The organism is Algoriphagus persicinus (genome assembly GCF_035156415.1).
Classification (GTDB): domain Bacteria; phylum Bacteroidota; class Bacteroidia; order Cytophagales; family Cyclobacteriaceae; genus Algoriphagus; species Algoriphagus persicinus.
The window spans coordinates 1-115,343 of record NZ_JAYEEY010000005.1; the positions used below are offsets into that span (position 1 = coordinate 1).

A 115,343-nucleotide genomic window follows, 5' to 3' on the forward strand; every position below is an offset into this window, starting at 1 on the left:
TCCTTTTTTATAAATCCATTACCCTAAACACCCGAAATAAACAGAGCAAGTCGGAAAACGCCTATTGCTAAAGAGTTAAACAGTAGTCAAAAAAATAGAGACCGATTTCAGGAAATCGGCCCCTATTGAATAAAAAAGGCTGTCTCCAATAATGAAAATCAATATGAGACAGCCACTTTTTTGTTGTGATTTTATTTGCCAGCTGCGACCAGAGAATAACTAAACAACTGCGACCTCTGCGAAAGCTCTGTGCCCTCTGTGGTTAAAAAACTGCGGTTAAAAAAACCTTACCAAGGATTCTTCAAATCCTCAGCTTTGAATTGCTTATTGACCTCTTTATATGCAGTACTGACCGGTCTTTTAATTAGTAATGGATCTGATTTTGAGAAAAAATTAGCTAAAAAAGCGATAGGAGTAAGGAACAAATAGAAAATAGCGCCAAGCAGGATATTGGGCACTATCATACTCAACAGCTTGGTTAATTGAAACCAAACCCATTCAATCTTTTTACTGATCCATTCAGATAGAATACTTAGGATACCTATCGCAAATGCTACGAAGAGAATCCATTTTAAAGAGAAAATAAAGTAAACTAAAATTAACCCAGTACAAATGACCAAAACCGTTTTGCTGGGATCGCTTTTTAATGCTTTCATTAAGCTGTTGAATTAAAACAAGGTGTAGATAAAAGGTGCCAATGCACTGCCTCCACCAAAAATGATTAATACGCCTAATAATAAAAGAACGAAGATTACCGGCGCTAGCCAGAACTTTTTTCTTTCTTTCATAAAGGCCCAAATGTCTTTCAGGAAATCCATCTTAATTGGTAAAATATGTTTGTTGAATAGTGTTAGAAATCAGATCCGTACTCAATGAGATCCCGCCTTTATTGAAGTGGCAATCGTCATAAAAGTAGTCCTTGGTTTTTGGAATTAAGCGTTCCAAATCTAATAAGTCCAAAGAATCTTTCACAGCAAGCTTATGGATAGATTGGTTCATCTCGGTTAATTTCTCAGCCAATGCGGCTTCAGGATAGCGCTTGTCACCAATTCCCACCATCCAATGCGAATTGGAGAGATTGTTTTCCTCTTGACTATTCCAAGTGAATGTCTGTGTCAAAAGTAACAAGTCTATATTCTGGCTGGTACATATTCCAATAAAACTTTCGATGTTTCTTTCATAGATAGAAATATCAATGTCCGGCAAGGAAGATTCAAGAGGTAAACGCTGCACTTCCTGTACTTTGTCTTTATAATTTGTACTCAGAAAAATAGTCTTTCTGGCACTTTCCTCTTCGGTATTTAGCACATTGATCAGCCTTCGGATCAGTTGAAAATTGCTGAGGAAAAACTTAAGATCAACTAGCCAATTTCGTTCTAACTCTGTTGATTTGACAGGATAATGCAGGTAATCGTATCCAGCTGCAAGTCTGTTAAGATCATTAATTCCGGGGAAGAGTATGAGCAAATCTGGCTCTAAATGCACCAGTCTATGGCCTAGCATGGCCAAGTGATCCGGACTGGCATCACCCGATTTCCCGGCATTATATACTTTAATGCTTTTATCCGGATTTTCAGTTTGTAGCTTCTCCTGTATCTGCCTTTCAAAACCTAGCGCATCGTCAATAAACAGATTTTCCGTAGTACTTCCTCCTACTAAGAAAATCCGGTATTCGTCCATGGGCTTGGGAGAAATCAATGAATCTCCCCGAAATCCCATATTATTGGTAGAAAAGGTTGCGGAAGAATCCATCAAGGGTAAGTCCGATTCAATTTCAAACGTATAGGATACCTTTTTAGGAAATTGAGATTCTATATACTGATTGTTGATCGGAGCTGTATTTTTATACTTTGCAAATGGATCTTCCACCGGAGCTACTTTCCAAAGGATAATTTCGACAAGCACCACCATGATCAATAGCATGGGGACTGTGATCGTAAAGAAAGATTTGATATCGCTTTTAGAAATCAAGCCCATGATCAATCCTTTTTAAAGGTTACCATCCATTTTTCTTTGTTTTCCCAATCAGGCTGATCCGTCTTGAAAAACACATATTCGTTGATTACCAACACATCCATTTCCGTGCTCATAAAGCAGCGGTAGGCATCATGTGGAGTACAAACGATAGGCTCACCTCGCACATTAAAACTCGTATTCACTACAAGTCCATAAGACGTTTGGCGTTGGAATTCTTTGATTAAGTAATAATACCTAGGGTTGGTGTTTTCATGTACTGTTTGGATTCTCGCAGAGAAGTCCAAATGGGTAACTGATTGTATATCACTACGTTCCTGATACAGTCTTTCCCAAAGCCCCATGTTATTGTAATCAGTAGGAAGTTCTTTTCTCCTAGATTCTTTTACAGGTGCTACTAATAGCATATACGGAGAAGGCTCGTCTAGATCAAAATAGGTGGATACGTCCTCAGCCAAAACAGAAGGAGCAAAAGGCCTAAATCCTTCTCTGTATTTGATTTTTAAATTGAGCTTCTTTTGCATTTCAGGATTTCTGGCATCTCCCAGAATACTCCTGTTGCCAAGTGCTCTAGGTCCAAATTCCATTCTACCCTGAAACCAACCTACTACCTTGCCTTCTGAAAGCTCTTTAGCTACCACCTGATACATGGCAGCTAGCTCCTCGTATTTAGTGTAGCTGCCTTTTACTTTACGGCTCATCAGCTCTATTTCCTTGCTGGAATAGGAGGGGCCTAAGTAGGAACCCAACATAGAATCCGGCTGATCTGCCTTTATCCTTTCCTGTGCGAATGAAATATAGGATGCTGCCAATGCAGCTCCTAAAGCTCCACCAGCATCACCTGCTGCAGGCTGTATGTATAAGTTTTTAAAAATCCCTGATTTTTGAAGTTTCCCATTGGCCACACAATTCAGTGCAACCCCACCGGCCATCACCAGATTCTCCGAATTGGTAAGTCTTTTGGCTTCCATCGCCATTTTAAGGACAATATCTTCAGTTACTCTTTGTATAGCCAATGCTAGGTTACAGTGGATTTGTTCCAATTCACTCTCTTCACCCCTGCGTTCGATTCCAAAAAGATCCTTCCACTTATTGTCATGGACCATTCTCAAGCCAGTGGCGTAATTGAAATACCTTTGATCTAACCAAATAGATCCATCAGGGTAGATTTCAATTAAGTTTTCCTTGATTAATTTTTCAAATCTGGAAGTTTCTTCAGAGTCAGGGTTTCCGTAAGGAGCCAAACCCATTAGTTTATACTCTCCGGAATTCACTGTAAAACCCAGGTAATAGGTAAATGCACTATATAACAGACCCACTGAATGTGGGAAATTTAATTCCTTCAGCACCTCTATGGAAGCGCCTTTTCCATGTCCGATGATTGCGGTACTCCACTCACCCACACCATCAATGGTCAATATAGCCGCATCTTCATAGGGAGAAGGATAGTATGCGCTGGCGGCATGAGATAAATGATGCTCAGGAAAGAGCATGGTCAAGTTTGCTGCCTTGTAATCCTCTACCTCTTTCAGGCCTTCTCTAATCAATTTTTTAAGGAACATTTTTTCATTTAACCATACTGGCATGGCCTTGGCAAATGAAAGGAAGCCCTTAGGTGCAAACTTATAATAGGTCTCCAACAGTCTCTCAAATTTTAAGAGGGGCTTATCATAGAAAACTACCGCATCCAATTCATCAATTGAAAATCCAGCTTCTTCCAAGCAATACCGAATGGCATTTACCGGGAAATCCGGTGTATGTTTATCCCGTGTGAAGCGTTCCTCCTGTGCTGCTGCGATGATTTTTCCGTTTTCACAAATTGCTGCTGCAGAATCATGATAAAAAGCTGAAATGCCAAGGATTTTAATAGACTTGTCTTGCATGGATAGTTTTTAACCTTTTTTGGGTGATCAGGCTTGTTGATTGTTCATCAAGCTTAATTGCTCAATGGTATCAATTGTAAACCATTTCTCAGGAAATACAGAGGAGCAAAATAATTGTTTTTTGGAAATCAATTCTTTCCAGATATCCCCGAAATCCTCTACGGGAGACATGAGCTGATTGATTTTACGCGGATTTATGATTTGTATTCCTGAGCAATAAGATTCAGCGGGATCATTTCTGTCAAGTTTGATCACATGATTATTTTCATGATGAATAAAATCCCCAACTAAGCCGGGAATTGGTAATACCGGGACTACCATGCAGGCAGGACTATTCAACCGCTCATATTCTGAAAGCAGAGATTCGATTTTGAGATCAGTGACATTATCTGAAGTCAAAACCAAAACAGGCTCATCCAAATTGGCCATCAGGGTATTAAATATCCACCAGGAATTACCTTTGCCTTCGGTGTTGAAGACAGAGTGAACACCTAGCTCTATGACATGTTTGGCAAGTTCCGCCCCTTTATAGCCCACTGTAATATGAAGGTTTGGCACATGCAGAACCAATTTTTTGATCCCATTAGCAATCAGGGTAGAACCCCAAAGTGGGGCCATTGGCTTGGGGATTATATTGGTGAGAGGAGCCATGCGAGTGCCCCTTCCTGCAGCCATGATTAAAGCATGGTTTATCTTATTCATGTTTTATTGCTCCTCAATAGGAGGGTTGTTGATGATACTTACTATCTCCTCTCGGGATAACTTCTCGGTATTTGCTGAGGAAAGTCCAAAGGAAATAGGATTGGCAACTTTATCGTTGAAAGAAATCAAATAATGCTTAATCCCATCAAACTCCAGTTCTTCGGTATAAGCAAGTTCCAAATCTCCAATTAAAAACTCATCATCCCGCTCTCCTGGTCTGCCCTCTATTTTCTCCCATTTACCTCCTTTTTCCTCAATCCAAGTCTGAAGTATATCCTGCATCTGGGCAGCTTTCATGTGCCGTGAAAGCACTTTTCCTCTCGCTATATCAATGTTGTCCATAGCTGTCACTACCAAGTCCACAGCTTCATCTACAGAAAAGAAAAATCTTCTCATTTCAGGGCCTGTAGTTCCAATTACTCCGGTTTCCTCCAGCATTTTCTTCCAGATAGTCAACACAGATCCAGTTGACCAGGCCACATTACCATACCGTACAGCTGTGAATTTTGTGGCAGATTTGTCGTCCATAGCGCAGAAAATACGCTCCATGATACTCTTGGACATTCCGTAAATGTTTCTTACCGGAGGAGCAGCCTTATCTGTGGAGATTCCTATTACCACAGGGATTTCTCTTTCTACGGCTACTCTTGCTACATTCTGTGAACCCAGCACATTGACATCCACACATTCCATCGGATATTTCTCTGCCAAATCCACAAACTTGGTGGCGGCAGCATGAATTACTATGTCCGGCTTGAATTCTACAAAAACATCCCTCACTGATTCAATATTACTTATATCGAGTGGTGCTACCTGGCAGCCAGTGTATTTGGATGCAAAAAGATTTTGTTTATTATTTCTACCTGTTAATATTACTTGGTAGTCGTTTTTTAGCTTTAAAGCTAGGTTTCTACCCAAAAAACCGGTACCTCCGGTTATCAAAATTGTCTTCATCCTATGAATTACATTGAATTTTACGTCCGCAAATCTAAGTAATCCTTATTTGTTTCCGTTTTTTTTCTTACAAATAATGCCAATTGTAGATAATGGCTTTTTATTCTTTCTTTGATTAATGAAAAAATACTTAAAACAAAAGCTGTCTAGTATTCTTCTGAAATTAGTGGATTCCAGTTTTTCTTGGAGTTTTTATAAACCTTTTGCTGAAATGAATGCTGAGATTTATGTCAAGAAAAAGCAAGAGGAAAATTCTAGAGCCCAGATACAGTTTTTTGAAGAATATAGGTATTTGATTTCAGATTCGGTAAAGAACGGCCCTTTCAAAGGCTTAAAGTATCCTTTCCTAAGCTCTTTACATTCTACGCTATTCCCTAAATTATTGGGATGCTATGAATTTGAACTTCATGAGATCCTCGATAAGGTGTTTCAAAAGACATATTGCTCTATTCTGGACATAGGCTGCGCAGAAGGCTATTATGCAGTGGGGCTTGCCAGAAAATTTCCTGACTCCATAATCTATGCGGCTGATATTAATCCAGAGGCAAGAGAAAAAACCAGAGTTATGGCTAGTTCAAACGGAGTATTGATGAGTGATAGATTTCGGATTCTTGAAGAAGTGACAACCGACTTTCTTTTGCAACTGGATCCCGCGCAGAGACATTTGATCTTTTCGGACTGCGAAGGGTACGAGGCTAGTCTGATTTCAGATGAAGTGATTGCCCATCTTAGTAAATCGGACTTTATTGTGGAAATGCATGATTTTATTTCCCCAGGTATTTCGGATGTATTGACAAAGCGCTTCGAACACACGCATTCTATTCAGCTAATAAAAAGTATAGATGATGTGTATCGATATAGGGAAATTCAAAATCCTGAAATCCTGAAACTCCCTATAAAAGATCAAATAAATATTCTTGCTGAGAAGAGACCTACTCAAATGGAATGGATCTTTTGTGAGCCCAAAATTTGAAGTAGGTTTTAAAATTCATAGATATTTCGAGGTTTCATGGCAAAGTGGTTCTATTTTTGACCTAAATTGAATTATTGAATAATTCATTGATTACCCATAACTAGTGCCGGTATTTAACTAATACCACAAGAATTACTTATGAGCAAAAATTCGTACTCAAAACTTTTGATTTTTTTGCTAATAATGCTTTCGAGCTTGGGGGCAATTTTCGCCATCTCCCCATTTAGAACTAATGACGATAGGCTAAGCCAATTGTCTGAAAGGCTTGAGGCTTTATCTAAAATTGCCTCAGATACAATTCCCGGATCTGGTAATGCACGCACCTTGGCTGATATAGTAATTCCCATTCGGGAAGGTTTTCCTTTTTGTGAAACTTTTACCAGCCCTGACTTAAGAGAGAATATTGAATTTGGAGGAACTAATAATAAGGTAAAATTGACAGGGAGTGCCTTGCAATTAACCTCAAATGGCCAAAATGAAAATGGTTATATGTTCGTTGATATACCCTTTTCATCTGAATTTGGCTTAAAAGTATCCTTCGAATATTCCTCATTTGGTGGCATACCAGATATGCTTGGCAGAAGAGCAGATGGCGTTAGTTTTTTTATGTTTGATGGCACTATTACAGCTTCAGAATTTATTATTGGAGGTACTGGCGGAGCATTGGGATATACCGCAGTGAGAGCTACTTTAAATGAAAATACCTTGATAAGTGAAGGATTAAAGGGCGCTTACATAGGCATTGGGTTTGACGAGTTGGGGAATTTCGGGAACTCTAGAACTGGGAAGTTTGGAGGTTTTGAAGATCCAAATAACGATGATGCTCTTGACAATACTCCATTATTTCCACACTCTGTGGTAGTAAGGGGACCCGTTGATGGCCCGCCCCCAACTGCACCTTCAACTCCTTTTAAGGATTGGGATAGAGTTAATAATTCTCGGAATTTCACGACAGCATCAATAACTGAGCCTCGTTTTGAGTCTTATAAGTTTATTGACGGGCGAATCTTTGACCCAGCTAGTGTAGGAATAGCTAGTACTTTCCCTCCTGTTTCTGTTGCTCAATACCTTCATGACCCGGAAAGATTTGAATTTGATACGGATTCATTTGCAGTAGATTGCTTAGATGAAGGATATCGAAAGGTCTTTTTGGATTTGAGGCCGATAACCCTTCCCGATGGGCGCAATGTATATACCGTTGAAATATTAATGTTGGTTAATGATGCTGCATTAGGAGGATTAAAGTTGATAAATGTTTTTGATGGCCCAATTCCATACGATTTTGAGGCTCCAAAACTTTTAAAAGTTGGATTTGCTGCGGCTACGGGAGATGGTACTAACTTTCATAATATTAGGAATGTTACCGTACAGGTTTCTGACGAAGATGGATTGGAAAAACCACTGGTTGACCGCTTAGATGAAGAGGTTTGCGAAGGGGAGTCCAATACCTTTGAACTGGATGTAGAGTTAAAAAATGACGTCGACAATGCCTTTATAAGATGTCTTCAATTATATTACACAGAAGCAGAGGCAGAACAAGTGGTTTTAGACGATGCTATTAGTATTCCATTTCCAAGTACTCCCCCAGCCCCTGCATCAACTTATTGCCCACCTGGCAACTGCGCAGATCTTCTTTGTAGTCCTGAAAGAATCTCCAGGCCTGCCTATGATAATGTGACAGACGAGCTTGCAGGACAGTTTCAAGTCCTGTTGGTCCTGGAGGGAGGGATAGAGGTACCTAAGGTGAGGTTTACCCCTCAGCCAGGATACGCTGGAGTGACCACGATCTTTTATACTGCCACGGACAACTTCGGTCAGGTCTCCGATCCTAAACCTATTACCATCACTATTAATCCTCAGCCTGATCCTATAGTCACCACCCTTGATCCTTTGGTTTGGGAGCAGCAAGAGACAGCTGCAATCAAGGTGCTATTTAACATTGAGCCTGTAGAATCAGGAGATACATATAAGTGGTTTGAAGATGGCCAGGTGATCCCGGGACAAACTGGCACAAGTTATACTGCTACCTCTGCTGGTGATTATACTGTAGAAGTTACCTCGGCCTTTGGTTGTGTTGGCACTTCTGCACAAGCAGTAAAGCTGCTCATAGTTCCTGATTTAAATCCTGATTTTAATAATACACCTATTCGTGAAACCTGTCAGGAATTAGGGAAAATATCAGTCAGTATTAATGGTGCGGCGGTGACAGGAATAGATTCAGATGGAAATCCAGGAAATGAAAAGTGGAGAATAGTTGACTTAGGAGGAAATATAGTCTTTGACTCGGGTAATATAGCAGGAGAGGGTTGGACATTTTTAGCATCCGGACAAAATTCTATCGATTATGCTGGTCTTCCTGCCGGTGATTATATTTTCCAACTTGGGGATGAGTTTCGGTCCGGTCAACCTGGGTCTGATGGCCAACCACTTTTTAGACATGTAATGCCTTTTACCATTTTGCCGATTGAGAATCCTCTTCAGATTACTTCGGTAGTAGCGGTGGATGAGCTTTGTTTTGGAGAGGGCGGAAGTATTACAGTGGAAGGTGCAGGTGGCGATGGCCCAGCTACTTATGTTTTTTCTATTACGAATGCCGCTACAAGTATTTCTTATACTCCTTCCTCCGTGACTGGTTCGAAAGCACTATTTGAAAACTTACCTCAAGGAAATTATAACATTGACCTGAGTAGTGGTACACGCTGCCAGATAACTGATTCGGGGACTGTTTCCGGGCCTACTTCACCTCTTTCTATTAGCTTGATAGATTCAGATGGTACCTCATGTGGCGTCTCTACCAGTGCTTTTGCTACTTGGGAAGTGATAGGTGGTACCCCTGGGTATACGTTAGTGAGCCTAACCAAAGATGGTGCTCCAGTTCCTAGCCCAAGTTTAGCTCAAAATGCAGGTGTATTCGCTTTCACCAACCTGACTATAGGCACCTATATACTCACTGTAAAAGACGCGAATGGTTGTGAAATTACTTCCCAGCCTATTCAATTAAATGATATTCCGGCTCCTGTGTTCGAAGTTTCTGATGCCGTAGCCTGTGAAGGTCAGGTAGTAACCTTATTACCCACTATTATAGACATCAGCAATTCCTCTCCTGTCTTTACCTGGAAAACCCCAACAGGGACAGTGATCACCAATGGTTCTACCATAGCAGGAGTTACCTATACTTATTCAGATCATGACTCTAATACGGCTACGCCAGATCAATTAAGCATTTCCGGTTTATCTGCTGGAGTTTTCCCTTATACTTTATCAGTTACGGGAGACTATACCTGTAATTTCCCCGATCTGGTAGCTACAGTTACTGTATCTGAATACCCACCGGTACAGGAGGTTTTGACCAAAAACTTGGATTGCTTTGAGGATAATTCTGGTGAAATGGAAGTTGTAATGGAGGCTGGAGCTGACCCTACTGCTTTTTCCTATGAAATTGTTGGGGTTCAACCGATTCAGGATAGCCCTGTTTTCACCGGCTTGCCTGCCGGTACTTTTCAAATACGGGTCATCAATAAAGTTACTTTATGCGAGACGATTATTGATGATGTAGAAATTACCCAGCCGGATTTGTTAGAAATTCTTGACTTGGATTTCACTAACCCAACTTGCTCCTCTCCAAATGGTACGATCACCTTTACATTAAATGGAGGTACTCCAGCTTACGTAGTTGAAGTGAACGGGAATCCACTTTCAGATTATACTAACACAGTAACTGGTACTAACTACCTACTTGAAGATTTGGTACCAGGTGATTATAGCATTGTGGTGATAGATGGGCGGCTATGTCAGACTACTTCGCCTACAGTTACTTTGGTAAATGATGATTTGGACGCCATATCCACGGTTGATTTGGATGAGGGAATTTGCTTTGGTACCGATGTGACTTTGACTCCTCAAATCAGTACTCCCGGAGCTTATACTGTTACTTGGTTCAAAGATTCAGCTGGGTCTATACCTATTACAAATACTCCAGCACCTGATGCTGACGGGTTGACTTATCAGATAAATTCTGCAGATTTCAGCCTGACTATCTCTGGACTAAAAGAAGGAGCTTTTGCTTATTACTATAGAGTAGAAGGGGCTCAATTATGTCCTGATTACATTTTTGAGGCGAAAGTCTCTGTTTTCCCAGAATTGGAAGCTACGCTATTGCCTACCAATGAAATATGCTATGAGCTATCTGATGGGACTATTACTGTAGAAGCAAGCGGTGCCAACGGGGATTATGAATATAGTCTAAATGGAGGCGTCTTTGTCAGCAATAATGTTTTTGGGAGTTTGAGTCCCGGTGATTATGCCATTGAAATAAGAAGTACAAATGGCTGTTCCATAATTGAAAATGTCACCATTGAAGGGCCTTCAGCTCCGATTACTATCAATACTCCGGATATCTTAAGAGCTAATTGTGATTTGCCTAATGGAATTATCCAGAATCTCAACATTTCAGGAGGATGGGGAACTTACCAAGTAGAATGGAGAAAAGGATCTGCCACAGGAGCTATTGTCCCTGGAGATGAGACAGGAGCTTCGGATTTATTTCCGGATACTTATTTCCTTATAGTATCGGATTTAAATGGATGTACTGAGATTTTTGATTTTGAGGTTGAAGAATCATCGGATCCGGTTTATCAGCTAACCCAACCTCAAGAGAGTTGTGAAGGAGATGATATTTCCATTTCTCCTGTTCATTTAGCACCTGATCCTACTTTACCTCCTGCAGCAGCTACGGAAGTGAAATGGTATAAAAATTCCGGACAAAATAACGAGATATTCACAGGCACAGATCCTCAAAATCCAGCCGTTTCTTACCTCATTGATGATAGCGACTGGCTAAATCCTAAGATTACAATTTCGGGACTTGAAGCGGGTACTTATACCTACTATTTCTATGTAGTATGTACCGGAGCAGAATTGGAAGTGGACGTTACGGTTTTTCCTACACCAAGAGTCACGTTCGATGTGCTTTCTATCAGCTGTTTCGGCTCTCAGGATGGTAGGATTTCAATAACTTCAGGAGAGGATCCTAATTTTGTTTACTCTATAAACGGTGGTGGATCTATAGATCAAGCTACCTTAGAATCCACTTTATTTGACGCAGGTACTTATACGATTTTAGTGGAGCAAAATGGAGTTGGATGCCCGTCTGAGTTATACACAGTAGAGGTTTTAAGTCCAGATGAGGCATTGGCATTTGAAAAAATTGTTCCGGTTGACCCAAGTTGTGGATCGCCTACAGGTATATTATCAGGTAAGGTTATTGGAGGATGGGCTCCATACTCGATTACCTTGACTGAGGGAAGCACTATATTAGCTACCCAAACATCCACAGATGGCCTGTTTAAATTCGAAAATCTATTGGAGGGTGATTTTGATTTGGAAGTGACAGATGACAGAGGCTGCGTTATCACTTCTCAGGTAGTTACACTTACCTTTGGGCCTACCAGAGTGGATGTGGAGGATACCACCATTTGTGAAGGTGAAATTGCCATTCTAACGCCTACCATGGCACCTTTCAATTCAGCAGGGGTGTTTAAATGGTATTTTGACAGCAATAAAACAACAGAGATTATTTCCTCTCCAAATCCTACTGCAGATGGTAAAATTTACCAGATTTCCGCACAGGGAGTACTGACCATTGAAGGTGTCACACCAGCTGATACGCCTATCAATTACTATGTGGAAGTAATAGGAACGGATATATGCGAAGGATTCTTGGCCTCCCCAGAAGTAATCATGGTCAACAAGCCACTGATTACCCCTCAGGTTCACAATGAAGCTTGCTTTGGGGATAAAGGGACTATCATCCTTTCCGCCATATTAGGCAATGGAACCTATACCTATAGCCTTGATGGGGTTAATTATCAGTCAAGCAATTCCTTTGAAGTTTCGCCAGGAAACTATTCAGTCTATGTAGAAAGCGCAGGCTGTATTTCCCAGCTGGATGATATTGAAGTTCTAGGTCCGGATTCCGCCTTAGCTATAGAAAATCTAACTCCGGCAGATCCTACCTGTAATACTGCTTCAGGAAGTATAACTGTAGAGTATTCAGGAGGCTATACGAGTGGCTATACGTTGAGTTTGAAAAATCAAGGTCAAGTCATTGCTACACAAACTTCAGCTTCTCCAGTGGTATTCAGTGATCTGCCTGCTGGTACCTATACAGTAGAAATTTCAGATGGGTCATGTACTATCTTGAGTGACTCTATAGAACTGACTTCTCAGGACACTCCAATCCTAGCGGATGATGTTGTCATCTGTGAAGGAGAAGATGCTTTGCTGGTGCCTTCTACCACCCAAGTAGCAGGATCACCTCAATTTGTCTGGTATTTTGATGCTGACGGAACTCAAGCGATTCCATCTGGTGCTGCTATTGATGGTGTTCTTTATCAAATCAATACTACCGGAGAGTTGAACATTTCTGGATTACTAGCCAATAACACCGCCTACACTTATTATGTGACGGTGACAGGAGATGGTATCTGTCCTCCTGATTTATTGCCTGTAAATGTAAAGGTAAATGCAATTGCTAATCTGAGAGTTTCGAATCCTTCAATCGTATGTGACCCCAATGAAACAGTAGATTTAAGGAATTATATAGAAGGCTTCAATAATGCAGGATACGACTACATGATAGTAAACCCTTCGGGTAAACTGTTACGACTGGAGGATATTAATGCGGTGAGCCAAACAGGAGATTATGTAGTGCAAACAAGCCTGAAAGGCACTGGCTGCTGGTCTCCACAGCAAAGAATTCGAGTAATCGTATCGGATGAATTATTGGTTCCTGATTTTGAGTACGAAGCGGATTTAGGAGGAGGTGTCATTATTCCTAATGCAGAAATCCAAATTCTTGAAGACGTTCTCTTTAATGATCTCTCCACGGGCAAAGTGGTCATTTGGAACTGGGACTTCGGTGACGGCACGACTAGTTCAGCACAAAATCCTACGCATCAATACCAACAAAAAGGTGCTTACACGATCACCTTGACTACTATAGATCAGTTTGGATGTATGGCAGAGATTCAAAAAGTGATTCAGGCATTTGATGATTATTTAGTGATTGTTCCCAATGCATTTACTCCTACAGGAGCAAAAAACCTGTTCTTTAAGCCAGTCTATAGAGGAATAGTCAGCATGGAATTCTATATTTTCAGTACTTGGGGCGAATTGATCTACCAAACGGAGCAACTTGAAACAACAGGATGGGATGGAACTGTAAACGGAAAAGCAGCACCAAATGGCAACTACGTTTACAAAGGTATATTTGGAACTAAATCAGGTGAGGAAGTTCAAAAATCTGGTACTTTTGTTCTAATCAGGTGATCTAAAGCGACAGCATCAAGTTTGAATTTATGTTTCTTAATTATTTTATTGTTTTTTTATCTCTGTTGCTTTTGGCGTTGATTTACTACAGACTTGCGCTTAAGTTCGATATAGTAGATAAACCCAATCATCGCAGTTCTCATATTCATGCTACTGTAAGGGGAGGTGGGATTTTATTCCCTATCGCCATCATCTTTTGGTGGATGTCTTTTGATTTTCACCACACCTGGATGATAATTGGTGTCTTCTCGGTTGCTGCTGTTAGTCTGCTGGATGATATTTATTCAATCTCTAGTAAAATCCGATTTGCCATACAGTTTTTGGCGCTGACCATGGCATTCTATGATTTGGAAGTCTTCTCACAAATCCACTGGATAGCACTCCCTGTGCTGTATTTTGTCTCCTTGGCAGTCATCAATGGGATTAATTTCATGGATGGCATCAATGGTGTCACGGGATTATATGGTTTGGTATTTCTAGGCAGCATACTCGCGGTGAATGCCTATTCCGGAATATTTGATCAGTTCTTGATTCGATACGAGATTCTGGCCATTTGTGTGTTTCTCCTTTTCAACCTGCGAAAAAAAGCACTTATGTTCGCAGGTGACATAGGAAGCATATCTCTTGCCTATTTGATGATATACCTCCTGATCCAATGGTACCTACACTCAGGATCCTGGACGGTAATACTTTTCCTTCTCATTTATGGGCTAGATACTGCAATTACTATTTTTGACCGGATTAGAAAGGGAGAGAAAATATCTGAACCACATCGATCTCATCTGTACCAAATACTGGCTAACCAAGGGAAAAAGCCTCATGTCAATATTGCTTTGATTTACACATTCCTACAGTTAGGAATCAACTTTACTTTTTTTATCTATCCTAAAACTACCCCTAACTCTTATGTAGGGCTAGGGATCATAGTAGGGTCAGGCTTAATCTACATAGGCCTGAAAACTTTCCTCCTGCGAAGGTATTCACAGACGGATCTGTAAACTCACACCTGCTTGCCCGACCGAAGGTGTCTCTAAGCCGAAGGCGCACAGGCGGGTCAGAACCAACACCTTAACCCATTTAGTATAAAAAGACCCGGAGAAGCTCCGGGTCATTTTGTTTGGCTACTGCCTACGTTAAAACTTAACACTAGTCCAAAGTTGAGGGCTAATATTCAAAATAAAAATACCCTATATAGGGTATTTTTAGCATGATTTAGGCTATTTTAGATCAGTTTCACTACAAAGTCATTTTTGTGAAAATCCGTGGATCACTTATTGATATAGTGTTTTCGGTAGTAAACCTATTGGAAAAGCTATGAAGAAACCGCTCCCCAGACGCATAAACCACTTATAGGACATTTGAAATTATTAACAAAAAGCATTTTTGATTTGGAATAGCATTTGCGAGTTAATCGTATGATTTTATTTACTTTGTACCCAAATCAAAAAGTAAGGCAAGTCCCTCTTTTAGAATTTAAAAAAAACTCATCATCTTAATCAAATCCCCAAAATGAAGCAAAAATTGTACTCTATTTCGGTTAACCGCTCACTTATGATTGCACTAGTAGCCATGCTTGCCATGGGTGCATGTAAGAGCAAAAAGAAAGCTGCTCAGCAACCTGCACCTCCTGCACCTGTTGAGCAAGTTCAACAGGCAGCCCCAGCACCTGCACCAGTATCTTCTGCAGAGGAAATTGCTGTTGGTAAATTGGAAAATTATTTTAATAGTGTAGCTGCAGCAGGTAATTCATCTAATGCAAACCAAACTATCCAAGAGGTACTTGGTATGTTCTCAAACCAAGAAACGCCAGTTTTGATCGTGATTCATGAAGAAAATGGCATTAAGGATTACGATGAGCCTACTACCATCAAGAAGTACTTGGAGTACTTGAAGGACACCAAAAAGAACTTGAATTACATCAGCGATATCCGCATGGATGCCAATGGTAAAGTCTCTGAATTGGAGCTTAGAAGAAAATAATCGCCCATCTGAAAAAATAATTTACACATGAAAAATATAATAATCCTTTTCCTGGGTCTTTTCCTCGCTACTTCAGTAAGCGCACTAGCTCAGTCAGAAACAATTAGCCCGGCCAGAAAGCAAGCCATAGACTCCCTTGCACTTGAAAAAGTAAAAGATTTAAGTAAGTACATCAGCATCATCGGGAGCAAAGAGACTCAATTCTCTGAAGCCAATCGAGTGATGGATCGTGCCGAAGAACTTTTCTCTCCAGGAGCTGAGATGGGTGTTTCCAGCATCAATACCAACGAAATCGCCTATTACAAAGTAAGACGTTATTTTGAGCGTTTGATGGCTTTGAATTACGATAGAGTAAACATCACTTGGTACGATATCCAGTATATCTCCGATTTAGAAAGACAGCCTGACGGTAGATACGTGGGCGTTGTCACGGTATTCCAACGTTTTGAAGGAACTTCCATAGAGACAGGTATGAATTACAAAGACACAACTAAGAAAGACATCACTATCTACGTAGAGAAAAAGCAAACCCAAATTGCTGGTAGAACCATCGAATTCTGGGACGTCATGCTAGGTGACGTGAGAGTGACAGAAACCTCCGCATGAGAATAGTAATCTTAATCTTTGCGATAGTCATCGCAAGCATCTCAATTGTCTCGGGGCAGGGCATAGGCAGCCCCGGGACAATTAAAGATGATGGCAGATTTGCTGCCTCCACCAAACAACTAAACCAATTCTTCAGAAGATTTAATGCCGAGGAATCCCCCACTGACGGCAACATCCGCTATTATCCGGGCGATACGGCCTATCATAGTACGGCATTGCGAAAAGGATTTATTCAAATCCTCTTTGACAATCAAACTTCCTCAGTAAGCCAAAACTTGAAAACAGAGTTTATTAACTCCGTGCTTTCCCCTTCTTATCCGCAATACCTAAACTTCCACCGTGAAGGCTGGCTTGCTGAAGTACAAGCTGAATTTATATACAAAGGCAAACGAGAAACTGCCACCTTGATCTTAAAACTTCAACCCGAAAGATTGGGGTATGAATGGGTCATAGATGAGGTGTCATTTCCCCCCTTCAAAAATATATTTAATAAGCCGGTAGGAGATAGGAAGGATTTTCTACACCCACTTAGTCATGAGCTGGGCTTTATGAATCTTAGAAGGGCTTTCCAAGACTCAGAGTCGCCTGAAGCCTTTACCGAGTCTAGTTTTAAGCCAGATTACCTGACCTTATTTTTGTACGAAATGAAGCAAAATAACATCCGTTATGAGACCGTAACTGATGTTAAATTTCACTTCTTCCAAATTGAAGGCTGGTATTTTGAAGTGCATCAATTCAACCGCCCCGGTTTTAATACAGGCTGGCTGATTTCAGACCTTGTCAAACTTAACCCTGGTGACAAGGATACTATCCAGAAATACATTTATGATCAGAACTAAGTCTATATATCTAACTTTATTCCTTTTCTGCTTGAGCTTCTCCGGAATAGCTCAGACCATAAAAGGTTATACCAAAGCTGAAATAGATGATTACTCAGCCAAGGTAGAAGATCAAATCCGCTTTTTGGAATACCTGCTCAATACTATTGGATCTGCAGAGACTCAGGCCAGGGATAAGGATGTGGTGATCCGCGAAAGCTATTTGAAGATTTTTCGAGATGGAGAAGTACAAGTAGAAGACGACCTGCTGCTAGACAGGAAAGTAGTGACTAACAAGAATGTAACTGCCTACTTGAAAGACATTGAGTTTTTCTACAAGGATGTCAACTTCAAATTCAAAATAAGAGAAGTAAAAGCTAATCAGAAAGAGAATGGTGACGTTTTTTTTACTGCTTCACTCGATAGAACCATTACAGCTATCGGGATTAACAATGAAAAAGTCACCAATACAAAACCACGTTTTGTTGAGGTAAACTTGGATAGTAAATCTCAGGAACTCAAAATAGCCAGTGTATATACGACCAAAGTAAGCCGTGATGAAGAACTCACAGAATGGTGGGGAGTCCTTGACCCTCATTGGCAAGCCTATTTCAGGAATCGCTTTGCCTTAGGCCAATTTGATTCCATAAATGTTGACCTGATCTACAAGTTTGTAGAGGTGGATTCTCTGGATATTTCTGGGACAGTTGCCCTCCTGGATCTTAGTCCTATGGAAGCTATGCGCAATCTGAAGTATGTCAACCTCAGCAATACACAGATCACTGAACTCGGTCCTATTTCCAATGTGACCTTCTTGGAATATCTGGATGTGTCTAATACCCCCACTTCTGATATTCAGTTTATTAAATATTCAGATCGCCTCCAGCACCTGGATATTTCCAATACACAGATCACAGATATTAGCGAACTGGTCAATCTCAACGCAATAAGATCCCTGCGTGTGGAGGAAACGCCGATTATGAGCTTTGCTGTGCTCAATGAATTTGACAGTCTTAAAAGCCTCTATATCTCTAAAAGTGGCTTCAATAATGCAGAGAATATCAAGAACCTGTCAAAATTGGAGAATCTTGACCTGAGTAATAATTACTTAATCAATTTCAGCCAATTATCAGATTTGGCTTCCCTGAGGAATTTGAATTTGGCAAATACCAATATCCAGGATCTTACTCCGCTGTCAGGACTCAAAAATCTCGAAGTTTTGGATATTACAGGTACGGAAGTTTCCGATATCTCAGCACTCAATGGTAAAAGCGAGTTGACTAAGGTATTGGCTGATGAGACTAAGCTATCTGTCACCGCTTCAGATAATTTTACCCGAAACAATCCCAAGGTATTGTTGATTCACCATGTAAAAGATCTTGAGAGCTGGTGGGCTGTACTGTCTGATGAGTGGAAAGCTAGTATGAAAAAGGCCAACCCAAGGATTACTTCCGATAGCCCAAGCGTGGAAACCCTCACTAGCACCATCGGAATGGAAGAACTGGATTTGAGCGGCACCGGAATAGAAACCCTAAATCCGATTACAAGATTCGCCAAACTCACCAAAGTTGATTTTTCTGATAATCCTATCACCGATGTAATTTCCCTGAGCGTGGTAAAGACGCTGAATGAAATCATCGGTAGAAATACCCAAGTCAAAGATATCGCTCCCTTGAAGTCAAATGAGGAATTGGTAAAATTAGATCTAAATGGAAGTCCGGTAAGTAGCATTATGGACGTGCTAAATCTTCCTAATCTGACCTATTTGAATGTTAATGGTTCTGAAATATTCCATGAGGAAGTTCCGGAAATAGTGATTCAAAAGCCAAATTTGACTATTGTTTACAGAACTGATGAGCTAAACACGTGGTGGGCGGAACTGGATGCTACATGGAAAGAAATTTTCAGAAATCAGTTTTCTTTGCCAGAAAACCCGAGTACCGAGCAGCTTCATGCGCTGGCACAGAGGTCTTCATTGACATTCGAGCGCGTATCTGTTGACGATATGCATGCACTTACAGCTTTTGTGAATTTACGTTCCTTGGTCATTTTTGATGCACCTATCGGATATCTTGCCCCAATTGCTGAACTCAAACTTTTGGAGAAATTGAAAATATCTCAAGTGCCGGTGGTAGATTTCTCACCCTTGCAAGGTCTGTCCAAATTGGTAGAACTCGATATCAGCAATTCCGGAATCGAGGATCTAGATCCGCTTGCTAGACTGATGAATCTGAGGGTCTTGAATATTTCCGGGACTAACTTGAAAACGCTAAAAGGACTGGAAGGAATGATAAATTTGGTGGAATTGGATGTAGCGAGTACCAATCTTCGTTCCCTAAGGCCTATAGAAGGACTTCCAAAATTGAAAAAACTATCCTGCTTCAATACCAGACTGAACAGCAGAGCGGTCGATAGATTCAAAAGTTCTAATCCTGACTGTGAAGTAAGGTTCTATTAAAAAAGTAGCAAGTATAAGGTTTCAGGTAACGACTGCTGGTCGGGATTTGCAATCCCAAATCGAGAAATCTAATATCTTGAATCTTAAATCTCAAAAAAAAAAGTAAAAGGGATAAAAAAATGTTGTAAAAAATCCCTTTAAAATATTCTTAGAAAAAGTAGTGTTGGAAAAGTTGCTTAATCACCCTGACATAAAGGTATAGAGTCGATCTCAGAAAAAAATACCCTATACAGGGTATTTTTCTGTTTAGAACTGATAAAGTTTTCCACATAATTGGATTTTTAAATGTTTTGATATACTTATTCTTGTTTTGCTAATAAAAAGTTAGATTTTTGAAGTTCAATAATTCCCACTCATTTTGAGTAAAACGCTCGCTACCTGCACAGTTCTGTCACTTTCACTGATTCTTTTCGGAATCAATCGTGGATTTGATATTTCTGATGAGGGACTTTACATGCTTCTAGCAAATCCTGACCAAGAAAATATTGCTGGTATTTTCAACTACGATTTGTTCTTCAAACTTTTCTATAAGCTAATCGGAATTGAGTTTGGGATAGTGGGGATGAGATTCCTTAGACTTCTGTCTTGCCTTATTGGTGCTATTTCACTTACAATTTTTTGGAGAAATTTGAATGGAGCAAACAAGTTGTCCGTCAACCTATTTTTATTGTCCCTATTAGGCCTTTTCGCCGGTTACGGTTTTTTGCCGCAAAGCCTATCCTATAATTCCTTGACTGTGGTGCTTGCCTGTTTTTGGTTGGCCCTGATTTCACTCCATGATAAAAGCCACATTCAGTACATGCTTATTGGAGTACTCCTTGCCTGTGTGGCCTATACTAAAATCACCACGACTTTTGGGCTTGGTATCATTACATTAGCCTGTATGCTTTTCCAAAAGGATTTTAAGTGGGTGAATCTGCTTGCTTTGCTCCTTCCTTTTGTAATGCTTGAGCTATTGATGTATCTGAGCATAGGTGATTTTGCCCTTTGGAGAATGATAGATGCAGGCAAAATGATGGGGAATCGGACTGAATACTCCTTTTTATTGGTTGTTAAATACTCGGCTGTAGGCTTTTTTTGGCTTGCTTTGACTTCAATTCCTTTTTTGATTTCCTCATCTATTGATGCTTCACAGGCAAAATTGAAGTTTTCGATGCTAGGTTTAGGACTTCTAGGTCTAGTGTGCATTTCCTATTATACGGCCATCACGCAAGACTGGAACCATATTGTCCTGCTTCTGACAGCAGCTTTTTTTGGGTATTTCCTTCCAAAGGTGCCATTCAAGGCTATCTCCCTTGAGCAGCGCTTTTTCTTGCTGGTTCTTTTGATTTTACCTTTTGTACTGCATTTCGGAAGCAACGTTTATTGGCTTCGGCTGAGTATCCACTACTGGGTTTTTTGGATGCTTGCTATCTTATATGTAGCTAATTCCATTCAAGCTCCATTCATGAAGCTGATTAGAGCTGTAATGGGCTTAGTTATTTTACTGGTGGTGGCAAATGGAATCTGGATTCATCCATTTGAGCAGGAGCCACTTTGGCAAGCCACTCAGAAATGGAGCTATGGGGATGGAAACCAGATTTTGCTTTCAGAACAGCAGGTGGTGGTCTTGAGTGCCATAGAACCATTTGTCAAGGATCAGGAGCAACTTCTTGCTTTTTATAGGATTCCGGGTATCCCTTATCTTTTGGGTAAGACATCTCCCAGGTCAGCTGGTTTTTGGACAAAAGATCAAACGGAGTATTTTTTTCCTTCCGATTATCCAACTGAGCTGTTAATCTATTACTCTCAGGATTCCTTACCTTCCTTTGTGAAAGGTGATTTTTCTAAGAAGCATATCCAGCTTCCCTTTGGGGAAGAAATCCAGATTTTATGGAGAAAATAAAGTCTAATTTCTTTCTGGTATTTTGGATCTTACTCGCTTTGGGAGCCATGATTACCATCTGGTTTCTGCCTTGGCGATTTCAGACCAATGATGATGAAATCATGATGTGGCTAGTATCCGGAGCATACACTGGAACTCCGGAATCGTATGCGGTTTTTATCCATCCCATTCTTTCATGGTTTTTCGCCCAGCTCTATACCTTTTTTCCTGATATTACCTGGTACCCTTTGTCCTGGTTTGTGGTTATTTTCCTCAGTTATCTGGGCTTGGTTTTATCATTGAGGCAAATCAAAATTGACTTTAGTGGCAAAAATATCCTTTCCCTATTTTGTCTTTGTCTTTTTCTTCACTTTGGGCTATTTCTTCAATTTACCCTGGTGGCAGGGATAGCCGGGTTTTCTGCCCTACTACTCCTTTACACTGTAGGTGGTAGGAGAACAGGGGTATTTTATCTATTTTCTTTAGTGCTTTTCGCTTGCTCTATCATGATCCGTTGGGAGTCCTTTATCTTGATTTCATTAGGTCTTGGCTTCTATTTCTTGAGCTTTAAACCAGTACATGAGACGCTGAAGTATTCCAAGCGTATTTTAATTCCACTACTTGTGCTAGCCGTTCTAGTAGGATCAAAAATATATTGGGAAAATCAATCCCAATATGCTGATTTTGTGCGCTATAACGAAGCAAGGGCGGCAGTATCTGATCATCCGGTTTCTTATAAACTTATATCTGAAGATAAACTGGATTCAGATTCAAAATGGTTCTTTTTTTCTCAGTGGATGTTGGAGGGGGACTATCTTTCAATTAAAGAGCTTAGGGAGAGAAAATCTGAATTGGATGCTGATTTATTAGCTGTCGATCAGCTATTCCACTCCCTACATAGATTGATTTTGGTGACGAGGGCAGAAGCATTCAAATCTATTTTTTCCTTGATTCTTATCGGGCTTTATCTGTATAGATTTAAAGCCTCCGCGAAGTCCTTGATTTTTCTAGTTTCTTGGATGGCCTTCTTTCTGGTATTTAACCTTTTTTTTATACTAAATGGAAGAGTAGTTATCTTATTCTTCCTACCGTTTTTATTCCCTTTAGTCTTAGAACCTGTCCAGAAGTTTGAAGGGAGAAAATCAGCCCAAGCTTTAGCTACACTGATAGTGCTGTTATTTGGATATCATTTGTTCAATTTTTTCGGAGAAGCACGAGCCAGGGAAATCATGCGAGAAGAATTCTTATCTCTTACAGCAAAACTACCCAAGGGATCTTTACTCGTGATGGAAGGATACAAGGAAAATTACCTTGGTATCAACTATTCGATGAATTATCCCGTGCCACTTCTTTGTTTGGGTTGGATCTCCCAAAGCCCATTTCAGCAAAAAAAACTTCAGAAGTTGGATCTTATGCAAGTTGCAGATGCGAAGGAGTACTACCTGCTAGGAGTAGATGCGAATGAAGAGTTCTTCTTCCCAGATTACATGAACTATCTAGGTGAGAATTATTACTTAGAGAAGAAAACAGAAGAAGCCAATTTTATACTTTTTCACTATACCCGTAACCCCTGAAACGCGTCGGTATTCTATAGGAAGTCGTGCAGAATGAAATGCCTATTTATTAACCTCATTTGTAAAAACCATTTACCCGAGTAAATTTGTTACTCAGTGAGTAAGTTTATTACTCGTCAGCTAGTTTCTGCAATGGGAGTGAGAGAGCGAAGCCTTCATTGGTTGTTGGTTATGTACCTGAGACTAGTTGTTAGTTTTCAAGTTCTCCAACTAGTTTTCACATATTCTCCAAATGAATGGATTTTACCACCATAGAGCGAGAGTCACATTCTGAGATGATTATATTCGGGCAAACACCGCATCAGCAGATTTGCTTGTTGTTAGGGCGCGTTGGGTTGACGCAGCAGCGAGCCAGGCGGCTGGCCTTCGGGTTGAAGCTTTGCTGGCGTCTTGACTTTTTGGTTCTTTTGCGTCAAGGCAAGAGAACAGAGAAATCGAGCAAAAACTTATAATCATGTGAAATCGAGCCTGCCTGATGCAGACAGGCATAACTCAAAGTCACACACTTGGACGATTATAATTCATGCGAATATATGACATCAATTTTATAAGATCTGCTGCCGTATCCTTCAATTATATTGGTATTAACCGAATTAGAGGATCTTCTTAGTTGGCTACCAACTCGTATAACTCGTATTTAGACAGTTTTAATGAAAATGGGTGCGTTTTTAAAAATAGATTAAAGCTGATTTTATAAATGTCCAAATCTTTGTAGGTACTTATAATGAAGATGATTTAAGTTAAAATAAATAGTTAATAATACTGACCTATTAAGTTAATCACATTTATCAACCAACAACCAACAACTTACTACTTACAACCAGTATTTCCTTGCTCGAATCCTTAGTCACTTCCAAAACCCGCATCAAACTTCTCCTGAAGTTCTTTTCGCATGCCAATTCAAGTTACCTGCGATCCCTGGCCAAAGAGTTTGATGAGTCCACCAATTCCGTAAGGGTCGAGTTGAATCGCTTGACAGAAGCTGGCTTGCTAGTGTCAGAAGACGAGGGCAAAACCAAAATGTATAAAGCAAATACCAATCACCCTTTCTTCTACGAAATCAAAGGTATGGTTTCCAAATTCCTAGGCTTGGATGATTTGATGGAGCGAATAGTCAAAAGAATGGGAGAGGTGGAAATGGCCTATATAGTCGGAGACTATGCCAAGGGAATAGATTCAGGAACTATCCAAATGATTCTAATTGGGAAAGAGCTGGACAAGGAATATTTGGAATTCCTTAAAGAAAAAACCTACGAAAAAGTCCAAAGAAAAGTAGAAGTGTCCATCATGGATACAGACCCCGGTGACATTCAAGGCATATTAGTATTCGGGAAGTAAGTATTCAGTCTCACATGTCAGTTGGAAAAGAAGGTGTTCGAAATGAGAGCCAAGAGACAAGATTTTTGAGCCAAGAAATCAGATCCCAGTTAACAGTCTTAGTGGATCCGAAGCAATTTTAAATTTCTCCCATTTTAAATTTCTCAATTCAAAACTTGATTCCCAAAGATAACATCAAAATCATCCAACCCACCTCTGGCTGGCAGCTCATAGATTTCAAAGAGCTCTGGCGATACAAGGATCTCCTGTATTTCCTGACACTAAGAGGTATCAAAGCCAGATATGCCCAATCAGTTTTGGGAGTCGCTTGGGCGATAATTCAGCCATTGTTTACCACACTAGTATTTACCGTAGTATTTGGAAACTTGGCAAAAATTGACTCCGACGGGATTCCTTACACCCTATTCTCTTACCTCGCTCTTTGGCCATGGAATTACTTTTCCGGCACCTTGACTGAATCCGCCAATTCCCTGATCCAAAATGCCAATATGATCACCAAGGTCTATTTCCCTAGAATGGTCTTGCCATTGAGTTCTATCCTTTCCAAAATGCTTGATTTTCTTATTGCATTTGTGGTGGTGGTAGGAATGATGTTCTACTATCAAATCACTCCGGGATGGGGATTACTTGTATTGCCTTTGCTCATCATTCAGCTCTTGATGTGTAGCCTAGGCATGGGAATGGTTCTTTCCGCAATGGCAGTTAAATACAGAGACGTCAAGCATGCATTGACTTTTGTAGTGCAACTTTTACTTTATGCCGCACCAGTAGTTTATAGTACTACAGCAGTGCCTGAGCAATACCTAAAATTCTATATATTAAACCCCATGGTAGGTGTGATCGAAGGTTTTCGGGCAGCCTTTCTGGGTCGTCCTATGCCTTGGGAATGGATCTGGCCAGGTACAATAGTCGCACTTATCCTATTTATTTTCGGTATGATGTACTTTCGTAGGATGGAAAGGATATTCGCGGATGTAGCCTAGGTATTAACCATCCGAAGATCCCGATCAGACTTACTATTATATGCAATCGGGACGGAGGATGGAGAGAATATTCGCGGATGTAGTTTGAATCATTTCCGGCCCATTAAAGTGAGTGGGGAGTAAGTCACGAATTGGCCTATAGAAATATTATTGTATCTGTTTCGCTATAATTGTTACTATACTTCCTGACTGGATATTTAAAAATAAGATCCGGTCAGTCAAGGGAGTAAAACCAACACTTGCCTCCGACTAAAAATAAACCTGCCGTGGCTGAATATTTTAAATTTCCTTCATTTTAAATTTTCTTTGCTCTCCATCATCTCCCCCGTATTCCGCGCAGAAAACACACTGGACGAACTCACCGACAGAATCAAGGCTGCAGTGCCTGTGCAAGACTTTGAAATTGTATTTATCGATGATTACAGCCCTGATAATTCCTGGAATAAAATCGAAGAACTAGCAGCCATCCATCCTGAAATCAAGGGAATCAAACTTTCACGGAATTTTGGACAGCACTACGCCATCACCGCAGGATTGGACGCGGCAAAAGGAGACTGGGTAATAGTGATGGATTGTGATCTGCAGGATAGGCCCGAGGAGATTCCCAACTTGCTTGCAAAGACTCAGGAAGGCTTTGACGTGGTTTTGGCACGTAGAACAAATAGACAAGATGGTTTTTTCAAAAGACTTTCTTCCAAACTTTTCTATCGAACCCTCGCTTGGCTTACCGGATCCAAGCAGGACGAGAGCATAGCCAATTTTGGTATCTACCATCGTAAAGTCATCAATGAAATCGTCGGCATGCGAGAGAGTATCCGCTATTTCCCTACCATGGTGAAGTGGGTGGGTTTCCGCCAAACTACCCTGGATGTAGTCCATGCAGAACGGGAAGAGGGAAGTAGCAATTACAATTTCAAGCGCCTATTCAATCTTGCCCTGGATATCATGCTGGCATATAGCGATAAGCCCATTCGACTCACCGTGAAGCTTGGTCTGTTGGTAGCACTCACAGGTTTCCTGTTTGCCATATACACCTTGTTTAAGTATTTGTCCGGAGATATTATTGTGGCAGGCTACGCTAGCTTGATCATTTCACTCTGGATGCTTACCGGCTTCTTGCTGGTTACACTTGGCATGGTCGGACTCTACGTCGGCAAAACCTTTGAAGGAGTGAAAAACAGACCCATTTATATTGTGGAGAAAAGAGTGGGGTAGTTCATTTATATTAATGTTTGTCACAATGCTCAAATGCATAACCAATAATTACTTTAAATGTAAGTGGTAAGTAATACCCGATAAAGATAGCAGTAGTCAGGCAGCCATTTTAAATTACTCCAAAGTAAATTCCAACAAGTAGCAAGTTGCAATTTGTGCTATTGTATTACCGATATAAATCATAAGAAAGCCCGCTGATCAATTTAAGATCAGCGGGCTTTTCTCTTATTAAGGAGAATTATTACTTGGAATGTGCTGCTTTGGAAGCTAAACCTTCTTTTACCACTTGATCCAATTTCTTCTGATCACCCAGGTATTCAGTAAGATCAATTAAGCGAACAGTTCGAAAATCGATCGGATGACTTTCACTTTGTAAGGAAATCCATCCTCCAGTTAACATCTGCCCATCTACTTTCACTTTCGGATCCACTGGATTTACATTTCCTCCACCGATTTGTGACTCAGTGTAGCTCAATACGGTGTCCTGCCCAATAAGATGATGTACATCTCCATTTCCCAAAACAATGAAATTGGTTGTTACCCACTGATCACCATGATAGGTTTCAGAAGTGGAATTTACACAATGTGAAGTGATAAGTTTGTCCTCCATGACTACGTTGGTACCTGGAGTACAGAGGTTGCAAGTGCTTCTTTTATCTTTCCCATTTCCGCCTAGGAACTGAGCCTCAATCGAAATCGGGAAATCCTGATCTTTCAGCATAGTTTGAGGATCTTGGGAATGAAGCATTGCACCTGAGTTTCTCGTTGCCCAGCCTTCTCCACCATTTGCCTGCTCACCCACAAATCTATATTCTACTTGAAGCAGGTAGTTGGAAAATGGCTTATTGAAGAAAATATGACCGTATTGTTGGTCGAACTGATCGTAGCCATCATAGCGAACTTTCATCAGGCCATCTTCTACGCGGAATGTATTTGCAAAATTATCGTTCAAGTCGTGCGTACGGATTTTAATAGACCAATCATCTATGTCTTTACCGTTGAATAGCGTTTGCCACTTAGGTTTTTTTGCTTCTTCATTTGCATAGTTGAATGCAAAACCTAAACCTGCTAGGCAAAAGATTCCAATTAAAACTGTCTTTTTCATATGATTATAATTTGTTTTTCAAAGGTCATAACCTGTCCCGTGACGAAGGAAACGGAATGGAATCTCGCATGGTAGATAATCATCCCAGTGTGTGACGCTAGAGTCATGCTCGATTTCATAATCTTTTAGGGGTTTGTTAATCGGAGTGTGACCAACACTGGGTAATGATCAGAAAAGGGCACATTAATTACCTGGTAATCCACAAGCTCAAAACGCTCTGAGTCATACCATACGTAATCTATTCGTTTTCCTTCTTCAGAAACAAAGGTAGGTGAATCGTCTTCAGCCACAAGTCCAGCATCGCGCCATTTGGAGCTTATGCTTTTATATTCTTCCGTAGTAGGATCAAAATTCAAATCTCCTACCCAAAATGTGGGTTTTGGAAGTGAATCGGCGTAATGAGTAATCGCGGCTACTTGTGCAAGTCGATTTTCTGGGGATTCATGACAAAGATGTGTCGCTCCAAAGTATAGTTCTTGCCTGTTTTTCAGTTCTATCTTTGCCCAGGCAGCAGCACGAGGCTCGCCTCCTGCAGGATTGGGAAGTGCTTGGGTATTGTAATTTAAGGCCTTTTTTACCAAGACTCCTTCACCATATCCACCTTCTGCGTAATCCATAGCTTTGGCAAAGTAGCTTCTATACCCAGTTTTTTTACCAAGCTCCGCTATCCAATTTATCTTTTGTCCATATACAGATTCCAGGCGAGTAGTCATACTATCCATTTCCTGGAGAGCTACTACTTCAGGCTGTAACAGAATAATCAGATTTGCGATTTCTTCTAAGTTTGGTTTACAAATTGTGTCCGGGTGTTCGCCATGGTATATGTTATAAGTCAAAATCTTAAATTCCGGATGCTTTTCTTGAGCAAACACACTCCAGGATGAGCAGAGTAAAAAAGTGATAATTACTAAAGATGATATTTTCATGTTGGATCGATTACCTCTTTGGTACTTTTTACTACTTCTAAAATAAAATTGCGTGGTGACGAAGTAAAACTATTGAATCAGATTGGAAGTTAATGATTTTAAAGGTTCGCGAGGATCAATATGGAGGTAGGCTAGTCTCTTTTTATTTTTAAGGTTGATTCATGCTATCATTGGGATTTCTTGTGGAGTGAATAGAAGAAACGGTGTACTTGTGATTTATTTGTATATTTTTGACAACAACCTATTTTCAGCTCACTCATTTGATCCACCTTTGACCTTTAAGTTTTAAAAATAATAGCTTGAAAAAAATCCTCTTGGTTCTTGGAATACTTATTCTCCTGAGCATTGGTTCCATATTTTTGCTTGAAAAATGGCTTGTGAAAACTCTTCCTGAAAGAGTGAATGCGAATGTGGATCGAGCCTACGATATTCTATTTCAGGATGTCGATGTAAAGCTCTTCAGCGGAAGTATTGAATTACAGAAAATATCCCTTAATCCCTTAAAAGAAGGGATGGCTACAACCATCACAGGCTCCATGAAATCGGTGAGACTTGGTGGTGTAAATATGTTCGGCTTTATTTTTGGAAAAGTAGCTGAAGTAGAAGAATTGAGATTGGATAATCCCAAATTCATATTGATCAGAAATGACTCCATTTCCAAGCAACCAGCTGATATTTCTAAAGCTTTTCAGGGGCTATTCGGTGATTTAATATCAAGAGGCGTAATTCACAATTTTGTGCTAAATAACGGCTCTGGAGAATTTTATACTCAACTCGATTCCGCAAGAAAGTTTGGAAGCTTTGAGGAGTTTCACATCTCAGCTATTAACCTGGAAACTGATTCTGTACAATTGAATTATGCGATTCCATTCAAGCTGGAAAGTTTAAAAACGAGTTTGAAAAATCTACAAATCAATATTAATTCTGACCAAACATTCACACTTGGCTCATTAAACTATGACTCTAAGCAGCAGGCATTTGATTTCTTTGATCTCCAGTTGAAGTATAAAGATTCATCTATTGAAGCATCTAAAAGAGCCGATGTACAGAAGGATTTCATAGAAATTGAGCTGAAGCATTTACGTATCGAGCAGATCAATGCCCAGAGCAATATTTATGGAAATTGGGCTATTGTTGCTGGGTTGATGACCCTTGACAGCCTGCATTTGCATGACGTACGCAATAAAAACAAGCCACGTCCCGAGGAGCCTGAAAAGCCTATGTTTGAAGGAATGGTGGAGCAAATCCCCTTTCCTATTCAGCTGGATACGATCAAGATTTTAAATTCCAAAATTACCTATTCAGAAATTTCCGATGGAAAATCTGATCCGGGAAATTTGGAATTTGAGCAGCTTTCTGCGTTGATCACACATGCTGTTTCTCTGGATTCGCTGCAGTCAGGCGCAATGTCAATCCATAGCGAAGCCGTTTTGAATGGCTTTGCACCTATAAGTATGGATGTGACTGTGCCTTATGGTAATGCAGGTACGGAGGAAAAATTTCATTTGGAAGCCAAAGTAGCTCCTTTTAGTTTACCATCCCTGAATGGGATTCTTGGGGATTTGGTGTCTGTGAATATTAATTCCGGTACGATGGAGAAGCTGGAAATCACCATGGATGCTACGCGCTATTCCTCTTCAAATTTCATGAAATTCCATTACAGAGATCTCAAATTGGAACTCAGAGATGAGGAAGCCCAAAAGAAAAAACTGATGTCCACCCTAGCCAATATTCTAACTTCAAGTAATAATCTGCCAGAAAACAGGAACTATAAAACAGCCCAGTTTCAAACCCAACGAAACATCTATCGGGGTACATTCAATCTCATTTGGGCCTCCTTGAGAGAAGGAATGCTGGAAATAATCCCCGGTGATCTCATGCAGCTGCTGATGAAGGAACAGGATCCAACGGATCAGGGTAAGCGACGGTAATAGCCAGAAAGCTATTTTTGGAAAAAGCATTTACGGGTTTTGTTTGTGATAAAAAAAGGCTCCCCTAACATGGAGAGCCTAACACAGGTTCTGAGCACCACGCCTATTCAATTAGCGCTCTTCTTCTGCTAAATCCATAGTATGTATGTACACTGTTGATGAAATCGTATTGAGGTCCTACTGGCCAATTGTCCTCATCAAATCCTGGAGCATTTTCTAGCTTTTCCTTTTCGACATTCACGATGATTACATCACGTCGGTGACCATGAAAATCAAATGCTTCCCAAGGAAGAGCAAGCAGCTTACTTCCTAGATTCAAAAACCCTGTGTCAACTGATAGTATCACATAGGCTACATCTCCAGTCTCCGTGTCAAGCATAATGTCCTTAATAGTTCCTACAGACTCATCTCTTAATGTTTTCACAGTACACTTTGCGGTCATTGAGCTACAGATGGGGAAGTGATATCGGGTATTCATAGTTAAGTGGGTTTAGTGAAAATCAGCATGCTATGATTTTACTTACCAAGCTTATGCCATACCGTTATAAATGGCTTTTTAAGGGGGGTAGCTGTCTTTTTAAGGATTTTTATGTGTCTGCAGAGGGCGATTTGGGTAAGGATATTCACACTTGGATATGAAGAAAAACTAGGGAGGTATTAGTGCTTTTCTTTTCACCACAGTTGATATTTAGGAGCACTCGGAGAGGGCAGTTGTCCATTTTAAAATTTAGAAGAATCTGATCTTGCTATTTTCATTTCTTCAGCTAGCTCATTATCCATAGGAAGTGAACTTTGCTCCAGCTTGGTAATAATATTTTGGTGATTGACCTCGTCTCTATTTTGCGAAAGTTTTTTGCTAGCCTGTACTCCAGCTATCAGGACTTCAAAACCAACTAATGCTTTGATTTGCTTTGCTACAAAATTTTCGCTCATAGTCTCCACGCTTACCCGATTGGGACGACCACTTTCATACGTGTCCACCAGTTTTTTCAAGTGATGCAATAGCTCATCTCCCTCGATGAGTCTGATTTTTCCATAAACATGGACAGCTAGATAATTCCAGGTAGGCACGTTTTCATGCGTGTACCAAGAGGAGGAAATGTAAGCATGAGGACCTTGGAAAATGACTAGGACGTCTTGATTATCAGTTAGGGTTTTCCATTGTAGGTTTGCTTTGGCGATATGCCCGGAAAGGATCCTTTTGCCCTCCTTATTTTCATCGAGCACAAAAGGCAAATGGGTAGCGCATGGTTTAGCGTCCATGTGGGTAACCAGCGTGGCAAAAGCATTCTTTTGGATAAATAAGCTAATTTCAGCATCGTCTTTCCAGTGATTCAAGGGGTGGATATACATGGGGATTAGTTTGAGAATTACGATTAAAAAAGTGAAATTAGAAATTGGAAGAGAAAGTATAAGGTTTCGGACTCCATTTTATTCATTTTTAAAAATAGTAGTTTCGCCAAATGGAAAATCAAAGTACTGATAAACTTGAGCTGGCCGCTAAGTTTGTCAACAACACCGGAGCGCCGATTTTTTTGACAGGAAAGGCAGGAACTGGCAAAACCACTTTTCTGAAAAGCCTCGCTCAACAAACCCACAAAAATCATGTGATCGTAGCGCCTACCGGCATTGCTGCGCTTAATGCCGGTGGAGTTACTATTCACTCTCAATTCTTATTTCCTATAGGGTTTTTTCTGCCTGTCAAAGAGCCTGAGGGTAATTTTTCGGATCAATATGGTTGCTTTACGCAGCATACCCTGAGCAGAAAACATCCACTGAATGCACTTAGAAAAAATGTGCTTAAATCTATAGAATTACTCGTGATAGATGAGGTCAGCATGCTCCGGGCAGATGTGCTGGATGCCATTGATTATAGATTGAGAAGTGTCAAACGAAACTATAGTGCCCCTTTTGGAGGAGTTCAGGTGTTGATGATTGGCGATCTATTCCAGCTTCCTCCTATAGTCCGCGATAATGAGTGGCAGATACTAAGTAAGTTTTACCCCAGCATGCATTTCTTCGAAGCCAGAGTTTTACAGGATTCAGGGTTGGTTTATTTGGAACTAGATAAGATTTTCAGACAGCAGGATGAAGACTTTATCGAGGTGTTAAATCATTTACGTGAAAATAGGGTCACGGCCGAGGATGTGGCACTTTTGAATAAACACTATAAAACTCAGGATGAGATCGCAGAAATCAAAGACTGCATTACGATCACGACTCACAATTATAAGGCAGATCAGATTAACCGGGATAGGCTGATGGCGCTGAAAGGGCAGTCGAAGTTTTACGAGGCGGATATAGAAAAGGATTTTCCTGAAAACATCTATCCACTTCCCAAATCACTTGAGCTTCGGGTGGGGGCACAGGTGATGTTTATTAAAAATGATTCAACAGGAAATCAGGATTACTTCAATGGTAAGCTCGCCACAGTGGAGGAGCTGGAAGATGATCAGATTAGAGTTTTGCTTGAAGGAAAGCGATTTGTTTATCAGTTGAGGAAGGAAATCTGGGAAAATAAAAAGTATATCATCAATCCAGATACCAAGGAGCTGGAGGAAGAAGTAATCGGCACGTTTAGCCAATATCCCATCAAAACTGCCTGGGCGGTGACGGTACATAAAAGTCAGGGATTGACCTTTGATCAGGCTATAATCGATGTGGGAAATGCCTTCGCTCCAGGGCAAGTTTATGTGGCATTGAGTCGATTGAGAAGTATGGAGGGCTTGGTCTTGAGGACAAGGATCCAAAACAATGCCTTGCAGTCTGATTCTCAGGTTCAGACTTTTGTAGAGAGTGCCAAACATTCGAAACTCGATGAGCTATTAGGTGCCTACCAGCAGCGCTATTTATCGCTCTTATCAGGAGAGACCTTTGATTTGCAGGGCTTGCTTCAGGAGATAAATAGTTTCCAACGAAAGAACGATAGTTCGATGGAATTTGAAGATCCAGAGATGCAAAAGGCAGTAGGGGAAATGGCTACTTTGATCAGAAATGAGGTGGAAACGGCCGGTAAGTTCAGTAATCAACTTCGCTTTCTTTTGCAGCAGAATGACAAAGAGAAATTGATGGAGCGATTGGAAAAGGGATCAATTTATTTCAAGGATTTTTTAAAGAATGCTTTAGCCAAAATATTACTTCATCGTGCGGAAGTAGAGCGGTTTTCCAGAACGAAAACCTATGCGAATAGCCTGGAAGAGTTGGAAGTTAGCTTGCTTAGGAAATATGGAGATATTAGCAAAGTAAGCCGTCTTATAGCTTCGATTTTGGATGGGGAGATTCCTGGGAAAATGAACGATCTGGAGCAGGATAAAATCAATCTCCGTCTTCGATTGGCCGAGTCCGCGAAGCAGGCAGCGGCAGACAATCCGAAATTTGCCAGCAACAAAACGGGTAGAAAAAAGGCTGGCAAAGCAAGCCTAAAAAGGAAAGTGGGAGAGACCTACGAAATCACATTCTCAATGATCAATGAGGGAAAAAGCATTGGAGATATTGTGGTGGGAAGAGGACTTGCTGAATCTACGATCAAGGGACATTTGGCCAAAGGAATCGCGGAGGGCAGAGTAGAGCTGGAAGATTGTTTACCTAGGGAGGTGATTTCAGAGATCAGTTCGCAAATCGAAAACATCAAGAATTTGCAGGCTCTTCGGATTCATTTTGAAGGAAAATACGACTATAATACTATAAAAATGGTGGTGGCTGGGAGGCAGGAGTAAAAATTAGGAGAGCCCAATAAAACTCTCCCTTAATCACATTTGGTTGATTGGTATTAGTTGTTATTTCCGTAATAGTTATCATGAAAATGATATCTGGCATCATCGTCAGCTTTGACAAGTTTGCTTTCAGTATCAATCACTAGTACAGGTGGGGCAGCATCAATGCCTTTCATTGGATCCCATTCAGGCTGTTTATCTCCATTCGGATTACCGGTTTTGATGAAATTGGTAAAGTAATTCATAAAGGTTTTGGAAACTTTATAGTCATCAGCAGTCCAGGCAAATACATCCACCAAAGGAAGATTTCCCATTGCATATTCTATCTCGCAGGCATGAGGTGCGCCAATTGGCTCTGGCTGTTTTGGGCCTCCTTCTACCACTCCACCAGCAAGGCCCGTTGTCAGGTTCGCATCTTTTAATGGCGGACGAAGCTTGCTATATAAATACCTGTAGACTGGCTGATCGGAATTTTTAGCATGAAGATCCAACCATTTCCAGGTAGAATATGCTATGAATCTATCCGATGCCAAGTCGGTAGCTGATCTTTCCACTTCTTTTGCGTCAGCATGCGAATGCAAGCGCAATACTTGCTCATAATCAGTTGGATAGGTTTCTTTTACTTTTGTGATGAAAGCTTCCGAGGTGTATGGCTTCCCCTGCATAAATACCATGCCTGGCATTTCGGCAGAGTTCCATCCTGCTAATAACGGAACCATTGCTTGCTCTCCAGCCTCGAAAATCTCAGGAAGCGTTTTGGGAAGAAAGTAACCGTCTAGAACTACCGGAAAACCAAATCGCTTGGACTCAGTATAGATTTCATAAATATCCTTTGTAGAAAGTGCTCGGAGTTCTTTGATGCTGCTAAAACCGGCATTGGAAGCAAATTCTGCTCCCTGCTTCTCAGCTTCAGCTAGCGGTGTAGGAGCCAAAGTAGGATGGATACCAGCACCACTTTCGCCGATAGCCCCAGCAATTAAATCTTTGGAGAGCGGAGAGGCCATCTGATAACTGACTGAGATAGACCCTGCAGATTCTCCTGCAATGGTTACTTTGGTAGGATCACCACCGAAAGCTGCAATATTCTCTTTCACCCATTTTAAAGCAGCCGTTTGGTCCATCAATCCGTAATTCCCAGAGGCTTGATAGGCTGCCTCAGCACTCAAACCCGGGTGTGCAAGGAAACCAAAAATATTTAATCTATAATTGACAGTCACTACCACAATACCTTGTTGAGCCATAGCCTCACCATTGTAGCGTGGCTCCGAGCCATCACCTGCCACAAAACCCCCACCATAGAAATAAACCAATACCGGTAACTCTTTGGTGTTTCGATCTGCCGGGGTCCATACATTCAGGTACAAGCAATCTTCACTCATCCCATCAGACTTGAAATCCATGTCACCAAAAACTGGTGCCTGAACAGCCCTAGGCCCGAATTTCATTGTTTCCTTTACTCCATCCCAATTGTCTAGCATTTGAGGTGCTTTCCAGCGAAGTTCACCCACAGGAGGTTTTGCAAAGGGGATTCCAAAATACTTTTCTATGCCTGTTTTGGTATCGTATAACCCTGCAATCATTCCATTTTTGATTTTGGTTTGTAATTCTAATGAATAGTCGGTTTGGGCTTTCAATGTGGTGGAAATTCCTATTAGAAGCAATAGGATTAGAATATGGCCAGATTTGTAGGTAGGTTTCATGAGCTTGATTTAATGCTTCTTTGTGAAACAATAGTAATTGCTTATTTTTATAAATCCTATTTCTTAAACTAGTATTTCCTAATTTCACGCATGCCATTGCCACAAGAAAAATATCTCCCAAACATTTCTTATGATTCAGTTATTTTTGGTTTTTCTGGAGAAAAACTCAAAATTTTGGTTTTGGAATACCATAATATGAGGACTTTTGCACTTCCAGGAGGTTTTGTGAAAGTGGACGAACCTCTGGACGAGGCGGTGAAGCGTGGCCTCTCAGAGCGCACAGGTTTAGATGAGATTTACCTAGAGCAGTTTCATACGTTTGGTTCCATGCATCGCTTTAGTCCAGCCGTGATGCGTGCGATATTGGAGGAGCAAGGGCATTTTATCGAAGATCATTGGTTATTAGGGCGATTCATCACTGTAGGCTATTATGCTTTGATCAACTATGAAAATGTGGTTCCAAAACCGGATGAATTATCAGATTCTATTGAGTGGTATGACTACGATCAACTGCCAAAGCTCATGATGGATCATAATGAAATAGTGGAAAAAGCACTTGAAAACCTTCGTGCTAATTTGGATCAAAAGCTATTAAGTTTTAAGCTTCTCCCCGAGCGATTTACCATGAAAGAATTGAAGCAAGTGTATGATGCTATTCTAGGTGAAACGCAAAATCGAGCTAATTTTCAGCGCAAAATGTTGAGTCTGGATATTTTGGAGCGCCATGACAAGCTTTACTCGGGAGGTTCACACAAGGCACCTTATTCGTACAGCTTCAAAAAAAAGAAGTAGAATTCTAGACTTTATTTCCCGGAAATCAACCAATTCTGATTCCATATTTCCCTAGTAAACCTGGCAACCCATCCAGATCAAACCGGGCTCCTTTGATTCTGTTTAGCTCTGGATCAATAGAAAAGTGAAGCGCATTTCTGAAATCAGTCCTGAGTAGTTCTGTCCTGTCAAAAGTAGCTCCACCAAGATCGGAATTCTGAAAATCTGTTCCTGATAAATCTGCTTGGGTAAAATCTACTTCAGTCAATTTGCAGGCTATGAATTGTGTCTTTTTTATCTTGAGACTGTAAAAACTGCAGTAATCCATTTGACAACTATTGAAGCTGAATTCCAGAAGGAAGGGATTTGCTGCGTGAAAATGAATCCCTAGCATTTTACACTCCTCGAAGCTCACTTGTCTAAAAGGTACACCTGGCACTTTCAGATTGCTAAGGTCACATCTTGTGAACGTACAGTTTTCAAAACTGGCACCCCTAAGGTTTAGATCAGAGAACTTACACTGTTCAAAGCTGCAATTCTCGTATTCAATTAATTGAAATTCTTCTACAGTAAAGTCACTGTTTTTAAAATGCTGATCTGCTTGGTAAGGCATAGGGATTTGGGGTGTGGTTCATTTGGATGGCGAGGAAGCAGTTTAAGGAATTATTTCTGCTTTCCGTTCCAAAATTAAACGGCAATTAAGTAGCGTAGCAATTAAATTTTTGTCTTCGAATAAATATAGCTTCGCGTACGTAGGAACATCTATTTTTATTGCCTTTCCTTGTTAAAAGGAATAAAAATTTTAATTTGGAGGATAATTATTTTAGGAGCGTCTATTTTGAATGGTTGAGGTAGATAACTATTATTTTCAGCTTAAATTTTTCAATTAGTTTATGGCATTACCTACGAAATCTAGAAGAGCATTTCTAGTAAAAGGTGCTTTTCTTGCAGGGTTGTTTTCAATGGCAAATTTCAATGCATTTGCAAGCTTCTACCGGAGGGCGGGGAATACTAATGTAAGACTGTTGCATGGAAGCAGCCATTGGAAGGGCCTCCAAGATAGAGTAGCGCAATCCAGGCTAATAGTTGCTAATACTATTTTCTTCAGTAACGATGAGGTTTGGTATTCTGAAGGTGGGTCTGGGGTTTTTAAAGGTGCTCAAGACGACTTTATACTAGTCGCTTCTCTTTTTGGTAGAAATCAAATGAATGGTTCCTTATCAGATTTTGAAGCAAAGCAATGGATTAATTCTAATCTCACTTTTGATGAAAGTTTGCGCACTGATAAGGTCAGCCCTTATCAAATAATCAATAATTCAGGGTTGAAGGTAGGAGTGATGGGGATAGGGTTTGTGGATAGTAATCAGCCCATCAGTACCACTATCCAAAAAATGAATGAAATAGCGCTAGATCTCAAAAATAACAGGAAATGCGACATGGTTTTTTGCTTGACGGATTGTCCAAATCAGGTTTTTCCGCATTTCACAGCTAGGGATTTGGCAGAGAACAGCAAGAATATAAATCAGTTTTTTGTGAGTTCTGACAAAGTCAAACTTGAGAGACTTTTAGTACTCCGTAATGGTCAGGGACATCAAGTATTGCTAAGCAGGAAAAATGATCAAAGTGAGCGCATAGACTTGACTGAAGTGAGTGCAGGTCAGAAAATGACTCAAAGCAGATTTAACTAGGTTTTAATTGACGCCTTTTGGGGCAGGTATTACATTTTAATTATTTATTTAAACTAAAAATTTTATTTCTCATGGACGAATTATTAGCAACGATTAAGCTTTTTAGCGGAAATTTTGCCCCTCGTGGGTACATGTCGTGCGAAGGGCAAATATTATCTATTTCGAATTACACAGCATTGTTTTCTTTATTGGGAACCCAGTACGGTGGAAACGGATCAACTACCTTTGCTCTACCGGATTTACGCGGAAGAGCTCCTATTGGCGTAGGTTCAGGGCCGGGACTTTCCACCATCAGTCAAGGAGAAAATGGAGGTACCGAGCAGGTTACACTTACTGTGAATAACCTTCCAAATCATTCACATCCTTTGAACGTGAGTACAAGCACAGGTATTACAAATAACCCTCAGGGCAATTTCATCGCAGAACATAACGTCACTGTGGAGCGGAATGGACAGCCGATAGCAGGGTCGAGTTTTAATGCAAGCCCAAATGCACAGATGGCAGCAACGGCAATAGGTGCAGTGGGAGGAAATATCCCTGTGGCAATTAGAAATCCCTATTTAGGATTGCGCTATATAATATGTGTAGAGGGTATTTTTCCATCGAGAAATTAATCAGAAGCTATCATGGAAGAACTTATCGGAGTAATTAAATTATTCGCAGGTAATTTTGCGCCAAGGAATTATGCTTTGTGTCAAGGTCAGCTATTGGCTATCTCTACGAACCAGGCACTGTTTTCAATTTTAGGTACCACTTATGGTGGTGATGGGAGAACTACTTTTGCCCTACCTGATTTGCGAGCAAGAGCAGCTATTGGTGAGGGTCAAGGACCTGGGCTTTCGCGTGTTTTATTGGGTGAAAAGAGTGGTGCTCAGCATCTCACATTGACAGTCAACAACATGCCTAATCATACTCATCCATTAAACGTGAGTACGAGTACCGGTATTACTAATAATCCTGCAGGGCAATTTATAGCAGCGCATAATGTAACGGTCGAGCGTAACGGGCTGCCGATTGCTGGATCAAGCTTTAATGCTGCATCTAATGCTACTATGGCTCCAAATGCTATAGGCAACACCGGAGGAAATACGCCAATTAATACGATGAATCCTTACTTGGGATTGCATTACATCATTTGTATTTATGGTGTTTACCCTTCTAGAAATTAGTTAAAAATACGATCCGGCATTTTGCCGGATCATTTCATTTTTAAATTTTTATCCAATGAAACGTTTTCTATCCTTACTGATTTTTACACTCACTTTTAGTGCTTTATTCGAAAGTCAAGCACAGGCTCAAACCACTGTGACTTTCGACGAAATTACAACGAATACTGCTCTTTCGTTGAATGGAACTAATACCTATGATAATTCTGGGGTAAAGTTTCAGATTTTTTCCGGATCAAATTCTGGAGCTAGGGTTAGCTCTGCTGAAGGAGGGTTCAATGGGACCAGAGCATTAGATGATACTAATTTAGATATTGGAGGAGTGACAGGATGGAAAATCAGAAAAGTAGATGGGACTGCATTCCAACTTCTTAGTATTTGGTTGAAAAATGGCTACTCATTGGCTTCTGCATCAGGTACAATCAAAGCATACAAAAGCGGCGCACAAGTTGGCGCGACAGTAGATGTTACTTTTGACAGTAATACTACAGGTGCAAAAAACTTTGCTGCCAATCCTGATTTTTATGATATAGATGAAATTCGAATTGAAGGAACTGACCTTTATGTTTTAATAGATAATTTCTCCTTTGGGGCACCTCTTACGCCAGTGGATACAGATCCTCCTTTAGTTACGAGTATCTCTCTTGTGGGTACTCCTTTGACGACTGCTACTTCTGTGAATTATTCGGTGACTTTTTCCAAAGCAGCAAAGAATGTCAGTTCGGATGATTTTCAGTTGACCACAGCAGGAACTATTGGTACTGTAGGAGCAGTCTCAGGTTCAGGATCCGCCTATACAGTGGCAGTGAATGGGATTGACGGAGAAGGAACTATACGATTGGATTTGAAGGGAGGTACGGATATCGCCAACGTAGATGATAATACAGGTACCCCGGCATTCACCTCTGGGCAACTCCATTATGTGGGGGCTTGTTTTGTGGAGACTTTTGAAACCGAGACAGATGCAGCAACTTCCTTTTCTGGAAATGGCGTTAATTTTTCTTTAGGAACGGGCTTTGAAATTGAAAGACGATCTGGATTTGGAGCGGGACCTTCCGGTGGCTATGTCAAAAATAATAATACGGCCGGCTCTTTTTCTTTTAGCAGTGCTTCTGAGTTTACCATGAGCACCGTTGATTTGTTTCTTTCTGATCAGACCAATGGTGACAACCCAACAGCGACTGGAACGGTCAGCATCACAGGTAAGAAGGGTGGAGTAGATCAATATACAATCACTAAAAGTACAGGCTTCCCTACAACTACTGCTGCCAACAACGGATTCTTTACGGTTAATTTCGCGACAGATGGAGCTGGAAATTATCGAAATACCAATGTAGATGAGCTTGTTTTCACTATCAGTGGAGGATTTATAGAATTAGCCTTTGATAATTTGAAATTCTGCGAGGCTGCTCCTGAAGTAGATGCTCAGGCTCCGGTAGTTCAAAGTATCACTATTGATGGAAATCCAATATCCACTGCCAGTTCTATAAACTTCACCGTTATTTTTGATGAAGATGCAGTGAATGTCACATTGGATGATTTTACCTTGCTTAAAACAGGAACAGCTACGGGTGCCTTGAGCAGTATTTCTGGGTCTGGGACATCGTACACACTGGGTATTACCGGGATTTCAGGCGAGGGTTCCATCCAAGTAAAATTGAATGCTGCCACTGACATAGCTGATGGGGGAGGAAATACACCTCCCTTTGAATACCTCAATGGAGAGATTCATTTAGTTGGTGCCTGTTATATTGAAAACTTTGAGTCCTTTGCTAATGGCGCGACCTCCTTTTCATCCAATGGAAAGACTATTACTTTGGGAGGCAATTGGGCAGTAAAAGATAAAGTAGGGTTTGGAATTAATTCCTCCAATGGATACCTCGAAAACACCGGTTCGGGGCCATTTACTTTGACGGTAGATGCACCTGTCCAATTCAGTAAATTGGCTTTATTCTTGACTTCAGAGGTTGGATCTTCTCCTAACCCAACCGATGATGGGACGGTTACCATTCGGGGGAAAAATGGCACATCAACAGCCTTTGAAATAAGCAAAACCACCGGATTCCCCACTGACTTTAGCTCAAATATGGGCTTCTTTTATATAGACTTTGCAACGGATGGTGCAGGTGACTACTCCAATACTTATGTAGAGGCATTAGAAATTGAAATCGGAGGTTCCTTTATATACCTCGCCTTGGATAACCTCCAATTCTGCTCTGATTTTGATGCCCCATCAGGATATACGGTTTCTATTGACCAAGATCCGATTACCATTGATAATGAATCAAATATCAGCTTTACCTTTGCTGATGCAGAAATAGGAACAACGTATAGCTATAGCTTTATCAGTTCAGGGGGAGCTGGAACTGTCACTGGCGGAGGTACAATAGCTACTGCTACAGATCAGATTACCGGAATAAATCTAAGTGGATTAAGCGATGGAACCATTACCCTAACGGTGACATTGACTGATCCATCGGATAACACTGGGCCTGATGCCACTGACACTTCTGAAAAAGCACCTAATAATGCGCCTGTGGCCACTCCACCGACAGCACCAGTAGTATTCGAAGATGACACTAATGTGGCACTGGCGGATGATATTGAGGTTGAGGACATAGACGGAAATGATCAAACGCTGACATTTACTATCACAGGTGGTACCCTTTCTTTAGGAACTACCGGAATTACATTTGGAGGATTAGGAAATGGCTCTGCAAGTTTCACTGCTACTGGTACACTAGCTGCTATTAATACTGCATTGGATGCTGCCACTTTTACACCTACACCAAATTTATTTGGTACAAATGCAGGTACTATAGCCTTTGTGTCAAACGATGGAGCACTAAACTCCAACTCGGCATCAGTAAGCTTTACTATTACTGGCGTAAATGATGCACCTGTGGTAGACCAAAATGGTGTGTCAATAGCTGATTGGACAGAAGGTGCTAGCCCAACTGTCATAAATACGGCCATTTTGGTGAGTGATCCAGAGGATGATAATATTACCTCAGCAACTATAAGTGTTGTTGATTTTGTAACTGGAGATGTACTAGGAATTACAACTCCATCTCCTTTTTCATCAAGTTATAATACCAGCACTGGGGTTCTTTCATTATCTGGAACCGGATCAGCTGCCCAAATGCAAGCTGCTTTGAGAACGGTTGTATTTAGTAATTCAACAGATGATCCTGGCCAAGGTAATACTGATAATTCTCGTGCAATAAGCTTTTATGTGACAGATGCTAACTCTGCCACTTCCAGTACAATCGGAAATATTGGAGTAGCAATAACCTCTGTCAATGACGATCCTACTGTGTCGGATCTTCCAACAGATATTAGTGTAGTAGAAAATACAGCAAGTAACGTTGATCTTTCAGCTGCTACTTTTGATGATCCAGATGCAGGTTCAAACGATATTACCCTGGAGTTAGGTGTCTCTACAGGGACTTTGGCTGCCTCAGATGCTGATGGAGTGACTGTAGCAGGATCAGGCACAGTGACTTTGACTCTTACTGGAACTGCTTCTGAAATAGATACTTATTTGAATACAGCATCCAATATTAAATATACTGGCCCAGTATCAGTTACCGGAGAAGATGCCGCGACATTAACCCTTACTGCCAATGATGGTGGAAATACAGGAACCGGTGGTGGTACTGATGTGCTTTTGGGAACAGTGAATATTGATATCCTAAATGCCCAACCAAGCGTAACGCTTTCTTTATCACCTACTAGTAAAGCGGAGAATTTGGTTACGGATAACACGGTAACAGCCACCCTGTCCAATACCTTTACCTCAGCAGTAACGATAAACCTCTCATTCTCTGGCACAGCTTCTAATACTACAGATTATACAAGATCTGGAAGCTCTATTGTGATTCCTGTTGGTGAACTCACTGGTACTATAGTGATCAATAATGTTAACGATGACATTTATGAAGGGGATGAAACCGTAATCGTAGATATCTCTTCCGTGACTAATGGATTAGAAAATGGAGTTCAGAAAGTGACTTATACGATTACTGAAGATGATCCAATGTCAATAGTAACTTTAAGTTCGGCAGAATCGACCTTACTTGAGGATGCAGGTACTGCGACGGTTAGAGCAACTCTATCAGCTATTGCAGGTATAGATGTGACTGTTCCCCTCACTACAAGTGGTACTGCCACAATTACCGTAGATTATTCATTATCTCCAAGTTCAATCCTTATTCCAGCAGGAAGTACTTTTGGGGAGGCTATTGTTACGGCTATAGCTGATGGAATAGAAGAAGGGAATGAGGATGTAATCGTAACTATAGGCACTCCTATAAACGCAATTGCCGGTGCTGCTGATGAAGTTTCCTTTACGATATTGGATGAGGATTCAGTGGATCCAGATACTCCAAGTACACCAGATTTATCCGCAGTTAGTGACACTGGAGTGAGTGATGCTGATAATATCACCTCCGATAATACACCGACTTTTACCGGTACAGCTGAAGCAAATGCGACGGTTGAGGTGTTTAGTGGAGGAGCTTCGATAGGCACAACCCCTGTGAATGGAGCTGGTAATTGGAGTTTCACACCTGGAGTTTCTCTAGCTGATGGTACATTCGATATCACAGCCACCGCCATTGATGCAGTAGGTAATACCAGTGATCCATCTGAACCATTATCAATTACTATTGACACTACTTCTCCTTTAGCTCCAGGCACACCTGATCTTCTGGATACCAGTGATTCAGGAATAAGTGACACTGATAATATCACCAATGATGTAACTCCATCTATTGAAGGTACAGCAGAGGTAGGAAGTTCTGTTGTCATTACTAGTTCTATTGATGGGGATTTAGGAGCTGTGACCGTTGATGGTTTAGGACAATGGTCATTTACACCGGGAACTGATATGTCAACTGGTGTTCATTCGATCACTGTAACTGCCACAGATGTAGCTGGAAATACCAGCGTAAGTTCAGCTTCCTTGAGCTTGACTATTGATACATTGGCTCCAACTCCAATTTTAATCAATAACCTAACTATACAACTAGATCTAAATGGCACTCCTCTAACGGTCAATCTTTCAGATTTACTGGCAAGCCCTATTACAGATGACTTCTCAGGATCTGCCGATGTTGACTTGAGCTTAGATTCGTCCACATTTGATTGCTCGAATGTGGGTTCTAATCAGGTGACAGTCACTGCCACAGATGAAGCAGGAAACTCAGATTTTGCACTAACGAATATTACTGTACAAGATAATATCGGTCCAGATATACAGGCTAAAGCTTCGATCACTTTGAACGTAGAAGCCTTTGGTACGGCGACTTTATTACCAGCAATGATCGATGAAGGCTCTACTGATGCTTGCGGTATCCTTACCAAGGCTTTCAGTCAATCTGCATTTGACCGAACACATGAAGGGCTAAACAATGTGACTTACACAGTCACCGATGTCAATGGGAACCCTGCTTCTGTAACCATTGCAGTGACTATAGTAGTTGTTCCGAAAGTATTGACCATAGTAGCTGACGCGGGTCAATTAAAAGTCTATGGCCAAGTAGATCCGGTCTTCACTTATACAGCCTCAGGCTTCGAGAACGGTGACGATGAAACAATCCTAACAGGAGTCCTTACCCGTGCATCGGGAGAGAATGTAGGTGACTATGCGATCCAGCTTGGTACACTTGATGCAGGATCAAACTATACGATCAACTTTACGGGAGCTGTTTTCACAATCGGCACGAAATCATTGAGCATAGTAGCAGACGCGGGTCAATCAAAAGTCTATGGCCAAGTAGATCCGGTCTTCACTTATACAGCCTCAGGCTTCGAGAGCGGTGACGATGAAGCAATCCTAACAGGAGTCCTTACCCGTGCATCGGGAGAGAATGTAGGTGACTATGCGATACAGCTGGGTACACTAGCTGCGGGATCAAATTATACGATCAACATCACTTCAGCTAACTTTATTATTACGTCTCGTGCCTTGGTAATTGTAGCCAATCCTAATCAGGCCAAAGTCTATGGAAATGCAGACCCAGTCTTTTCCTTCACGGCCAGTAACTTTGGCAATGGAGATACCCAGGCTGTACTTACAGGCGCCTTGGACAGAACTGCGGGCGAGGATATTGGAAACTATCCAATCAATCTGGGAGATTTAAGTGCAGGTTCAAACTATACGATTGATTTTACTTCAGCACTCTTCACGATCTCTGCTAAAGTGTTGAATGTGACTTCAGATTCCGGATTGAATAAAATCTTTGGTTCTACAGATCCGGCTTTCACTTATACGGTAACAGGTTTTGTAAATGGAGACACAGATGCGATTCTATCCGGGTCACTTGCAAGAGCCTCGGGAGAAAACGTGGGCAACTACGCGATCAACCTGGGTAGTCTGCAAGCAGGAGAGAATTATGCGATTAATTTTGTAGGAGCTAATTTCACCATCACTAAAGCGGCGATCACTACGATCACTTTATCGGATGGAAGCTTTATCTACGACGGTACAGCCAAGTCATTGGTAACCACCGGAACTCTACCGGCAGGGACGAATGTGGCCTATACCAACAACAGCCGAACCGATGTGGGCATGCAGCAAGTGACCGCTACTATCAGCGGATCGAACTACACTACACTAGTCTTGACAGCAGATCTGACTATCACCAAAGCAGCGATCACTACGATCACTTTGGCAGACGGAAGCTTTATATATGACGGTACAGCCAAGTCATTGGCAATCACCGGAACTCTACCAGCTGGAACGATTGTGGCCTACGCCAACAACAGCCGAACTGATGTGGGCATGCAGCAAGTGACCGCGACTATCAGCGGATCGAACTACACTACACTAGTCTTGACAGCAGATCTGACCATCACCAAAGCAGCGATCACTACGATCACTTTGGCAGACGGAAGCTTTATATATGACGGTACAGCCAAGTCATTGGCAATCACCGGAACTCTACCAGCTGGAACGATTGTGGCCTACGCCAACAACAGCCGAACTGATGTGGGCATGCAGCAAGTGACCGCGACTATCAGCGGATCGAACTACACTACGCTAGTCTTGACAGCAGATCTGACCATCACCAAAGCAGCGATCACTACGATCACTTTGGCAGACGGAAGCTTTATATATGACGGTACAGCCAAGTCATTGGCAATCACCGGAACGCTACCAGCTGGAACGATTGTGGCCTATACCAACAACAGCCGAACTGATGTGGGCATGCAGCAAGTGACCGCGACTATCAGCGGATCGAACTTTAATTACTTTGAATTGACTGCTGAGTTGGAAATCACCCCTGCAAGCCTTGCAATAGAAGCAGATGAAGGGCAGAGTAAACTGTTTGGTGCGGCAGACCCTGTTTTAACCTATACTTCATCAGGTTTTGGGGACGGAGATGATGAAAGTATGCTCAGTGGAGTTTTGGGTAGGGAATTAGGAGAGACAGTAGGCACCTATGCGATTAATATTGGAACACTAGAAGCTGGAGGTAATTATAAAATTGACTTCACTGGTGCTGACTTTGAGATTATTAGTACAGATACAGATGGCGATGGTGTCCCAGATGATGTGGAGAATGAACAGAATACAGACCCTACAGATCCGATGGATTACCTCGATGAAGACGGGGACGGTGTTCCGGATTATATAGAAGAGCAACAAGGAACCGAGCCAACAGATCCAGGTGATTATTTGGATTCGGACGGAGATGATGTTCCAGATTATGTAGAAGTTCAGCAGGGATCAGATCCTAAAAATCCAGATGACTTCCTGGATGAAGAGATTGACGGTATTCCAGATTATGTGCAGATTAGGAGCATTGTGGAATTTGTTGACCAAAATCTGGAAGCACTGTGGGGCACTCAGGCAGCAGACCTGAAATTACCAACTGAGGTGGTGGTAATCACTGCACAGGGTGAATTCATCAATCTTGCTGTGACTTGGGATCTGACTGGTTACGATCCATTGATGTCCGGTACGACAAACTATATGGGTATAGTAAAATTGCCTGCAGGACTGTTCAATTTGGATGAACTTCAGCCAATGCTAGAAATCACGGTTTTGGCTAAGCCTGCACCAGTGAATGTGACCTTGAGTGCGAACAGCTTTATTGCTATCCCAGACCAATATTTCCAGGAAATCGGAGCCTTTACGGTTATCGATCCGGCAGATAACATTCATAATCTCAGCCTAGTGGATAATGCAGTGGATAATCAATACTTTGAAGTGATTGATGGTATTTTGTTTTGGAGTAGTGCTGAGCAGGCAGTAGGAAGAACAAACTTTACCATCTTGCTTAGGGTGACAGACAGAGCTGGTAATATACTGGACAAAAACTTCGAGATCACCCGTGAGCGTACTCCTTTGGATCAGTTGGATGTACCAAACACTTTTACCCCTAATGGAGACGGAGTTAACGACTCGTGGAGTGTTCTTGCCCTGAGATATTACCAGGGAGTCAGGATAACCGTGTTGTCAGTTGGTGGAGACAGAGTCTTCTACACAGAAAATCCTGATGTGGTCTGGGACGGAGTTTTGAACGGCAAGGAGGTGCCGGTAGGTTCTTATCTCTTCGTCATAGAAGTAGGAGAAACAGGTGAAATAAGACGAGGTATGCTGAACCTTATTAGGCAATAAAGCGGGGTTTCATGAACCAAAAGTAAGAACCGAGATTATATATACAGAAAAGCAATAAAGGAGGCGTTGGAACAATTGGTGAAGACGCCTCCGCTTTAAGCATTTTTAAAAAGCATATACCATGAACAGAATTAAATACATCACTGCGGCATTTTTTCTAATGATATCAGGATTGTCCCAACTTCAGGCACAGTCCCGGAAATATGTTTCCAGCTTCAACTTTTTCCAGAGCTATTACAATCCCGGACTGACGGGCTACGAAGGCTCAACGGTACGGGGATTTGTCCGGAACCAGTGGTCAGGAGTGGAAGGCGCGCCGAAAACCTATTTTTTCAGTACAGAACTAGATTTTGGTGAACTGGCAGGAGAGGAGGATCCAGCTTTGACAGGAAAAAATGCGGTTTCTGTCAATTTGCTTTTTGATACTTATGGCGCATTTCGGGAGACCGAACTGACGTTAGGGTATGCAAGTAGAATTAGAATTTCGGAAAAGCATAACCTTAGACTGGGCGCAGGGCTTAATTATCAGAGTATCAGGCTGGATGGCAATGCACTGTCCACCGAAGAGCAGAATGATCCCATGTTGGGACAATATATTGGTAAGTTTTCAAATATGAATGTGGTGGATTTTAATCTTGGGATAGCTCTCACCCATGCGAATTACTACTTTTCTTACGGGATACATCGAGTAAACGGCGGGAAAATCACCTCTGGAGATGAGTTTATGGATGCCTATCCAGCAAGCTCCATATTTCAGGCTGGCTACCGAAATGCAGTCAGTGATAACCTAGCTGTCATAGTGAATGGGATGTACAGCACGCAAAAAAACCAGGATGACAACATCGAGTTTAACTTTAAAGTCCTGATGATGGACAGAATCTGGCTCGGGTTGGGACATAGGATCGACTATGCTACCAACGCGCAGTTGGGAATAGTGACTAATCGCCTTAGGATTGGCTATGTGTATGAATTCCCGACCGGGGGAGGCTACAACCTTCCTGGCAATACCCATGAGTTTACAGCAGTATTCAACCTGTTCCGTGACAATGTAAGAACGGATGCACAGCAGGTAGTGATGTGGTAGGCTAAAATTGACGGTTAACTAATACAAGAAAAATCCCTGCTTCATACCATGTAAGCAGGGATTTTTCAATTGGAAGGAGCTCATATTTTGCTTCCCGTATTTAACCCGGATTAAATAGGTTTCGTAATGAGGTATGTAAGTAACCCAATGAGCCTGTGACTAAAGCAGTCTAAGAATTAATCCTTTGGAGGAGTTATCATAATATGTGCTCGATGGGTACCGGGATCCATGATCCATGGCATGCCTGGTGCGCTAGGTTTCAGCGGTAATCCTGTGATCTCTGCAGTAGCCCAAGGTATATAAACGACATAGCGTAAATAGGTGTCAGTTACATTTCCAGTATTCGTGTCGTAATTTTCGGTGTCTGCTGTTAGGACAAAAAGTGTAGCGCCTTTCTCGGGCATTTTGAGTTTGCCGCTTTTTACTTCTTCTTCGCGCGTATCAAATATCTCCTGAAAGGCTTTTCCCTCTTTTTTAAGTTCCCTACCTCTTTCCATAAATGGCTCCAAACCTGCCTGGTAGCAAGAAACACTGAACCCTTTTCCATTGGGATCATCAGCGATACAAATCATTTCATTTGTGCCTTTTCTCAATTCGATCAATTCTCCACTTGTATTGTATCCCAGGACTTTGGCTTCTTCTTGTTTTTCCTCAGGAGCAGCCAATACCGCCGTTTTAATTTGAACTTCTATGGATGGTAACACTGAATTTTGTGAGAATGATGGGGAAATAGCCAAGCAAACTAAAAGCGCACTTAGAGGTGTTTTCATGATCTTCGGGTTTAGTGATAAGGTAATTTAAGCTTTATTAGGAAAGTTGACAACTTGAATTTCAATCTAATCACTGTAATGAGTCTTGCTTTTTCTAGTAATTTAAAGACCAGATTCCGCCTTTTCCAGCTGGGGTAATTGGAAGCGACTTGTTATTCAGCACAACTAGGGGCTGACCAGCTGGACCTAGATCCCAGAGATCGCCACGAAAAAACACATTAAAGGCTACATCAGCTTTCGTGTGTTTGATTTGTTCCGGTAGGCTATATTTTTCCCAGGCCTCTTTGGTTGATAGTTTCCCAACATCTTCCAAATCAAGGTTTTTTGGACTAGTTTTTCCATCATATCCTGTCCATTTTGAATTCATCGTTTGATTTCCTGCATAAAATGAGGAACCTACTATGATTTCCGCAGCATCATTTATTGCGTTTTCATAAGTCTGATTATGCCAGCTATCATCGCATAGCATAATGACTGTTCTCCCAAAAGGAAGATCAAAAACTTGCGATTTCGTTGGATCTCCAGCACTTGTGTATGAGTCTTCTGTGGAATTTGGAAAGGATTTTAGAATAGGAGTTCCTACTACTTTTCCGTCAGGGCCAAAGAGAAACGAAGCATTGTAGAGTGGGCCATCAAGTTTTAAATAAATCTCCCCATCCACCACGCTCGGTTCGGGTAGGAGAATAGAGCCAGCTACAATGTGGGTGCCGGTTTCAATGGCGAGGTCTCTAAAAGTCTCGAAATATACCCTTAGCATAGATTTAGCTTTCATTCGGATAATCGATGAAATTTCGGTATTTGCCTCATCACTGGTCTTAAGGTATCCTAAAAAGAAGTCGAAAGCATTGCTGAATGCGATGATTCTCATGGCCTCACTTAGGGTTTTCTTTTCCGCAAGGTTATGTTTCTCATCTAGCAATAATAGCCAAGTTCCTATATGTTCAGGATAGATCACCAAAGTATTTTTTTTGATAAATGATTTTCCGTTTGCTGCTACTAAATATTGGCGAATTTTCTCCTTGAAAATAATCTGACTGAAATAATCTGACACTTCCATATAAGGTTGAATACCGACGATATTCCTTTTTAAAGAGTCGGAAGGGTTGATTTCTTCTATGACAGATATATAGCTTTTGGGTTCGTTCAAAGGTGTATTTCTTCCCGAAAAAGACCACAATAGCCATAGAAAAACAGCTAAAGTAACTAAAGTGATAAATTTTCTGATCATTGGCCGAATTTAACTAAAGCTTTGATGAAAACTCTTTTAATCGAGTCTAAGATTTGACTATTTTGAGGTAAGGTATTATAAAGAGGTGCGTATGAATTATAATTCAATCTCAAAGCTCTGTCCTCTTTCTAGGTCTAGGTCCATTTCGGAGCCATCATAGTAAACCATTACTTTACCACTTGTACCCGCATGAATGCTACAGGTTTTGAGCTCACCATCCTGCCAAGTCATAGCTATGGTATAGTTTCCTCTTGCTTTCAAGCCCGTAACACTGCCATAGGCCCAAGCTTTTGGTAGGGCTGGCAACAGTCGAATCATTCCTGTTTCATGTGATTGGACAAGCATTTCAGCCACTCCGGCCGTGTAGCCAAAATTTCCGTCTATCTGAAAAGGTGGGTGCGCATCAAACAGATTTGGGTAAAGGGATTGGGAAAGTAACTTCTGTACATGCGCGTGAGCCATTTCTCCGTCCAATAATCTTGCGGAGAAATTAATTAACCATGCACGGGACCAGCCAGTGCCTGCTCCGCCATTAGCAAGTCTGTATTCTAGCGTTTTCCGTACTGCAGCAAATGCCTCGGGTGTTTGACTTTGTGTGATGGCATCTCCCGGGTGAAAAGCGTATAAGTGGGACATGTGTCTGTGCCCTTTTTCATTTTCCTCATAGGGCTGATCCCATTCCAAAATCCTACCGTCCTTTGCAATCTGAACGCCTGGGCGAAGATTTCCGAGTTGGGTGCTTACTTTTTCACGCAATGGGGTTTCTTTTCCTAGGATCTCAGAAGCTTTCAAGTAATTAGTAAACACATCAGCAATAATCTGCTGATCCATTGCCGCTCCCATCGTGGAAGCCACTTTTTCTCCTTTTGCGTTGATAAATTGATTTTCGGGAGAAGTAGAAGGTGAGGAGACTAGTGTTCCGTCGGTTGGGAATTCCACCAACCAGTCAGAATAAAAAGCTGAAATGGCTGAAAGAGCAGGATATGCTCGCTCTTCGAGGAAATTTTCGTCTTGGGTAAAGAGGTAATGATCCCAATAATGTCTGCCTATCCAGCCTCCGGCTCCGACCCAACTGCCCCAATAGGCTGTGGCTGCGCGCAAAAAAGCAACTTGCCAGAGATCAGTGGTATGCGGAACCATGGAGCCGGCCATATCAAAATTCTTACGTGCTGCATCTTTTCCATTCTCTATTACGCCGTCAATGAATTCAAATAGAGGCTGGTTCAATTCGCTTAAATTGGTCACATCTGCCGGCCAATAATTCATTTGAAGATTGATGTTCACATGGTAGTCAGCATTCCATGGAGCAGCGATATGCTGATTCCAAAGTCCCTGTAAATTAGCTGGATTGGTGCCTGGACGACTGGAAGATATCAATAAGTATCTTCCATAATCGAACAAGAGCTTTTCCAGATGCAAATCAACTTCGCCGCTTTTGACGCGCTCAATTCGTTCATCTGAAGCAATAGTATCAGGCTTATCACTACCTAATTGCAAGCTCATTCGATCAAACAAAGAAGCATATTCTTTTTGATGTGAATGGAGAATTTCTCCCCAACTTTTTAATTGGACTTTTTCCAGTTGATGATCAGCTTCAGATTCGAAGTCTTCATGATAAAAGGAAGTCTCCGAGACTATTTTAAGCATAAATTCCTTTGCGCCAGAGATAATCAAGGTAGAATCAGTAGTGGAAATCTCTCCGGATTGATTTTGGGCGAGTAGTAAAGTTCGAAATTTCACTCCATTCAAAATCTCGATTGGTTTGGAATCCAGCTGGCCGCCTCGCTGGGTGATCATGCCGGACATTTCGAGCTGTCTTTCATTGAGTGCTTTGGTTTTTGCGGTAGCAAATCCACTATCTTCTGGCCGACTCATGGTGACGGTACCATTAAAGCCCTTAGGGTGGTTAGTCTTAAATCGGATGATCAAGGCATCATCAGGAGCTGATGCAATGATCTCCTGACTGACCTCAAAACCTTCACTTATAAATTGAGTCAGGACAGTGGCCGTTTCAAGATTGAGACTTCTTCTGTAGTTTTCGGGTTCTATCCAGTCAAAGTTAAACCACAGATCCCCCATCGTTTGATGAGATCGCGTGACTCCTTTTCTGGAGAATTTCAGCACCAAAAGAGAGTCGGCTTTTTTATTGTCTCCAGCTAATAGATAGGCTCTGATTTGATCTAAATCAGCTCTTTTCCCCTCTGCCAGTCCCCAATCATCATACCCTCCAGGCCAGAGAGAATCTTCATTGAGTTGCAGATGTTCTTGTCCTGGTATGCCCATGACCATCGCGCCCAGTCTGCCATTTCCCACCGGAAGTCCCTCTTCCCATTCTTCTGCGGGCTGGTTGTACCAGAGTACAGAGGTGGATTGCGCAAAACTAAAACTGCATATGGTTTGAGTGAGCATAATGCTCAGGAAGTACTTTTTCATGTGATTATAATTGATTCTTAATAGCCACATGGAATCTCGCGGGATTAAAATCATCCCACTTTGTGTCGCTTGCGTTATGCTCGATTTCATAGGTTATTGGGTCAAAAAATAAGATTACGACAAATCTTTGAAGTCCCCAACCCAAAATGTCCAAAATCGCCTATTTGCATCCCCTAAACAGGGATACTTGGAATGCGCATTGTTAGTTTGCCAGCATAAAGGAATCGCTACCTAACCTCTCATTGGAGAGTTTAGCTTAGTTTTTCATCGTTTTCTATAACACTTGGTACCTTCCATTTAACGGAGCCTACAGCTCTGCTGCTTGCTAAGTCAACGGCTTTGGATGATCGTCTTTTTTCGTATATCATCGCAAAAGTCATAATTAGACTCGTTCCAATAATCACAAAAAGTAATATTCCTGGCTCGAAACCTGCTACTTCTGCCTCCTCAGGAATGGCATAAAAAAGCAAAACTGTGATCAAACCCCTAGGTGCGATAAAAGCCTGGGGGATAATGTCTTTGCCTTCCAAAATCAAAAGCAGGATTACTCGAATTCCATAAATCGATCCGATCAGCATACTACTTATCAATGCTACCTGCATATTAAACAGTGAAGTGATTGTAATAGTAAGTCCAAAAATCACAAAGAAAAGCGTACGTACCACAAATGCAGTTTCTCCTGTAATCGTGTGCAACTGATGGTAAATTTGATGTGCTTTGTCATAATCCAGCAAGCGTGAAAGCCGCCCTTTGAAAAACAACTTCATATTGGCGATTACAAGACCAAAAATCAAAATAATAATGAGCGAGGAAAGGTGCATCTTTTTACCTAATGCATAGAGCAACAGCAATACAGCAATCATAAGAAAAAGCTTGACGTTGCTTTTGATATTCTGAAAAATCAAAATAATGGCATAACTCGCGATTAGAGAAATTGTAATAGTAAGCAGAAAATTCCCTCCAAATCCAACCAATCCTGAATCTTCAGCAGGATTTAATTTCCCCGTCAGGAAGTAAAAAAGCATGATGCCCAAAATGTCTGAAAAGGTGCTTTCGTAAATATGAAACTCCCGCTTTTTACCTCTCAACCCAATCACACTAGGAATAATAATCGCACTGGAAAGGATTGATAGAGGCGTAGCATAGAGCCAAGCGGACTGCATGGACATGTCCGGGATGAAATAATAAAGGATACTTGCAGCTGCCCAGACGGAAAGTGCTAGTCCGATCAGCGCTATAGCCAGTGATTTGAGAATCGGAATCAGTTTCTCACGCTTGAGTTCCAGCTCAAGAGCAGCTTCCAGCACGATCATGATCAATCCTACTATTCCCAAGACCTCCAAAAATGGAAAAAAGTCTATCGAATCAGTAGTAAAATAGTGCAAGATGTATTGTAGAATCACTCCCAAACCTATCAACATCAACACCGCAGGGATATTGGTTTTTTTCGAAATGCCGTTGAATAGGAAGGATAAAATAATAATCACCGAAAACTCAATGATTAGATTATACGAGGAGATGATTTCCATTAGGCGTCAAAGTTTTCGGTAGAATTGGTCATGACTTCATGGCCATGCAAGTAGTTGATAAAATCTTCATGGCGTGCACCTTTTACTAAAGTATAATGCATTAGGAAGGTGTTTTTATTAGCTAGTGCTTTCAGATTGGTACGTTTGCCTAGGGCAAGGATGGGATGATCAAAAATCAAATCTAAGAGACCTTCCTTGCCAAGATCTGATCGCAAATAGAGCGCACGCTGAAGTACGTTGGTCTGATTAGAAATTAAGGTAAATCCAGTCCGATCAAAAGAATGATACCAAACCCAGCGCTCTCCTTGGTCAGTGCCAAGTACCATTCCCAAACTTCCTATCCGATTGATTCTGCCGTGGATCTTACCAGCTTTCACGAGCGTGTCAGTGACAAGCATAGGGCTGGCTCGGATAAAGAGGCCACTTATATAGTTACCCAACTGCTTGTACCCAAATCCCGCTACCAACAAAATAATCAGACCGTGCGTGACAGGATCCAATGCTATAAAACCGCCAATGATAATCAGCCAAGCGATAGGCTTATAGAAAAGTCGAATTTTTTTAACTAAGGCTAGGTATCGATCGTTAATTCTCCTTTTTTTCAAATAACGCGTAAACCCGAAAAAACACAAGGAAAGGAAAAGGTAGATCGCAAAGACGATAAGGATTAATGCGTAAAGATCATTCCAATGATTCATTTCTATTAAGCAAGTAATTCTCTGTATTTCAAAATGGAGTAAAGATCCTGTCTTACTGTGTTTTTTACTATCAAGTAACCATTTGGATCTCGATCCAAAATACCAATATTCAGGAGTTTTCGTATGGCAGGTTTGTACTCCGATTCATATCTGTCAGTAAACAAATTTTTCAGCTCAAGATCACTACTATACCCGAAGAGCAAGCAGTTTTTTAAAATGAGAAGTTCTGTGGTGGAGAGAAAATCATTGAGGTGAGTTTCTTTCTCCGAAAATTGAATAGAGCTATCCTCTAGCACATCTGTACAGAAAATCCAAGCCTGCAATACTGCCCCGATGTTAAAATCGAATTTTTTTGTTAACCATCCGATTTTTTTCCTCAGTTGCCTATCATTCATCACTTTGCCCTCTTTCTCATATAAGGTACGGTGAGATGCGCCATGTCGTAGCATTACTGCTTTGTAGATTTCGTCGGGAGTGGAAAGATTCGTATCCAGAAGGTTTGTGAAGCTTTGCGAAAATGGTATCCTGGTATCTAAATGCAAACGAAGGGCATTGCTAATAGCGACAATTACAAATGCTTTTGAAGCATTCAAACTCATGAAATCAACCAAAGATGTAATATTTGTGAGCAATGGACGATCTGAATCTCGCCAGAGGTGCAAATCATCTAAGACAAGTATGGGTTTTGAATTGCTGATAGATCTTTTTACGAAGTTTAATACTTCCTCTAGGTTTCTACCCATTTTGAGTTTTCTACCTTCGATGCTGATCTCACCACCCGGAGTCAGGTAATGCACAGTATTTGACTTGAATTGATGTGTAGCATACTCTAAAAGTGTGGACTTGCCACTTAGAGGATCTCCAACTACTGCCAGGGATCGGCTTTGACCTTTTTTCCAGTAAAGAACAATTTTTTCAAGAGCTTCTTCTTGCTGCTTTCGTTTGACTAAAAACAGATCACCGATGAAATTCTTATTTAAGAACAACGAGTGGTAGTGGTCGGGCGTTTCTTTCTCGTTTCTCGTTTCCAGAATCTCCAATGCAATCTCTAAGCGCTGATGCGGTGTTTTTTCCTTCACATCGTTTACTTGTTTCCCTACATTTTTGAAAATCTGCGTTACTTGAGCTGAAAAATACCTGAGGTTTCCAGTTTTGCTGTTCGATAATAGTGAGAAATTAGTCTGTAAAGGGACTTTGAGGTATTCATCTGGCCAATAGATTTCAGTTACTTTGAATTTCACAGAAAGCTTATTTTCGATATGCGCAACCGCTTCTTCACTTTGTGAAATTGTGTTTTGTTGCTCTTGATTAATCGAATTCAGAGACGAAATTTCACCATGAAAACTAGTGAGTTGTTGTGTTTTTTTAGCTACCAACAAACTACTTTTGATTTGAGAAACTACGTTTAGAAGATGTGAAAAGTTAGCCTCCTGACCATCCCATAAATCTGAGAGGTAGGGCAGAATTTCATAATCCAGCCACTTTTCTGCAGATTTTTTGAAATCTACCTTCTTCAAAATCAAGTATCCCTCCTGAGCACCTACAGGAACAGCGAGTGACGGAAGCTTATCGACAGAATCTTCCAGATCTCGAATTGTGCTTTCGGGACGAATCTCTTGACTGATTCCTGAATTAATCAGATCATCAAAAGACTTAATTGTATCGTTGACTTGCTGTATTTCACTGATATTTTTAAGCCCTTGTAGGCAGAGGTCGGCTTTGCTTACCAATAGCGCATTGGTTTTCTGGACATCCGCTCTCATCTGGAGTATTATCTCACGAATAAGTCTGTATTGTTCAATGGTTTGCTCCAGTCTGTTGTAGTTTAGCTCAATATCCTTGAATTGGCCCAATAGGATTTCAAACTGCAACTGGTAGGTTTTCCAGGGATTTGAAAAATGCTTTACGGATTCTAATTTCCGTTTGAGAAATTCAGGTTTTTCGAGCAGGCTCTTACGCTCAAGCTTAAAGTAGTTAAGCGATTTTTCTGATTCGGTGAGGAGAAGGATTTTTGATTCTTCAAAATGACCAATCACTAATTCCCCTGATACTAGATTCTCAATAGAGCGAAGCTTGGCTATACTGAGTTGAAGCAAGATATCCCGTACCAGTAGAATGATTGATTTAAAGCGTTCGGGATAGGAGAAATGAACGAGATATTGATCCGGATGGGATACTTCTACATTTTCCCCAGCAATATCAAGGAAGGTGTCCCCAGCATTACCATAAGCTTCGAGTAAGTTGCTCCCCTGTGCTAAAAGATATGCATAGAATTCATCTGCTGAAGCTTGAGTAGCTACCCCGGTATTAAATTCCTGAAATTCTCCCAACACAGAATCCATCAATTTACCTTCGGGTTTATCGAATTCTTGTGTAGAAGGATTGATTTCGTTCATATATGCTGACAATGAAGCCAAAGAAAAAGAAAAATGAGCTTATTATCCCAAGTTAATTTCTGTTTTCATAGAAAGTTTTAAGTACCTAATCTGATCTGGTATCAAACCTTACTGAAAACCTTAAAATATAAAAATTTTGATAGATAGTAATCACATTCTTATGAAACGGGCACTTTTAGCTACCCAATTAATAAGCCTTATTCTGATACCTTGGATTGGTTTATTAAAAAATTCCTGAACTCATCAGTGTTAAAATTACTCATGCCTTCCTGATAAAAGACGATTTTTCCTTCCGGGTTTATTACCAAGGTAGTAGGAAGGGATTGGCTCTGTAGGCTTTGATTTAGGCCAAAACTTGCATGAACTGTAGGGAAAGTCCAGCTTTTTCCTTCTAAAAAGCTTTCGCTTTTTTTGATGTCATTATCAATTCCAATCATCAAAAATTCTACTCCGGGCTCGTCTTGAACGGACTTATATAACTCAGATATATGGGGCATTTCTGCTCGACAAGGCCCACACCAAGATGCCCAAAGATTGATAAAAAGTGTTTTGCCACGGTAGCTCTCCAGGTCGATTTGCTGTCCGTCAAATGTCAAAAACTTACCTCGGTAATCAAATTGTTGCTCAGTGAGATCTGGGATTTCAATCTTTGGTTTGATCAACCCTGTGGAAAGTAAAACGGACTGTAATCCACCTATAATGACCGGCAAAAGCCCAGTGAAGTATAAAAATGCGATGACGCTGATCATTATTCCCCAGCTCTTAATTTCCTTTTTCCAATTCATTTTCAGGTACGATTTATGATTTTTGATTTACGAAATGATGGCACGTATTGATTAAATTTTTGAATATTTAAATCTTACAATTTTACATTCTTAAAATCAGACGCTTAGTGGCAACTCTCACATTTCTCCCTTTTTGTCTCCAAAAGGACGCTTAACTTGCAGCTCAAATTAAGAGTTGATATCCCTTTATCATATGAATTACGAAGTACAAATAGCCGCTGAACTCAAAGTAAGGCCTGCACAGGTAAAAGCCACATTGACATTGCTGGACGAAGGGGGGACAGTTCCATTTATTTCCCGATATAGAAAAGAAGCCACCGGTGAGCTGGATGAGGTGCAGGTAGCTGCCATCCGTGATCGTGTTTTGCAGTTGAGAGAGCTGGCAAAACGGAAAGAAGCAATTTTGAAGTCAATTGAGGAGCAGGGGAAATTATCTCCTGAGTTGAAGGGAAAAATAGCAGGTGCTGAGACCATGTCAAAACTTGAAGACATCTATTTGCCATACAAACCTAAGCGTAGAACAAGAGCAACTATTGCAAGAGAAAAGGGATTGGAACCACTTGCTGAACAGATTTTTGAGCAAAAGTCCATTAACCTGGAAGATGAGGCGGAGAAGTTTGCGGATGCCTCCAAAGAAGTCAATTCCGTAGAGGAGGCGCTCCAAGGAGCTCGTGACATCATGGCTGAGTGGATCAATGAAAAGGCAGAGTTACGGGAGAAGATGCGAAAGCTATTCCTTAATGAAGGAGTTTTTTCGTCGAAAGTGCTACCGGGTAAAGAGCAGGAAGCAATCAAGTACAAGGATTATTTTGAATGGTCTGAACCAATAAAAACTGCACCTTCTCACCGCGTTTTGGCGATGAGACGAGGTGAAAAAGAACTTTTCCTGATGCTGGACTCTCTTCCTGAAGAAGCTTCTGCGATTTATCAGATGGAGAAAATGATTCTTGCTGATTCAGCGAATTCTTCAGTGGATCAGGTAAAACTTGCCATCAAAGACAGCTACAGAAGATTGCTGAAGCCAAGTATGGAAACGGAAGTTCGTCTGCTCACAAAGCGGAAGGCAGATGAGGAAGCAATCAAGGTTTTTACTGAGAATTTGCGTCAACTTTTGCTTGGCGCACCTTTGGGAGAGAAGTCTGTGATGGCGATTGATCCGGGATTCCGGACGGGCTGTAAACTAGTGTGTCTTGGACCCCAAGGGCAGTTTCTTCACTATGAAGCAATCTATCCACATGAGCCGCAACGCAGAAGTGCGGAAGCAGGCATGACAGTGAAAGGCTTGGCAGATAAATTTGGCGTGCAGGCAATAGCTATCGGTAACGGAACTGCGGGGCGTGAGACCGAGGCTTTTGTGAAGAGTTTGGGCTTGCCAAAATCCGTAATTATCACCATGGTAAATGAATCAGGAGCATCTATCTATTCGGCGTCTGATGTGGCACGAGAGGAATTCCCTGATCTTGATTTGACAGTTAGAGGAGCTGTTTCCATTGGTAGAAGACTGATGGATCCTTTGGCAGAACTGGTGAAAATCGATCCTAAATCTATTGGGGTAGGACAATACCAGCATGACGTAGATCAGAATGCTCTAAAAAATGCACTGGATGATACAGTTATGTCAGCGGTAAACGGAGTAGGGGTAGAAGTGAATCTTGCATCCAAACAATTGCTTACTTATGTCTCTGGTTTGGGGCCGACTTTGGCCCAAAATATTGTTGAATTCCGAAATGAAAACGGTCCTTTCAAAAGTCGGGCACAGCTCAAAAAAGTACCAAGGTTAGGCGATAAAGCGTTTGAGCAAGCTGCCGGTTTCTTGAGAATCAGCAAGGCAAAACATCCGCTGGATTCCTCGGCTGTTCACCCTGAGCGTTATGCTTTGGTGGAGCAAATGGCCAAGGATGTGAAAGCGTCTGTGTCAGATTTGATGAGTTCTGAGGAATTGAGAAATAAAATTTCTCTGAAGAATTACGTTTCCGAAACGGTCGGTTTGCCTACACTACAGGATATTTTGGAGGAATTGGCCAAGCCTGGACGGGATCCCCGTGAGAGTTTTGAAGTTTTTGCTTTTGAAGAAAGTGTGAACAGTATGTCAGATCTGAAGGTAGGGATGAAGCTGCCTGGAGTGGTGACGAATATCACGGCATTCGGTGCATTTGTGGATGTGGGAGTGCATCAGGATGGTTTGGTGCATTTGAGTCATTTGGCAGATCGCTTTGTAAAGGATCCGAATGAGATCGTTTCTGTCAATCAAAAAGTGAAGGTAACGGTGATGGAAGTAGATATTCCCCGTAAGCGTGTTGGCCTGAGTATGAAGTCAGATCCTTTTGCGGAGCGGGGCAAGAAGATGGAGAAAAGACCTGCTAGTAAACCTCAAAAGCCAGAATCTGAAGGCTCTATGGCTGATAAATTAGCTGCACTGAAAGGCAAGTTTGGGGGATGATATTTTATTAGCCACGAAGAGCACGAAGAAAGCGCAAAGAAATTATTTAAAAAACCCTGAGATGATTATTTCGGGGTTTTTGCTTTTTATAGAATTCTGTCGATTTGAATAGACAATTTAGATATCATTTTGTCGAACCAATTCGATATTTATGTTCACGCTCATCGCCCGAAATCGCACAAAAATGTTCGGAATATTTTGAAAGCCCATAGTAAAAGCTTGTTCCCTTGCTTAGAAAAGCCTGTTTTTTCTGGTTTGGTCTTGGATAGGAATGTATGACCTTAAGCAAAATCTCTGCTTTGACATGCATAAATTACCAACCTATGTTGAAAATATATTCTAAAATTGCTTGGCGAAATCTAAAGAAAGGCAAGCATGTGACGCTGATCAATATTTTTGGATTGACCTTAGGAATCACTGCTGCTTTTTTGCTTTTCACAGTAGTGAGCTACGAGCTCAGCTTTGATAATTTTCAGTCTAATTCAGAGCGGATTTATCGTGTGGTGACTCAGGATGAATATTCAGATGGTATGGATTACACGCCGGGTGTCTCACCACCCGTGCCCGAAGCATTGCAAACGGATCTTTCAGGCATAGAAGCTATTGTTCCAGTAGTCAATTCCACTGTCTTCATCACTACTGAAAAGGCTGTTACCAACACGGGCGAAAATAATTTTGTAATAGAAGATGCTTTTTTTACAGCAAGTGACTATTCCTCGTTATTCGATGTGGAAATTTTGGCAGGTGATCTGAAGGTATTAGATCTGCCCGGACAGGTAGCGCTCACAGAAACGGAAGCAAAAAGGCTTTTTGGGACTTGGGAGAATGCCTTTGGCAAAGCAATGCTTTTGTCAAAACGTATTGAGGTTACCGTAGGAGCAATCGTAGCGGATATTCCAGACAACAGTAATTTCCGTTTTAACATGCTTGCTTCTTATAAAACACTTCAAAGCAATGAAGATGTATTTGAATACTATTTTGACGAATGGGGAAGTTTTTCAAGTAATTTTCAATTGTACGTGATGCTACCTGAGTCAAGCAGCGTAGTTCAGATTGATCAACAGCTAGTGACTTTTGCCGAGAAGAATTACAAAGATAGAGGCACTTCGAAGAAGTTATTTTTCCTCCAGGCGATGGAAGACATTCATTTTGACAATCGCTTTGATCCTATCAGCGGGGAAATGATCCGAAAAGCTACGATTTATACTTTGGGGTTGATCGGGATTTTTATTTTGATCATGGCTTCAATTAATTTTGTAAATCTTTCTACTGCTCAGGCAATTGGCAAAAGCAAGGAAATTGGTATTCGTAAGGTCATGGGAGGGAGCAGGCTTCAGGTGATTGGCCAATCGTATGGTGAGACTTTTATGGTGGTGTTTATCTCGGCGATCATTTCTACCGTTGCGGCCACTGTTTTGCTTCCATATTTAAGTAAAGTGGGGGAGGTTCCAGACTCAATCAAGTTAGTCACACCGTCGTTTTTGCTGTTTTCTACTGCAATTATTTTAGGAGTTACCTTACTTTCAGGTTTTTATCCAGCGTTGATTTTGTCAGGATTTCAGCCGATTCAAGCATTGAAAAATAAGATTCAAGTGGCTCAAATTGGTGGAGTTTCACTTCGACGAAGTCTGGTGGTGATGCAGTTTGTCATCGCACAGGTTTTGATGATAGCCACGGTGATTGCCGTAAAGCAAATGACAGAAATTCAGGAAGCAGATTTGGGATTTTCGAAGGATGCCGTTTACTATTTTGATATTCCCGGTGATGAAGAAAAAGATGGAAGGTTGGATGTACTGAAGCAGCGGTTAAAATCCAATTCTCAGATCAAAACTGTAAGTGTGTCAAGCGATGTGCCATCTTCCAATAACAACTGGTCATCGAACTTCTGGTTTGACGGAAAAAGAGAAGACGTTCAATTTATGACTTCACTGAAGTATGGAGACGCTGATTACTTTGATAACTATGGGTTACAGTTCGTGGCGGGGAGTAGCTTTTCTGAAAGTGATACGCTGAAAGAGGCTGTAATCAATGAGACTATGGCCAAGAAACTTAATCTATTAAGTGTAGAAGATGCGATTGGAAAGGCGATTACTATTGGTGGAGGAGAACCTTGGATGACGATCACGGGAGTGGTGAAGGATTTTGCGCAAAACTCGCTTCGGGAAGAAGTCAAGCCTTTTATCATCGCCACTGAGAAATCGCAGTACGGAGTTTTAGGTTTGAAACTTGATAAAAATGCAGGAAATGAAACGCTGGTTAGTATTGAAGACGAGTTTAAGAACGTCTATCCAGATGCGATTTATTCAGGATCTTTTTTAGATGAAACAATTGCTAATTTTTACAGGAGAGAAAATCAATTGGCACTAGTTTATAAAATCTTCGCAATCCTTTCGATTGTGATTTCTTCGATTGGATTATATGGTTTGATATCTTTCCTAGTAGGCCAGAAGCTCAAGGAAATAGGTATCAGAAAGGTTCTCGGCGCATCGGTACCACAGATTACTTTCTTACTTTCAAAGGAGTTCATTTTACTGGTATTTATTGCTTTTGCGATAGCAGTGCCAGTTGGTTATTATCTCACAGATCAATGGCTCCAGAATTTCGCTTATCAAACTTCTGTTCCTTTCGGACTTTATGTATTCGTAATTGCGGTTTCACTTTTAATCACTGCTGGCACTGTTGGATATCGAGCAGTAAAAGCCGCATTGGGCAATCCGGTGGATAGTTTGGCGGATGAGTAAAATTGTTAGAGAGCTTTTATCAGATACTCTACTGTGGAAAAAATTGAAAACACTCTCGTTAAAACACGTTCAAACCTCTGCATTAGAAAAGCCTCTGAATCAGGATGATTCAGAGGCTTTTGCAACTTTAATAATTAGAGATCAATCTTCCAGATAGCCGAATTTTCCGACATTGAAGTCGTTGAATGCATCCATCAATTCCGCTTTCGTATTCATTACAAATGGGCCATGCGAAGCAATTGGTTCATTAATCGGTTCACCGCTCAGAATCAAAACAACTGCATCTTCGCTGGCTTTGATATGGAAGGTTTCTCCTTCATTTTTAAATAAAGCGAATTTATCGGTTGCGACTTCTTCCTTTCCATTGACTTCAATAGAGCCTTCAATTACCAATATTGCCGTATTGAAATGTGCAGGGAAGGTGAAGTTTGCTACACCGCCTTTATTCAATTTTGCATTCATCAAGTTTATCCTGGTGAATGTGTTTGCAGTACCTTTCAATCCTTGATACTCTCCCGCGATTACTTCGATTTCTCCCGCATTATCAGCAAGTGCAAATTTCTGAATTTGATCATTGGTGATCCCCTGATATTTAGGAGGACTCATCTTATCCTTAGCCGGAAGATTCACCCAGAGTTGTACCATCTGGAACTCTCCTCCAGTGCGGCTAAATTCTTCTTCATGGTATTCTTTATGTAAAATACCAGAAGCCGCAGTCATCCATTGCACATCACCTTCTCCGATTACTCCGCTGTTTCCAGAACTGTCATGGTGGGCTACTTTTCCTTTGTAGGCAATAGTCACAGTTTCAAAACCTCGATGCGGATGTACTCCAACTCCTTTTGGTTCTGTAGAAGGGGGGAAATGAAACTTGGAATTGTAATCCAGCATGATAAAAGGAGACATGCGCTGCATATCCAAATGATATCCACTTGGGATGAAATTGTGAACTCTGAATCCATCTCCTACAAAATGCGGTGCAGGTGGGTTGACTATAATTTCTACGTTCTTTGTTGCCATGATGTAGTTTGTTTAAATGATAAACAAATATCGGCAAGCCCTATTTCTCACACCTTGATGTATGGTAAGATCGCTTCAGGTAGTGAAGTTTCTCTTTGCGAGATCCTTTCTTACTCGACTCAGTGATTCGGGTGTGATCCCCAAGTAGGATGCGATCATCCAAAGGGGTACGCGAAGCAGTAGATCGGGATATTTTTGGATGAAAGTAAGATACCGTTCCTCCGCCGTAGCTCCAAGCAGTTGGTTGATTCGCTGCTGGAGTTGGCGAATATGACTTTGGAGTGCCCGATCATTTGCTTGTTGGAATTTGTGACTCATCCCCGATACCATATCCATAAACTCATCACCCATGAATACGACAGTGCTGTTTTCAATAGCTTCGATAAAAAGATCCGAAGGTTCGTTGAAATACATACTGCTTCGATCCGAGGTGAGCCAGTTTTCGGGAGAGAATTGAATGATGTGCTCTTTTCCGGATTCGTCGGCAGTGAATGCTCTCAGAAGTCCTTTTTCGGTGAAAAAAGCATGTTTGCAAATTTTCCCAGCACGAAGTAGAAATTCACCTTTTTGGATGGTTTCTACTCTTATTTCTTTCAGTATTTCGTCGACAGCGGATTCTGTAAGATCACTTTTTTCGCTTAGGTATGTTTTGAAATTGGGTAGCACTACTAGGGGTTTAGTATCCAAAATAGCCAAAAAGAATCAATATCTTAGATTGAATTTTATCCTAATACTTTTGCTGTGATTTCCAGTGATCTCAACCGTTTCTCCGGATCATAAATATTCGAAGACACCATGAGTTCATCCACCTCTACCTGCTTGAAGAAGCTTTCAAATTGTGGTTTGAGGGATTCTTTAGTACCTATGAAAGTACATGCCATCATATTCTGTATGGCAGCAGCTTCGGCTTCATTCCAGATATTCTCCATGCTCTTCACTGGTTTTTTCATAGGATAAGATTTTCCGCGTATGATTCCCAAAGCGGTCTGGTAAAATGAAGTAGCCAAATAATATGCTTCCTCATCGGTATCTGCAGCTATCACATTTACACAAGAAATAAAGTATGGTTGTGACAATTGTGCTGAAGGGTGGAAGTTTTCCCGATAGTATTTTGATGCATTGATTAAGTAGCCAGGAGCAAAGTGGCTAGCAAATGCATAAGGCAATCCTTGTTGCGAAGCTAGCACTGCACTGCTCATGCTAGATCCTAGAAGATAAATAGGGATGTTTAAACCCTCAGCCGGAAATGCGCGGACTTTGGAGTCGATGTTATCTTCAGAGAAATAACGTTGAAGATCGTCTAGATCGCTAGGGAATTCTTGTACCGACTCATGTCTGCCTCTTCGTAGCGCAGTCGCAGTAGTCTGATCGGTGCCGGGAGCCCTTCCGAGACCTAGATCAATTCTGTTTGGGTAAAGAGTCGCCAACGTTCCAAACTGCTCAGCTATAATGAGTGGACTGTGATTAGGTAGCATAATTCCGCCCGAACCCAGCCGGATTTTAGAAGTACCATTGGCCAGATATCCAATCAGGATCTGAGGAGATGAGCTGCCAACATTGGCCATGTTGTGATGCTCGGCCAGCCACATTCTAGTGTAGCCGAGTTGCTCAGCATGCTGGGCGATTTTGAGACTTCTTTCGTAAGCGTCTTTGGCATCAAAGTCTTCACGAATTATGGCAAGATCGAGAAGCGAGTAGGGTATGGTTGTTTTCAAAATAGGTGATTGCTTATAGTTAGTAAGCAAATTGAAATTCGGTTAGGAAAGTTTCTGAATCCTCAGTTTTAATTGAATTTCTATGTTTCTAATATCCGCAATTTGTGAAATTAATGCCTCATATAGTTTTGTTGTTCTATAGGTTTATTGCAAAAGAATTAGCCTATTTTCCTCAAAATGCGGATTTATGAGTGGCAAGTTATTTGAATTAGGGTTACAGTAATAAAAAATTGATTGACAAAGAATCAGACCTTTTAACTGGTTTTGGATATTCGTCAAGAGACTACTATGTATCATTTCTTCAACCAAACATTAATTCTTATGAGTCCAGTAACCATGATTAAAAATAACCTTATCGTATCATGCGAGCGTTGTATTGAAGCATGTACTACTTGTATTGCATCTTGCATCAACCGACCTGAGATGCAGGATTGTATAAAGTTCTGTGAAAGGAGTATTGATGCCTGTAAAGACTGCATTGCGGCATCTGAAGGCAGTTCGCTAGATAGAGCGATACTCATGCAGCAATGTATAGATGTCTGCTATAATTGCGCTAAGGAATGCGAAAAGCATGAACATAAAAGCTGCACCAGATGTGCAGATGCCTGTCGTAATTGTATCGCAGAATGCGAAATCCTTTTAGATTAACCAAAAACGGCTGATGAATTATTCATCAGCCGTTTTTGGTTAATCGTTATAGATTTCGTTGTAGTCATCCATGTCCGTACCTTTATTGAAGTGGCGGATATTGTATGAGAAAGAAAGCATGAAGTACCGCTGCATGACATTGTTTTGTCCGTCTTCCACATAGGCATCTGTTACATTTCTATAGACACTTCTGTTTTGTCCTAGCAGATCATATACGCTCAAGGAAATTTCCCCTCGTTGGTTTGCGAATACTTTTTTGCCTAAGCTCATATTCATAAGTACTACATTGGCATCAAAACCTTCAGAAAGACCAGAGTTCAGCTGATGATTTACGTCCAATCTGTAGATAAATCCTTCCCAAATTATCCAGCTCAGATTTAGTCTTGAGCGTTGATTGTAATAATTATTATTTAGGCTGGCGTTTAGCGTGTTTTCTACGTCGTTATAAGAAAATCGTGTGGAGATGTTAAAGTCTATCTGATCTGAGATATTGCTACTCAGAGAAAGTCCTGTACTAATCCTTTTGGAGTTGTTGAAGCTCAATTGGTTGTTTACTTGTCCGGGTCTTTTGGTGCTGCTGAATCCGCCGTTGATGTTGAAATTCGATTTGATAAAGTCAAGAGGAATACCATAACTCACCCAGGATCTGAAGTCTTTGTATCCATCCAGATTCACCGGTCTAAAAAGCTGTGATCCTTTTGCCAAAATAATTCCTCCTGGTAATTCTGTAGCTTCCTTTGCTGTGAAAGTACTATTTGAAACAGCATCTTTTACCAATCTGTATTGTGCAAAGACAAACCATGAGCGATCATTTTCCGGGTTATTGCTGCGGAATCGAAGTCTCATTCTGTTTGAATAGGATTGTTCTAAGCTAGGATTACCAGTTCTCAACTGGAGAGGATTAGAGTTGTCTATTACATTTTGAAGTTGATCCACAGAAGGTGCATCTACATCGGTATCATAGTCCAGTTCGAAATTGGTGTTAGAAGAAATGGTGTAATCAAACCTAATAGTTGGAAGAAAGCTCTGGAAAGTTCTATCCAAAGATTCCATGGCTGGGAATAATTGTTCGTTTTTCAGTGAAGCGTTTTGATATTCTAACTCCGCCTGAAATTTCAATTTTTCCAACTGGTATTGGTATCCTAGTTCCACTTCTTGTCTAAGATATTTGCTCTCGAAGGAGTTACTCAGCGTTGTATCCAAAGAAAGGCCAGGGTTAGTTATTTGATCATTCAGAATATCAAAGGTCAACTGATCCGAATCATTTATCCGATTACCTATTTCGTATTCCAATTCCATCTGGCCATTTTTCCCGAGAGGTTCGGTATATGAAATGCCTGTTTCCCAATCTGTCCCAGATCGGTCACGTGTGATCTTTTGATTGATCAATTCGGTACGTTCATCTGGCTGGTAATAGCTATTCGTTGCGCTTCGCAAAGCATCGTCATTATCTGCGTGAGTGCCCGTATTCGCACTTAAAGTCAGACTTCGTCCTTCCTTACTGAATTTATGACTATAAAATAGACGGTGGATCATGTCAAATTCGTTGTTTTTGGCGGTACGGCTATTTTCTGTTTGGTTTAGCGGCCCGGCTTCATTTACACTTTGACCTAAAAATGAGGAGGATTCCCTTTCAGTGCTTGCAGAGAGTCTTGGTCTATATAAAATTCGATTGTTTTCGTTGATGTTATATTCAAACCTCATATCAAAGCGATGATCTTGACTGGTGCGTGTTTCTCTACTTTCTTCAGTATAGATTTGATTTGATTCAGAGCTAGTTACATATTCTCTGACTCGGCTGGAAAGATTGATGTTTTTTCGGTGATTATAAAGGTAGCTTCCACTGATTTTTATTTTCTCTCCCCAATTATCTGAATAATTCAAACCCAGGATATTTGTGTTGATTATTCCGTTTTGTGGGCGGTTATTACTCTGGGAGTTTGCATCACTTGAGTAATCCAACACATTAATATTATTACTTAAACCAGTGAAAGTTATTCGCTGGTCTTCATTAAATGAATTGATACTTGCACCGGCGAGATAGTTGTCATCAGTTCCATAACTTGCTGTAGTCTTCCCGAATTGGCCTTTTCTTCTATTTGGTTTGGTGACGATATTAATGGTTTTCATTCGCACACCATCATCAAATCCACTCAGTAGTGCTTTATCACTCTTTTGGTCAAAAATTTCAATTCCCTGAATCACTTCTGCTGGAAGATTTTGCAAAGCCGTATTGACATCTCCACCAAAGAATGGCTTTCCATCCACTAAAATCTGCGTGATCGCTTCGCCCTGTGCTTGCAAGCCTCCGTCTTGGGATATCACTCCGGGAAGTTTTTCGATTAAGGTCTGTGCACTGGCATCTTTCATAGTTTTGAATGCATCAGCATTAAATAGTGTGGTATCACCTTTTTGCTGTCCTTGTGCCCGTCTGGCACTAATAGTTACTTCATCCAAAGATGTTGCTTCTTCCTTTAGACCTAAGACACCCACGTCTAAATCCTCAGTTACATGAATCGACTTAAAAAGATTCTCATATCCTAAGTATTGAATTTTGAGCAGATATTCCCCATTCTTGATATTGGTAATTTCAAATTCCCCATCCAAATCAGAAATCATCCCGTCTATTTGTACTGAGTCAGGGAGACTTTGAATCAAAATAGTTGCATTGGGAATGGTGATTTCTGTCCCTGCTTGTTTTACTCTCCCCTTGATAGAATAAGTTTGAGCAGATACTTGGCAAATACTTAAAAAAAGAATGAACAGGTATAAACAGTTTTTCATAACAGCTGGCTAGTTGGGTTGGTACTAGAACTAATTCCTATATGAGTGCAGTAGTTTCATCGGCACAACTTCTAGTTTTTCTTGAGCAAAGTAACGGACTTATGGACTGTGTAGATAGGTATAATTAGCTAAGCGGTCAAATGGTGTATTGAGTAGTAAATAAGTCATATACCTTTACATGTGCTGCGCTAAAGCAATACTTTGACAGTTTACGTCAGATTAAAATGTTTATTTTTCAATCATTGGTATGTTTATAAAAACAACATTTATATCTTAGCTGATGTTAAATGAATAAGTTATGGAAAATCACGAAAAGATCAGTATTACCACAAAGACTTTAGCGTCAGGTAATTGCCAGGTTAAATTTTTTATCGAGGATGAGGCAAAGCCACAATATGGCTACTTGCTGGTGAACGGGCCAAAGCCTGTCGGAGAAATCATTGATGAAATCAAACAGCGGATGGAGAGAAGAAGAGCCAGTTCCCTGAGCATGAATCCGTTTTTTCCTAATTCTGATACACGAGAAGATCATAACTTTTACCTTTATTCAGCATGAAATACCTTGCTTCTAACCTTCGTTTTTTGCGTAAGCAAAAGGGCATCACTCAAAATGATCTTGCAGATCAATTGGATGTGCAGCGAACAATGATCTCTGCCTATGAGGACGGTAGATCCGAACCAAAGCTATTAACGCTTGGTAAACTTTGTGATGTGCTTAAAGTTGGTATGGAGGAACTTTTGAATCATGATATTGATGGCAAAGGAAGAAAGGCGATTCAGAAACGGGGAATTAATATCCTCACGATTGCGTGTGACGAGGATGAAAAAGAAAATATTACGCTGGTAGGTCAAAAAGCTTCGGCAGGATACCTAAATGGCTATGCGGATACCGAATACATGGAGAGCCTTCCGCAATTTCAGATTCCGACATTATCTAAGCAAGCTACGTATCGAGCTTTTGAGCTTGCTGGAGACTCTATGCTACCACTGACTTCGGGCACTATTGTGATTGGAGCCTACGTGGATCAGCTGAATGATATTAAAAGTGGTAAGACCTACGTCTTGGTGACCGAGACAGAAGGGGTAGTCTATAAGCGGGTTTTTAATTATCTAAATGACAATGGCAAGCTGTTTCTGGTGTCAGATAACGAACACTACAAACCATATGAAGTAAAAGGGGAAACTGTGATTGAAGTATGGGAAGCAAAAGCATTTATCAGTACCGATTTTCCGAATCCGGGAGATAGGAAAAAGCCGTTGACCTTGGAGGCTCTAGGTGAAATGATCTCTGATATTCGAGCCGATTTGAGGACGCTCAGGAGTTAGTTCCTTCTCAGCTCAGCATTTGTTAGTAGTCCATTGGCCTGCGTCTGGCCTACCCAAGATTCTCCCCTGGTATTTGACCCAAACGAAAAACTATAGCTCCCTTGAGTATCGTATAGGCCAAAGGAAGTAGAGTATAGATAAGTGCCATCATACTCCCCGGTTCCTTCACCTACATGGTTGTCAAAATAATAGTAGTCAAATGTATAATATCCGCCATTTTGATGAATTATAAAATAACCAGATCTGATTCCATTTTCATATAGCCACCACTTGCCCGAATAATCAAAACCTGCTTCAACAGTAGGAGTTGGTGCTGCATCAGCCTCAAGTTGCAGACTTTCATAGATTTCATTGCTAGCAGGATTTTCTTCCTGTAGTGTGTTAATATCCAGCTGACTGAGCTCTTCACCCACTTGATTGCCGGCAGTATCGCTAGTGTCCATGTCGTAGTAGGCGTCATCATCTGGAATGAGTGCTAGTATTAGTAGCACTATAAAAACAATGAGAACCCATAAGTAATTTTTGGCCCACCAGCTTTTCTGAGGCTTTGGAATTGGTCTAGGTCGTGGAGAAGGTTCTGGCTCAGGTTTCTTAATTGGTGGAATTACGTGTTCTATAGATTTGATCAGGACACCCACATCATACCTCCACCTGGAAATAGTGATTTCCTTCCAATGTTTTTCAGCGAGTGATTTGATATTATCAGGAAGCCCATCCGCTGTAGGCAAGCTAGCTTTTTTCAGTAAGATGGGTATCACTCGGGTATCTTCCATAGTCAGTGCCATAGCTACTTCTCTTCTTACCCAGTCATTCTCATTGAAGAGGCGCAAATTTCCCTCATCATCTTTCACATCTGCCCAAGTAGGGCCAATCAAAACCAAGACTACCTTACTCTGACGAATAGTTTTTTCTATTGCATCTGCAAAGTTTAAGCCCGGCTCTAGAGTTTCTATATCGAAAAAAACATTCTCTTCTCCGAAGACCTCCTCTAAGTCTTCTTTCAGCCTACTTGCTTCACTTTGTGTGTCACTTTGGCGGTAGCTGATAAAAATCTTTCCCTTTTCCATAAAAAAACCTGATTATAACTCGCTAAAGTTAACTTAATCAGGTTCTTAATTGCAATGAGAAGGGGTGATTTTATTCTCCAAATAGATTCTCAAATCCATCTTTTATTTTTCCAACTGCATCAAAAGAAGTGTCAATGTTGACTACGCCCTTTCCAAGCTCATGCCAGTAGCCATCGCCGCATTCGATATAGGAACCACGCTTGGTTCCAGCAGTTTCTTTAGCAATTTCATAGTTATAGTCTGGAGAGAACACCAATTTCAATAACTGAACTGCATAATCCCAGTTGATGATTCTTGATTCGTTTTCTGAAATGAAAATTGCCTCTCGATTCGAGAAATTCATTGTGATGGAACAATCAATACTTTCCTCGTTGGTTACCTGACGGTAGTTCACCGTAAGAGGAGCCTCCTTTTTGGAGGTCTCGTAGATAGCCTGGATCACATCCTGAGCTAGCATTTGCCAGGCTTCTTGATCAGCTGGAGCTTTTGAGGGAGTGGGTTTGCCATTTTCTATGCCTGCAAGCGTAAGGCCTCCTTCTTCTAATTGCCTACCGCTCCATTTAATTTTTTCAAATTCTATGGAAACTACCTTTTTCCAGACGAAGTCAAGTGTTCCTTTAAAGCTGAAATCGTCATTTGAAGTGAATCCTTCGTCGAGAATTTCGTCTTCCGTTAGATCCTCTCTATCGGTATAATGTAGTTCTAATTCTGCCATCAGTTCAGAACTGCTCCAATCTAGCGACAGTCTATACACATGACTATAAGGTGCTGGGATTATTCCTGAATCGAATTCAATTACGATTCCGCTCGCGTGCTCATTACTCTTTTCCATTGCTGCAAAAGTAGGCCTTTTACCTTACAAGTTCTTAGCGCAGTTCAATTTCGAAACGAGTGACCTTGCCTTCAGTTACTTTTTGGCTGCACTTTTCATAAGAAGGGATTCCAAAGAATAGGCTGGGATTATTTGAGAAACCAAAGGAATCCAAAGGATACCCGACTTTGTTTTTTCTGATTACGCCATTTTCATCGAGATCATGAAATACCGTGATGGCGTAGTTTCCAGTAGGCACATCGCTGATTGATTTCTTGGCTATTCCGTTTATTATCGGAATTGTTACAATTTGCCAAGCGTCATCCAGTGATTCTGGCCAACCTTTTTCTTGATCAAAAACAAGAAGCTGAATCACCCCATCATCTGAAGAGGTTCCTGAAATTACAATTTCTATGGATCCCACTTTGTGTTGTACTGAGGATAGATTCATGAATAGAAAAAGGCTTAAAAATGCCGTCTTCATAGCAGTTCAATTGTTTTTGGTCTGTTTATTTTACCTGAGCTTGTTCTAGAAAACGACGGGACAATGAAAGTGTTTTTTGGGACTTCATATTTATCCATCACCTCTAATAATGCCTGTTGTAGCTTAGTTGAACTTTCATGACTTGTATCATTCGATTCAAGAACCAGGCATAATTTCTCGCCTAATTTCTCATCTTTTATTCCAAAAAAGAAAAATGCTGAATTCGGAAAAAGGCTGTGAACTGTACTTTCTGCCTTCAATTCCAAAAGTTCGGGATGAAGTTTCACGCCACCTGAATTTATGACAAAGTCAGTTCTACCCAGCCAGCGAAAGGAATGCTGATCGATCATTTCAACCAAATCATTTGTCTGCACCACTTCATTATTACTTGCAGCTGATTTTACCCAAAGTGTATTCCGCTCATCTAAGCCAAATTCAACTCCAGGTAGCATACTGTAGATCAATTCTCCCAATTCGATTTTCGCGAGCGCGATATGGGAAACAGTCTCAGTCATTCCATACGTTTGGTAAGCTTGAATAGCGTTTGCGATGAGTTGATTCTTTAATCCGGAACTAACGGGTGCTCCGCCAATGATCAGATGTTTTATTCTTTTCAACTTTTCAAACGAAGTTTTATCCTGAAGAGATCCCTCTGCTTGAATAGGGGCCATTGCTACGAAATCAGGAATATTTCTTACTTCCAATAGAGGATTAGACTTAGGTTCAGTTATCAGAATTGGGCTATTCCAAACCATCGCACGGACAAGCATCATTTTTCCTGCGATGTAGTTTGGATCAAGACAACAAAGTAATAGCGTGTTTTCATTAGTTTCGAAATAAGTCTGCGTTGCCTTTACACTGGCAATCATTTGAGACCGTGTTATCTCCAGTTTTTTTGGAGTTCCCGTAGAGCCTGAGGTTTGCTGCACAAAGGAATTTTGTCCTGAAAGCCACTCGTGACAGAATTGAATACCAGCTTTCGCAAAGTCAGGAAAGTCATTATTTTCCAATTCAAAGTCTTCTTTGGTCTGAAATGTATGATTGCCGAAAGTAAGTTGAAACATTTAGAATGTGCTGGATAATGGCTTTCCCGAAGGTAATAAACCTGACTTCAAAATTCAGGATAGCCTGTTATCTTGCAAAAGAATTAGATTTTTACCCAAATCGAAAGATATGAACTGGACTACAGCAAAAGAATACGAAGATATCACCTATAAAAAGTGCGATGGCGTAGCCAGAATCGCTTTCAATCGACCGGGAGTAAGAAATGCTTTCCGTCCGAAAACTACTGCTGAATTGTATGATGCATTTTACGATGCACAGGAAGATACCTCTATCGGTGTCGTTTTGTTGAGTGGGGAGGGGCCTTCAGCAAAAGACGGTGGTTGGGCATTTTGTTCTGGTGGCGATCAGAAAGCACGAGGCAAACAGGGCTATGTAGGTGAAGATGGCTACCATCGATTGAATATATTGGAAGTACAGAGACTGATCCGTTTTATGCCCAAGGTGGTGATTGCTGTAGTTCCTGGCTGGGCAGTAGGTGGAGGGCACAGCTTGCATGTGGTCTGTGATTTGACTTTGGCAAGTAAAGAGCATGCGATTTTCAAGCAGACAGATGCAGATGTGACCAGCTTCGACGGAGGCTACGGGTCGGCTTATTTGGCAAAAATGGTGGGACAGAAGAAAGCACGTGAGATCTTCTTTTTGGGAAGAAACTATTCTGCACAGGAAGCTTATGAAATGGGTATGGTAAATGCTGTGATTCCTCATGCTGAACTTGAGTCAACAGCTTATGAATGGGCTCAGGAGATATTGGCTAAGTCTCCAACGTCGATCAAAATGCTGAAGTTTGCCATGAATCTTACTGATGATGGCATGGTGGGCCAGCAGGTTTTCGCCGGGGAAGCAACCCGATTGGCTTATGGCACTGATGAGGCAATTGAGGGCAGAAATGCTTTTTTAGAAAAGCGGAAGCCGAATTTTGGAGCGAATAAGTGGATACCTTGAGATAGTAGCAAGTATCAAGATGTAAGTATCTTGATTAGAGATAGGAGATTTGAGACAAGAGATAAGAAAGAGCCAAGCATCAAGATTTAGAGAAATCTTAATGCTTGGCTTTACTTATTTTAATAAAGAAAAGTTTGGGTATTGATGAGTCTCATCGGACATCGGTCACCTTACACCAAACAATTTTTCAAATTTCGATTTTTGCTCCAAGCACTTTTAAGAACTCGCGGATCCAAGCTGGGTGACCTGGCCAAGCCGGAGAAGTGACCAGGTTACCATCCACATAGGCATCTGTGGCAGGAATATCCTGAAACTCTCCACCTGCGATAGTTACCTCAGGACCCACGGCTGGATAGGCAGTTAACTTCCTGCCTTTGACGACTCCAGCGGCAGTCAGAATTTGAATTCCGTGACACACAGCAGCAACGGGCTTGTTGGTGTCGAAGAAGTGTCTGACGATTTCCAAAACTTTCTGGTTTAGCCTCAGGTATTCGGGTGCTCTGCCACCTGCAATCGCCAATCCTACATAATCATCAAAATTCACTTTGTCAAATGAATAACTCAGCATAAAGTTGTGTCCTGGCTTTTCGGTATAAGTCAAATCTCCTTCAAAGTCATGAATAGCAGTTTTGATGGTTTCTCCTTTTGCCTTTCCGGGGCATACAGAGTGGACTTCGTAACCTACCATTTCCAGCATCTGCACTGGGACCATTGTTTCGTAATCTTCTGCAAAATCTCCTGTGAGGAATAATATCTTTTTCATTTTAGAATAATTAGTTGATTTGAAAAGTGTGTAGAGAATCTACCTTTTTTAGTTATCTCAATTTAAGAAAATGAAGCCGGAATGAGATTAATCAAGAGTTAAGTTTTGCTAATCAAGTCAAGGTAAATTTCTAGCGAAATTCTGATTGCTATTTTTTAGCTTTCGACTTTTTGTGCAACTTATCGAGTCAACTCCTAAATCATTTTTCCCATGAAGCATCTCGAAACTTCCTACAAAACCCATGACGCTCTTGAACTTTACCTTCAGGCTTGGATGGTCGATTCTCCTAAAGCTTCGCTGTTGCTGGTTCATGGGCTAGGTGAGCATAGTTCTCGGTATTTTCATTTAGTAGAAAAGCTTAATGACATTGGTATTTCAGTTTTTACGTTTGATGGAAGGGGGCATGGCAAATCAGCCATGGATGGTCCAACTGCCTATTTTGAATCTTACGAGGACTACTTGAAAGACATAGATTCCCTTTTTGGAAAGGTGAAAAGCTATGTACCGAATGTTCCGGCCTTTATTTATGGCCATAGCATGGGGGGTGGTTTGGTAGCTGCCTATGCATTGAAATACAAACCTGAAGCTGACGGTTTGATTCTGAGTTCTCCGGCAATTAAAGAAGCAGAAGGAACATCTAAAATCCTGATTACGCTTTCTAGAGTGATCAGCAAGTATTTCCCTAAACTAAAAGCGTTACAATTGGATGCGAAGAAAACATCCAGAATTTCTGAGGAAGTATCCAAATACCTGAATGATCCATTGGTTTATACAGGTGCTGTGCCCGCAAGGACAGGATATGAGCTGCTACGGGTGATGAAGTATATTCAGGACAATGCCTCGAAATTTGTACTTCCTGTATTACTTATTCACGGTTCCGCAGATGGATTGACCAACCCTAAAGGATCTGAAATGCTTTTCGAAAAGGCTTCATCAAGCGATAAAACGCTTAGAATTTTCCCCGGTGGGTATCATGAATTAATCAATGATCTGGACAGGGAAGAGGTGATGAAATTGATTGTAAGTTGGATTTCCGATAGAATCTAGTCATGGGGAGTTCCAAGCAAATACAGTAAGTAAGTAGGGCCAGATTTGACTCTGCCAATTTCCCATAGAAACACTTCTTTTCCTTCAACCTTAGCTACCAGTTGATTCATTTCTTCGATAGAATAGGTTCTTAAGCAAGACACCATTCCATCCCACCACATAAACAAAGGCACTATTGGGATCAAATAGGTGAAAATCAATCTTCCAACAGAAAAAGGTCGAATAAATGGGGTTGTCAATAGAACGGTGATAGGTGAAAAGAACATAGCTAAAAAGCTTCGAATTGATCTTTCTTGGCCTTCAGCAATAAATATAGGTTGATTGGAGAATACAGCGTCTTCAAGAATTTTTAAAGCTTCAGTAGGTTGGAAATGATGAAATGAGAGAAACTGTGTTCTCAAACCTTTCAATTGTTCAGGAACTAGCCTCGCATCAATAGGCTCCTTTGAAAAACCTATGTTGGATGCTTTTGAAGCTGTGTATTTAAAAGCTTTTAGGTTAGGGAAAAAATCTGTCAACAGAATTAGGACCTCTGGGTTAGTTTCGAGTAATTCTTTGTTGAGCGATAATATTCCACCTCCACCACCCGAAGCTAAATCAATGATTTTAGAGGATCGCGAAGCCAAAAGTCCTTTTTCTATCCAAGGAAGTAGAGGGACAAACATTCTTGTTTTGTTAGCTAAAAACTGAAGAAAGTCTGTTCCGTAGTTTCTTATGAAATCTGGAAACCAAGTCTGATCCTCAAATTCAAAAAGATGGATTCTACTCATAAACATTCAAGCTTATTGCAGAATCAATTTATTGAATTTTTACAAGATCTCAGCCAATAATCCTTTGATATCCAATTGTCTGGTGTACATCTTGATGCTTCCATCCTGGTTTAAAGGCCATTTTTCTTTTGGTCTATCCCAATACAGTTCTACACCATTTTCATCCGGATCATCCAGGTATAAGGCTTCAGAAACTCCATGATCCGCAGCACCAGTAAGTGGATAGTTTGCGTCAATGAGTCGCTGTAATAATACGGCCAAATCTCTTCGTGTAGGCAATACGATCGCTGTATGAAACAAGCCAGCTGTATTCTTTGGTGCTGGTTTTCCGCCTTTACTCTGCCAAGTGTTTAGTCCGATGTGGTGATGATAGCCTCCGGCAGAAATGAATGCCGCATCGGTACCATACATAGTGATCAATTCAAAACCCAATAATCCTTGATAGAAATCCAGTGACTTTTGAAGGTCCGTAACTTTCAAATGAACATGGCCAATTCGGGTGGCAGAGGGGATGGTGTAGGTATTCATTACTATACAAAAATTGATAAGTCCTAAACTTACTTTATTATTCGAAATTCAGAATTCATCATTCGACATTTTTAAATAGGAATATATGAATACTTTCACGTTCTCCACTATGGTCGTGAGCACAGTTTTCCTCGCCCTTGCTTTGGGGCGGGAGTTTTTGAGATTCTTTAAATGAAGAGGAGAAATAGACGGCAGGGCAGCTACTTTCCCTTCCCAATTCAGGAAAAGTATGGATTCATGCTAAGAGTGAAAGTGTCTATTCACTTGTTTTAGAATATTGAATGACGAACATCGAACGATGAATAATGAAGTGATATCAAATCTCAAATTCTATATCCCCGGCGCATTAGGAAACATCAGGCTCTTGTAATATTCCAAATCTCCTTCTGGCTGCTCTATATCTTCTGGGAATGGTAGTTTGGAAATACTTTGAAAATAGAGCAGACAGGAATTTCTCCACCATTCTGCTTCTTCTTCCTGGATTTTCAGAAGCTGTCTGACGTGGTCAAATTCCTCAGGGTCTATTTCTGATTCCAGAGAAGCCCAGGTTGCTTGCATTTCCCTCACTTCTTTCACACCGCTATCATAATGATAAGCTAAACCCTCCCAAAGTGTATTACCATCCTTAAGTTTAAAGTCCCATGGAACATGATGAAACCAAAGCAGATATTTCTCCGGAATCTGATGTGGATCAGACCATTCCTTAGCTATTTCAGGCGAATATTGATCTAATGCTCCACTACCACCACTTGTTCTGTCAAAGCCAATTCCCAGACTGTCTGCCTGATGGTAATATGGCGCTGTCCAATCTGCTCTTCCGCCCATCACCCAAGGCCCGGGACCATAGTGATGGCTTCTGCCCATGATATGATGCAAGCCGAGGGGAGTCATGTAATCAACCGCTGCTTCATGTGATGCGAGCATGATATCACTGATTTTGGATACTATCTCTGGCTTTTGACCAAAGGTCAGTTTAACCCATTCCTCAGCGATTTGTTTGGATGCTAAGCTAGGATCCCAAGCTTGACGCCCGAATGCAAACCAGTTTGATTGACCAAACAGATGTCCTGTCCAGTTGCGATCTGTTCCAATATTGGATACTCCCGCGATTAGGGTGAGCTTTTGATCACTTGCTTTTCCTTCAAGAATACTCGCAACAGTCGAGTTCGGAGATGGGCGATAAGTTTTGGTTTTTAATACTTCCTCCCACATGGGAGCGAGGTAAACGAGTTGTGTAGCCTGGCCTAAGTATTCTTGAGTAATCTGGAATTCCATCCCAACATTGGTATTGTTGATCGCACTAAAAAGTGGATGAAAAGGCTCGCGAGGTTGGAAATCAATTGCGCCATTCTTGATTTGAATAATCACATTGTCCTTGAATTTTCCATTGAGCGGTTCGAATTCAAAATTTGCCTGCTTGTGACGATCTACATCATCTTCGTGTGAATAAACGAATGCCCTCCAGATCAAAACTCCACCATGCGGGGACAAAGCATCGGCGAGCATGTTTGCTCCTTCCGCATGATTTCTTCCGTATTCATGTGGACCAGGCTGTCCTTCAGAATTTGCTTTTACCAGAAATCCCCCGAAGTCAGGAATAAAAGAATATATCTCGTCGGTCTTCTTTTTCCAAAAATAAATCACCTCAGAATCCAGCGGATCGGCAGTCTTCAAACCTGCCAGTTGAATAGGAGCTGAGAAGCGGGCCGTCAGAAAAACCTTGATTCCATAAGGTCTGAAAACGTCAGCCAAAGCCTTCGCTTTCTTCATGAAATCGGTGGTCATTATTAGCGCATTTGCATTCACATTTGTCAGTGAAACTGCATTGATTCCAATGGAAGCATTTGCACGGGCATAGTCAATATAGCGTGGATCAATGTAACCCGGCAGTCTGTGCCAATCCCAAATAGAGAAACCTGCATAGCCTCTTTCGACAGTTCTGTCAAGGTTATCCCAATGGTTTAGCATTCTCAACTTAATTTTCGGACTATCAGCTAATTCTATAGACTTATCGAAAGTGTTACTTTGAAGGGAATTTATCCAGTTATAGACTCCATAAAGTACGCCGACTGGTTGATTTCCTACGATTGCATAGAATGATTTTCCATCCAGTTCCACAGATCCTCTCCAATATCCATCCTCTCCGAGTGCTTTGATTTCCGCTTGCTGATCCAGTGACAGCACCTGTGAAAGTTGTGCTCTAGTCCCGATCCAAAGTTTTGTGTTTTGCAGCCTGTCTTTGGTGTAACTGGGAGCTTTTCCAAGCATACTTTGGGATGCCAAATTAAGCTCATTTTTAATTGCTTCGAAAGTTGGGTTTTTACCAAAAAAGTAAACCCCACCAAATAATGGTTCAACCTGAGATTTTAATTGAGCGTTATTAATGGGCTGATAATCCAGCCACAGTTTATAGCCATCATTGGCTACCGATGTCATGGTAATGCATAGCCAAAGAATGGCCGTCAGGTAAATAGGTCTGTGCATAGGTTTTGGATTTGAACTCAAAAGATCGAAAAATCGAGGCTAATTCCAAGGGGTTGATTGCAAAGGAAATACCTAAGTCTAGGATAATATTCCCGACAATTTTTGTCAAACTTGATTTTCCATTGAGTTTAAACTGCCTGCCTTCCTTATCTTAGTTCCATTCCTTTTTACTTATGGATCAGAAACCCTTCATCATTTATAAATCCTCCGCTGGCTCGGGCAAGACCTACACGCTGACGCTGGAGTACCTCAAACTCGCCCTACGTAGTCCGCAGGCTTTCAAACAAATTTTGGCGGTGACTTTCACCAATAAGGCTACTCAGGAGATGAAGGAGCGGATATTGGAAGAGCTAAGAAGATTACGATATCAGGTCAATCCAGATGAAAAAATGGATTCGGAATTGTTACACAAGCTGCGTGTGGATGAATCTGGACTGAAAGTTTTGGCTCAACAGACACTTACAGCGATTCTTCATGATTATGGAAGATTTTCCGTAAGTACAATTGACAGTTTCTTCCAGAAAGTAGTACGAGCCTTCGCGCGGGAGATTGATTTGAATGCCAAGTTTGATGTGGAATTGGATCAATTGGCAGTATTGGAACGCGTGGTAGATCGGGTGGTGATGCTCGTGATGGAGGATGAATTTCTCCACAAATGGCTAGTGGATTACGCTTACGAGCAAATCCAAAATGGTAAATCCTGGGATATAAGACGCAATATCAGAGGCCTTGGTCAGCAGATTTTTCAGGAGGATTTTAAGAAATATGCTCCTGAAATCAAGGAATTTCTGAAGGATAAGGAAAATATTACTTTACTGCAGTCTTTCACCCGAGAGCGCAAAAGTGAAATTATCAAAATTTCGAAAGAGCTAGGAGATCAAGCCAATGCAATCCGAATCAAAAATGGGTTGGAATGGTCTGATTTTAATCGAGGCTTTGCAAAACTCTTTGATAAACTGGGTGACCGCAATGAGCCTATCCCTGAAATCACTCAGGCCACTTTAGCAAAAATTGACAACCCCGAAGGCTGGTATGCTAAATCCAGCAAGCGAATCGATGCCATTCTATCGGCCTATGAGGAAGGATTAAATTTGATTTTGACACAAATGCTAGCATTGACCTGCAAGTGGAATACCCTGGAGGCAATCGCAAAGAACAGTTACGTTTATGGCGTTTTTAGAAATTTGCTAGATGAACTCAGCCTAATCAAGGATGAGGAAAATATCCTGTTGATCTCGGATGCCAATGAATTTCTAAAGGAAATCACCAAGGGAAATGATGCGCCTTTCATTTATGAAAAAGTCGGAAATCAGTACAAAAACTATCTGATTGATGAGTTTCAGGATACATCAGGCTTTCAATGGGATAGCTTCAAACCACTTCTTGAAAACTCACTTGGTCAAAATCAAACCAATCTACTCGTCGGAGATGTAAAGCAGTCGATCTATCGCTGGCGTGGTGGTGAGATGAAATTATTGCTTGCCCAAGTGGAGGATGAAATAGGTAGGGAGCGTATCCAACTGGAAAATCTAGACACAAATTTTCGTAGCCTTCCGAATGTCATCAATTTCAATAATGTCGTTTTTAAAGCTTTGCCATCTGCAATGGAGCAGGTTTTGAGCACAAGTTATGGTGTAATAAACCCGCAAATACTTTCTCAGGCATATTCAGATTCCTTTCAGAAAGTTTCCCCAAAGAAGGAAATGTCAGACTTCAGAGGAAAGGTCAAATTGGAGTTCATCGATCCAAAAAATGAGGAAGAGGAAGGCAATTTCGATGAGGTGGTTTTATCAAAATTGCCTGATTTGGTCAAAGAGCTACAGGATCACGGCTATGAGCTGGAGGATATTGCTTTTTTGGTGAGAAGAAAGTCAGAGGGCGAAGCAATAGCGGATAGCCTGATGAGGCATGCTGCCGAAAATCCAGATTCAGAATATAGTTTTGATGTGCTTTCAGACGAATCCATGTATCTGAACAAAGCCGCATCAGTGAAGGCATTGATTTCTGGCTTCAATTACCTACACAATCCATCCGATAAAGTTCAGTACAAAACGATGTGGTATTACCTTGCGGTGCTGATGGATACGCAGGTAGATCACGAGCTTTTTGCGTTGGATAAAATGCCTGCTTACTTCAATGAGCAAGTCAAAGAGTTCCAAGAAAAAGAGGCTTTGATGTTGCAGTTGCCGCTGATGGAAGCCTTGGAGGAGTTGATAAAAGTGCTTGGCTTGATGGAATTAGGTTTGGAGAAGGCTTATATCTCAGGTTTTAAAGAAGCGGTGTATGACTTTACGGCCACAAATCGTGCAGACCTGAGTGGCTTCTTAGACTGGTGGGAAATCAATCAAACAAAGCGCACGGTTAAAATACCCGAAGGGCATAATGCCATGAGGATTTTGACGATTCACAAATCGAAAGGTCTGCAATTTAAGGTGGTTGTGATGCCATTTCTCAAGTGGACTATCTTCGACACCAACAAAGGGAATGTGGTCTGGTCTCCCTTTGAAGATCGTGAAAAGGGGCTTTCTACTATTATACCACTGACACTAAATGGAAATTTGGCAAATTCAGACTTTAGAGATACTTATGCAGAAGAAGCCACGATGGCTTATTTGGATAGCCTGAACATGCTGTATGTGGCGCTTACAAGGGCTGAGGATGTGTTTTTAGGATTCATTCCTTATAAGGAGAAAATCGGGTCACAGAATTCCATGGAAGTACAACTACAGCAATTGATCCAATCTCCTCAATTCCCCGAGTCGAGCATAAGTCTGACATCTTATTATGACCAAGAGTCAAAAATATTTGAGTTTGGAGATTGGCCGGAAAATCAGCTAAAGATCATTGAGACCAAAAAGTCTCCTGAACTTCGATGGGCTTATAAAAATTGGGCAGAAGTACTGACACTGAAAAAGTATGCTGTAGATTTTTCAATGGAAGGAATGGAGCAGCGAAAAAAGCAGATGTTCGGTTTAATCGTACATGAGATCCTAGAATTATCTGCGGATAAAGCATCTGCACTTCAGAATTTGCAGTCATTTTATTTTGAAGGAAGACTGAATAAGGAAGAAAAGCACCTGGTTGAGAAGCAATTGGAGCATTTATTTACCGATCCAGTTTTTGCATCATGGTTTGGCACCAAAGGGGTCCTGCTCACTGAGCAAGGTATTTTACTTCCAGGGGGAAAGCAAAAACGTCCGGATAGGATTATTATAGGTGAAAAGGTTGCGCTGGTCGTGGATTTTAAAACAGGCGAAGCACAGAGTCGGTACGCCAATCAAGTGAGGGACTACATGACATTGATATCCAAATTATCTGTGAAGCCCACCAAAGGTTATTTATGTTATTTAGAAACGGGAGTAATCGAGGAGGTTTATGCATAGTTTTTTAAGAAATACAGCCAAAGAGATTCTTGAAAGCGGTGTTGACCTTCAAAAGGTAACCGTTGTGCTGCCGAATAGGCGAGCGGGATTGTTTTTTACACAGCATCTGGGAAGTCTGATCAGCGAACCAACCTGGATGCCGGAAGTAAAAACGATTGAGGAGATCTTTTATGAGTTGGCCGGAAATCGTCCTGCTGATGATCTGACATTGATATTTGAATTGTATCGCGTGTATCAGGAGCTGAATCCGGAAGCGGAGACTTTTGATAGGTTTTATTTCTGGGGAGAAATGATTCTTAAGGACTTCAATGATGTAGATCAGTTTATGGCAAATGCGGATAAACTCTACCATCATTTGTCTGAGATCAAGGAGTTGGAGTCCGATTTAAGTTTTCTGAGTGAAAGTCAAGTAGAGCTGATCAAGCAATTCTGGTCTTCATTTATCCGGCAGGATAGAGATCATCAAGAGAAATTTTTGAAGTTCTGGCAACTGCTAAGTCCACTTTATACCAGTTTTCAAGGATCCTTAGCCGTGTCCGGTTTGGCCTATTCAGGGATGCTCTATCGAGAAGTAGCAGAATCGCTGCATACAATTCCCCGTCCTGAAAAAGTGCATCATTTTATTGGATTCAATGCGTTTACAGGCACTGAAGAAGCGTTGATCAAACATTACCTCACCGAGTTTGATGCCAAGATTTATTGGGATGTAGATGCTTATTATTTGGAAGATAAGGTACAGGAAGCAGGCATGTTTTTCCGGGATTATCAAAAGGACAAGGTCTTTGAACCAACATTCCCCGTGCATATTCCAACGCAGATTGAAGACCGAAAGGCAAGCATTAAAACCTATGCGACTCCCTTGAAAACCAATCAGGCAAATTTGGTAGGTTCTATTTTAGAAAAAATTCCAGCCGGTGAAGCTTGGGAAGAAACGGTGGTGATCTTACCGGATGAGCAGATGCTTTTTCCTGTGCTGCACACACTGCCGGAGCAAGTGGATAAAGTGAATGTGACCATGGGTTACCCTGTGAAAAATGCACCTGTTTATTCCTTTTTGGAAGCAGTATTGGAAATGCAGCGGTATATCAAAGAGGAAGATGGAAAGTTGCTTTTTTATCATACGGCTGTGAAAAACCTGCTGAGTTCGATTTATCTGAAAAGTACAAACCCGGGCTTTGCGGAGAAGTTGATGGAGGAAATGCAGCTTTTGAATCAGATTCATGTTTCTACGGAAAAGCTATATGCGGGAGGATCCTTATATCAGTTGATCTTTCAAAAGCTGGAGAATGATGCCCTATTTTCCTATCTGACCAATCTGATGGAAGCTTTGGCTGAGCAGCTGAAAGACGAACCATTGCAGCGTTCCTATCTTTATCAATGTTTCAAACAATTGACACGATTACGGGAGATTTTTGCAGGTCAGGATATTCTCACCATCAATAGAGAGTTCTTTATCCGGCTTTTTCGACAGGTTTTCAGAGAGGTAAAATTGCCTTTTGAAGGGGAACCACTCCAAGGTTTGCAGATCATGGGCGTGTTGGAATCCCGAAATCTGGACTTTAAGCGGGTGATCATTTGCAATATGAATGAGGATAGTTTTCCACCTTCCGCAGGACTGAATTCCATGATTCCGTTTAATATCCGTAAGGCATTTGGCCTACCTGTGCAGGAGCAAAATGATTCGATTTATGCCTATACTTTTTATAGATTATTGCACAGCGCAGAGGAAGTGCATATGATCTATACGACGGCATCTGATCAGGGAAAGGCCGGAGAAAGGAGCCGCTACATTCAGCAAATGGCTGTTGAACTTGGTAGAGACATGGAAGAGGCAGTAGTTTTTATTCCAATAGACCAAAAATCTCCTGAAGCGATTACTATCCAAAAAGACCCTGAAGTGATTCGCTTGCTTGATAAGTACCTGATAGATGGGAATGGCACATCACAAACTTCCTTCTCACCCTCAGCACTAAGTGTATTTTTGGATTGTAGGCTGAAGTTTTACCTTCAGTATTTGGCAAATATTCGGGAAAAGGAGGCAGTAAGTGAGGAAATAGATGCGGCGGTTTTTGGCAATCTCGCTCACTTGAGCATGGAAATTCTATATCAGGATTTTGCGAAGCGAAAGAATAGAACGTTGCTGGAAAAGTCAGATTTCGAGGATCTGAGTAAAAAATGGGTCTTTCCGGCAATTGAAAATGCCATTCGTCAGTTTTATCATTTAGAGGGGGAAGCCGATACAAAATTGAACGGTCAAATGGCTATTGCCCGGGATGTGCTTCAGAAATATTTGCATCAGATTTTGAAAATTGATGAGGCTTCAGCTCCCTTTACCTTGATTTCTTTAGAGAAGGAGAAAGTGTATAAAGCGGGTTTAAGGATCACCATATCAGACGGAGAACAACTGGTTTCCTTAAAAGGAATCATTGACCGCGTGGATGAACATAATGGTTCGGTGAGACTGATAGATTATAAGTCGGGGCAGGACAATAAGAACTTTCCAGATGTGGCTTCACTTTTTGATCGGGATCATAAATCCCGTAATAAGGCGGCAATGCAAACCATGTTTTATGGTCTGATCTATCAGGCTACGAATCCAGAGAATATTTCGCTTCTTAAACCTGCAATTTATAATCTCAGGGAGATGTTTGGTGATGATTTTAATCCATACTTGCAACAGAAAATGCCTTACAAGGAAGGTGTAGAAGTAAATGATTACCGTGAGTTTGAAGAAGAATACAGCGCTGGATTGAAAGCACTTTTGGAAGATATTTACAATCCGGAAATTCCCTTTGACCAAACGGAGGATCTGAAAAAATGCGAGTATTGTCCTTATAAGGAGATTTGCGGGAGGTAGCTATGATTCCCCGGCAATCTTCAAAAAATTTATGATAGTCTAGAAATGAAGGGCATTGGCATTATTCGGAATTGACACTAACATCTAATACATAAGTCCCACCCGGAATACAAGACTTCGGAATAGAAAGTCATTTTCTGTCATAGAGCTAAATCCTGGAGGCAGCAGTCCGGAGGCAATTGTTTGAGTGCCGGGGCCTGACAAACTTCCTCGAAAATGAGTGATTTCCTGCCTTTTGTAGGCAAGACTGAATGACAAGGCTGTTTTGCTTTTTAAAGCAGGAAAGCTGATGCCTACTGAGGGACTGACTAATAAACCACCTTTATACCAGCTTTTGCTCCATTCGTCACTTACTTTTCTCTCCAATATTGCGGTACCACCTCCTATATCCAATCCACCAAAAATCTTCGGTTTGCCATCTTTCCCTAGAAATCCGCGCCATCCTAACGCAATTGGAATTATTGAGATATCCTCATATTGATCAAATCCAACAGAAAATCCCACAACATGGTTTTTGGTGATTCGAGCTCCATGAAAACTCATAATACTTACATCAGTCCTCCTTTCGTGATTTCCATCCCATTGCTCCTCACTTCGGCCTATTAGCACACCGATTTCAGTCTGGCCAAAATACAATTCCTCCTGAGCCAAACTTTTGACGCTTATGAGTAATATCCCAATTAAAAAGAGGTTAGTTTTTTGAAACATAAACCTTTCAATAAAACTTGGTAGGATTGGTAACTTGGATACAGCTGAGTTTTTTCAATTTGGCCGGGTTGCTGTAGTCGAATTGGCAAACGCCATCAGGACCGATCACAATCAGAGATTTGGGACCTGGAATTAAGTCAACTGACTTTTGATCGGTCAAAAACTCGAGTTGGTTTTCATCTATAGCCATCACGTCGCTGACATTGAAACTTTTCAGACCATGAGTTCCTTCAGCTATGTACAAATAATCTCCGGCCAAGCCCAATCCATGGGGGTTGAGCATAGAGTAGGACTTCTTAAGGGTGGGGTTATAAAGATCCTCTATATCAATTACCTGAAGTTCATTCACGCCATTCCAGCAGGCATTGCCGTTTCGCAACGTCACAAACGCATAATCTTCATTCACCACCACTGGATCACAAGCTTGGACATGCTCATAAACAGCCATTCGTGTAGGAGAACTCGGGGTGCTAGCATCGTAAATGTGCATTCCTACATTAGATCCGATAAATAGCTTATCCTCAAAAGGGAAAATGGTTTCAATTCCCCAGCCTAGATCAATTGGTTTTACAAAAGTGGGATCGGCAGGAGTCTCTACATCAAATACCCGCAAAGTGGACTCATCTACTGCATAAAGATGTTGATTTGAAAGAGTAAATCTAGCCATGGATCCACCTGTACCGTAGCTTTGGGATGCAGCAGAAAAATTGGCTGAAAAGCTCATACTAGCATCCATCATCCATGCACCTTCTTGCCATCCACCTCTTTCCCATCCAGGATTTTCGCTGGTAATTACCGTGTCCCGGAAAGTGATTATTTCACCTGTCTCATGATAGTACATATGGGTAAAAACATCTTCGACACGTTTTACCATTTGTACACTGTTGATATTACTGATGTCGAATGCTAGTAGATCTACATAATTATCAGCGTAAAGTATGTTACCATTCACTGCCATATCCACATTGCCCGCGATGGGTATGAAGCTTAAGTTGATAGGATTTGCAGGGTTGGTATTGTTCAGGATATGGATTCCTTTAGTGGGTTCATTGATGAAAAGATAATCACCATAGATGTAGATTTTGCCTGGGTTGTCCAAAGGTTTGGCTGGCTCGGTAGTGATCATCCTTGCTCTTTCATTACTCATTTCCACATACACCGGCATCATCGTATGATAAGTGTATGAAGAATTGACTTCATCATGGCAGGATGAGAATAACAAAATCGATAGTAAGAGTAGTAGGTAGGAAGAGGAGAAACGTTTCATATAGCTCGATTTTAGTGGAATAAAAGTATATATTCTTCAGACGTAACCGAACAATAGTATGCTACAAAGGAATTGAGAAAAATTTGATTTTTTAACAAATTCTCTCTACACATTCTAGTTTCAGCCTCGGTTTATATCAATTTACCAGTGGAGTCTACAGAGCTATTGTTTCTGTCGGAATCTTTCTCAGCTTTTTTGTAGAAGAACAATCCCCCAACCTGACAGTGATACCATTGATCATAATCAGAGGCTAAGATTTTTAGATTTCTTTACCTTAAGGGCTTCAATAGATTTAGATAAACCGTATGAATAAATACCTGCTTCTGTTTGCAGTTTGTAGTTTGAGTTTTTGGAGTTGTGACAAAAAACAAGAAGATCCCTTTGCTACCGTGAAACCAGATGAATCGCGATTCTCTAAAATCCCATTGGCGGGGAACTTCAATGAACCTATGGAAATAGAGGTGCTGGACAATGGAGATGTATTGATCATTGAGCGTCATGGTAAACTTAAACTTTTTCAGGCTGAATCAGGAGAAACTACTGTTGTAGGAGAATTGCCTGTATTCCCAGAGCGGGAAGATGGCTTGATTGGAATGGCTAAGGATCCTGACTTTGCCACAAATAATTGGTTGTATCTCTACTATGCCCCGGCTTCTGAACCGGCCTTAAACAGGATTTCAAGATTTGACTTTGTTGATAAAAAGCTTGATTTAGCTTCTGAGGTAATCATACTAGATGTGGATATCTATCGGGGATGTTGCCACTCTGGAGGTAGTTTGGAATTCGACGCTCAGGGAAATCTCTACTTAGGAATAGGGGATGATTCTACGCCTTTTGAATCTAGTAATTTCAATCCAATAGATGAGCGGCAAGATCAACCTAAAAATGTTGACGCCCAGAGAAGCTCAGGCAATACCAATGATTTGCGTGGTGCCATTCTTCGGATCAAACCTAATCCGGAAGGAGGATATTCTATACCTGAGGGAAATTTATTTCCGGTAGGTACGCCCAAAACCCGTCCAGAAATTTACGTGAAAGGCAATCGTAATCCTTTCAGATTTTCCATAGATAGCCGTAATGGTAATTTGTATTGGGGGGAAGTAGGGCCTGATGGTTCAGAAGATAAAGAAGGTCGTGGCCCAAGAGGCTATGATGAAATCAATGTCGCAACTGAACCTGGATATTATGGCTGGCCATATTTTGTGGGAAATAATTACGCTTATTGGAAGTATGATTTTGCTACAGGTGAAAGCTTGTTTCAATTTGACCCACAAGCTCCAAAAAACACATCGCCCAATAATACAGGTATGGAGATTTTGCCTGCGGCAAAGCCTGCTTTGATTTATTATCCATACGCAGAGTCAGAAGAATTCCCAATGCTCGGTCAGGGTGGTAGAAATGCCATGGCTGGTCAGGTGTATTATCGTGAAGATTATGAGGAGTCTGAAGTTAGGTTTCCAGGGTATTACAATAAGAAGTTGTTCATCTATGATTGGATGAGAAACTGGATTTTTACAGTTAGTCTGACGGAGAATTTTGAATACGATACCATGGAGCGATTTATGCCGGAAACTCACTTTGAAAAGCCTATGGATATGCAGTTCGCTAAAGACGGTTCGTTGTATGTGTTGGAATATGGGACTTTTTGGCGAGCGAATAACGATGATTCGGGTTTGTATAGAATTGTCTTTTCCGAAGGAAATAGAAAGCCGGATGTAAAAATCTCTGCAGACAAAACGGCTGGTGCAGCACCTTTGGCGGTAAGTTTTTCTTCAGAGGGTACAAAAGACCCAGACACAGATGACCAAGTCAGTATTCAATGGGAGTTTGGAGAAAACGGAGCAACTTCCATGGATGAAAATCCAACCTTTACTTTTGATGATCCTGGTGTTTATAAAGTAAAATTGACAGCGACTGATCTAAAAGGTGAGGCATCAAGTTCATTTTTGGAGGTGAAAGTAGGCAATGAGGCACCGACAGTTTCTATTGACTGGCAGGGAAACCGGAGTTACTATTTCGGCAAGGAGACGATCAACTATGCAGTCACAGCAATTGATAAAGAAGATGGGGAGATCGATCCATCGCAAATCAACTTGACTATTGATTATCTAGAAGGTGGATACGATCTGATAGAAACGGGACATCAAGAAGAAATTTTGAGTATTGGGGAGACCTATATCAATGAAGCCGGGTGCAAAGCCTGTCACGGGATTAGCAATGAATCCGTGGGGCCGGATTATACTTCGGTGTCTGAGAAATATAAAAACGATCCAGTAGCTAAATCATACTTGATCGACAAAGTCAGAAATGGTGGGGCTGGAGTTTGGGGTGAGCAAATTATGCCAGGTCATACTCATTTGGAGGAGAATAAAGTTGGGCAGATGATTGATTTTGTGTTGGGTATTTCCAACCCAACTACTGAAACAGGATTGCCTGCTTCAGGGGAATTCCAAATTGAAAACACTGAAAAGGCAGAGGGAATCTACCTCGTGCAGGCTTCTTATGAAGATCAAGGAGCGAATAGTATACCTGGGATCAAGACCACCAGTCATTTGAAATTGCGAAATACAACCGTCTCTGCTTATAGCGCTGATGGTATGGAAGGTGCAGCCCGTGCTAATCCTGAAGATGAGTATTATGTGCAATTCACTTCTGCAGGGTCTTGGCTTTTGTTGAAAGACATTGATCTCAATCAGATCAGTGAAATCACTCTGTCCATTATGCCGGGAAATACGAAAGGAAAGCTTCAGGTAAGAGCTGGATCTCCAGATGGGCAACTTATAGCAGAGACAGACATCCTAAGTAAAGATTCACGACCTGCGTCGGGCCAACGAGAGGGCTGGTTTGATTTTCCTTTTGCCATTCCAGCCACAGATTACTATGGGGATTTATACTTCGTGTATGTCACCGAAGATCCTATTGATATTTGGAACACATTTAATCTAAGTACTGTAAAGTTTGATAAATGAGTTTAAGAAAATTTCAACACCCATTAGTTTGATGGATTGTTTTTCAAACTAATTGGTTAACTTAGAAAATGTTCAAACTACAAATGAGCATTTGATTTTTTCTAGTAAACGTCATAGACCAAATAGTATGAGGAAATTCAGATTGATAACACTTTTACTAGTGTTTTTTGTAGCTTTTTCTTGCGAGAAAGCACAAAATGAAGCTTTTGAAGAAGTTGAAGCAAAAGTTGAATTGGATAAACAGGAAACCGGAATTCAAGTCCTCAGCAGAGGAAATGTTAATTTGCTTGTAGTGGATACACTACTTATAGTGCAAAAGTCCTCGGAGCCTTTTTTGGAAATCTATGACACGAATACTCATAAACTGCTGACTACTTTCGGCAAACATGGGGAAGGCCCAGGGGAAATTCTAGTCCCGGTTTTGATCAAACAGCGAGAATTTGAAAATGAATCTCCAATAATTACAGTATTTGATTATGAGCGAAGAATAGTTAATAAGATTAACCTCAGCAATCTATTAACTAATAAAGGGTCTGTGTTAGAACAAAATCCCTTACCATTTAAAGGTAATTATGTACTTTATTTTTTTCACGCTGACTCTGATTTCGTGCTGGGGACAACACTGGCTGATGGTAGATTTACGCATTATAGTTATGAGACCGATAGTATTCAGTTCATTCCTTATATACCACAAGCGGAATTTGAGATGGAAGAAAATTTCAAAGAACCTGTATATAGATCTACAGTGACAATAAATAAAGAAAAAAGTATTGCTGCCACTTTTCCTCTACATTTGGGATGGATGGAATTTTTTGATCTATCGGGTAACTTTTTAAGCAAAACCTATTTTGAGGATCCAGATAAAATTAAAGAAGGATTTTTCATAAAAGACGAAAAGGATAGACAAGATTCTTACATGTATGTAAGTGATTCGGACTCTGATCAAAATTATATTTATGGATTAAATATGAATAACAATTCATCCATTTATAGAGGAGGTAGCCTGTCAAGAAAACAGATTATAGAAGTCTTCGACTGGGAGGGGAGCCATATCAAACAATATGTGCTTAATGATAATCTTCCTTCAGAGTCATTTGCATTCGATGAAAAGTATAACCGATTTTACACCTATTGCAGGGAATGTGAAGATAGTAACCTTAGTTATTATGCTATAGATTAACATCGATGGATTAAATTACTTCAAACTTTTTAGCGTATGGCAATTGAGAAAAAATATTGTTTGAACTGCAATGCAGTGATCCAAGGGAGAATTGATAAGAAATTCTGTGATGATCAATGCCGAAATACGTTCAACAATCAGCAAAATGCCATCTCAACGAATTATATCCGACGAGTCAATCACAGCCTGAAAAAGAATAGGAATATTTTGGAAGGTATCATTCCAGAAGGCGAGGAAATGGCAAAGGCGACAAGAGAGCGTCTACTCCGAGATGGATTTCAGTTCAAGTATTTCACCCATCTCTACGAAACCAAAAAGGGCAATATTTATCATTACTGCTATGACTATGGCTATTTGGCTCTTGAAGGAGACTGGTATTTGGTAGTGAAAGGAAAGGAAGTTTAGCTACTCACGCAAATTGACACATAGCTCAAAGGAAATGGGTACTTTTGTGCGTGTCAGAAAATCAAATAGAATCCACCGCCCAATATCTCAAAAGCCTTTCGATTGACAGCCTTAACGAAATGCAAACTGAGTTCATTTCCAGAGCTGCCAAAAACCCACATCTCGTACTTTTATCACCTACAGGATCGGGTAAGACTGTTGCCTTTCTGATTCCGCTTTTAAATTCTTTAAAAGATAATATAAGAGAAGTACAGGCACTGATAATTGTGCCCTCCAGAGAATTAGCAATTCAGATCGAGCAGGTTTTCAAGGCTATGAAAACTCCCTTCAGAGTGAGTACGGTATATGGTGGACACTCTTCCAAAATGGAATCTAACAGTTTGGGCGAAGCTCCAGACGTGATTATTGGCACTCCAGGAAGGCTGGCAGATCATATAGAAAGAGAATCTTTTGATCCTAAAACTATCCAGACTGTGGTTTTGGATGAATTTGACAAGTCTCTGCAAATGGGATTTCATGAGCAGTTGAAAGTTATTTTTGGCGCACTTAACGGGCATCAAAGACATTTGTTAACTTCGGCGACTGTATTGAAAAGAATGCCAGATTTTCTGCCATTTGTCGATCACCGTACAGTCAATTTTCTTCGTGACGTGGTTGAGTCTAAGTTGGAGCTCAAGGTTGTGCACAGTTCAAGCAAGGAGAAAGGTGAAACACTAATGCGGTTAGTAGCAGGGTTTCAGGACGAATCTTGCATTGTTTTTTGCAACCATCGAGATGCTGTGGACAGACTGAGCACTTTGCTGAATGACTATAATTATTTTCATTCGGTACTGCATGGTGGTTTGGAGCAAATAGATAGGGAGAAGAACCTGATCCGATTCAGAAGCAAAGTCACCAATTTATTGATCGCGACCGATTTGGCATCGCGGGGCTTGGATATTCCTGAGATCAAGCATATAGTTCATTATCAATTACCACCCAAGGAAGATGCATTCATCCATAGAAATGGTCGGACAGCCAGGATGCATGCAGAAGGCTTGTCCTATATGATTTTGGCCAATGACGAGTCCAGACCTGAATACGTTGATGAGTTTATTGAAGAATTTATTGTTGGAGAGAAGCTTGTTCCGCCTGTGCCTCAGGAATGGACCTGCATGTATGTGAGTGCAGGTAAAAAAGCTAAGGTCAGCAAGGGAGATATTGTCGGGATGTTGACCCAGAAAGGGGGGCTATCCAGTGCGGAGATCGGATTGATTACGATCATGGATTTTGCTTCCTATGTAGCAGTGAAAAGTAGTTTGGTGCAAAAGCTCCTTCCGAAACTCAAGAACGAACGGGTGAAAAAAGTAAAAGTGAAGATTGAGGAAGCGAATTAAGGTTCAGTTTTCAGTTTACTCAAATGATCCTCAAAATTACTTTTGAAGGGATCATTTGCTAATGTAGCGACTCAAATTTTTCATTAATTTATAACTTTACTCACTAACGACTAATTCAGATGGAAAAGCGCGTCACAGGAATAGGAGGGATATTTTTCAAAGTAAAAGATACAAACCAGACCAAAGATTGGTATCAAAAGCATCTGGGATTGAATACCGATCAATACGGGACTGCTTTCGAGTGGAGAAGTTCTGAGAATCCCGAGAAGATGGGCTTTACCCAATGGTCTCCTATGAAGGATGATACCCAATATTTTAAGCCTTCGGAAAAAGATTTTATGATCAATTACCGGGTGGAAAATCTAGTGGAATTGGTGCAGGAGTTAAAAGCTGAAGGTGTGACTATTTTGGATGAAATTGAGGATACTGAGTACGGTAAGTTTGTGCATATATCAGATCCAGATGGGCATAGTATTGAACTCTGGGAGCCAATTGATGAGGTTTATGATGAATTAGTTGTAGGCAGAACAAAAAGTTAAATACGATGAGTGAGATCAAGATCCGACATCAATTTGATGGGAAAAGAGGTTCTTTCTATCTGGAAGAAGGGGCGAAGCGATTTGCAGAAATGGTCTATGTGATGGCTGGGCCGAAGAAGATGATCATCGAACACACTGAAGTAGATGACAGTTTACAAGGTCAAGGAATTGGGCTGAAATTATTAAACGAGCTAGTGGAATATGTAAGGGAGGAAGAGATAAAAGTCATTCCACTTTGCCCATTTGCTAAAGCCATGTTCAAAAAAGAGGAAGAATTGAGAGATGTACTTAATTAGTGCTATCTAAAAAATAGTCCAAATAACCCAAAACAAGGTTAGGATAACCATGATCGCAAAAAAGTATCCGTTTTTGGAGAAGGAAGAATGATTTTTTTTGCCTCAGAAGGGGCGACAGGATTTTATCATAAAATTGGTTTTCAATTGCATGAGTGTTGCTACCAGTTGAAACCTACTGAGCCAATGCGTTGACTTGTATTGCTTAGATTTCACTTACTTTTGAATAGAAATAACCTTACTATAGCTGTATTCGGGAATTTAACCATCTGGCTATTCTTTCATCAAATTTGCAATAAAATGAGTATTAAACTTGTTGATAATCTAATTAAGCTAATAGTACTCATGGATTTCCATAAAATAAGTATTCTCGGTTATTTGACATGTATGATAGCCTTCTATGCTGAGGCTCAAAAACCTCCAATACAGACTTCAGACTTATATTTTCCTTCCTTAGAATCTTCAGTCTGGGAGAAGCAATCTATTGTGGAATTAGGCTGGGATGGGGTGAAATTCGCTGAATTTTTGGCCTGGCTACCTACGCAGGATACGAGGGCCTTTATTATTCTCAAGGACGGTAAGATAGTTGTGGAAGAATACTGGGGTGATAAGCTTACCGGAGTAGGGAAGATGGATGAAAACTCGTATTGGTATTGGGCTTCTGCGGGAAAAACACTTACAGCGACGTTAGTCGGTATCGCTGAAAATCAAAAACTATTACAAATAAGTGATCGAAGTCACAAATACTTGGGAGAAGGTTGGACATCTCTTCCTAGCAAACAAGAGCGTGCAATTCGATTGATACACCAGCTGAGCATGACGACAGGGTTGGATGATGGGGTAGCAAATCAGGATGATACTAGCCCAACTTCTTTAACATTTCTAACTGAGCCAGGGGAAAGATGGGCTTATCATAATGCGCCCTACACCTTGTTGGAACAGGCAATTCAAAATGCCTCTGGCCTAAGTTTTCAAAAGTATTTTGATGAGAATCTGGGTGGTAAGATTGGGATGAAGGGCTTTTGGCAGCAAACAGGTCAGAACAATGTATTCTACAGCGATGCGCGTTCATTTGCTAGATTTGGACTTTTATTACTTGCAAATGGTAACTGGAACGGGAGTCAGGTGTGGTCTGGAGATTTTTTTGATAAGCTATCCAAGTCCTCTCAAAATCTCAATCGAAGCTATGGTTATCTGACTTGGTTGAATGGCAAGAGTTCTTATATGGTTCCAAGAACTCAAACGATCTTCCCAGGTATGCTGGTACCGAATGCTCCTACCGATATGTACCAGGCCATGGGCAAAAATGGCCAGTTTTTGATGGTAGTGCCGTCGGAGGGTTTGGTGATAGTACGAATGGGTGGCTCGGGTGATAATACACTGGTGCCCTTCCTACTGATCCGGGACATCTGGGATAGATTAAAACCTATAATTGAATAGGATCAGAGTAAGTTTTGCTCGTATTTCTCCATCTGAATTCTTATTTTTTCTAAAGTCAGAGGTTTCTCCAGAAATCCGGAAACAATCTGATATCCTTGCGCTTTAAATCTATCCTGATAATCAATGGAGCTGGAAAGGATGACTATTTTATCCGACCGATTAGGGTGTAGCTCTTGGTATTTATCCAAAAATTCCCAGCCGTTTAAAACAGGCATATTTATATCTAAAAAAATAAGAAGTGATTGGTTTGGGTCAGAATCGTTGAGCTGGAGTAAAGCTTGCTCCCCTTCGAGGAACTCAACAATATTCCCCGCGATACCAACTTTCCCAAGTAGCCTTTTATTGATAAGGTTATTTATCGGGTCATCATCCACTAGAAAAATGGTGTCAAATTGGATCATTGAGAGATTTAGGGTTGAAAAAAGGAATTTTGACTCAGCCAAAATACAATTAATACTGATCCAAGAAAAAGGTTTAACTACCTTTTTTATTTTAAATCTATTGAACTACTCATATTCAGGCAATAAAAAAGGAGGCTCCTGGGAACCTCCTTTAGAAAGTATGGTGGGAGATGATTACATCATGCCGCCCATTCCTCCGCCGCCACCCATAGGAGGCATAGAAGGAGAATCTTCTTTCAAGTCAGCAACTACACACTCAGTAGTCAAAAGAAGCGCTGCGATAGATGCTGCGTTCTCAAGAGCGAGGCGAGTTACTTTAGTTGGATCGATTACACCTGCTTTGAATAAGTCTTCGTACACATCTGTTCTTGCATTGTAGCCATAGTTACCTGTGTTCTCTCTGATCTTGTTGATCACGACAGAAGGTTCACCACCAGCGTTTAATACGATAGTTCTCAATGGAGATTCTATTGCTTGTCTGATAATGTTGATACCAGTATCTTCATCTTCGTTAAGACCTTTAAGGTTATTAAGTGCCTCAGCAGCTCTTACAAGCGCTACGCCACCACCTACTACAACACCTTCTTGTACTGCTGCTCTAGTGGCATGAAGTGCATCATCTACACGGTCTTTTTTCTCTTTCATTTCTACCTCTGTAGCAGCACCGATATAAAGGATGGCCACTCCACCGGATAGTTTTGCTAGTCTTTCCTGCAATTTCTCTCTGTCGTAGTCAGAAGTAGTTTTGTCTATCTGAGCTTTGATTTCTGCGATTCTACCTTTGATAGCGGCTTTATCACCTGCACCATTTACTAGAGTAGTATTGTCTTTGTCAATATTGATTTTCTCAGATCTACCAAGCATATCAATAGTTGCGTTCTCTAGTTTGAAACCTCTTTCTTCAGAGATAACTGTGCCGCCAGTAAGGATCGCGATGTCTTCTAGCATTGCTTTTCTTCTGTCACCGAAACCTGGAGCTTTTACAGCAGCCACTTTCAGAGCACCTCTGATTTTGTTGACTACAAGCGTAGCTAGTGCTTCACCATCTACGTCTTCTGAGATGATTACTAATGGCTTACCTGACTGAGCTACTGGCTCAAGTACTGGAAGCAATTCCTTCATAGAAGAAATCTTTTTGTCGTAGATCAAGATGTAAGGCTGCTCAAGTTCAACCTCCATTTTCTCCGTGTTAGTTACGAAGTAAGGAGAAAGGTAACCTCTGTCAAACTGCATACCTTCTACAGTTCTTACTTCAGTTTCAGTACCTTTTGCTTCCTCTACAGTGATCACACCGTCTTTACCTACTTTGTCCATTGCGTTAGAAATCATGGTTCCGATTTCTTCGTCATTGTTGGCAGAAACAGTAGCTACTTGAGCGATTTCTTTAGAAGTAGAAATTTGCTTAGAGTCAGCTTGTAGTTGTTTAACCACTGCGGCTACAGCCTTGTCTATTCCTCTTTTAAGATCCATTGGGTTAGCTCCGGCAGCTACATTTTTGATACCTACACCGAAGATGGATTGTGCAAGGACAGTTGCAGTAGTAGTACCATCACCTGCATCATCAGCAGTTTTGGAAGCTACTTCTTTTACAAGCTGCGCACCCATATTTTCAATTGGCTCGGCCAATTCAATTTCTTTGGCAACAGACACACCATCTTTGGTGATTGTAGGTGCGCCGAATTTCTTATCAATGATCACATTACGTCCTTTAGGACCCAATGTTACTTTTACTGCATCTGCAAGCGCATCAACGCCTTTCTTCAGCTGATCTCTGGCACTTGTGTTGAAAAATAATTGCTTAGACATATTGTTTACTATTTTGAGTTAAAGATTAGGGATGATTTATTAAAGGATTGCAAAGATGTCAGACTCTCTCATGATGAGATAGTCATTACCTTCTACGTTCAGCTCAGTACCGGAATATTTACCGTACAATACTGTATCGCCAACTTTAACAGTTAAAGGCTCATCTTTTTTGCCATCTCCTACTGCTACTACAGTTCCTTTTTGTGGCTTCTCTTTAGCGGTATCTGGGATGTATAGTCCAGAAGCTGTTTTCTCTTCAGCTGCAGCAGGTTGTACCAAAACTCTGTCTGCAAGAGGTTTGATGTTCACATTTGACATAATATAAATTCGTTTAAGGTTAGTTTAAAATATACTTGCCTAATAGCACTTCTTGTGCCAAGGAAGGAATAATGGCAAAGGCTGACAAATCGGCTGTTAATGCTTAGAAAATGATGGCGAAAGGCTGTTTTTTTTGGCATGACAGCCTGCCATTTTTGCTAGCATCGCTTCAGAATTGTCAGAAATTCGTAATTTATAGTCAAACCTTTTTCTTATGACCTCACTACCTAAAAACTGGATTACCGAAGGCCTTATAGATTTCGAGTATAAAAAGTATCAGTTGCTGGCCTATCTGCAGGAAACTAACAAGCATTTCAATGAGATGAAGCTTTATCCTGTTCTGTCCGAATTGATAGATCATTACCGCGATTTGGAGGAATTGAAGTCTGGTAAGACGGAGCTTACTAAGCTTTTTCCAAAGACGCTGGATTCTATTGACTTTCAAAAAGGAAAGTTGAACTACCTATCCAAGGTAAGTGAGGATGGAGTCATGAAAGAGCTTACTATGATTACTGAATTTGCAATACCAAAATTGGTTGCACAGATCGAAGAAGGCAGAACGATTTACGATTATGTGGAAGATCAGTTAGAATTTGAACCTGTGGGAATTGTTCCGATCTATAATCAAGAAGGCTATATCTTGATGTCCAGGGATAAAAAAAAGGATATTCATGCCTTTCGCTATAGATCAAGTTTGCTGCATTTTGCGGGTGAAAAATTCCGTAGCATCAGCATGTGGCTGGTTGGGGTTTTCCAGCGCAGCATAGTAAATACCCTAGAAAGAATCAAAATGGATTTGATCCGAGAGATCAAGGAACTGCCAAACCCTGCCACTTGGAGAATTCATAGCCAGCAAGAATTTCCCATCGAAGAAACACTGGTTCCTATCAGTAAGCGACTTTTGCTGAAGTCTGTATCGGGATAAGTCTATAAACAAGAAAAGTCTGCCCTTTGCGGAGCAGACTTAAAATAATTTAGCGATATTTTCTTAGTTTCCTGAAGTTGTATCAGGTTCAGCAGAAGTTTCTTCACTAGCTGCAGGAAGCAAGCTTTCGCTTTCCCCAAAAGTAGGAGCTACCACTTGCTGTTTGGCATTCTCAATATTTGGAGATGAAAATTGATTAGACTGCGCTCCAGTGTAGAAAGCAGAAGATGCCAAAGAAAGTGTAAGGATAGAAATTGCCAGTACCCAAGTAGCTTTTTCAAGTACATTTCCGGTACGGGTCACTCCCATGATTTGAGAAGCACTGCCACCGAATGCTGCGCCCACCCCACCTTTAGAGTTCTGGCCTAGGATCACTAAGATGAGCAAGACAGCTAAAATCAGAATAATTGTAATCAATAAAGTAAACATATAATGTGGGTGTTAATCTTTCAGTTTTTCAATCAAGTCCGCAAAGTAAGCCCTTTTATCTGGAAACTTCAATACCAACTTCTCATAAATTTCCTTGGCCAATTGCTTCTTACCTTGTTTGGCAAGAATATTCGCGTACGACTCTGATATCAAGTTATCATTGATCCGGGTGCTGGCAGCTGCCAGATTTTCGGTATTCTGATTTGCTTCTATCTCTTTGATCGTCGCTAGCTTTATGTCTTTTTTGCTAAAAGCTTTGATCAGGTCTATCTGCTCCTTCTTTTTCTCGTCCACAATCACCCTTTTTTCCTTTCTTTTGATGGTTTCAATCAGATCATCCTTCGGAGGTTTTCTTCTCTGCGGTTTTGGTTTAACAGATTCGGACTTGGCTTCTACCTTATTCTCCTCCTCAGAGGGTCCAAGTTTTTCTTCAACTTTACTTTCAGAATTACGAAGCGATTCTTTTGGGATGCTGACGAACTCTTCCGGCTTTTCTATCAGAGTTCTAAGCCATGTTCTATCCGGACTTGTGATCGCGGCGTATGCTAGTGCTGGAGGATTACCTTTTCCATCCTTTAGATATTCGTAACGTGCTGTGAGCACATGTGGAATTTGAAAGTAAGGGAAATTCTCCTGCACCTTTTGCAACTGCTGGATCTCACTTCGATCTAAGGAAGCTGCTTTTTGGATTATTTCTAAAAATTGGACTGCGTTCACGTGAATATTTCTTTTGGCTTGAATATAGTTAAAATCCGAGTTAGCGACTGAGGATGTGAAGATATCTTGAATGATAGTGAAAATCTCATCTATCAACTCATTTTCCATATCCAGGAAAGTAGTAGTTATTGGATCGTAATCCTTGAAAAACGTGAAGGGTCTTTTTAGAGTTTCCTTTTCGTTTGTTGGGTTGATATATTCCACATCAATAACAATAGTTAAGCGCATGGTGGCTGCACTCAGATTGTATTTAATCTGGGTGCAGCCTGTAGCAAGGTTCCCAGCATTCTGTTTTGCTTCGATCTCCTTGATCGATTCAAGTTTGATCTTTTTTTTGCTAATTCCTTTGATAAGGTCTATAGGTTTATTCTCCTCCTCCTTGACAATTTTCCTCTTCTCTTCTCCTTGAATAGTCTCGATCAAATCATCTTTAGGTGCGACAGCTTTTCCCCCCTTCTTTTCTATCAGCTTTTTCAGCCAAATTCTATCTGGACTTGTGATCGCTGCATAGGCTAGAGCGGAAGTTTTTTTACTATCATCATTCTGATATTCATAGCGTGCTTTGAGGATATATGGAATTTGAAAGTAAGGGAAATTTTCCTGCACCATCTGTAACTGCAGTATCTCACTGTAATCTAAAGAATCGGTTTTTTGGATAATATCTAAAAATTGGACTGCGTTCAAGGGAATATTTCTTATGGTTTGAATATAAGAAAATTACCAGTTAGCGACTGTAGCTGTGAAGATATCTTGAATGATATTAGTGAAAATCTCATCTACCAGCTCACTTTCCACGTCCAAAAAGGTAGTGGTCCTTGGATTGTAATCTTTGAAAAAGGTGAATCCTCTTTTTAGATTTTCCTCCTCGTTTGTCGTGTTGATGTATTCTACGTCCACGAATATGGTCAAACGCATAGTGCCCGCACGATCCGGGAGATTAGGATCACTGCTTGACACAGCTGCCTGCGGTGTCACTGTATAGCGGGTGATTGCTCCCATAAACTGCAGGTTACCATTCGATCTCACTAGCTCTAGCTGAGTGTTTCTCTGGTAATACTCTTTCAGGGCTTCCGTGAATCTCTGTTCTATATTCGCAGGCCCTCCTCCGGAATCATTGAAGAAATTATCAACAGTAAATGTCTTCACTAGGTTGTAATCGATATTTGTACCCGTAAAGCTGTATTTGACTGAACAGCTTTGGAAAAGGAAAAAGACCAGTCCTAGTGCAAAGAGCTTGTTCTTATTGGTCAATTTCATATTGTTTAATCTTTCTATATAGCGTTCGTTCTGAGATACCCAGATCGCTTGCCGCGTATTTCCTCTTATTATTATGCTTGCGCAAAGCTCTGAGAATCATTTCTTTTTCTTTCTTTTCCAGTGAAAGTGAATTATCATCTTCCTCATCTATAATATCCTCAAAGACATCATCTTCATAATCATCGTCATTTGATGAGTTAGATTTTTGAGAATCGATCACTAAAGGAACGTAACTAGGATTGGATTCAGTACTTTCTTTGCTGCCAAATCCACTATCCATATCTTCGAAAAGTCCCTGATGCTTTTGGATAATGTTAGAATTTAACCCGCCATTTTGATAGGTCTCCAGCACAAGTTTTTTCAACTCAGTCATGTCCTTTTTCATGTCAAACAGTACTTTGTACAGCAAATCTCTCTCGGAGAAATCTGATGTGTCACTGTTTTTTGACAGACTAGGAAGGGTCATCGGTAGACGATAATTGTCTGATGGCAGGTATTTTGCCAGGGTTGCAGCATCTACTTCCCGCTCATTTTCCAAGAGAGAAATTTGCTCTGCTATATTTTTCAGCTGACGAATATTGCCCGGAAAGGAATAACGCATCAAAGCTGCCTGAGCCTCAATATCCAAAGAAATAGGGCGAACATGGTATTTTTCTGAAAAGTCCGAGGTGAATTTTCTGAATAGTAAAACCACATCTTCTCCACGCTCCCGCAGTGGGGGTACAAAAATCGGAACGGTATTCAATCTATAGTAAAGGTCTTCTCTAAACTTGCCTTTTTCTACTGCTTTGAGAAGTTTGACATTGGTAGCAGTGATTACGCGGACATTGGTTTTTAGGACTTTTGAAGAACCTACTTTGATGAATTCTCCATTTTCCAGCACCCGAAGTAGCCTAGACTGAGTACCCAAAGGCAATTCTCCTATTTCATCCAGGAAGATCGATCCTCCATCTGTTACTTCGAAATATCCCTTTCTGGCTTCGTGAGCTCCGGTGAAAGAGCCTTTCTCATGACCGAAAAGCTCGGAATCAATCGTTCCTTCGGGGATAGCTCCACAGTTGATAGCTATGAATTTGCCATGCTTGCGAGGGCTGAGGGAGTGAATGATTTTCGAAAAACTCTCCTTACCACTGCCACTTTCCCCTGTGATCAGCACTGTCATATCGGTAGGAGACGCTTGCATTGCCACCTGAATTGCATGATTCAAAAGTGGACTATTGCCAATGATCCCGAAGCGCTGTTTGACGGTTTGAATTTCCGGATTTGTAATCATCAATGTTTCGGGTTTATTTCAATAACTTCACCAAATAGCGTTGCCGGAGTGCAATCGGTGATTTTAACCTTTAAGTAATCGCCTTTACCGTAGTTTCCTGCAGGTACGATCACTACTTTGTTTGCTGAATTTCTGCCTTTGAAGTCGTCTGCTGATTTCTTGGAAGCTCCTTCGACAAGCATTATCTGCTCTTTTCCTAGGTCAAGTTTATTTCTCTCTAGAGAAGTTGCACTTTGTTTTTTAATCACCTCAGCCAGTCTTCGTTTTTTCACTTCCAAAGGAATATCATCTGCATATTTCTTTGCAGCCAAAGTTCCAGGTCTCTCGGAATAGAAAAACATGTAAGAAAAATCGAATTTCACGATGTCCATTAAGGAAAGCGTGTCTTGGTGCTCGTCCTCTGATTCGCTGCAAAATCCAGTGATCATATCAGAAGAAATTCCGCATTCTTCGCCAAGAATCTCTCTGATTTTGGAAACGCGCTCCAAGTACCATTCCCGGTCATAGGTTCTATTCATCATTTCCAATACGCGGGAATTCCCACTTTGTGCGGGTAAATGGATGTATTTGCAGATATTATCGTACTTCTTCATCGTGTACAGGACCTCATCTGTGATGTCCTTGGGATGGGATGTAGAGAAGCGCACACGTAGGCTCGGATCTACCAAGGCAACCTTTTCCAATAAGTTGGCGAAATTGACCACAGTGGTCACTTTCTCTTCCTTTTTGTTCAGTCTGGCTTTGTTGTTCTCTTCAGGAGACCATTTGTAGCTATCTACATTTTGACCGAGCAGCGTCACTTCCTTGTATCCTTTGGAGAAAAGATCCTTAGCCTCTTCGATAATGGAGTAAGGATCACGGCTTCTTTCTCTTCCTCGGGTAAAAGGCACTACGCAGAAAGAGCACATATTGTCACAGCCACGCATGATGGAAATGAATGCCGATACACCGTTGGAATTCAGTCGTACAGGTGAGATATCTGCGTAAGTTTCCTCACGGGAAAGAAAAGTATTTACAGCTTTCTGTCCGTCTTCAGCTACTGAGAGCAGATTTGGAAGATCACGGTAAGCATCCGGCCCCACGACGATATCTACTAATTTTTCTTCTTCAAGTAGTTTTTCTTTCAGTCGCTCAGCCATGCAGCCCAGCACCCCAATCGTCATTTCAGGCTTGTTTCTTTTGGCTCTGTTGAAATCAGTGAGGCGTTTTCGTACAGTCTGTTCTGCTTTTTCCCGGATGGAGCAGGTATTGAGAAAAATCACATCGGCCTGATAAAAATCAGATGTTGTGTCAAACCCACCATCTTTCATAATAGATGCTACAATCTCTGAATCAGCGAAATTCATGGCGCAACCGTAACTCTCGATGTAAAGTTTTCTGGTTTTGCCGGTGTTTTCATCCACAGTGGTTTTAAAGTCGCAAGCTTGTGCTTCTTCTGCTGGGATGATATCAATGTCTGCAATTAAATTATTCATGTAACTTCTTCTTTCCTTTTTACAGATGGCGAAATTACGAAAATGCGGACAAAATGGCAGAAAGTGGGATTCTTTTATTTGTTAAAACTCCTAGTGTTCATTGTCGGGAGAGGTAGCCCAAATTGATTTCCGCCTCTTATTCCTTAATGACAATAGGTTTATTTACATGAAATAGAGCATGTCGCAGGCGACACACAGTGGGATGATTATCTACCATGCGAGATTCTCCCGATCCGCCGCGGCGGACGGGACAGGCTATCCCGTTTCCTTCGTCACGGGACAGGTTATGACCATTGAAAATCAAAATAAAACAGATGAAATACCCATGAGGAGCGGACGACACACAGGGGGATGATTATATCCCGGCAAACACCGCATCAGCAGATTTGCTTGTTGTTATGGCGCGCTGGGGTGACGCAGCAGCGAGCCAGGCGGCTGGATTGCGGGGGGAAGCTTTGCTGGCGTCTTGACTTTTTGGTTCTTTTGCGTCAAGGCAAAAGAACAGAGAAATCAAGCATGACTCAAGCGTCACACAAGAGGATATTTAATAACCACAGTATACTCACGCGACTATTTCTCTAAAAGGGCTAAAAAATTTAACTTATAAACACATGAAATAGTGGGAGATAAGTGCTTCTTATCCTACATAAGGAATTTTTAGTTGCTCCCCAAAGTGAACTTGTTCCTCAGTAATGTTGAGATTGGATATGCCCAGTCCCAATAATCGAATTGAGTTGCTGAAGGGTTCTTGAGCTAAAAGTTCCTGAGCTATACCCCAAATATGTTCTTCATCAGGATATTGCTCCTGAGTTTTACTCCGGGTTTGTTGGGTGAAATCTGAGAATTTGATTTTCAAGGTGACTGTACGGCCTTTGATCCCAGATCTCTTAATCCGCTTGATCAATTCATCACAGATTGGTTTTAAGGAAGAAAGTAGGTCCTCCATAGCCAAGAGGTCTTTTTCAAAAGTGTTTTCTGCACTGATAGATTTTCGGATACGATGTGGCTGCACTTCCGAGAGGTGAATTCCCCGGACTATATTAAAAAAATGAATGCCTGATTTACCAAACTTCCGTGTGAGGTATTGAAGTGAAAACTGCTTCAGGTCTTTTCCGCTATGAATTCCCAGACCACTCATTTTCTCTGCCGTTACTTTGCCGATTCCAAAGAATTTTTTGATGGGCAATTTTTCCAAAAAAGCTTCCGCCTCTTCAGGAAGTATCACCGCCTGACCATTAGGCTTGTTCAGATCAGAGGCTATTTTTGCCAGAAATTTATTGTATGAAACTCCCGCAGAGGCATTTAACCCAGTACGCTCTTTGATTTTCTGACGGATTTGCTTGGCTATCAAAATTGCAGATTTCAAGCCCTTCTTATTTTCTGTCACATCCATAAATGCCTCATCCAGAGACAGCGGCTCCACCAAGTCAGTGTATTCGTAGAAAATCTCCCGGATTTGACTAGAAATCTCCTTGTAGCGATCAAATCTTGCTGGTGCGAAAATAAGTTGTGGACACTTCCGCGCCGCCAAAACCGACGGCATAGCAGAATAAACACCAAATTTCCTTGCTTCATAACTGGCAGCAGCCACTACGCCTCTAGCAGCATTTCCGCCTACTACCAGCGGTTTTCCCCGCCATTCGGGATGGTCAAGCTGCTCCACAGATGCATAAAAAGCGTCCATATCCACATGGATGATTTTCCGGAATGGGAGGACTGATATGTCTTTTTTATTTTCCACTGAGCACTTCTAGAATAGCCTGAGCTTTGAGACTGCATTCCTCATATTCCTGAACTGCAACAGCATCGAAAGTAATGGCGCTGCCCACTCCGAAATAGAGTTTTTTTACTTCCAGGTCGGCAATAATGCTGCGGATGATCACTGAGAAATCAAAGTCTCCATTTTCTTCAATCACTCCAAAAGCACCTGAAAACCATCCTCTCTTGAAGCTTTCTAGTTCTTCTATAATTTCCATCGTACGGATTTTCGGAGCTCCTGTCATGCTTCCCATCGGGAATGAAGCTTGGATAATTTTAGATAAGCTTACATCTTCCTTCAAGTCTGAAATTACCGTGCTGATCATCTGAAAGACTCGGGGTAGGGGATAGATACCAAAGAGTTCCTTGACTTCCACCGAGCTGGTTTTTGAGACCTTAGAAAGGTCATTTCGCATCAGGTCAGTAATCATTAAGTTCTCAGCTTGCTCTTTTTCACTCCTGGCCAGCGTTTCTCTGTTGATCGCATCTTCGGCCAAGGATTTCCCCCGTTTTTTGGTTCCTTTTATCGGTTGTGCTATGATTTTCGATCCAGTTCTTTTCAGATAGCGCTCTGGAGAAGCCGAAACCAACCAATGAGATTTTGCTTTGAATAAGGATGAAAACGGCATGGGCGAAAGCTTGTTCAGGTTGAAATAAGCTGTAACAGGATCCCAGGAATCAAAGGACCCTAAATAGGCTTGACAAAAGTTGCTTTCGTAGGTATTTCCTTCAATTATGTGGTTCTGGATTGTATTTACTGTTTTTATGTAATCCTCGCGGGAAATTTGTGCTGTTACAACGCAGCCTGTCATAGGTGAGCTTGGGAGTTCTGTTTTTTCTATTTCATCCCAAAAATGCAAACTTAATTCACTTGGTGAATGGATTTCATTTTGACGAAATTCTATGGAAAGTTCAGGTTTGAAAAAGCATAGTTCTGGTAGATCAAAAAAAGCCGGGTTATTGCTTTGGAGCTTTTCCAACCGATTTTTGAAGTCATAGCCGATGATTCCGACTTTTTTGAAGTTGGTAGCTTTGCTCCAGATTTCATTCTCTGGTACTTGACTATTCCCCGCAAAAAACTGTGTGGCAAATGATTCCTCTGGATATTCATGGCCATTCCCACTCGTATAGGCAAAAAAGTCAAAATGCTTGTCAGCCCAGCGACATAATTTTTCGATCCAAATTGGATCTGCAATAGGGTAAATGAAGGAAGTGCTTATCATTGGTAGCACAAAAAAAGAGGAATCCTGTTAGAATTCCTCTTTTCAATGAGTTTGTTATGATTAATTGGCTTTCACGTCCAATACCAAACCTACGCTGTTGTAAACGAATTTGTCTTTTGCTTTGTCAGCTACAGTTGCTTCGTCCCCATAAGAAAGTCCCCAATCAGTTCTATCGATATTGAATCCAGCTTTCGCTGTTACAGCCTCGTCAGCTACATTGATAGTCGCGGGGAACTTAATGTTTTTGGTAGTTCCTCTCATAGTTAAGTTACCACTTACCCAATAATTAGGAGCTTCAGGAGCTAATTCACTGTTTGCTGTTGGTGTGTTTTCAGAAGCAAATTGCTCCTCGTCAGTTATCACATCTTCTGCAGTGAAAGGTTCGACTGCGGTGATTTCGAAAGTTGCAGTTGGATGGTTTGCTGCATCGAAGAAATCATCTGACTGCAAATGTGTCTGCAATTTGCCATGCATCTCTGTACCTACTTCCATATCATGTATTTCAAGTGCAGTGATGTCAAAAGTAAATGAACCACCAGTTACTTCTGTACCATTTACAGTGACAGTACCTGTGGTAGCTGGGATTATCCCACGATGTTGTCCAGTAGGTTTGTAACCCATCCAAGCTATGTTTGAATCTTCTGGATGCAATGTAAGAGTAGTTCCTTCTGCTTGGGATACTTCCTGTGCTTCTGTGGCTTCTACCGTTTCTGCCGGTTTGCTACAAGCAAAGGCCATAAGTGCGGCTGCTAGAATAAAGCCTGTTTGTGTGATAGTTTTCATTGTGATAAGTTTGGTTCGAATTTAGATGTATATACATGTAAACTCAAATTCTGGTAAAAAGTTCATTACTCGTCAGAAAAAGTGAAACTTTGTCTTGAATAGCCGAATAAGTGAGACACAAATAGTTTAGTAAATATGGCATTGCTACTTGAAGTAAATGGAAAAAACCCTGCATTTGGAGAGAGTTGTTGGTTAGCACCTAATTCCACTGTAGTTGGTGACGTCGTACTAGGGAATAACTGTACGGTGTGGTTTAATGCAGTAATTCGTGGGGACGTTAATGAAATCCGAATTGGTAATGAGACCAATATTCAAGATGGTGCAGTAATCCATTGTAGCTACCAAAAGGCTGGAACATATATTGGAAACCAAGTTTCCATTGCGCACAATGCTGTAGTACACGGATGCACGATTTACGATCGAGTATTGATAGGTATGGGAGCAATAGTAATGGATGGTGCGGTGGTTCACTCCGGAGCGGTGATCGCTGCTGGGGCAGTAGTCTTGGCTAATACTATCGTGGAAGCTAACTCGATTTATGCTGGGATACCTGCCAAAAAAGTGAAGGATACTGGAGCTGCCATGGATGAAGTCATCACAAGAACAGCCAAAAACTATCCTATGTATGCGAGTTGGTTCACAACCTAATTCTGGGCTCTTTCGTAGAGAAAGATCAGTTTGAATTTTAATGGTCAGCTAGAATCGCCGAAGTAAAATCACAATCATTTTTGTCAGATTATTTTAATGAAATCGATCATGATTCAAGGCTCACACACTGAGATGATTATCTACCATGCGAGATTCCATCCCGTTTCCTTCGTCACGGGACAGGTTGTGGCCAATAAAAATCAATTGTAATCACATGAAATCGAGCATGACTCAAGCGACACACACTGGGATGCTTATCCGTAATGCGAGATTCCATGTGGTCTTTGAAAAACAATTATAAACACATGAAAGCTATTTTTAAAATACTGGACAAGCCTTTAAGTTTGGTAGTACTGTTCGTGTTATTTGTTCTATTTAATTTCCTTCTCAACCGCTTCATGCCTACGGATCTAGCATTGGATCTGCGTTTTGCGTATTCAGGGAGTGAAGGAATTCGGGTCATAAAAAGCATGTCGGCCAGTATACGCGAGAGATATTTGATGGGTATTTGGGTACTTGATACACCTTATATGCTTGTTTACTTATTGCTGTTGAGTGGGTTAATAAGTAAAATTTGGAAGCAAAAAAAGTTTCTTGTTTTACCCTTTGCTATCGTATGCTTAGATTTTTTTGAAAATCTAATGGTTTCAGGTTTATTATTAAGTTATCCTTCTGAGCGTTTGATTTTAGGATACCTTGCTTCATTTTTCACCACATCCAAATGGTTAAGTGTAGGGATTTGTGTGGTTTTCATTCTGGCAGGTTTGATTAGGAATTATATTCTTAAAAATGAGCGGGATCTACATTTAAAAAGGAAATAGTCTGAATTTTTATTAATTAGCTAACATCCCTTTCTTTTCTTTTCAGGAAATTTTGACTAGTATTTGAAAGTGAGAGAAAACCTCTGATTTTTCACTCTTTGTTGAAATCGAGCATGACTCAAGCGTCACACAGATGGATGATTATCAGCCTTGCGAGATTCTCCCGATCCGCCGCGGCGGGCGGGACAGGCTATCCCGTTTCCTTCGTCACGGGACAGGTTATGACCTTTGAAAATCAATTATAAACACATGAATGAAGAATATTTAAAATGGTTTTCTCCCCATCTGCAGCGGGATGTAGAAATGTTAGTTTTTGGTCATGCGGGGTATCCTGTAGTTGTTTTCCCTACGTCTAAAGGCTCGTTCCATGAAAATCGCGACATGGGGCTAGTGAAATCCGCTCAATGGTACATCGAGCAGGGACTCATCAATATCTATTGCCCAATAAGCAATGACGTTGATAGCTTTTACAATAAGAATATTCTTCCTCATGAGCGGATTCAGCATCATGTCGCTTTCGACAAAATGATTTGCCAAGAGATCGTGGAGCCTATCCGATTAAACACGGCAGTGGCAAAAGTGGTGGTAGCTGGGTGCAGTTTTGGTGGGTATCATGCAGCTAATTTTGCTTTTAGATATCCCGGATACGTAAGCCACTTATTTAGCATGTCTGGTGCATTTGACATTAGGAACTTTATGGATGGCTATCAGCATGATGATATCTATTACAATAATCCACTTGAGTACCTGCCAGATCTTCATGATCAGGAACTATGGAAAATGGATATTGTCTTAGGAACGTCAAATTGGGATATCTGCTTCGATGCCAATATCAAGCTTCATGAAACACTCAAAGCAAAAAATGTGAGTCACTGGTTTGATGTGCGTCAGAATCGTAAGCATGATTGGGATGTTTGGAAGGAGATGTTTCCACATTACCTCAGCAGAATTAACTTTAATTAGAACCTCTTATTATCAATTTAGATATGAAAAAAATAGGAATACTTTTCGGAATGGAGGACACTTTTCCTCAGGCTTTTATTGACAGAGTGAATCAAAAAGCCGAAAAAGGAGTCATCGCAGAAGCGGTGCAAATTGATAAAGTGATTCAGAACCAGTTGACAGAATATGCGGTCATTATTGACAGGATCTCGCAGGATGTGCCTTTCTACAGAGCGTATTTAAAAAATGCTGCTTTGACAGGTACAGCAGTGATCAATAATCCATTTTGGTGGAGTGCTGATGATAAATTTTTCAATAATGCACTTGCTGATCAATTGGGAGTACCACTTCCCAAAACGGTGATTTTACCCTCTGCCAAGCATCCTGATGACACCACTTCTAACTCTTTCAGGAACCTGGTGGCGCCGTTAGATTGGGAAGGAATAGTTAACTATGTGGGTTTTCCGGCATATATGAAGCCTTATGCAGGTGGAGGTTGGAAGAACGTGTATCGATTGGAGAATTTGGAAGAGTTTTTCAGAATTCACCCCGAAACTGGACAGCTCGTGATGCTGCTTCAGGAGGAAATTGTTTTTGAGGAGTACTTCAGAGTCTATTGTCTTGGTGGGAAAGCGGTGAAAATCATGCCTTACGAACCGCGCAATCCGCACCATTTACGCTATGTGGTGGATGGGCCTCCTTCGTCTAAGAAATTGTTGGCAACTGTTAAAGATTATACCCTTCGCCTCTGTAAAGGACTAGGCTATGATTTCAATACAGTGGAATTTGCTGTGAAGGGCGGTGTCCCTTATGCGATTGATTTCGGGAATCCTGCTCCAGATGCGGATGTGAATTCTGTAGGCGCAGAGAATTTTGAGTGGGTGGTGGAGGAAGCTGCAAAAATGGCAATTAGCTACGCAAAAGCTCAGAAGTCCGGAAAAATAAATTTAACCTGGGGTACATTTATGAGAGATGCTGTAGGCAGCTCCAAGAGATTTTAGAAATTATAGCTTAACGAAAACCATGGCTTCATCCCTGAAAAAGCTCCCGAAATTTACGCTAGGCGTAGAAGAAGAATATCAGATTATAGATCCTGAAACCAGAGATCTTCGCTCGCACATGTCCAAAATTGTGGAGGGTGGGAAAATCACGCTCAAAGAGCAAGTGAAAGCTGAAATGCATCAATCAGTGGTGGAAGTAGGTACCAACGTCTGCGAAAATGTAACCCAGACACGCAAAGAAGTCTCGTATCTCCGGAATAAAATAGCAGAGCTAGCTGCAAATCAGGGACTTTTAGTAGGAGCAGCCAGCACCCATCCTTTTGCTCGATGGCAAGACCAGGAAATCACAGATGACCCCAGGTATCACACTATTGTGGATGAATTAAAAGACATAGCCCGATCCAACCTGATTTTTGGACTACATGTTCATGTCGGAATCGATAATAGGGACGTTGCGCTTCAACTGATGAACCAAGCTTGCTACTTTCTTCCTCATATTTATGCATTGACCACCAATTCGCCTTTTTGGGAAGGGAGAAATACGGGCTTCAAAGCATTTAGAGCTAAGATTTTTGCCAAATTTCCTAGGACAGGATTGCCGGAGTATTTTGACTCTGTCCAGTCCTATGATAATTTTCTGGAGACACTGGTAAAAACAAACTGCATAGATAATCCCAAAAAAATATGGTGGGATCTTCGGATTCATCCTTTTTTCAGCACCATTGAATTCCGCATTTGTGATATGTGTCTCACAGTACAGGAGACAAATTGTATTGTGGCTTTGATCCAAGCTGTTGTAGCCAAATTGTACAGACTTTTGCTCAGCAATACAAGTTTTAATATCTACAGAATTGCGTTGATCCGTGAGAACAAATTCCGGGCGGCGAGAAATGGAATCGAAGGAAAACTTATTGATTTTGGCAGAAAAGTAGAAGTGCCCACTTATGAGTTGATCATGGAGCTGCTGGATTTTGTGGATGATGTAGTAGATGAACTAGACAGTCGGGAAGAAATCGAATATGTCCATCAAATCTTAAAAAATGGTACAGGAGCAGACCAGCAATTGGCCGTATTTGACAAGACTCAGGATCTCAAGAAAGTGGTGGATATGATCACATCGAAGTTTACAGAGGGGATTTAAGCGCTTTTATTACCTTTGTGATCGAAAATAAATACTAGGCAACGTGGGAATGAGAAAATTGAACTTGGCGATCTTGGATATGTATGATGGTGAGCCAAATCAGGGAATGCGTTGTATCAAAGACATTGTCGCCAGATTTGAGCGTCAGCTAAGCTACAAAGTCTTCGATG

At 41.0% G+C, this 115,343-nt stretch carries 91 protein-coding genes (1 of these 91 running past the window's edge); 45 read left to right on the forward strand and 46 right to left on the reverse strand.

Features of this window, described 5'->3' with window-relative positions:
• Positions 1–287 precede the first annotated feature (287 nt).
• Genes U3A58_RS05310 through U3A58_RS05335 form a run of 6 tightly spaced genes read right to left on the reverse strand, consistent with a single transcriptional unit; the run spans position 288 to position 5,513 of the window.
• Positions 288–656, reverse strand: a complete 369-nt coding sequence (locus U3A58_RS05310; protein ID WP_323822359.1) for a hypothetical protein — start codon at positions 654–656, stop codon at positions 288–290.
• A 12-nt stretch (positions 657–668) separates the two neighbouring features.
• Complete coding sequence (locus U3A58_RS05315; RefSeq protein ID WP_323822360.1) at positions 669–818, reverse strand: DUF5989 family protein; 150 nt, start codon at positions 816–818, stop codon at positions 669–671.
• 1 nt (position 819) lies between these two features.
• The gene (locus tag U3A58_RS05320) at positions 820–1,977 is read right to left on the reverse strand and encodes an SGNH/GDSL hydrolase family protein (protein WP_323822361.1); all 1,158 of its coding nucleotides are present in this window, start codon (positions 1,975–1,977) and stop codon (positions 820–822) included.
• A 2-nt stretch (positions 1,978–1,979) separates the two neighbouring features.
• Positions 1,980–3,857 (reverse strand): carbamoyltransferase family protein, encoded by a 1,878-nt coding sequence (locus tag U3A58_RS05325; RefSeq protein ID WP_323822362.1) that lies wholly within the window; start codon positions 3,855–3,857, stop codon positions 1,980–1,982.
• A 27-nt stretch (positions 3,858–3,884) separates the two neighbouring features.
• A complete protein-coding gene (locus U3A58_RS05330) occupies positions 3,885–4,559 on the reverse strand; it encodes a nucleotidyltransferase family protein (RefSeq protein ID WP_323822363.1) in 675 nt (224 codons plus the stop codon).
• A gap of 3 nt (positions 4,560–4,562) precedes the next feature.
• Positions 4,563–5,513 (reverse strand): polysaccharide biosynthesis protein, encoded by a 951-nt coding sequence (locus U3A58_RS05335; protein ID WP_323822364.1) that lies wholly within the window; start codon positions 5,511–5,513, stop codon positions 4,563–4,565.
• A gap of 118 nt (positions 5,514–5,631) precedes the next feature.
• Here U3A58_RS05335 and U3A58_RS05340 point away from each other — a divergent pair, with 118 nt between their 5' ends.
• The 9 genes from U3A58_RS05340 (at position 5,632) to U3A58_RS05380 (ending at position 23,115) form a co-directional block, all read left to right on the forward strand.
• The gene (locus U3A58_RS05340; protein WP_323822365.1) at positions 5,632–6,486 is read left to right on the forward strand and encodes a class I SAM-dependent methyltransferase; all 855 of its coding nucleotides are present in this window, start codon (positions 5,632–5,634) and stop codon (positions 6,484–6,486) included.
• A gap of 183 nt (positions 6,487–6,669) precedes the next feature.
• The gene (locus U3A58_RS05345) at positions 6,670–13,815 is read left to right on the forward strand and encodes a PKD domain-containing protein (RefSeq protein ID WP_323822366.1); all 7,146 of its coding nucleotides are present in this window, start codon (positions 6,670–6,672) and stop codon (positions 13,813–13,815) included.
• 29 nt (positions 13,816–13,844) lie between these two features.
• Complete coding sequence (locus tag U3A58_RS05350) at positions 13,845–14,813, forward strand: MraY family glycosyltransferase (protein WP_323822367.1); 969 nt, start codon at positions 13,845–13,847, stop codon at positions 14,811–14,813.
• Positions 14,814–15,324: 511 nt separating this feature from the next.
• On the forward strand, positions 15,325–15,795 hold the full coding sequence (locus U3A58_RS05355; RefSeq protein ID WP_323822368.1) for a nucleoid-structuring protein H-NS: 471 nt from the start codon (positions 15,325–15,327) through the stop codon (positions 15,793–15,795).
• Between the two features lie 27 nt (positions 15,796–15,822).
• Complete coding sequence (locus tag U3A58_RS05360) at positions 15,823–16,401, forward strand: hypothetical protein (protein ID WP_323822369.1); 579 nt, start codon at positions 15,823–15,825, stop codon at positions 16,399–16,401.
• On the forward strand, positions 16,398–17,240 hold the full coding sequence (locus tag U3A58_RS05365; protein WP_323822370.1) for a hypothetical protein: 843 nt from the start codon (positions 16,398–16,400) through the stop codon (positions 17,238–17,240). Before U3A58_RS05360 ends, U3A58_RS05365 begins: the two co-directional genes overlap by 4 nt.
• Entirely contained in the window at positions 17,197–19,677 is a 2,481-nt protein-coding gene (locus tag U3A58_RS05370; RefSeq protein ID WP_323822371.1) for a leucine-rich repeat domain-containing protein, read from the forward strand. Before U3A58_RS05365 ends, U3A58_RS05370 begins: the two co-directional genes overlap by 44 nt.
• Positions 19,678–20,035: 358 nt before the next feature.
• Complete coding sequence (locus U3A58_RS05375) at positions 20,036–21,562, forward strand: hypothetical protein (protein ID WP_323822372.1); 1,527 nt, start codon at positions 20,036–20,038, stop codon at positions 21,560–21,562.
• On the forward strand, positions 21,550–23,115 hold the full coding sequence (locus U3A58_RS05380; RefSeq protein ID WP_323822373.1) for a hypothetical protein: 1,566 nt from the start codon (positions 21,550–21,552) through the stop codon (positions 23,113–23,115). The genes U3A58_RS05375 and U3A58_RS05380 overlap by 13 nt, the downstream gene beginning before the upstream one ends.
• A 514-nt stretch (positions 23,116–23,629) precedes the next feature.
• Here the strand turns inward: U3A58_RS05380 and U3A58_RS21765 are convergent.
• Positions 23,630–23,752, reverse strand: coding sequence for a four helix bundle protein (locus U3A58_RS21765; protein ID WP_416377284.1), 123 nt, complete (start codon positions 23,750–23,752; stop codon positions 23,630–23,632).
• A gap of 194 nt (positions 23,753–23,946) precedes the next feature.
• On the opposite strand from U3A58_RS21765, the gene U3A58_RS05385 reads away from it, so the two are divergent.
• The 3 genes from U3A58_RS05385 (at position 23,947) to U3A58_RS05395 (ending at position 26,651) form a co-directional block, all read left to right on the forward strand.
• The gene (locus U3A58_RS05385; protein ID WP_323822374.1) at positions 23,947–24,453 is read left to right on the forward strand and encodes an ArsR family transcriptional regulator; all 507 of its coding nucleotides are present in this window, start codon (positions 23,947–23,949) and stop codon (positions 24,451–24,453) included.
• A gap of 155 nt (positions 24,454–24,608) precedes the next feature.
• Entirely contained in the window at positions 24,609–25,436 is an 828-nt protein-coding gene (locus tag U3A58_RS05390) for an ABC transporter permease (protein WP_323822375.1), read from the forward strand.
• A gap of 306 nt (positions 25,437–25,742) precedes the next feature.
• Positions 25,743–26,651: a glycosyltransferase family 2 protein gene (locus U3A58_RS05395; protein WP_323822376.1), complete on the forward strand. Its 909-nt coding sequence runs from the start codon at positions 25,743–25,745 to the stop codon at positions 26,649–26,651.
• A gap of 241 nt (positions 26,652–26,892) precedes the next feature.
• On the opposite strand, the gene U3A58_RS05400 is transcribed toward U3A58_RS05395, so the two are convergent.
• From U3A58_RS05400 to U3A58_RS05410, 3 genes are read right to left on the reverse strand one after another with little or no spacing between them, the layout of a single operon-like run.
• On the reverse strand, positions 26,893–27,756 hold the full coding sequence (locus U3A58_RS05400; RefSeq protein ID WP_323822377.1) for a 3-keto-disaccharide hydrolase: 864 nt from the start codon (positions 27,754–27,756) through the stop codon (positions 26,893–26,895).
• The gene (locus U3A58_RS05405; RefSeq protein ID WP_323822378.1) at positions 27,753–27,875 is read right to left on the reverse strand and encodes a hypothetical protein; all 123 of its coding nucleotides are present in this window, start codon (positions 27,873–27,875) and stop codon (positions 27,753–27,755) included. The genes U3A58_RS05400 and U3A58_RS05405 overlap by 4 nt, the downstream gene beginning before the upstream one ends.
• A gap of 6 nt (positions 27,876–27,881) precedes the next feature.
• The gene (locus tag U3A58_RS05410) at positions 27,882–28,682 is read right to left on the reverse strand and encodes an endonuclease/exonuclease/phosphatase family protein (RefSeq protein ID WP_323822379.1); all 801 of its coding nucleotides are present in this window, start codon (positions 28,680–28,682) and stop codon (positions 27,882–27,884) included.
• A gap of 299 nt (positions 28,683–28,981) precedes the next feature.
• On the opposite strand from U3A58_RS05410, the gene U3A58_RS05415 reads away from it, so the two are divergent.
• Positions 28,982–30,613 carry a hypothetical protein gene (locus tag U3A58_RS05415; protein WP_323822380.1) on the forward strand — a complete coding sequence of 544 codons (1,632 nt, stop codon included), beginning with the start codon at positions 28,982–28,984 and terminating at the stop codon, positions 30,611–30,613.
• 103 nt (positions 30,614–30,716) lie between these two features.
• Here the strand turns inward: U3A58_RS05415 and U3A58_RS05420 are convergent, their stop codons facing one another.
• Positions 30,717–31,091 (reverse strand): PRC-barrel domain-containing protein, encoded by a 375-nt coding sequence (locus U3A58_RS05420; protein ID WP_323822381.1) that lies wholly within the window; start codon positions 31,089–31,091, stop codon positions 30,717–30,719.
• Positions 31,092–31,333: 242 nt separating this feature from the next.
• Positions 31,334–31,966: an FMN-binding negative transcriptional regulator gene (locus U3A58_RS05425; RefSeq protein WP_323822382.1), complete on the reverse strand. Its 633-nt coding sequence runs from the start codon at positions 31,964–31,966 to the stop codon at positions 31,334–31,336.
• Positions 31,967–32,076: 110 nt separating this feature from the next.
• Between U3A58_RS05425 and U3A58_RS05430 the strand changes: the two genes are divergently transcribed.
• A complete protein-coding gene (locus U3A58_RS05430) occupies positions 32,077–34,329 on the forward strand; it encodes a helix-turn-helix domain-containing protein (RefSeq protein ID WP_323822383.1) in 2,253 nt (750 codons plus the stop codon).
• A 53-nt stretch (positions 34,330–34,382) separates the two neighbouring features.
• Here U3A58_RS05430 and U3A58_RS05435 read toward each other — a convergent pair whose 3' ends face one another.
• Positions 34,383–36,026 carry a carboxylesterase/lipase family protein gene (locus tag U3A58_RS05435; protein WP_323822384.1) on the reverse strand — a complete coding sequence of 548 codons (1,644 nt, stop codon included), beginning with the start codon at positions 36,024–36,026 and terminating at the stop codon, positions 34,383–34,385.
• Positions 36,027–36,116: 90 nt separating this feature from the next.
• Here U3A58_RS05435 and U3A58_RS05440 point away from each other — a divergent pair, with 90 nt between their 5' ends.
• Positions 36,117–36,818: an NUDIX hydrolase gene (locus tag U3A58_RS05440; RefSeq protein ID WP_323822385.1), complete on the forward strand. Its 702-nt coding sequence runs from the start codon at positions 36,117–36,119 to the stop codon at positions 36,816–36,818.
• 25 nt (positions 36,819–36,843) lie between these two features.
• Here U3A58_RS05440 and U3A58_RS05445 read toward each other — a convergent pair whose 3' ends face one another.
• Positions 36,844–37,410, reverse strand: a complete 567-nt coding sequence (locus U3A58_RS05445) for a pentapeptide repeat-containing protein (RefSeq protein ID WP_323822386.1) — start codon at positions 37,408–37,410, stop codon at positions 36,844–36,846.
• A gap of 280 nt (positions 37,411–37,690) precedes the next feature.
• On the opposite strand from U3A58_RS05445, the gene U3A58_RS05450 reads away from it, so the two are divergent.
• The 5 genes from U3A58_RS05450 to U3A58_RS05470 all read left to right on the forward strand — a co-directional run bounded on the left by U3A58_RS05450 (position 37,691) and on the right by U3A58_RS05470 (position 49,364).
• Positions 37,691–38,485: a metallophosphoesterase family protein gene (locus U3A58_RS05450; protein ID WP_323822387.1), complete on the forward strand. Its 795-nt coding sequence runs from the start codon at positions 37,691–37,693 to the stop codon at positions 38,483–38,485.
• Positions 38,486–38,556: 71 nt separating this feature from the next.
• Entirely contained in the window at positions 38,557–39,099 is a 543-nt protein-coding gene (locus tag U3A58_RS05455) for a phage tail protein (RefSeq protein WP_323822388.1), read from the forward strand.
• 12 nt (positions 39,100–39,111) lie between these two features.
• Positions 39,112–39,654 carry a phage tail protein gene (locus U3A58_RS05460; protein ID WP_323822389.1) on the forward strand — a complete coding sequence of 181 codons (543 nt, stop codon included), beginning with the start codon at positions 39,112–39,114 and terminating at the stop codon, positions 39,652–39,654.
• Between the two features lie 55 nt (positions 39,655–39,709).
• Positions 39,710–48,280 (forward strand): MBG domain-containing protein, encoded by an 8,571-nt coding sequence (locus tag U3A58_RS05465; protein ID WP_323822390.1) that lies wholly within the window; start codon positions 39,710–39,712, stop codon positions 48,278–48,280.
• Positions 48,281–48,401: 121 nt separating this feature from the next.
• The gene (locus U3A58_RS05470; RefSeq protein WP_323822391.1) at positions 48,402–49,364 is read left to right on the forward strand and encodes a PorP/SprF family type IX secretion system membrane protein; all 963 of its coding nucleotides are present in this window, start codon (positions 48,402–48,404) and stop codon (positions 49,362–49,364) included.
• A 176-nt stretch (positions 49,365–49,540) separates the two neighbouring features.
• Here U3A58_RS05470 and U3A58_RS05475 read toward each other — a convergent pair whose 3' ends face one another.
• From U3A58_RS05475 to U3A58_RS05505, 7 genes are all read right to left on the reverse strand, one after another.
• The gene (locus U3A58_RS05475) at positions 49,541–50,134 is read right to left on the reverse strand and encodes a hypothetical protein (protein WP_323822392.1); all 594 of its coding nucleotides are present in this window, start codon (positions 50,132–50,134) and stop codon (positions 49,541–49,543) included.
• 94 nt (positions 50,135–50,228) lie between these two features.
• Entirely contained in the window at positions 50,229–51,362 is a 1,134-nt protein-coding gene (locus U3A58_RS05480; RefSeq protein ID WP_323822393.1) for a nitrilase-related carbon-nitrogen hydrolase, read from the reverse strand.
• Positions 51,363–51,458: 96 nt separating this feature from the next.
• Entirely contained in the window at positions 51,459–53,885 is a 2,427-nt protein-coding gene (locus tag U3A58_RS05485) for a glycoside hydrolase family 95 protein (protein WP_323822394.1), read from the reverse strand.
• Between the two features lie 161 nt (positions 53,886–54,046).
• A complete protein-coding gene (locus tag U3A58_RS05490) occupies positions 54,047–55,324 on the reverse strand; it encodes a cation:proton antiporter domain-containing protein (protein WP_323822395.1) in 1,278 nt (425 codons plus the stop codon).
• Complete coding sequence (locus U3A58_RS05495; RefSeq protein WP_323822396.1) at positions 55,324–56,022, reverse strand: hypothetical protein; 699 nt, start codon at positions 56,020–56,022, stop codon at positions 55,324–55,326. Before U3A58_RS05495 ends, U3A58_RS05490 begins: the two co-directional genes overlap by 1 nt.
• A gap of 5 nt (positions 56,023–56,027) precedes the next feature.
• Entirely contained in the window at positions 56,028–58,418 is a 2,391-nt protein-coding gene (locus U3A58_RS05500) for a P-loop NTPase family protein (RefSeq protein WP_323822397.1), read from the reverse strand.
• Between the two features lie 197 nt (positions 58,419–58,615).
• Positions 58,616–59,203, reverse strand: coding sequence for a TlpA family protein disulfide reductase (locus tag U3A58_RS05505; protein ID WP_323822398.1), 588 nt, complete (start codon positions 59,201–59,203; stop codon positions 58,616–58,618).
• Positions 59,204–59,396: 193 nt separating this feature from the next.
• On the opposite strand from U3A58_RS05505, the gene U3A58_RS05510 reads away from it, so the two are divergent.
• Positions 59,397–61,643 (forward strand): Tex family protein, encoded by a 2,247-nt coding sequence (locus U3A58_RS05510; RefSeq protein WP_323822399.1) that lies wholly within the window; start codon positions 59,397–59,399, stop codon positions 61,641–61,643.
• Positions 61,644–61,966: 323 nt separating this feature from the next.
• Complete coding sequence (locus tag U3A58_RS05515) at positions 61,967–64,384, forward strand: ABC transporter permease (protein WP_323822400.1); 2,418 nt, start codon at positions 61,967–61,969, stop codon at positions 64,382–64,384.
• Between the two features lie 141 nt (positions 64,385–64,525).
• Here the strand turns inward: U3A58_RS05515 and U3A58_RS05520 are convergent, their stop codons facing one another.
• From U3A58_RS05520 to U3A58_RS05530, 3 genes are all read right to left on the reverse strand, one after another.
• Positions 64,526–65,404, reverse strand: coding sequence for a pirin family protein (locus tag U3A58_RS05520; RefSeq protein ID WP_323822401.1), 879 nt, complete (start codon positions 65,402–65,404; stop codon positions 64,526–64,528).
• A gap of 75 nt (positions 65,405–65,479) precedes the next feature.
• Positions 65,480–66,070 carry a Crp/Fnr family transcriptional regulator gene (locus U3A58_RS05525; RefSeq protein WP_323822402.1) on the reverse strand — a complete coding sequence of 197 codons (591 nt, stop codon included), beginning with the start codon at positions 66,068–66,070 and terminating at the stop codon, positions 65,480–65,482.
• A gap of 56 nt (positions 66,071–66,126) precedes the next feature.
• Positions 66,127–67,119, reverse strand: a complete 993-nt coding sequence (locus tag U3A58_RS05530) for an LLM class flavin-dependent oxidoreductase (protein WP_323822403.1) — start codon at positions 67,117–67,119, stop codon at positions 66,127–66,129.
• A gap of 336 nt (positions 67,120–67,455) precedes the next feature.
• Between U3A58_RS05530 and U3A58_RS21920 the strand changes: the two genes are divergently transcribed.
• A complete protein-coding gene (locus tag U3A58_RS21920; protein ID WP_465038357.1) occupies positions 67,456–67,767 on the forward strand; it encodes a four-helix bundle copper-binding protein in 312 nt (103 codons plus the stop codon).
• Between the two features lie 39 nt (positions 67,768–67,806).
• Here U3A58_RS21920 and U3A58_RS05535 read toward each other — a convergent pair whose 3' ends face one another.
• Entirely contained in the window at positions 67,807–70,551 is a 2,745-nt protein-coding gene (locus tag U3A58_RS05535; protein ID WP_323822404.1) for an outer membrane beta-barrel protein, read from the reverse strand.
• A 298-nt stretch (positions 70,552–70,849) separates the two neighbouring features.
• On the opposite strand from U3A58_RS05535, the gene U3A58_RS05540 reads away from it, so the two are divergent.
• Positions 70,850–71,107, forward strand: coding sequence for a hypothetical protein (locus tag U3A58_RS05540; RefSeq protein ID WP_323822405.1), 258 nt, complete (start codon positions 70,850–70,852; stop codon positions 71,105–71,107).
• The gene (locus tag U3A58_RS05545) at positions 71,104–71,877 is read left to right on the forward strand and encodes an XRE family transcriptional regulator (RefSeq protein ID WP_323822406.1); all 774 of its coding nucleotides are present in this window, start codon (positions 71,104–71,106) and stop codon (positions 71,875–71,877) included. Before U3A58_RS05540 ends, U3A58_RS05545 begins: the two co-directional genes overlap by 4 nt.
• Here the strand turns inward: U3A58_RS05545 and U3A58_RS05550 are convergent.
• The 4 genes from U3A58_RS05550 to U3A58_RS05565 form a co-directional block, all read right to left on the reverse strand.
• Positions 71,874–72,944: a toll/interleukin-1 receptor domain-containing protein gene (locus U3A58_RS05550; RefSeq protein WP_323822407.1), complete on the reverse strand. Its 1,071-nt coding sequence runs from the start codon at positions 72,942–72,944 to the stop codon at positions 71,874–71,876. The two genes, U3A58_RS05545 and U3A58_RS05550, sit on opposite strands and share 4 nt — an antisense overlap.
• A gap of 70 nt (positions 72,945–73,014) precedes the next feature.
• The gene (locus U3A58_RS05555; protein WP_323822408.1) at positions 73,015–73,776 is read right to left on the reverse strand and encodes a hypothetical protein; all 762 of its coding nucleotides are present in this window, start codon (positions 73,774–73,776) and stop codon (positions 73,015–73,017) included.
• A 34-nt stretch (positions 73,777–73,810) separates the two neighbouring features.
• Entirely contained in the window at positions 73,811–74,206 is a 396-nt protein-coding gene (locus U3A58_RS05560) for a DUF2141 domain-containing protein (RefSeq protein WP_323822409.1), read from the reverse strand.
• A gap of 29 nt (positions 74,207–74,235) precedes the next feature.
• Entirely contained in the window at positions 74,236–75,303 is a 1,068-nt protein-coding gene (locus U3A58_RS05565) for an AMP-binding protein (RefSeq protein ID WP_323822410.1), read from the reverse strand.
• Between the two features lie 109 nt (positions 75,304–75,412).
• On the opposite strand from U3A58_RS05565, the gene U3A58_RS05570 reads away from it, so the two are divergent.
• The gene (locus U3A58_RS05570; RefSeq protein WP_323822411.1) at positions 75,413–76,246 is read left to right on the forward strand and encodes a 1,4-dihydroxy-2-naphthoyl-CoA synthase; all 834 of its coding nucleotides are present in this window, start codon (positions 75,413–75,415) and stop codon (positions 76,244–76,246) included.
• A gap of 187 nt (positions 76,247–76,433) precedes the next feature.
• Here U3A58_RS05570 and U3A58_RS05575 read toward each other — a convergent pair whose 3' ends face one another.
• Positions 76,434–77,009 carry a DJ-1/PfpI family protein gene (locus U3A58_RS05575; RefSeq protein ID WP_323822412.1) on the reverse strand — a complete coding sequence of 192 codons (576 nt, stop codon included), beginning with the start codon at positions 77,007–77,009 and terminating at the stop codon, positions 76,434–76,436.
• Positions 77,010–77,219: 210 nt separating this feature from the next.
• Here U3A58_RS05575 and U3A58_RS05580 point away from each other — a divergent pair, with 210 nt between their 5' ends.
• Complete coding sequence (locus tag U3A58_RS05580; RefSeq protein WP_323822413.1) at positions 77,220–78,056, forward strand: alpha/beta hydrolase; 837 nt, start codon at positions 77,220–77,222, stop codon at positions 78,054–78,056.
• Here the strand turns inward: U3A58_RS05580 and U3A58_RS05585 are convergent.
• From U3A58_RS05585 to U3A58_RS05595, 3 genes are all read right to left on the reverse strand, one after another.
• Positions 78,053–78,826, reverse strand: coding sequence for a hypothetical protein (locus U3A58_RS05585; protein WP_323822414.1), 774 nt, complete (start codon positions 78,824–78,826; stop codon positions 78,053–78,055). The genes U3A58_RS05580 and U3A58_RS05585 overlap by 4 nt on opposite strands.
• A 39-nt stretch (positions 78,827–78,865) precedes the next feature.
• Complete coding sequence (locus U3A58_RS05590; protein ID WP_323822415.1) at positions 78,866–79,354, reverse strand: VOC family protein; 489 nt, start codon at positions 79,352–79,354, stop codon at positions 78,866–78,868.
• 330 nt (positions 79,355–79,684) lie between these two features.
• Positions 79,685–81,838: an alpha-glucuronidase family glycosyl hydrolase gene (locus tag U3A58_RS05595; protein WP_323822416.1), complete on the reverse strand. Its 2,154-nt coding sequence runs from the start codon at positions 81,836–81,838 to the stop codon at positions 79,685–79,687.
• 173 nt (positions 81,839–82,011) lie between these two features.
• On the opposite strand from U3A58_RS05595, the gene U3A58_RS05600 reads away from it, so the two are divergent.
• Together U3A58_RS05600 and U3A58_RS05605 are read left to right on the forward strand one after the other, a co-directional pair.
• Positions 82,012–85,221 carry a UvrD-helicase domain-containing protein gene (locus tag U3A58_RS05600; protein ID WP_323822417.1) on the forward strand — a complete coding sequence of 1,070 codons (3,210 nt, stop codon included), beginning with the start codon at positions 82,012–82,014 and terminating at the stop codon, positions 85,219–85,221.
• Positions 85,214–88,078: a PD-(D/E)XK nuclease family protein gene (locus U3A58_RS05605; protein WP_323822418.1), complete on the forward strand. Its 2,865-nt coding sequence runs from the start codon at positions 85,214–85,216 to the stop codon at positions 88,076–88,078. Before U3A58_RS05600 ends, U3A58_RS05605 begins: the two co-directional genes overlap by 8 nt.
• A gap of 84 nt (positions 88,079–88,162) precedes the next feature.
• Here the strand turns inward: U3A58_RS05605 and U3A58_RS05610 are convergent, their stop codons facing one another.
• Together U3A58_RS05610 and U3A58_RS05615 are read right to left on the reverse strand one after the other, a co-directional pair.
• The gene (locus U3A58_RS05610; RefSeq protein ID WP_323822419.1) at positions 88,163–88,786 is read right to left on the reverse strand and encodes a hypothetical protein; all 624 of its coding nucleotides are present in this window, start codon (positions 88,784–88,786) and stop codon (positions 88,163–88,165) included.
• A 7-nt stretch (positions 88,787–88,793) separates the two neighbouring features.
• Positions 88,794–90,053, reverse strand: coding sequence for an LVIVD repeat-containing protein (locus tag U3A58_RS05615; protein ID WP_323822420.1), 1,260 nt, complete (start codon positions 90,051–90,053; stop codon positions 88,794–88,796).
• A 305-nt stretch (positions 90,054–90,358) separates the two neighbouring features.
• Between U3A58_RS05615 and U3A58_RS05620 the strand changes: the two genes are divergently transcribed.
• The 7 genes from U3A58_RS05620 to U3A58_RS05650 all read left to right on the forward strand — a co-directional run bounded on the left by U3A58_RS05620 (position 90,359) and on the right by U3A58_RS05650 (position 98,255).
• Positions 90,359–93,022 carry a PQQ-dependent sugar dehydrogenase gene (locus U3A58_RS05620; protein ID WP_323822421.1) on the forward strand — a complete coding sequence of 888 codons (2,664 nt, stop codon included), beginning with the start codon at positions 90,359–90,361 and terminating at the stop codon, positions 93,020–93,022.
• Positions 93,023–93,149: 127 nt separating this feature from the next.
• A complete protein-coding gene (locus tag U3A58_RS05625; protein WP_323822422.1) occupies positions 93,150–94,202 on the forward strand; it encodes a BF3164 family lipoprotein in 1,053 nt (350 codons plus the stop codon).
• A 36-nt stretch (positions 94,203–94,238) separates the two neighbouring features.
• On the forward strand, positions 94,239–94,607 hold the full coding sequence (locus U3A58_RS05630) for a hypothetical protein (protein ID WP_323822423.1): 369 nt from the start codon (positions 94,239–94,241) through the stop codon (positions 94,605–94,607).
• Between the two features lie 119 nt (positions 94,608–94,726).
• Positions 94,727–95,983, forward strand: coding sequence for a DEAD/DEAH box helicase (locus U3A58_RS05635; protein ID WP_323822424.1), 1,257 nt, complete (start codon positions 94,727–94,729; stop codon positions 95,981–95,983).
• A 119-nt stretch (positions 95,984–96,102) separates the two neighbouring features.
• Entirely contained in the window at positions 96,103–96,522 is a 420-nt protein-coding gene (locus tag U3A58_RS05640; protein ID WP_323822425.1) for a VOC family protein, read from the forward strand.
• Positions 96,523–96,527: 5 nt separating this feature from the next.
• Positions 96,528–96,818, forward strand: a complete 291-nt coding sequence (locus U3A58_RS05645) for a GNAT family N-acetyltransferase (protein ID WP_323822426.1) — start codon at positions 96,528–96,530, stop codon at positions 96,816–96,818.
• Positions 96,819–97,115: 297 nt separating this feature from the next.
• Complete coding sequence (locus U3A58_RS05650; protein ID WP_323822427.1) at positions 97,116–98,255, forward strand: serine hydrolase domain-containing protein; 1,140 nt, start codon at positions 97,116–97,118, stop codon at positions 98,253–98,255.
• A 2-nt stretch (positions 98,256–98,257) separates the two neighbouring features.
• On the opposite strand, the gene U3A58_RS05655 is transcribed toward U3A58_RS05650, so the two are convergent.
• The 3 genes from U3A58_RS05655 to U3A58_RS05665 all read right to left on the reverse strand — a co-directional run bounded on the left by U3A58_RS05655 (position 98,258) and on the right by U3A58_RS05665 (position 100,780).
• The gene (locus tag U3A58_RS05655; RefSeq protein ID WP_323822428.1) at positions 98,258–98,656 is read right to left on the reverse strand and encodes a response regulator; all 399 of its coding nucleotides are present in this window, start codon (positions 98,654–98,656) and stop codon (positions 98,258–98,260) included.
• 174 nt (positions 98,657–98,830) lie between these two features.
• Entirely contained in the window at positions 98,831–100,462 is a 1,632-nt protein-coding gene (gene groL, locus U3A58_RS05660; RefSeq protein WP_323822429.1) for a chaperonin GroEL, read from the reverse strand.
• Positions 100,463–100,501: 39 nt separating this feature from the next.
• A complete protein-coding gene (locus U3A58_RS05665; protein ID WP_323822430.1) occupies positions 100,502–100,780 on the reverse strand; it encodes a co-chaperone GroES in 279 nt (92 codons plus the stop codon).
• Positions 100,781–100,994: 214 nt separating this feature from the next.
• Here U3A58_RS05665 and U3A58_RS05670 point away from each other — a divergent pair, with 214 nt between their 5' ends.
• Positions 100,995–101,705, forward strand: a complete 711-nt coding sequence (locus U3A58_RS05670; protein ID WP_323822431.1) for a hypothetical protein — start codon at positions 100,995–100,997, stop codon at positions 101,703–101,705.
• Between the two features lie 63 nt (positions 101,706–101,768).
• On the opposite strand, the gene secG is transcribed toward U3A58_RS05670, so the two are convergent.
• Genes secG through miaB form a run of 5 tightly spaced genes read right to left on the reverse strand, consistent with a single transcriptional unit; the run spans position 101,769 to position 106,856 of the window.
• Complete coding sequence (secG, locus tag U3A58_RS05675) at positions 101,769–102,134, reverse strand: preprotein translocase subunit SecG (RefSeq protein WP_323822433.1); 366 nt, start codon at positions 102,132–102,134, stop codon at positions 101,769–101,771.
• A 12-nt stretch (positions 102,135–102,146) separates the two neighbouring features.
• Positions 102,147–103,535, reverse strand: coding sequence for a hypothetical protein (locus U3A58_RS05680; protein WP_323822434.1), 1,389 nt, complete (start codon positions 103,533–103,535; stop codon positions 102,147–102,149).
• 33 nt (positions 103,536–103,568) lie between these two features.
• Positions 103,569–104,108, reverse strand: a complete 540-nt coding sequence (lptE, locus tag U3A58_RS05685) for an LptE family protein (protein WP_323822435.1) — start codon at positions 104,106–104,108, stop codon at positions 103,569–103,571.
• Positions 104,092–105,381 (reverse strand): sigma-54 interaction domain-containing protein, encoded by a 1,290-nt coding sequence (locus tag U3A58_RS05690; protein ID WP_323822436.1) that lies wholly within the window; start codon positions 105,379–105,381, stop codon positions 104,092–104,094. Before U3A58_RS05690 ends, lptE begins: the two co-directional genes overlap by 17 nt.
• Positions 105,381–106,856 (reverse strand): tRNA (N6-isopentenyl adenosine(37)-C2)-methylthiotransferase MiaB, encoded by a 1,476-nt coding sequence (gene miaB / locus U3A58_RS05695; protein WP_323822437.1) that lies wholly within the window; start codon positions 106,854–106,856, stop codon positions 105,381–105,383. The genes U3A58_RS05690 and miaB overlap by 1 nt, the downstream gene beginning before the upstream one ends.
• 178 nt (positions 106,857–107,034) lie before the next feature.
• Between miaB and U3A58_RS05700 the strand changes: the two genes are divergently transcribed.
• On the forward strand, positions 107,035–107,211 hold the full coding sequence (locus U3A58_RS05700; protein WP_323822438.1) for a hypothetical protein: 177 nt from the start codon (positions 107,035–107,037) through the stop codon (positions 107,209–107,211).
• A gap of 282 nt (positions 107,212–107,493) precedes the next feature.
• Here U3A58_RS05700 and dinB read toward each other — a convergent pair whose 3' ends face one another.
• From dinB to U3A58_RS05715, 3 genes are read right to left on the reverse strand one after another with little or no spacing between them, the layout of a single operon-like run.
• Positions 107,494–108,579, reverse strand: coding sequence for a DNA polymerase IV (gene dinB, locus U3A58_RS05705; RefSeq protein ID WP_416377285.1), 1,086 nt, complete (start codon positions 108,577–108,579; stop codon positions 107,494–107,496).
• A gap of 7 nt (positions 108,580–108,586) precedes the next feature.
• Entirely contained in the window at positions 108,587–109,837 is a 1,251-nt protein-coding gene (locus tag U3A58_RS05710; RefSeq protein WP_323822440.1) for an anthranilate synthase component I family protein, read from the reverse strand.
• A gap of 60 nt (positions 109,838–109,897) precedes the next feature.
• On the reverse strand, positions 109,898–110,620 hold the full coding sequence (locus U3A58_RS05715; RefSeq protein ID WP_323822441.1) for a YceI family protein: 723 nt from the start codon (positions 110,618–110,620) through the stop codon (positions 109,898–109,900).
• A 135-nt stretch (positions 110,621–110,755) separates the two neighbouring features.
• Between U3A58_RS05715 and U3A58_RS05720 the strand changes: the two genes are divergently transcribed.
• From U3A58_RS05720 to U3A58_RS05750, 7 genes are all read left to right on the forward strand, one after another.
• Positions 110,756–111,268 (forward strand): gamma carbonic anhydrase family protein, encoded by a 513-nt coding sequence (locus U3A58_RS05720; protein WP_323822443.1) that lies wholly within the window; start codon positions 110,756–110,758, stop codon positions 111,266–111,268.
• Between the two features lie 305 nt (positions 111,269–111,573).
• The gene (locus U3A58_RS05725) at positions 111,574–112,089 is read left to right on the forward strand and encodes a hypothetical protein (protein ID WP_323822444.1); all 516 of its coding nucleotides are present in this window, start codon (positions 111,574–111,576) and stop codon (positions 112,087–112,089) included.
• A gap of 101 nt (positions 112,090–112,190) precedes the next feature.
• Entirely contained in the window at positions 112,191–112,334 is a 144-nt protein-coding gene (locus tag U3A58_RS05730) for a hypothetical protein (RefSeq protein WP_323822445.1), read from the forward strand.
• Positions 112,335–112,338: 4 nt separating this feature from the next.
• Positions 112,339–113,052 (forward strand): alpha/beta hydrolase-fold protein, encoded by a 714-nt coding sequence (locus U3A58_RS05735; protein WP_323822446.1) that lies wholly within the window; start codon positions 112,339–112,341, stop codon positions 113,050–113,052.
• A gap of 23 nt (positions 113,053–113,075) precedes the next feature.
• Entirely contained in the window at positions 113,076–114,032 is a 957-nt protein-coding gene (locus U3A58_RS05740; RefSeq protein WP_323822447.1) for an ATP-grasp domain-containing protein, read from the forward strand.
• A 22-nt stretch (positions 114,033–114,054) separates the two neighbouring features.
• Positions 114,055–115,173 (forward strand): carboxylate-amine ligase, encoded by a 1,119-nt coding sequence (locus U3A58_RS05745; protein WP_323822448.1) that lies wholly within the window; start codon positions 114,055–114,057, stop codon positions 115,171–115,173.
• 49 nt (positions 115,174–115,222) lie between these two features.
• Positions 115,223–115,343, forward strand: partial view of a type 1 glutamine amidotransferase gene (locus tag U3A58_RS05750; protein ID WP_323822449.1) — the 5' portion only. The gene runs 704 nt beyond the window's last position; 121 of the gene's 825 nt are visible here — the first part of the coding sequence; the start codon lies at positions 115,223–115,225; the stop codon falls past the right edge of the window.

What these genes read in the sequence shown, in the direction of transcription:
- U3A58_RS05475 (WP_323822392.1), bottom strand. Translation starts at nt 50,134, where the DNA reads ATGAAAACACCTCTAAGTGCGCTTTTAGTTTGCTTGGCTATTTCCCCA.
- U3A58_RS05580 (WP_323822413.1), top strand. Translation starts at nt 77,220, where the DNA reads ATGAAGCATCTCGAAACTTCCTACAAAACCCATGACGCTCTTGAACTT.
- U3A58_RS05340 (WP_323822365.1), top strand. Translation starts at nt 5,632, where the DNA reads ATGAAAAAATACTTAAAACAAAAGCTGTCTAGTATTCTTCTGAAATTA.
- U3A58_RS05360 (WP_323822369.1), top strand. Translation starts at nt 15,823, where the DNA reads ATGAAAAATATAATAATCCTTTTCCTGGGTCTTTTCCTCGCTACTTCA.
- U3A58_RS05365 (WP_323822370.1), top strand. Translation starts at nt 16,398, where the DNA reads ATGAGAATAGTAATCTTAATCTTTGCGATAGTCATCGCAAGCATCTCA.
- U3A58_RS05430 (WP_323822383.1), top strand. Translation starts at nt 32,077, where the DNA reads ATGGAAAATCAAAGTACTGATAAACTTGAGCTGGCCGCTAAGTTTGTC.
- U3A58_RS05495 (WP_323822396.1), bottom strand. Translation starts at nt 56,022, where the DNA reads ATGAATCATTGGAATGATCTTTACGCATTAATCCTTATCGTCTTTGCG.
- U3A58_RS05585 (WP_323822414.1), bottom strand. Translation starts at nt 78,826, where the DNA reads ATGAGTAGAATCCATCTTTTTGAATTTGAGGATCAGACTTGGTTTCCA.
- U3A58_RS05310 (WP_323822359.1), bottom strand. Translation starts at nt 656, where the DNA reads ATGAAAGCATTAAAAAGCGATCCCAGCAAAACGGTTTTGGTCATTTGT.
- U3A58_RS05570 (WP_323822411.1), top strand. Translation starts at nt 75,413, where the DNA reads ATGAACTGGACTACAGCAAAAGAATACGAAGATATCACCTATAAAAAG.
- U3A58_RS05545 (WP_323822406.1), top strand. Translation starts at nt 71,104, where the DNA reads ATGAAATACCTTGCTTCTAACCTTCGTTTTTTGCGTAAGCAAAAGGGC.
- U3A58_RS05640 (WP_323822425.1), top strand. Translation starts at nt 96,103, where the DNA reads ATGGAAAAGCGCGTCACAGGAATAGGAGGGATATTTTTCAAAGTAAAA.
- U3A58_RS05615 (WP_323822420.1), bottom strand. Translation starts at nt 90,053, where the DNA reads ATGAAACGTTTCTCCTCTTCCTACCTACTACTCTTACTATCGATTTTG.
- U3A58_RS05380 (WP_323822373.1), top strand. Translation starts at nt 21,550, where the DNA reads ATGGAGAAAATAAAGTCTAATTTCTTTCTGGTATTTTGGATCTTACTC.
- U3A58_RS05620 (WP_323822421.1), top strand. Translation starts at nt 90,359, where the DNA reads ATGAATAAATACCTGCTTCTGTTTGCAGTTTGTAGTTTGAGTTTTTGG.
- U3A58_RS05700 (WP_323822438.1), top strand. Translation starts at nt 107,035, where the DNA reads ATGTCGCAGGCGACACACAGTGGGATGATTATCTACCATGCGAGATTC.
- U3A58_RS05670 (WP_323822431.1), top strand. Translation starts at nt 100,995, where the DNA reads ATGACCTCACTACCTAAAAACTGGATTACCGAAGGCCTTATAGATTTC.
- U3A58_RS05715 (WP_323822441.1), bottom strand. Translation starts at nt 110,620, where the DNA reads ATGAAAACTATCACACAAACAGGCTTTATTCTAGCAGCCGCACTTATG.
- U3A58_RS05595 (WP_323822416.1), bottom strand. Translation starts at nt 81,838, where the DNA reads ATGCACAGACCTATTTACCTGACGGCCATTCTTTGGCTATGCATTACC.
- U3A58_RS05505 (WP_323822398.1), bottom strand. Translation starts at nt 59,203, where the DNA reads ATGAATTGGAAAAAGGAAATTAAGAGCTGGGGAATAATGATCAGCGTC.
- U3A58_RS05600 (WP_323822417.1), top strand. Translation starts at nt 82,012, where the DNA reads ATGGATCAGAAACCCTTCATCATTTATAAATCCTCCGCTGGCTCGGGC.
- U3A58_RS05560 (WP_323822409.1), bottom strand. Translation starts at nt 74,206, where the DNA reads ATGAATCTATCCTCAGTACAACACAAAGTGGGATCCATAGAAATTGTA.
- U3A58_RS05405 (WP_323822378.1), bottom strand. Translation starts at nt 27,875, where the DNA reads ATGAAATCGAGCATGACTCTAGCGTCACACACTGGGATGATTATCTAC.
- U3A58_RS05655 (WP_323822428.1), bottom strand. Translation starts at nt 98,656, where the DNA reads ATGATCCAATTTGACACCATTTTTCTAGTGGATGATGACCCGATAAAT.
- U3A58_RS05470 (WP_323822391.1), top strand. Translation starts at nt 48,402, where the DNA reads ATGAACAGAATTAAATACATCACTGCGGCATTTTTTCTAATGATATCA.
- U3A58_RS05725 (WP_323822444.1), top strand. Translation starts at nt 111,574, where the DNA reads ATGAAAGCTATTTTTAAAATACTGGACAAGCCTTTAAGTTTGGTAGTA.
- U3A58_RS05710 (WP_323822440.1), bottom strand. Translation starts at nt 109,837, where the DNA reads ATGATAAGCACTTCCTTCATTTACCCTATTGCAGATCCAATTTGGATC.
- U3A58_RS05720 (WP_323822443.1), top strand. Translation starts at nt 110,756, where the DNA reads ATGGCATTGCTACTTGAAGTAAATGGAAAAAACCCTGCATTTGGAGAG.
- miaB (WP_323822437.1), bottom strand. Translation starts at nt 106,856, where the DNA reads ATGAATAATTTAATTGCAGACATTGATATCATCCCAGCAGAAGAAGCA.
- U3A58_RS05745 (WP_323822448.1), top strand. Translation starts at nt 114,055, where the DNA reads ATGGCTTCATCCCTGAAAAAGCTCCCGAAATTTACGCTAGGCGTAGAA.
- U3A58_RS05410 (WP_323822379.1), bottom strand. Translation starts at nt 28,682, where the DNA reads ATGAAAATATCATCTTTAGTAATTATCACTTTTTTACTCTGCTCATCC.
- U3A58_RS05610 (WP_323822419.1), bottom strand. Translation starts at nt 88,786, where the DNA reads ATGTTTCAAAAAACTAACCTCTTTTTAATTGGGATATTACTCATAAGC.
- U3A58_RS05565 (WP_323822410.1), bottom strand. Translation starts at nt 75,303, where the DNA reads ATGTTTCAACTTACTTTCGGCAATCATACATTTCAGACCAAAGAAGAC.
- U3A58_RS05480 (WP_323822393.1), bottom strand. Translation starts at nt 51,362, where the DNA reads ATGATCAGAAAATTTATCACTTTAGTTACTTTAGCTGTTTTTCTATGG.
- U3A58_RS05605 (WP_323822418.1), top strand. Translation starts at nt 85,214, where the DNA reads ATGCATAGTTTTTTAAGAAATACAGCCAAAGAGATTCTTGAAAGCGGT.
- U3A58_RS05355 (WP_323822368.1), top strand. Translation starts at nt 15,325, where the DNA reads ATGAAGCAAAAATTGTACTCTATTTCGGTTAACCGCTCACTTATGATT.
- U3A58_RS05625 (WP_323822422.1), top strand. Translation starts at nt 93,150, where the DNA reads ATGAGGAAATTCAGATTGATAACACTTTTACTAGTGTTTTTTGTAGCT.
- U3A58_RS05315 (WP_323822360.1), bottom strand. Translation starts at nt 818, where the DNA reads ATGGATTTCCTGAAAGACATTTGGGCCTTTATGAAAGAAAGAAAAAAG.
- U3A58_RS05735 (WP_323822446.1), top strand. Translation starts at nt 112,339, where the DNA reads ATGAATGAAGAATATTTAAAATGGTTTTCTCCCCATCTGCAGCGGGAT.
- U3A58_RS05335 (WP_323822364.1), bottom strand. Translation starts at nt 5,513, where the DNA reads ATGAAGACAATTTTGATAACCGGAGGTACCGGTTTTTTGGGTAGAAAC.
- U3A58_RS05510 (WP_323822399.1), top strand. Translation starts at nt 59,397, where the DNA reads ATGAATTACGAAGTACAAATAGCCGCTGAACTCAAAGTAAGGCCTGCA.
- U3A58_RS05465 (WP_323822390.1), top strand. Translation starts at nt 39,710, where the DNA reads ATGAAACGTTTTCTATCCTTACTGATTTTTACACTCACTTTTAGTGCT.
- secG (WP_323822433.1), bottom strand. Translation starts at nt 102,134, where the DNA reads ATGTTTACTTTATTGATTACAATTATTCTGATTTTAGCTGTCTTGCTC.
- U3A58_RS05555 (WP_323822408.1), bottom strand. Translation starts at nt 73,776, where the DNA reads ATGGAAAAGAGTAATGAGCACGCGAGCGGAATCGTAATTGAATTCGAT.
- groL (WP_323822429.1), bottom strand. Translation starts at nt 100,462, where the DNA reads ATGTCTAAGCAATTATTTTTCAACACAAGTGCCAGAGATCAGCTGAAG.
- U3A58_RS05645 (WP_323822426.1), top strand. Translation starts at nt 96,528, where the DNA reads ATGAGTGAGATCAAGATCCGACATCAATTTGATGGGAAAAGAGGTTCT.
- U3A58_RS05325 (WP_323822362.1), bottom strand. Translation starts at nt 3,857, where the DNA reads ATGCAAGACAAGTCTATTAAAATCCTTGGCATTTCAGCTTTTTATCAT.
- U3A58_RS05460 (WP_323822389.1), top strand. Translation starts at nt 39,112, where the DNA reads ATGGAAGAACTTATCGGAGTAATTAAATTATTCGCAGGTAATTTTGCG.
- U3A58_RS05665 (WP_323822430.1), bottom strand. Translation starts at nt 100,780, where the DNA reads ATGTCAAATGTGAACATCAAACCTCTTGCAGACAGAGTTTTGGTACAA.
- U3A58_RS05490 (WP_323822395.1), bottom strand. Translation starts at nt 55,324, where the DNA reads ATGGAAATCATCTCCTCGTATAATCTAATCATTGAGTTTTCGGTGATT.
- U3A58_RS05320 (WP_323822361.1), bottom strand. Translation starts at nt 1,977, where the DNA reads ATGGGCTTGATTTCTAAAAGCGATATCAAATCTTTCTTTACGATCACA.
- lptE (WP_323822435.1), bottom strand. Translation starts at nt 104,108, where the DNA reads ATGAAATTGACCAATAAGAACAAGCTCTTTGCACTAGGACTGGTCTTT.
- U3A58_RS05400 (WP_323822377.1), bottom strand. Translation starts at nt 27,756, where the DNA reads ATGAAAAAGACAGTTTTAATTGGAATCTTTTGCCTAGCAGGTTTAGGT.
- U3A58_RS05435 (WP_323822384.1), bottom strand. Translation starts at nt 36,026, where the DNA reads ATGAAACCTACCTACAAATCTGGCCATATTCTAATCCTATTGCTTCTA.
- U3A58_RS05420 (WP_323822381.1), bottom strand. Translation starts at nt 31,091, where the DNA reads ATGAATACCCGATATCACTTCCCCATCTGTAGCTCAATGACCGCAAAG.
- U3A58_RS05500 (WP_323822397.1), bottom strand. Translation starts at nt 58,418, where the DNA reads ATGAACGAAATCAATCCTTCTACACAAGAATTCGATAAACCCGAAGGT.
- U3A58_RS05690 (WP_323822436.1), bottom strand. Translation starts at nt 105,381, where the DNA reads ATGATTACAAATCCGGAAATTCAAACCGTCAAACAGCGCTTCGGGATC.
- U3A58_RS05635 (WP_323822424.1), top strand. Translation starts at nt 94,727, where the DNA reads ATGCAAACTGAGTTCATTTCCAGAGCTGCCAAAAACCCACATCTCGTA.
- U3A58_RS05740 (WP_323822447.1), top strand. Translation starts at nt 113,076, where the DNA reads ATGAAAAAAATAGGAATACTTTTCGGAATGGAGGACACTTTTCCTCAG.
- U3A58_RS21920 (WP_465038357.1), top strand. Translation starts at nt 67,456, where the DNA reads ATGATTAAAAATAACCTTATCGTATCATGCGAGCGTTGTATTGAAGCA.
- U3A58_RS05535 (WP_323822404.1), bottom strand. Translation starts at nt 70,551, where the DNA reads ATGAAAAACTGTTTATACCTGTTCATTCTTTTTTTAAGTATTTGCCAA.
- U3A58_RS05520 (WP_323822401.1), bottom strand. Translation starts at nt 65,404, where the DNA reads ATGGCAACAAAGAACGTAGAAATTATAGTCAACCCACCTGCACCGCAT.
- U3A58_RS05345 (WP_323822366.1), top strand. Translation starts at nt 6,670, where the DNA reads ATGCTTTCGAGCTTGGGGGCAATTTTCGCCATCTCCCCATTTAGAACT.
- U3A58_RS05350 (WP_323822367.1), top strand. Translation starts at nt 13,845, where the DNA reads ATGTTTCTTAATTATTTTATTGTTTTTTTATCTCTGTTGCTTTTGGCG.
- U3A58_RS05440 (WP_323822385.1), top strand. Translation starts at nt 36,117, where the DNA reads ATGCCATTGCCACAAGAAAAATATCTCCCAAACATTTCTTATGATTCA.
- U3A58_RS05540 (WP_323822405.1), top strand. Translation starts at nt 70,850, where the DNA reads ATGGAAAATCACGAAAAGATCAGTATTACCACAAAGACTTTAGCGTCA.
- U3A58_RS05515 (WP_323822400.1), top strand. Translation starts at nt 61,967, where the DNA reads ATGTTGAAAATATATTCTAAAATTGCTTGGCGAAATCTAAAGAAAGGC.
- U3A58_RS05450 (WP_323822387.1), top strand. Translation starts at nt 37,691, where the DNA reads ATGGCATTACCTACGAAATCTAGAAGAGCATTTCTAGTAAAAGGTGCT.
- U3A58_RS05485 (WP_323822394.1), bottom strand. Translation starts at nt 53,885, where the DNA reads ATGAAATCGAGCATAACGCAAGCGACACAAAGTGGGATGATTTTAATC.
- U3A58_RS05550 (WP_323822407.1), bottom strand. Translation starts at nt 72,944, where the DNA reads ATGGAAAAGGGAAAGATTTTTATCAGCTACCGCCAAAGTGACACACAA.
- U3A58_RS05445 (WP_323822386.1), bottom strand. Translation starts at nt 37,410, where the DNA reads ATGCCTTACCAAGCAGATCAGCATTTTAAAAACAGTGACTTTACTGTA.
- U3A58_RS05650 (WP_323822427.1), top strand. Translation starts at nt 97,116, where the DNA reads ATGAGTATTAAACTTGTTGATAATCTAATTAAGCTAATAGTACTCATG.
- U3A58_RS05330 (WP_323822363.1), bottom strand. Translation starts at nt 4,559, where the DNA reads ATGAATAAGATAAACCATGCTTTAATCATGGCTGCAGGAAGGGGCACT.
- U3A58_RS05455 (WP_323822388.1), top strand. Translation starts at nt 38,557, where the DNA reads ATGGACGAATTATTAGCAACGATTAAGCTTTTTAGCGGAAATTTTGCC.
- U3A58_RS05425 (WP_323822382.1), bottom strand. Translation starts at nt 31,966, where the DNA reads ATGTATATCCACCCCTTGAATCACTGGAAAGACGATGCTGAAATTAGC.
- U3A58_RS05575 (WP_323822412.1), bottom strand. Translation starts at nt 77,009, where the DNA reads ATGAAAAAGATATTATTCCTCACAGGAGATTTTGCAGAAGATTACGAA.
- U3A58_RS05590 (WP_323822415.1), bottom strand. Translation starts at nt 79,354, where the DNA reads ATGAATACCTACACCATCCCCTCTGCCACCCGAATTGGCCATGTTCAT.
- U3A58_RS05630 (WP_323822423.1), top strand. Translation starts at nt 94,239, where the DNA reads ATGGCAATTGAGAAAAAATATTGTTTGAACTGCAATGCAGTGATCCAA.